The organism is Enterobacter sp. A103 (genome assembly GCF_034427535.1).
Lineage (GTDB): Bacteria > Pseudomonadota > Gammaproteobacteria > Enterobacterales > Enterobacteriaceae > Enterobacter > Enterobacter asburiae_B.
Genome location: NZ_JAXQPQ010000001.1, coordinates 454,644 through 569,098, shown reverse-complemented (window position 1 = coordinate 569,098; position 114,455 = coordinate 454,644). Strand labels below are relative to the sequence as shown.

At 57.5% G+C, this 114,455-nt stretch carries 107 protein-coding genes and 1 pseudogene (2 of these 108 cut by a window edge); 55 read left to right on the top strand and 53 right to left on the bottom strand.

Annotation, left to right across the window (positions count from 1 at the left end):
- On the bottom strand, positions 1-337 hold the start of the coding sequence (gene ansP, locus SPH27_RS02740) for an L-asparagine permease (RefSeq protein WP_023311978.1). Its footprint begins 1,160 nt before the window's first position; only the first 337 of its 1,497 coding nucleotides appear in the window; the start codon lies at positions 335-337; the stop codon falls past the left edge of the window.
- 322 nt (positions 338-659) lie between these two features.
- Positions 660-1,556 (bottom strand): LysR family transcriptional regulator, encoded by an 897-nt coding sequence (locus SPH27_RS02735; protein ID WP_182071707.1) that lies wholly within the window; start codon positions 1,554-1,556, stop codon positions 660-662.
- A gap of 112 nt (positions 1,557-1,668) precedes the next feature.
- Here SPH27_RS02735 and SPH27_RS02730 point away from each other — a divergent pair, with 112 nt between their 5' ends.
- Positions 1,669-2,067, top strand: coding sequence for a cupin domain-containing protein (locus tag SPH27_RS02730; protein ID WP_023311976.1), 399 nt, complete (start codon positions 1,669-1,671; stop codon positions 2,065-2,067).
- Here SPH27_RS02730 and SPH27_RS02725 read toward each other — a convergent pair.
- Positions 2,064-3,599 carry a methyl-accepting chemotaxis protein gene (locus SPH27_RS02725; protein WP_048979189.1) on the bottom strand — a complete coding sequence of 512 codons (1,536 nt, stop codon included), beginning with the start codon at positions 3,597-3,599 and terminating at the stop codon, positions 2,064-2,066. The two genes, SPH27_RS02730 and SPH27_RS02725, sit on opposite strands and share 4 nt — an antisense overlap.
- Positions 3,600-3,944: 345 nt before the next feature.
- Here SPH27_RS02725 and SPH27_RS02720 point away from each other — a divergent pair, with 345 nt between their 5' ends.
- From SPH27_RS02720 to SPH27_RS02670, 11 genes and pseudogenes are all read left to right on the top strand, one after another.
- On the top strand, positions 3,945-4,484 hold the full coding sequence (locus tag SPH27_RS02720) for an AAA family ATPase (RefSeq protein WP_039262987.1): 540 nt from the start codon (positions 3,945-3,947) through the stop codon (positions 4,482-4,484).
- 110 nt (positions 4,485-4,594) lie between these two features.
- Positions 4,595-5,596 carry an LLM class flavin-dependent oxidoreductase gene (locus SPH27_RS02715; protein ID WP_121931699.1) on the top strand — a complete coding sequence of 334 codons (1,002 nt, stop codon included), beginning with the start codon at positions 4,595-4,597 and terminating at the stop codon, positions 5,594-5,596.
- Positions 5,593-6,714, top strand: a complete 1,122-nt coding sequence (locus tag SPH27_RS02710) for a M20 peptidase aminoacylase family protein (protein WP_039262859.1) — start codon at positions 5,593-5,595, stop codon at positions 6,712-6,714. The genes SPH27_RS02715 and SPH27_RS02710 overlap by 4 nt, the downstream gene beginning before the upstream one ends.
- 16 nt (positions 6,715-6,730) lie before the next feature.
- Positions 6,731-8,994 (top strand): annotated as a pseudogene (locus SPH27_RS02705) (NtaA/DmoA family FMN-dependent monooxygenase).
- A 9-nt stretch (positions 8,995-9,003) separates the two neighbouring features.
- Complete coding sequence (locus tag SPH27_RS02700) at positions 9,004-9,513, top strand: GNAT family N-acetyltransferase (protein WP_032656866.1); 510 nt, start codon at positions 9,004-9,006, stop codon at positions 9,511-9,513.
- 9 nt (positions 9,514-9,522) lie between these two features.
- A complete protein-coding gene (locus SPH27_RS02695) occupies positions 9,523-10,449 on the top strand; it encodes an amino acid ABC transporter permease (protein ID WP_029740269.1) in 927 nt (308 codons plus the stop codon).
- The gene (locus tag SPH27_RS02690) at positions 10,433-11,206 is read left to right on the top strand and encodes an amino acid ABC transporter ATP-binding protein (protein ID WP_047060962.1); all 774 of its coding nucleotides are present in this window, start codon (positions 10,433-10,435) and stop codon (positions 11,204-11,206) included. The genes SPH27_RS02695 and SPH27_RS02690 overlap by 17 nt, the downstream gene beginning before the upstream one ends.
- A gap of 9 nt (positions 11,207-11,215) precedes the next feature.
- On the top strand, positions 11,216-12,103 hold the full coding sequence (locus SPH27_RS02685; RefSeq protein WP_047060961.1) for an ABC transporter substrate-binding protein: 888 nt from the start codon (positions 11,216-11,218) through the stop codon (positions 12,101-12,103).
- Between the two features lie 166 nt (positions 12,104-12,269).
- Complete coding sequence (locus tag SPH27_RS02680; protein ID WP_047060960.1) at positions 12,270-12,887, top strand: glutathione S-transferase family protein; 618 nt, start codon at positions 12,270-12,272, stop codon at positions 12,885-12,887.
- Between the two features lie 37 nt (positions 12,888-12,924).
- Positions 12,925-13,155 carry a tautomerase PptA gene (gene pptA, locus SPH27_RS02675; RefSeq protein WP_023335848.1) on the top strand — a complete coding sequence of 77 codons (231 nt, stop codon included), beginning with the start codon at positions 12,925-12,927 and terminating at the stop codon, positions 13,153-13,155.
- 193 nt (positions 13,156-13,348) lie between these two features.
- Positions 13,349-14,350 carry a Kdo(2)-lipid IV(A) acyltransferase gene (locus SPH27_RS02670; protein WP_182072935.1) on the top strand — a complete coding sequence of 334 codons (1,002 nt, stop codon included), beginning with the start codon at positions 13,349-13,351 and terminating at the stop codon, positions 14,348-14,350.
- Between the two features lie 45 nt (positions 14,351-14,395).
- Here SPH27_RS02670 and SPH27_RS02665 read toward each other — a convergent pair whose 3' ends face one another.
- Both SPH27_RS02665 and SPH27_RS02660 read right to left on the bottom strand, forming a co-directional pair.
- On the bottom strand, positions 14,396-16,081 hold the full coding sequence (locus tag SPH27_RS02665) for an NAD-dependent malic enzyme (protein WP_087822652.1): 1,686 nt from the start codon (positions 16,079-16,081) through the stop codon (positions 14,396-14,398).
- A gap of 32 nt (positions 16,082-16,113) precedes the next feature.
- Entirely contained in the window at positions 16,114-17,061 is a 948-nt protein-coding gene (locus SPH27_RS02660; RefSeq protein WP_182072934.1) for an AEC family transporter, read from the bottom strand.
- Positions 17,062-17,465: 404 nt separating this feature from the next.
- Between SPH27_RS02660 and SPH27_RS02655 the strand changes: the two genes are divergently transcribed.
- Entirely contained in the window at positions 17,466-18,797 is a 1,332-nt protein-coding gene (locus SPH27_RS02655) for a 2-hydroxycarboxylate transporter family protein (RefSeq protein ID WP_033145663.1), read from the top strand.
- A gap of 121 nt (positions 18,798-18,918) precedes the next feature.
- Complete coding sequence (locus SPH27_RS02650; protein ID WP_047060957.1) at positions 18,919-19,554, top strand: helix-turn-helix domain-containing protein; 636 nt, start codon at positions 18,919-18,921, stop codon at positions 19,552-19,554.
- Between the two features lie 27 nt (positions 19,555-19,581).
- Here the strand turns inward: SPH27_RS02650 and SPH27_RS02645 are convergent, their stop codons facing one another.
- A complete protein-coding gene (locus SPH27_RS02645) occupies positions 19,582-21,060 on the bottom strand; it encodes a PLP-dependent aminotransferase family protein (RefSeq protein ID WP_182072933.1) in 1,479 nt (492 codons plus the stop codon).
- 164 nt (positions 21,061-21,224) lie between these two features.
- On the opposite strand from SPH27_RS02645, the gene SPH27_RS02640 reads away from it, so the two are divergent.
- Positions 21,225-21,680, top strand: coding sequence for a GNAT family N-acetyltransferase (locus tag SPH27_RS02640; protein ID WP_182072932.1), 456 nt, complete (start codon positions 21,225-21,227; stop codon positions 21,678-21,680).
- A 68-nt stretch (positions 21,681-21,748) separates the two neighbouring features.
- On the opposite strand, the gene SPH27_RS02635 is transcribed toward SPH27_RS02640, so the two are convergent.
- Positions 21,749-22,051 carry an ArsR/SmtB family transcription factor gene (locus SPH27_RS02635; protein WP_033145659.1) on the bottom strand — a complete coding sequence of 101 codons (303 nt, stop codon included), beginning with the start codon at positions 22,049-22,051 and terminating at the stop codon, positions 21,749-21,751.
- 160 nt (positions 22,052-22,211) lie between these two features.
- Here SPH27_RS02635 and fusA point away from each other — a divergent pair, with 160 nt between their 5' ends.
- On the top strand, positions 22,212-24,314 hold the full coding sequence (gene fusA / locus SPH27_RS02630; RefSeq protein ID WP_182072931.1) for an elongation factor G: 2,103 nt from the start codon (positions 22,212-22,214) through the stop codon (positions 24,312-24,314).
- 95 nt (positions 24,315-24,409) lie between these two features.
- Here fusA and SPH27_RS02625 read toward each other — a convergent pair whose 3' ends face one another.
- From SPH27_RS02625 to SPH27_RS02615, 3 genes are all read right to left on the bottom strand, one after another.
- Positions 24,410-24,835 carry a DUF3828 domain-containing protein gene (locus tag SPH27_RS02625; protein WP_182072930.1) on the bottom strand — a complete coding sequence of 142 codons (426 nt, stop codon included), beginning with the start codon at positions 24,833-24,835 and terminating at the stop codon, positions 24,410-24,412.
- Positions 24,780-25,196 (bottom strand): hypothetical protein, encoded by a 417-nt coding sequence (locus tag SPH27_RS02620; RefSeq protein WP_318155347.1) that lies wholly within the window; start codon positions 25,194-25,196, stop codon positions 24,780-24,782. Before SPH27_RS02620 ends, SPH27_RS02625 begins: the two co-directional genes overlap by 56 nt.
- A 125-nt stretch (positions 25,197-25,321) precedes the next feature.
- Complete coding sequence (locus SPH27_RS02615; protein ID WP_033145657.1) at positions 25,322-25,894, bottom strand: flavin reductase family protein; 573 nt, start codon at positions 25,892-25,894, stop codon at positions 25,322-25,324.
- Between the two features lie 109 nt (positions 25,895-26,003).
- On the opposite strand from SPH27_RS02615, the gene nhoA reads away from it, so the two are divergent.
- Complete coding sequence (gene nhoA / locus SPH27_RS02610; RefSeq protein ID WP_033145656.1) at positions 26,004-26,849, top strand: N-hydroxyarylamine O-acetyltransferase; 846 nt, start codon at positions 26,004-26,006, stop codon at positions 26,847-26,849.
- A gap of 39 nt (positions 26,850-26,888) precedes the next feature.
- Here the strand turns inward: nhoA and SPH27_RS02605 are convergent, their stop codons facing one another.
- A complete protein-coding gene (locus tag SPH27_RS02605) occupies positions 26,889-27,482 on the bottom strand; it encodes a TetR family transcriptional regulator (protein ID WP_182072929.1) in 594 nt (197 codons plus the stop codon).
- A 116-nt stretch (positions 27,483-27,598) separates the two neighbouring features.
- Between SPH27_RS02605 and SPH27_RS02600 the strand changes: the two genes are divergently transcribed.
- Together SPH27_RS02600 and SPH27_RS02595 are read left to right on the top strand one after the other, a co-directional pair.
- Positions 27,599-29,086 (top strand): MFS transporter, encoded by a 1,488-nt coding sequence (locus SPH27_RS02600; RefSeq protein ID WP_182072928.1) that lies wholly within the window; start codon positions 27,599-27,601, stop codon positions 29,084-29,086.
- A gap of 77 nt (positions 29,087-29,163) precedes the next feature.
- Complete coding sequence (locus tag SPH27_RS02595) at positions 29,164-31,047, top strand: potassium transporter Kup (protein WP_182072937.1); 1,884 nt, start codon at positions 29,164-29,166, stop codon at positions 31,045-31,047.
- A gap of 39 nt (positions 31,048-31,086) precedes the next feature.
- On the opposite strand, the gene SPH27_RS02590 is transcribed toward SPH27_RS02595, so the two are convergent.
- The 7 genes from SPH27_RS02590 to SPH27_RS02560 are packed head-to-tail and all read right to left on the bottom strand — an operon-like array spanning position 31,087 to position 37,538.
- The gene (locus SPH27_RS02590; RefSeq protein WP_182072927.1) at positions 31,087-32,313 is read right to left on the bottom strand and encodes a Zn-dependent hydrolase; all 1,227 of its coding nucleotides are present in this window, start codon (positions 32,311-32,313) and stop codon (positions 31,087-31,089) included.
- A complete protein-coding gene (locus SPH27_RS02585; protein WP_048977579.1) occupies positions 32,310-32,792 on the bottom strand; it encodes an L-2-amino-thiazoline-4-carboxylic acid hydrolase in 483 nt (160 codons plus the stop codon). The genes SPH27_RS02590 and SPH27_RS02585 overlap by 4 nt, the downstream gene beginning before the upstream one ends.
- A gap of 18 nt (positions 32,793-32,810) precedes the next feature.
- Complete coding sequence (locus SPH27_RS02580; RefSeq protein WP_182072926.1) at positions 32,811-33,968, bottom strand: branched-chain amino acid ABC transporter substrate-binding protein; 1,158 nt, start codon at positions 33,966-33,968, stop codon at positions 32,811-32,813.
- Positions 33,969-33,996: 28 nt separating this feature from the next.
- Positions 33,997-34,716 (bottom strand): ABC transporter ATP-binding protein, encoded by a 720-nt coding sequence (locus tag SPH27_RS02575; protein ID WP_182072925.1) that lies wholly within the window; start codon positions 34,714-34,716, stop codon positions 33,997-33,999.
- Positions 34,709-35,476: an ABC transporter ATP-binding protein gene (locus SPH27_RS02570; protein WP_182072924.1), complete on the bottom strand. Its 768-nt coding sequence runs from the start codon at positions 35,474-35,476 to the stop codon at positions 34,709-34,711. The genes SPH27_RS02575 and SPH27_RS02570 overlap by 8 nt, the downstream gene beginning before the upstream one ends.
- Complete coding sequence (locus SPH27_RS02565) at positions 35,473-36,579, bottom strand: branched-chain amino acid ABC transporter permease (RefSeq protein ID WP_322435581.1); 1,107 nt, start codon at positions 36,577-36,579, stop codon at positions 35,473-35,475. The genes SPH27_RS02570 and SPH27_RS02565 overlap by 4 nt, the downstream gene beginning before the upstream one ends.
- Positions 36,580-36,587: 8 nt before the next feature.
- A complete protein-coding gene (locus SPH27_RS02560) occupies positions 36,588-37,538 on the bottom strand; it encodes a branched-chain amino acid ABC transporter permease (RefSeq protein WP_094934999.1) in 951 nt (316 codons plus the stop codon).
- Between the two features lie 170 nt (positions 37,539-37,708).
- Here SPH27_RS02560 and SPH27_RS02555 point away from each other — a divergent pair, with 170 nt between their 5' ends.
- A complete protein-coding gene (locus SPH27_RS02555; protein WP_182072885.1) occupies positions 37,709-38,653 on the top strand; it encodes a LysR substrate-binding domain-containing protein in 945 nt (314 codons plus the stop codon).
- 55 nt (positions 38,654-38,708) lie between these two features.
- Here the strand turns inward: SPH27_RS02555 and SPH27_RS02550 are convergent, their stop codons facing one another.
- Complete coding sequence (locus SPH27_RS02550; RefSeq protein ID WP_033145646.1) at positions 38,709-39,818, bottom strand: porin OmpC; 1,110 nt, start codon at positions 39,816-39,818, stop codon at positions 38,709-38,711.
- Between the two features lie 629 nt (positions 39,819-40,447).
- Entirely contained in the window at positions 40,448-41,326 is an 879-nt protein-coding gene (gene yddG / locus SPH27_RS02545) for an aromatic amino acid DMT transporter YddG (RefSeq protein WP_207167497.1), read from the bottom strand.
- Between the two features lie 221 nt (positions 41,327-41,547).
- Between yddG and fdnG the strand changes: the two genes are divergently transcribed.
- The 3 genes from fdnG to fdnI are packed head-to-tail and all read left to right on the top strand — an operon-like array spanning position 41,548 to position 46,140.
- A complete protein-coding gene (fdnG, locus tag SPH27_RS02540) occupies positions 41,548-44,595 on the top strand; it encodes a formate dehydrogenase-N subunit alpha (RefSeq protein WP_182072901.1) in 3,048 nt (1,015 codons plus the stop codon).
- A gap of 11 nt (positions 44,596-44,606) precedes the next feature.
- Positions 44,607-45,491, top strand: coding sequence for a formate dehydrogenase subunit beta (gene fdxH / locus SPH27_RS02535; RefSeq protein ID WP_182072887.1), 885 nt, complete (start codon positions 44,607-44,609; stop codon positions 45,489-45,491).
- Complete coding sequence (fdnI, locus tag SPH27_RS02530) at positions 45,484-46,140, top strand: formate dehydrogenase-N subunit gamma (protein WP_047060941.1); 657 nt, start codon at positions 45,484-45,486, stop codon at positions 46,138-46,140. Before fdxH ends, fdnI begins: the two co-directional genes overlap by 8 nt.
- Before the next feature lie 71 nt (positions 46,141-46,211).
- Here the strand turns inward: fdnI and SPH27_RS02525 are convergent, their stop codons facing one another.
- The 3 genes from SPH27_RS02525 to ppk2 form a co-directional block, all read right to left on the bottom strand.
- On the bottom strand, positions 46,212-46,535 hold the full coding sequence (locus tag SPH27_RS02525) for a CcdB family protein (RefSeq protein ID WP_048976764.1): 324 nt from the start codon (positions 46,533-46,535) through the stop codon (positions 46,212-46,214).
- Positions 46,535-46,663 (bottom strand): hypothetical protein, encoded by a 129-nt coding sequence (locus SPH27_RS02520; RefSeq protein WP_322435580.1) that lies wholly within the window; start codon positions 46,661-46,663, stop codon positions 46,535-46,537. The genes SPH27_RS02525 and SPH27_RS02520 overlap by 1 nt, the downstream gene beginning before the upstream one ends.
- Before the next feature lie 75 nt (positions 46,664-46,738).
- The gene (gene ppk2, locus SPH27_RS02515; RefSeq protein WP_033145639.1) at positions 46,739-47,557 is read right to left on the bottom strand and encodes a polyphosphate kinase 2; all 819 of its coding nucleotides are present in this window, start codon (positions 47,555-47,557) and stop codon (positions 46,739-46,741) included.
- Between the two features lie 261 nt (positions 47,558-47,818).
- Between ppk2 and SPH27_RS02510 the strand changes: the two genes are divergently transcribed.
- The 3 genes from SPH27_RS02510 to araJ all read left to right on the top strand — a co-directional run bounded on the left by SPH27_RS02510 (position 47,819) and on the right by araJ (position 50,058).
- A complete protein-coding gene (locus tag SPH27_RS02510; protein ID WP_182072888.1) occupies positions 47,819-48,187 on the top strand; it encodes a hypothetical protein in 369 nt (122 codons plus the stop codon).
- A complete protein-coding gene (locus SPH27_RS02505; protein ID WP_182072889.1) occupies positions 48,187-48,693 on the top strand; it encodes a YbjP/YqhG family protein in 507 nt (168 codons plus the stop codon). The genes SPH27_RS02510 and SPH27_RS02505 overlap by 1 nt, the downstream gene beginning before the upstream one ends.
- Positions 48,694-48,882: 189 nt before the next feature.
- Positions 48,883-50,058: an MFS transporter AraJ gene (araJ, locus tag SPH27_RS02500; RefSeq protein ID WP_182072890.1), complete on the top strand. Its 1,176-nt coding sequence runs from the start codon at positions 48,883-48,885 to the stop codon at positions 50,056-50,058.
- 6 nt (positions 50,059-50,064) lie between these two features.
- On the opposite strand, the gene SPH27_RS02495 is transcribed toward araJ, so the two are convergent.
- The 12 genes from SPH27_RS02495 to SPH27_RS02440 form a co-directional block, all read right to left on the bottom strand.
- Complete coding sequence (locus SPH27_RS02495) at positions 50,065-51,156, bottom strand: alkylhydroperoxidase domain protein (RefSeq protein ID WP_058840965.1); 1,092 nt, start codon at positions 51,154-51,156, stop codon at positions 50,065-50,067.
- 10 nt (positions 51,157-51,166) lie between these two features.
- Positions 51,167-52,156 carry a putative FMN-dependent luciferase-like monooxygenase gene (locus tag SPH27_RS02490; protein ID WP_126327653.1) on the bottom strand — a complete coding sequence of 330 codons (990 nt, stop codon included), beginning with the start codon at positions 52,154-52,156 and terminating at the stop codon, positions 51,167-51,169.
- Positions 52,153-53,760 (bottom strand): dipeptide ABC transporter ATP-binding protein, encoded by a 1,608-nt coding sequence (locus tag SPH27_RS02485; protein ID WP_182072891.1) that lies wholly within the window; start codon positions 53,758-53,760, stop codon positions 52,153-52,155. The genes SPH27_RS02490 and SPH27_RS02485 overlap by 4 nt, the downstream gene beginning before the upstream one ends.
- Positions 53,760-54,608 (bottom strand): ABC transporter permease, encoded by an 849-nt coding sequence (locus SPH27_RS02480; protein ID WP_182072892.1) that lies wholly within the window; start codon positions 54,606-54,608, stop codon positions 53,760-53,762. Before SPH27_RS02480 ends, SPH27_RS02485 begins: the two co-directional genes overlap by 1 nt.
- Positions 54,605-55,549, bottom strand: a complete 945-nt coding sequence (locus tag SPH27_RS02475) for an ABC transporter permease (RefSeq protein ID WP_024909556.1) — start codon at positions 55,547-55,549, stop codon at positions 54,605-54,607. Before SPH27_RS02475 ends, SPH27_RS02480 begins: the two co-directional genes overlap by 4 nt.
- A 10-nt stretch (positions 55,550-55,559) precedes the next feature.
- Positions 55,560-57,179, bottom strand: a complete 1,620-nt coding sequence (locus tag SPH27_RS02470; protein ID WP_094935007.1) for a TIGR04028 family ABC transporter substrate-binding protein — start codon at positions 57,177-57,179, stop codon at positions 55,560-55,562.
- Between the two features lie 149 nt (positions 57,180-57,328).
- A complete protein-coding gene (gene adhP, locus SPH27_RS02465) occupies positions 57,329-58,339 on the bottom strand; it encodes an alcohol dehydrogenase AdhP (protein WP_182072893.1) in 1,011 nt (336 codons plus the stop codon).
- A 196-nt stretch (positions 58,340-58,535) separates the two neighbouring features.
- Positions 58,536-60,248: an ABC-F family ATP-binding cassette domain-containing protein gene (locus SPH27_RS02460; protein WP_182072894.1), complete on the bottom strand. Its 1,713-nt coding sequence runs from the start codon at positions 60,246-60,248 to the stop codon at positions 58,536-58,538.
- 424 nt (positions 60,249-60,672) lie between these two features.
- Complete coding sequence (locus tag SPH27_RS02455; RefSeq protein ID WP_039262819.1) at positions 60,673-62,370, bottom strand: NAD-dependent malic enzyme; 1,698 nt, start codon at positions 62,368-62,370, stop codon at positions 60,673-60,675.
- 176 nt (positions 62,371-62,546) lie between these two features.
- On the bottom strand, positions 62,547-62,684 hold the full coding sequence (gene sra, locus SPH27_RS02450) for a stationary-phase-induced ribosome-associated protein (protein ID WP_008501714.1): 138 nt from the start codon (positions 62,682-62,684) through the stop codon (positions 62,547-62,549).
- A gap of 95 nt (positions 62,685-62,779) precedes the next feature.
- Positions 62,780-62,995 carry a biofilm-dependent modulation protein gene (gene bdm / locus SPH27_RS02445; RefSeq protein WP_013096534.1) on the bottom strand — a complete coding sequence of 72 codons (216 nt, stop codon included), beginning with the start codon at positions 62,993-62,995 and terminating at the stop codon, positions 62,780-62,782.
- Positions 62,996-63,227: 232 nt separating this feature from the next.
- Positions 63,228-64,079, bottom strand: coding sequence for a Vmh family MBL fold metallo-hydrolase (locus SPH27_RS02440; RefSeq protein WP_048981277.1), 852 nt, complete (start codon positions 64,077-64,079; stop codon positions 63,228-63,230).
- A gap of 110 nt (positions 64,080-64,189) precedes the next feature.
- Here SPH27_RS02440 and SPH27_RS02435 point away from each other — a divergent pair, with 110 nt between their 5' ends.
- Positions 64,190-65,065, top strand: a complete 876-nt coding sequence (locus SPH27_RS02435; protein ID WP_182072895.1) for a LysR family transcriptional regulator — start codon at positions 64,190-64,192, stop codon at positions 65,063-65,065.
- Between the two features lie 7 nt (positions 65,066-65,072).
- Here the strand turns inward: SPH27_RS02435 and SPH27_RS02430 are convergent, their stop codons facing one another.
- The gene (locus tag SPH27_RS02430; RefSeq protein WP_182072896.1) at positions 65,073-66,032 is read right to left on the bottom strand and encodes a hypothetical protein; all 960 of its coding nucleotides are present in this window, start codon (positions 66,030-66,032) and stop codon (positions 65,073-65,075) included.
- 115 nt (positions 66,033-66,147) lie between these two features.
- Between SPH27_RS02430 and SPH27_RS02425 the strand changes: the two genes are divergently transcribed.
- Entirely contained in the window at positions 66,148-66,576 is a 429-nt protein-coding gene (locus tag SPH27_RS02425) for an OsmC family protein (RefSeq protein ID WP_023311893.1), read from the top strand.
- Positions 66,577-66,599: 23 nt separating this feature from the next.
- Here the strand turns inward: SPH27_RS02425 and SPH27_RS02420 are convergent, their stop codons facing one another.
- Positions 66,600-67,505, bottom strand: a complete 906-nt coding sequence (locus SPH27_RS02420; protein ID WP_182072897.1) for a LysR family transcriptional regulator — start codon at positions 67,503-67,505, stop codon at positions 66,600-66,602.
- 114 nt (positions 67,506-67,619) lie between these two features.
- On the opposite strand from SPH27_RS02420, the gene SPH27_RS02415 reads away from it, so the two are divergent.
- Positions 67,620-68,369 (top strand): SDR family NAD(P)-dependent oxidoreductase, encoded by a 750-nt coding sequence (locus SPH27_RS02415; RefSeq protein ID WP_182072898.1) that lies wholly within the window; start codon positions 67,620-67,622, stop codon positions 68,367-68,369.
- Here the strand turns inward: SPH27_RS02415 and SPH27_RS02410 are convergent.
- From SPH27_RS02410 to SPH27_RS02380, 7 genes are read right to left on the bottom strand one after another with little or no spacing between them, the layout of a single operon-like run.
- Complete coding sequence (locus SPH27_RS02410) at positions 68,366-69,295, bottom strand: oligopeptide/dipeptide ABC transporter ATP-binding protein (RefSeq protein ID WP_182072899.1); 930 nt, start codon at positions 69,293-69,295, stop codon at positions 68,366-68,368. The genes SPH27_RS02415 and SPH27_RS02410 overlap by 4 nt on opposite strands.
- Positions 69,288-70,274: an ABC transporter ATP-binding protein gene (locus SPH27_RS02405; RefSeq protein ID WP_182072902.1), complete on the bottom strand. Its 987-nt coding sequence runs from the start codon at positions 70,272-70,274 to the stop codon at positions 69,288-69,290. The genes SPH27_RS02410 and SPH27_RS02405 overlap by 8 nt, the downstream gene beginning before the upstream one ends.
- A complete protein-coding gene (ddpC, locus tag SPH27_RS02400; protein ID WP_029740902.1) occupies positions 70,274-71,167 on the bottom strand; it encodes a D,D-dipeptide ABC transporter permease in 894 nt (297 codons plus the stop codon). The genes SPH27_RS02405 and ddpC overlap by 1 nt, the downstream gene beginning before the upstream one ends.
- Positions 71,164-72,186 carry an ABC transporter permease gene (locus tag SPH27_RS02395; RefSeq protein ID WP_033145620.1) on the bottom strand — a complete coding sequence of 341 codons (1,023 nt, stop codon included), beginning with the start codon at positions 72,184-72,186 and terminating at the stop codon, positions 71,164-71,166. Before SPH27_RS02395 ends, ddpC begins: the two co-directional genes overlap by 4 nt.
- Positions 72,187-72,209: 23 nt before the next feature.
- Entirely contained in the window at positions 72,210-73,742 is a 1,533-nt protein-coding gene (locus SPH27_RS02390; RefSeq protein ID WP_182073054.1) for an ABC transporter substrate-binding protein, read from the bottom strand.
- A gap of 15 nt (positions 73,743-73,757) precedes the next feature.
- The gene (gene ddpX / locus SPH27_RS02385; protein WP_023311885.1) at positions 73,758-74,333 is read right to left on the bottom strand and encodes a D-alanyl-D-alanine dipeptidase; all 576 of its coding nucleotides are present in this window, start codon (positions 74,331-74,333) and stop codon (positions 73,758-73,760) included.
- A gap of 12 nt (positions 74,334-74,345) precedes the next feature.
- Positions 74,346-75,200, bottom strand: a complete 855-nt coding sequence (locus tag SPH27_RS02380; RefSeq protein ID WP_207167491.1) for a MurR/RpiR family transcriptional regulator — start codon at positions 75,198-75,200, stop codon at positions 74,346-74,348.
- A gap of 266 nt (positions 75,201-75,466) precedes the next feature.
- On the opposite strand from SPH27_RS02380, the gene SPH27_RS02375 reads away from it, so the two are divergent.
- The 14 genes from SPH27_RS02375 (at position 75,467) to dsbG (ending at position 91,589) form a co-directional block, all read left to right on the top strand.
- Complete coding sequence (locus SPH27_RS02375) at positions 75,467-76,948, top strand: alpha/beta hydrolase (RefSeq protein ID WP_182072956.1); 1,482 nt, start codon at positions 75,467-75,469, stop codon at positions 76,946-76,948.
- A 95-nt stretch (positions 76,949-77,043) separates the two neighbouring features.
- Entirely contained in the window at positions 77,044-78,255 is a 1,212-nt protein-coding gene (locus SPH27_RS02370; RefSeq protein WP_182072955.1) for a diguanylate phosphodiesterase, read from the top strand.
- Positions 78,256-78,343: 88 nt separating this feature from the next.
- Positions 78,344-79,234 (top strand): aminoimidazole riboside kinase, encoded by an 891-nt coding sequence (locus SPH27_RS02365; protein WP_182072954.1) that lies wholly within the window; start codon positions 78,344-78,346, stop codon positions 79,232-79,234.
- Positions 79,235-79,407: 173 nt separating this feature from the next.
- Positions 79,408-80,925: a carbohydrate porin gene (locus SPH27_RS02360; protein ID WP_039262800.1), complete on the top strand. Its 1,518-nt coding sequence runs from the start codon at positions 79,408-79,410 to the stop codon at positions 80,923-80,925.
- Positions 80,926-80,991: 66 nt separating this feature from the next.
- Positions 80,992-82,362, top strand: coding sequence for a sucrose-specific PTS transporter subunit IIBC (locus SPH27_RS02355; protein ID WP_048974816.1), 1,371 nt, complete (start codon positions 80,992-80,994; stop codon positions 82,360-82,362).
- On the top strand, positions 82,362-83,768 hold the full coding sequence (locus SPH27_RS02350) for a sucrose-6-phosphate hydrolase (RefSeq protein WP_182072953.1): 1,407 nt from the start codon (positions 82,362-82,364) through the stop codon (positions 83,766-83,768). The genes SPH27_RS02355 and SPH27_RS02350 overlap by 1 nt, the downstream gene beginning before the upstream one ends.
- Positions 83,769-83,796: 28 nt before the next feature.
- Positions 83,797-84,813, top strand: a complete 1,017-nt coding sequence (locus tag SPH27_RS02345) for a LacI family DNA-binding transcriptional regulator (protein WP_182072952.1) — start codon at positions 83,797-83,799, stop codon at positions 84,811-84,813.
- Between the two features lie 89 nt (positions 84,814-84,902).
- On the top strand, positions 84,903-86,453 hold the full coding sequence (locus SPH27_RS02340) for a methyl-accepting chemotaxis protein (protein ID WP_096151077.1): 1,551 nt from the start codon (positions 84,903-84,905) through the stop codon (positions 86,451-86,453).
- A 200-nt stretch (positions 86,454-86,653) separates the two neighbouring features.
- Positions 86,654-87,073 (top strand): hypothetical protein, encoded by a 420-nt coding sequence (locus tag SPH27_RS02335; RefSeq protein ID WP_029741320.1) that lies wholly within the window; start codon positions 86,654-86,656, stop codon positions 87,071-87,073.
- A 5-nt stretch (positions 87,074-87,078) separates the two neighbouring features.
- The gene (locus SPH27_RS02330) at positions 87,079-87,639 is read left to right on the top strand and encodes an RNA polymerase sigma factor (RefSeq protein WP_126796012.1); all 561 of its coding nucleotides are present in this window, start codon (positions 87,079-87,081) and stop codon (positions 87,637-87,639) included.
- 87 nt (positions 87,640-87,726) lie between these two features.
- Entirely contained in the window at positions 87,727-88,098 is a 372-nt protein-coding gene (locus SPH27_RS02325; protein WP_182072951.1) for a hypothetical protein, read from the top strand.
- Between the two features lie 47 nt (positions 88,099-88,145).
- Complete coding sequence (locus SPH27_RS02320; protein ID WP_182072950.1) at positions 88,146-90,170, top strand: protein-disulfide reductase DsbD family protein; 2,025 nt, start codon at positions 88,146-88,148, stop codon at positions 90,168-90,170.
- 7 nt (positions 90,171-90,177) lie between these two features.
- On the top strand, positions 90,178-90,789 hold the full coding sequence (locus SPH27_RS02315; RefSeq protein WP_182072949.1) for a DsbA family protein: 612 nt from the start codon (positions 90,178-90,180) through the stop codon (positions 90,787-90,789).
- Positions 90,790-90,830: 41 nt separating this feature from the next.
- Positions 90,831-91,589: a thiol:disulfide interchange protein DsbG gene (dsbG, locus tag SPH27_RS02310; protein ID WP_182072948.1), complete on the top strand. Its 759-nt coding sequence runs from the start codon at positions 90,831-90,833 to the stop codon at positions 91,587-91,589.
- Positions 91,590-91,627: 38 nt separating this feature from the next.
- Here dsbG and SPH27_RS02305 read toward each other — a convergent pair whose 3' ends face one another.
- Both SPH27_RS02305 and SPH27_RS02300 read right to left on the bottom strand, forming a co-directional pair.
- Positions 91,628-92,920 (bottom strand): glycoside hydrolase family 10 protein, encoded by a 1,293-nt coding sequence (locus SPH27_RS02305; RefSeq protein WP_182072947.1) that lies wholly within the window; start codon positions 92,918-92,920, stop codon positions 91,628-91,630.
- A gap of 7 nt (positions 92,921-92,927) precedes the next feature.
- Positions 92,928-93,215 carry a VF530 family DNA-binding protein gene (locus tag SPH27_RS02300; RefSeq protein WP_033145603.1) on the bottom strand — a complete coding sequence of 96 codons (288 nt, stop codon included), beginning with the start codon at positions 93,213-93,215 and terminating at the stop codon, positions 92,928-92,930.
- Positions 93,216-93,380: 165 nt separating this feature from the next.
- Between SPH27_RS02300 and SPH27_RS02295 the strand changes: the two genes are divergently transcribed.
- Both SPH27_RS02295 and SPH27_RS02290 read left to right on the top strand, forming a co-directional pair.
- Entirely contained in the window at positions 93,381-95,075 is a 1,695-nt protein-coding gene (locus SPH27_RS02295; RefSeq protein WP_182072946.1) for an Hsp70 family protein, read from the top strand.
- A complete protein-coding gene (locus SPH27_RS02290) occupies positions 95,076-96,410 on the top strand; it encodes a J domain-containing protein (RefSeq protein ID WP_182072945.1) in 1,335 nt (444 codons plus the stop codon).
- Between the two features lie 74 nt (positions 96,411-96,484).
- Here SPH27_RS02290 and SPH27_RS02285 read toward each other — a convergent pair whose 3' ends face one another.
- On the bottom strand, positions 96,485-97,972 hold the full coding sequence (locus tag SPH27_RS02285; RefSeq protein WP_182072944.1) for a UbiD family decarboxylase: 1,488 nt from the start codon (positions 97,970-97,972) through the stop codon (positions 96,485-96,487).
- 112 nt (positions 97,973-98,084) lie between these two features.
- Between SPH27_RS02285 and SPH27_RS02280 the strand changes: the two genes are divergently transcribed.
- Positions 98,085-98,969, top strand: coding sequence for a LysR substrate-binding domain-containing protein (locus tag SPH27_RS02280; protein ID WP_182072943.1), 885 nt, complete (start codon positions 98,085-98,087; stop codon positions 98,967-98,969).
- Here SPH27_RS02280 and SPH27_RS02275 read toward each other — a convergent pair.
- The 4 genes from SPH27_RS02275 to SPH27_RS02260 form a co-directional block, all read right to left on the bottom strand.
- Positions 98,960-99,871, bottom strand: a complete 912-nt coding sequence (locus tag SPH27_RS02275; protein WP_182072942.1) for a LysR family transcriptional regulator — start codon at positions 99,869-99,871, stop codon at positions 98,960-98,962. The two genes, SPH27_RS02280 and SPH27_RS02275, sit on opposite strands and share 10 nt — an antisense overlap.
- Position 99,872: 1 nt before the next feature.
- A complete protein-coding gene (locus tag SPH27_RS02270) occupies positions 99,873-100,859 on the bottom strand; it encodes an MBL fold metallo-hydrolase (protein WP_182072941.1) in 987 nt (328 codons plus the stop codon).
- Between the two features lie 141 nt (positions 100,860-101,000).
- Positions 101,001-101,750: a 5'-nucleotidase, lipoprotein e(P4) family gene (locus SPH27_RS02265; RefSeq protein WP_404995706.1), complete on the bottom strand. Its 750-nt coding sequence runs from the start codon at positions 101,748-101,750 to the stop codon at positions 101,001-101,003.
- 86 nt (positions 101,751-101,836) lie between these two features.
- On the bottom strand, positions 101,837-102,364 hold the full coding sequence (locus tag SPH27_RS02260; protein ID WP_182072939.1) for a GNAT family N-acetyltransferase: 528 nt from the start codon (positions 102,362-102,364) through the stop codon (positions 101,837-101,839).
- Positions 102,365-102,496: 132 nt separating this feature from the next.
- On the opposite strand from SPH27_RS02260, the gene treZ reads away from it, so the two are divergent.
- The 3 genes from treZ to glgX are packed head-to-tail and all read left to right on the top strand — an operon-like array spanning position 102,497 to position 108,840.
- Positions 102,497-104,284: a malto-oligosyltrehalose trehalohydrolase gene (gene treZ, locus SPH27_RS02255; protein ID WP_207167484.1), complete on the top strand. Its 1,788-nt coding sequence runs from the start codon at positions 102,497-102,499 to the stop codon at positions 104,282-104,284.
- A complete protein-coding gene (treY, locus tag SPH27_RS02250; protein WP_284593324.1) occupies positions 104,281-106,749 on the top strand; it encodes a malto-oligosyltrehalose synthase in 2,469 nt (822 codons plus the stop codon). Before treZ ends, treY begins: the two co-directional genes overlap by 4 nt.
- 15 nt (positions 106,750-106,764) lie before the next feature.
- On the top strand, positions 106,765-108,840 hold the full coding sequence (gene glgX / locus SPH27_RS02245; protein ID WP_182073050.1) for a glycogen debranching protein GlgX: 2,076 nt from the start codon (positions 106,765-106,767) through the stop codon (positions 108,838-108,840).
- A 2-nt stretch (positions 108,841-108,842) separates the two neighbouring features.
- On the opposite strand, the gene SPH27_RS02240 is transcribed toward glgX, so the two are convergent.
- Positions 108,843-109,388 carry a winged helix DNA-binding protein gene (locus SPH27_RS02240; RefSeq protein ID WP_182073051.1) on the bottom strand — a complete coding sequence of 182 codons (546 nt, stop codon included), beginning with the start codon at positions 109,386-109,388 and terminating at the stop codon, positions 108,843-108,845.
- Between the two features lie 198 nt (positions 109,389-109,586).
- Here SPH27_RS02240 and SPH27_RS02235 point away from each other — a divergent pair, with 198 nt between their 5' ends.
- The 6 genes from SPH27_RS02235 to SPH27_RS02210 all read left to right on the top strand — a co-directional run bounded on the left by SPH27_RS02235 (position 109,587) and on the right by SPH27_RS02210 (position 113,879).
- Positions 109,587-110,309, top strand: coding sequence for a DUF969 domain-containing protein (locus SPH27_RS02235; RefSeq protein WP_167818562.1), 723 nt, complete (start codon positions 109,587-109,589; stop codon positions 110,307-110,309).
- Positions 110,306-111,292, top strand: a complete 987-nt coding sequence (locus SPH27_RS02230) for a DUF979 domain-containing protein (RefSeq protein ID WP_039262431.1) — start codon at positions 110,306-110,308, stop codon at positions 111,290-111,292. Before SPH27_RS02235 ends, SPH27_RS02230 begins: the two co-directional genes overlap by 4 nt.
- 9 nt (positions 111,293-111,301) lie before the next feature.
- Positions 111,302-112,297 carry a DUF2891 domain-containing protein gene (locus SPH27_RS02225; RefSeq protein WP_207167480.1) on the top strand — a complete coding sequence of 332 codons (996 nt, stop codon included), beginning with the start codon at positions 111,302-111,304 and terminating at the stop codon, positions 112,295-112,297.
- A 270-nt stretch (positions 112,298-112,567) separates the two neighbouring features.
- Positions 112,568-112,960 carry a polymorphic toxin type 44 domain-containing protein gene (locus SPH27_RS02220; RefSeq protein ID WP_032668456.1) on the top strand — a complete coding sequence of 131 codons (393 nt, stop codon included), beginning with the start codon at positions 112,568-112,570 and terminating at the stop codon, positions 112,958-112,960.
- A complete protein-coding gene (locus tag SPH27_RS02215) occupies positions 112,938-113,372 on the top strand; it encodes a hypothetical protein (protein ID WP_182072279.1) in 435 nt (144 codons plus the stop codon). The genes SPH27_RS02220 and SPH27_RS02215 overlap by 23 nt, the downstream gene beginning before the upstream one ends.
- A 21-nt stretch (positions 113,373-113,393) precedes the next feature.
- A complete protein-coding gene (locus tag SPH27_RS02210; protein WP_023311839.1) occupies positions 113,394-113,879 on the top strand; it encodes an Hcp family type VI secretion system effector in 486 nt (161 codons plus the stop codon).
- 39 nt (positions 113,880-113,918) lie between these two features.
- On the opposite strand, the gene SPH27_RS02205 is transcribed toward SPH27_RS02210, so the two are convergent.
- Positions 113,919-114,455, bottom strand: the end of a protein-coding gene (locus SPH27_RS02205; RefSeq protein ID WP_182072281.1) for an MFS transporter. 864 nt of this gene lie beyond the right edge of the window; 537 of the gene's 1,401 nt are visible here — the last part of the coding sequence; the start codon falls outside the window, past its right edge; the stop codon is at positions 113,919-113,921.

Below are 114,455 nucleotides of genomic sequence, written 5' to 3'. Positions count from 1 at the left end.
TCCAGCCCGCAACGTAGGCCGCTTTTTCACCGAGGAATTCACGGGCGTAAGAGACGAAGCTTCCGCTGGAAGGGCGATGCAGTACCAGTTCGCCCAGCGCACGAAGAATGAAGAAAGAGAAGATCCCGCACACCAGATAGACCAGGGCGAGAGCCGGGCCAGCCATTTGCAGACGCGCACCCGCACCTAAAAACAGACCCGTTCCGATAGCGCCGCCGATGGCGATCATTTGAACCTGACGGTTGCCCATCGCTTTGTGGTAGCCCTCTTCGTGGGAGTTCAACCAGCGACGTTTAGCAGCATGATGATCGGCTGCGCTTTTATTGCTTGTTTTCATTGAGTTACCTGTTTGCCTGTCTGAACCATTATCGTGATAGTCCTGCCTGGCAGAGCGCAATACAAACGATTGCTTCTGCGCAAACACATGTCGCCTTCCCAGTCATTCTGCGTATGGATAAGGCGAAACATGGCGAGGCATCCTACCTGCAATTCATAAGCGACGCAAAATATAACCGTGCCGAAAGTGATGCACGTCGAAGGAAATCGTGTGGTCAGAGCAGACGGCGATCACAACACGCTGAATCGTGATGACTTTTTAGACAAAACATTTGGCGGGTTGATTATTTAATCATCAGATTTTCTTAATTATTACCAGGTGGTCAAGATTTTGACTGCTGGAGAGCATCTAACAGTAACCTGAAAGCGGTAGTGTGCTGGCGACGGCTCGGATAATAAAGGTGATACCCCTCGAAAGTAGGGCACCACGATTCAAGGACCCTGACGAGCCGTCCGTGATTAAGCGCCCCCAGAACCGACGCCTCCGGCACGTAGGCTAATCCGAGGCCATTCTCAGCGGCGTCGATGCGCTGCGACAGGCTGCTCAGCGTAAGCTGCCCATCAACCCGAACGCGAAGCTCGCGCCCGTCGCGTTCAAATTCCCAGTGATACAGTCCGCCGCGCGTGGGCAGGCGCATGTTGATGCAGCGGTGTTCAGCAAGCTGCTCCAGCGTCTGCGGCACGCCAAAGCGAGCCAGATAATCCCTGGAACCGACCACGGCCATGCGCATATCCGGCGCTATCCGTACCGCAATCATATCTTTTGCCACCTGTTCACCCAGGCGTACTCCCGCGTCGAAACGGCCATCCACGATATCCGTCAGGCCGTTATCTACCGTCACTTCGACGTTAATCTCAGGATACTGCACCATAAACGCCTTCAGTACCGGCCAGAGCACGGCGTCCATCGCATGCTCGCCGGCGACGATGCGAACAGAACCTGCGGGTTTGTTGCGTGCGCTGCGAAGCGTCGTGAGCTCCTGCTCAATCTCCATCAAATGCGGGCTTAAGCGCGTAAAGAGCTGCTCACCCGCCTGGGTGGGAACAACGCTGCGGGTTGTGCGGGTTAAAAGGCGAACGTCGAGCCGCGCTTCAAGCTTGCGCATGGCATGACTCAGCGCCGATTGCGAGACGCCCAGCTGCGCCGCCGCGCGCGTAAAGCTGCGCTCGCGGGCGACTACCATAAAAGAGAGCAGGTCGTTGAAATTATTTTTTAGCATCGCGATTGCCTCTATTTATGAATTTCAATCATATTTCCTATCTGATTATGCACACTAATGCTCCGGATTGCTTTGCGCTACTGTTAACGCAACAGTAAACGAGGAGCATAAGATGAAAATTATCCGCAGCGGATCATTACCTTCAGCAAAAGGACCGGAAGCCTGGTTCACCGGCACCGTCCGTATTGACGCACCATTTCAGGCGAGCGAACCTGCCAGCGTCGGCGGGGCAACCGTGACCTTTGAGCCGGGCGCGCGCACCGCGTGGCATACGCATCCCCTTGGGCAAACGCTGATTGTGACGCAGGGTCGCGGCTGGTTACAGGAGTGGGGCAAAGCGGCGGAAATATTGAATCAGGGCGATATCGCCTGGATCCCACCCGGCGTAAAGCACTGGCACGGCGCAAGCGCGCAAACGGCGATGACGCATATTGCCATCGCCGAATCCGTTAACGGCAGCCCGGTTGCATGGCTGGAAAAAGTCACCGACGAGCAGTATCCGAACGGCTAACCGCCAAAAACGGCAATCGCTTGCTGCAGGCGCGTGGTGCGCTGCGTCAGGTGATTCGCCGCGTGAGTGACGTTATCCACCATCCCCGTATTGTTGTGGGTCATTGCGCCGATACGGGAGATGGATGCGTTGATGAGCGTCAGCGCCTGGGTTTGCTCCTGAGTGGCGTGGCCGATCTCCTTAATCAGGGAGGAGACCCGCATCACGTTGTCGATCATAACCGTCAGCTGCGTTTCGGTTTGTTCTACCTTCTCTACGCCTGCGTTGACGCTGGCGACGTTTTTCTCAATCAGCGCTTTGATCTCTTTCGCCGCCGTCGCGGAGTGCTGCGCAAGGTTGCGCACCTCGGCCGCCACCACGGCAAATCCGCGCCCGGCTTCACCTGCGCGCGCCGCTTCCACGGCCGCATTCAGCGCAAGAATATTGGTCTGGAAGGCGATACGATCGATAACGCTGATAATATCGACGATCTGGCTGTTATCCTGCGACACGGATTGCATCATACCGATGGTCTCTTTCATCATCGCTTCACCGCGGTGGGCGCTGTCGCGGGTGCGATCCGCCATCTCAGTGGCTTCTTTCGCTGTTTCTGCCGTCTGCTCCACCGCGCTGGCGATCTCTTCCACCGCGGACGCGGTTTGCTGCAGAAAGTCTGCGGTCTCTTCTGAACGCGTCTGCAGCGCCGCACCTTCTTTCGCGACCTGCTGGCTGATGGTGCCAATCCCGCTGATTTGCGCCCCGACATCGTCAACCAGCGAATTCAGATTCAAACCTGATTGATTCACCAGGCGCATCATCAGCCCGATGTCGTCGATCCTGTCAAAATGGTAATAGTCCGTTTTACGTCCTGAAACCACGCGCTGCATCTGTTGCACAATAGATTTTACCGGACGGGCGATCTGCGCATGAAGATAATAGGTCAGGGCAATAAACAGCAGCGCCAGACTTCCCGACTGCACAAGTTTATCAGGGAATAAATACACCGCCAGGCAGGAGAGTAACGCCGTCGTCGCAATACCCAGATGGATACGTTTACTGGTGCTGAGACATTTAAAGAGCGACATAAACGAAAATAAACCGCGCCGAACCAGTAACCCTTTATAAAAGCGGTAATGTTTTAATTCGTTATTACGCACTTTTGCATACAGTTTTTCACTGGCCGCAATCTCTTCCCGTGCGGGTATATTTCGCACGGAAATATACCCCGTCAGGGATCCACCCTGCCAGACAGGCGTTACGTTTGCCCGCACCCAGTAGTGGTCGCCATTATGACGACGGTTCTTCACCAGCCCCGTCCAGGTCTCACCCTGCTGCAGGGTATACCACATGTCGCCAAACGCTTCGGCAGGCATGTCGGGATGGCGGATGAGGTTATGCGGCTCACCCAGAAGATGTTCTTCTTTATATCCGCTGGCTTCAATAAAAGCGGAATTAGCATAGGTAATGTGGCTTTTGGTATCGGTGGTCGACATTAACGTCGAACCATCGTTAAGTAAATACTCGTTTTGTGTAACGGGACTGTTACGCCTCATGAGTAACTCCATGATGATGTGCAAGAATAAAAAATGCCCGGAAAATGCTCCGGCAAGATTAATGTGTTTATTTTTATATAACGCTCTGCTGCATATTCTCTCTGAAATTATGACTGCCTTAAATACCCATTGTTCATTATTTTTAATCTGCTAATGTTCTCGAGTGTAATAAAAATGAAAATATTTTCAGGGGCATATTCTGGAGTCGCTGCAAATAAATGACATAACCCAAACTGAAAGAGGGAGATCGTCTCTCTGGAAAAATTGCCATGCTGAAATAGCGTTTCGTTAACAGGATGAAAACGCTATCATTTGGTCAGTTTTCGATAACACAGTGAGGCTGAGGTGAAAATTAACGTCATCGGGACCAGCGGGAGCGGAAAAAGCACGCTGGCGAAGCAGATTGCGACCGAACTGGCTATTCCCTATATCGAGATGGACAGACTCTACTGGCGACCTGACTGGCAGGGAACGCCGGACGATGTGTTTCAGGAAAAGCTGGAGCAGGCGCTACAGGCTTCGCCAGACTGGGTGCTTGACGGCAACTATAACCGCACGCGGCCGGTGAAATGGCGTAATGTCGACGTTGTGGTGTGGGTGGATTATGGCTTTGCCCGCACCCTCTGGCAGGCGGTCACCAGGGCAGTCAAACGCGCCTGGCATAAGCGCGAGCTCTGGCCCGGCACCGGGAACAAAGAGAGTTTCCGGCGCGCGTTCTTCAGCAGAGAGTCCATTCTCATCTGGACGATGAAAACCTGGCGTAACAACCGCACGCGTTATGAAGCCGATCTGCAAAACCCGCAGTATGGGCATATTCGCTTCGTCCGCATTACCCGGCGCGGGCAGGGGAAAACGCTGATTGCCGACTTAAAGTCTTATTCTTAGCATGGTTTTATATATCTGATTTCCGGCAAACTAAATGTAAATTAATTGTTTCTCAGTGGTGAAATGCGCCTTTAATAATGTCGACATGTTAAGTCAAACGAGAACGCAACATGTCATGGCGAATCAGCATTCTGGATAAAAGCCCCATCGCTGAAAACGAAACGGCTGCCGATGCGCTGGCGCGGACCCTGGCGCTGGCGCAGCAGGCAGAAAATCTGGGCTATCACCGCTTCTGGATTGCCGAACACCACAATACTCCCCACCTTGCCAGCCCTTCGCCGGAGCTGCTGATTGCCTGGATCCTCGGGCAAACCACGCGCATCCGCGTCGGATCCGGCGGCGTGATGCTTCAGCACTACAGCCCTTATAAAGTCGCCGAGAATTTCAACGTGCTGGCCGCGCTGGCGCCCGGCCGCGTGGATCTCGGCGTCGGAAAAGCCCCCGGCGGGCTGCCGCTCTCAACCCGCGCGCTGCAGCAGGGGCTGAATCAACAGGAAAAGGGCAGCTTCGCCGAACAGCTGGCCCAGCTCGATCGCTGGATCCGTCCTGAGCATCAGTCTCATGAAGAGGCCGTTCGCGCCACGCCGCTGCCGCCGCTGCCTGCCGAGGGTTTCCTGCTGGGCGCGAGTATCGATAGCGCGCTGCTGGCCGCCGGGCTCGGCTGGCACTTTGTCTTTGCCGCGCATCTGAACGGTGACCCTGAGCTGCTGCGCGAGGTGGTCTCGACCTGGCGTAAGAACAGCGCGCGGGACGTGATTGTGGCGGTACAGGCGATTGTCGCGCCGACGCAGGCAGAGGCGGAAGCCCTGGCGCAGAAGGTCGAAGTGTGGGGCGTTGAGCTGGCAAACGGCCAGCGTGTCACCGTGGCCAGCGAAGAGCAGGCCTACGCCTTTGCGCGTCAGGCGGGCAGCGAGCCGGTGCGCATTGCACGTCGGGCGCAGTCGCTGCTGGCGGGTACGGCTGAGTCGGTGCTCGAACAGCTTAACGCCCTGCATGAAAAGTGGGGCATTGACGAATTTATCATCGACACGCCGGTAGCGGAGGGGGCAACGCGCGTCGCGTCGCTGCGCCTGCTTGCCGAGGCGCGTCTTAACAAGGAGGTCACCGTATGAGCTTTGGCGAACAGCTGATTGCCTGGCGTCGCGAGCTGCACCAGAACCCGGAGCTCTCCGGCCAGGAAGTGGAAACCACAACGCGCCTGCGCCAGTGGCTGACGAATGCCGGGATTACCCCGCAGCCTTACGACCTGTCGACCGGGCTGGTGGCGGAAATCGGCTCGGGCAACAAACTGATTGCGCTGCGCGCGGATATCGATGCCCTGCCGATTGAAGAGCGCAGCGGCGTGCCGTTTAGCTCCCAGCGTGCAGGCGTAATGCATGCCTGCGGACACGATATCCACACCAGCGTGATCCTCGGCGCCGCGTTAAAGCTGAAAGAACGGGAAGCGTCGCTTAACGGCCGGGTGCGGATCCTGTTTCAGCCTGCCGAAGAGAACTTTGGCGGTGCGAAGAGCATGGTGCGGGCCGGTGCCCTGCGCGACGTCAGCGCCATCTTCGGCATGCATAACGAGCCCGGCCTGCCGGTCGGTGAGTTCGCTACCCGCGGTGGGCCGTTTTATGCCAACGTCGATCGCTTTGTGATCCGCATTACCGGTAAGGGCGCGCACGCCGCACGTCCGCACGAAGGTAACGACGCCATCGTGCTGGCGAGCCAGCTGGTAACGGCGCTGCAAAGCGTCGCCAGCCGCAACGTCAATACGCTGGATTCGGTGGTGCTGAGCGTGACGCGCATTGCAGGCGGCAACACCTGGAACGTGCTGCCGGAAAGCGTCGAGCTGGAAGGCACGCTGCGCACCCACCGCACGGAGGTGCAGCAGAACGTGAAAGCCCGCGTGGGCGAGATCGCCGCCGGGTTTGCCAGCGCCTTTAGCGCGCAGATTGACATCACCTGGTATGCCGGGCCCACCGCGCTGGTGAACGACGAGCGCTGGGCCGATTTCGCCACCTCGGTCGCCAGAGAAGCAGGCTACGAAACCCGGCACGCCGAGCTGCATATGGGCGGGGAAGATTTCGCGGTCTATCTGCAGCAGATCCCGGGGGCGTTTGTCAGCATCGGCAGCAACAGCCCGTACGGTTTACACCATCCGGCATTCAATCCGGATGAAGCCCTAATTGAGCCCGCTGCCCGCTATTTTGCACAGCTTGCGGAAAAAGCCCTGCAACACGTTTAATTCTTAAGAGGTGAATATGTCTGCACATCGTCAACTGCGGCTGGGGACCATTTTGCATGGTGCATCCGGAAATATGTCCGCCTGGCGTCACCCTGATGCCGTCGCCGATGCCAGCATCAATTTTGACTTCGTCAAAGCGACGGCGTTAAAGGCGGAGGAGGGCAAACTCGATTTTTTATTCGTTGCCGACGGTCTCTATATCAACGAGAAATCGATCCCGCATTTTTTAAACCGCTTTGAACCGCTGACGGTGTTATCCGCTCTCGCCAGCATCACCTCGCGCCTGGGGCTGGTGGGAACCTTATCCACCTCCTACAGCGAGCCCTTCACCACGGCGCGACAGTTCGCCAGCCTCGACCACCTGAGCAACGGGCGCGCGGGCTGGAACGTGGTGACTTCGCCGCTGGAAGGGTCAGCAAAGAACTTCTCTCGCGAAAAACACCCCGAGCACGCGCTGCGCTATCGCATTGCGGATGAGTATCTCGACGTGGTGAAAGGGCTATGGGATTCCTGGGAAGGCGACGCCTTTGTACGCAATAAGGAGAGCGGTCAGTTTTTTGACCCGGCAAAATTGCATACCCTGGACCACCACGGTGATTTCTTCCAGGTCGCCGGGCCGCTGAATATTGGGCGAACGCCACAGGGGCGGCCAATTGTCTTTCAGGCGGGCGCGTCGGACGACGGGAAAAAGCTGGCGGCGAAACATGCCGACGCCATTTTTACCCATCACGAAACGCTCGACGAAGCGAAAGCCTTTTACCGCGACGTGAAGCAGCAGCTGGAAAGTAACGGACGCCGCGCGTCAGATTTACATATCTTCCAGGGCGTCAGCGTGATTGTGGGTAAAGACGCCGATGACGTGGAAAACCAGTATCAAACCACGGCGGCGCTGGTGTCGATTAACGATGCCCTCAACTACCTCGGACGCTATTTCGAACACCACGATTTCAGCCAGTATCCGCTCGACGAGCCGTTCCCCGATATCGGCGATTTAGGCAAAAACAGCTTCCGCAGCACCACCGATGAAATCAAGCGTAACGCCCGCGAGCGCAGCTTAACCCTGCGTCAGGTAGCGCTTGAAGCCGCTTCGCCGCGCCCGCGCTTTTCCGGTACGCCGGAAGAGGTGGCCGACGGCCTGCAGGCCTGGTTTGAAGGCTATGCCGCAGACGGCTTCATCATTCAGGGCGGCACGCCGGACACCTTCCCGCGCTTTGTTGACCAGGTGGTGCCTGTTTTACAGGCGCGCGGCCTGTTCCGTACCGACTACCCGGGCACCACGCTGCGCGAAAGTCTGGGTTTAGACGAACCTAAAAACCAATACACACAACAATAAAAGAGAACCCCGCTATGCAGAAAACAACGCTTATCCTGGCGCTCGCGCTGGCCTTTACCCCTGCCGTCTGGGCAGAGAATGTGAATATTAACGGCACCGGCGTGAGCATCGAGGCCAATAAAACGCCGGTTAATACCGTCAAAAACAGCGAGGCGGTGGCACAGCTGCCGAAAGACTATCGCTTTGCCGTGCCGGGGAAATTTACCGTGGCGGTGGCGGGCCTCAATCAACCGCCGCTGACGGTGTTTTCCGACGACAACAAAACGCTACTGGGAAGCGAGGTTGACGTCGCCCGTCTGGTCGCTGACAGCCTCGGGCTGGAGCTAAACGTGGTGCCAACCTCCTGGGAAGACTGGCCGCTGGGCGTGGCTTCCGGAAAATATGACGCGGCCATCAGCAACATCACCGTCACCAAAGAGCGTAAAGAGAAGTTTGATTTCGCCACCTACCGCAAAGATTCCCTCGGGTTCTACGTGAAATCAACCAGCCCGATCAAGTCGCTGCAGAAGGCGGAAGACATCGCCGGGCTGCGGATTATCGTCGGCTCCGGCACCAACCAGGAGGCCATCCTGCTGGCCTGGAATGCCGAAAACCTCAAGAAGGGTCTGAAGCCCTTCACCCCGATCTATACCAAAGACGATGCGGCACAAACGCTGGCGCTGCAGTCCGGACGCGCGGATGCTTACTTTGGTCCGAACGTGATTGGCGCCTGGAAAGCGGCGCTGAACGGGAAAACCAAACTGGTGGGTAGCGTCGACGGCGGCTGGCCGAAGGCGGCGCACATTGCGGTTACGCTGAAGAAAGGCAGCGGGCTGGTTGAGCCGGTGCAAACCGCGCTGAACGGCGTGATCAAAAACGGCGACTACGACAAAGTGCTGAACCGCTGGGGGGAAGGCGTTGAGCGTATTCCTCAGTCAGAAGTGAACCCGGCTGGCCTGGGCGATTAAGGAGGCGTGATGAGCGAACGATTTCGTGATGTTTCCCCGGAAGACGCCGAGCTTCAGCCCATTATCGAAGGGCTGTTCGGTGAATATGCCGCCCGCTACGGGGACTACTTCTCCAAAGACGCGGAGGTTGAGCTTACAGAGTGGTATTTAGCGCCGCAGGGGCTGTTTATCGTACTGGAGCGCGACGGGAAGATTATCGCCACTGGCGCGTACAAACCTTTCGACGAACGCACCGCGGAAATCAAACGCATCTGGACGGACAAAACCCTGCGTCAGCAGGGGCTTGCCGGACGCGTGGTGCAGGAGCTTGAGCGCAGGGCGGTGCTGGCAGGATATAGCCAAATCTACCTGACAACCGGTTTTCGCCAGCCGGAAGCGGTCAGGCTCTATCTCAGCCAGGGCTATCAGGCGCAGTTCGATCTGAACCGCGATCCGGAAGAGTACAGCCAGCCGCCGTTTGATGGTCGGCTGCGCTTCACCAAAACGCTGGTACGCGAAGCGTTCAGTAAAACCGCATGAGGAACGACGATGAGCAACGTTGAAACCATTAAGGTGGTCCCGGCGCGTTATCCGCTGCGGGCCGTCGGCGCCGCGGTGGCGCTGTTTGTCCTGGCGGTCGTGATTCAGTCCGTGGCCTTTAACCCGCGCTGGGAGTGGGCGGTTTTTGCCCGCTGGTTTTTTGACCCGGTGATCCTCGAAGGTGTCGGGCAGACCCTGCTGCTGACCCTGATCGGCACCGCGCTGAGCGTGGTGCTTGGCGGCATGCTGGCGCTGGCGAGACTCTCTTCATCCTGGCTGCTGAGCAGCCTGGCGTGGGCCTACATCTGGCTGTTTCGGTCGCTGCCGCTGATCGTGGTGCTGATCATTCTCTACAACTTCTCCTATCTCTACGACACGCTCTCGCTCGGCGTGCCGTTCACCGGCATCACCTGGGGCAGCTTTGAAACCATCAACGTGCTGGGTCAGTTTTCTACCGCCGTGGTGGGGCTCACCCTGGTGCAGAGCGCCTATACCGCCGAGATCGTTCGCGGCGGATTCCTCGGGGTCGATCACGGCCAGTATGAGGCCGCCGCCGCGCTCGGTCTGCCGGCCTGGCGACGCACGGTGCGCATCATTTTGCCTCAGGCGCTGCGCACCATTCTGCCGTCGGGGTTCAATGAAATCATCAGCCTCGCCAAGGGTACGGCGATGGTATACGTCCTGGCGATGCCGGAGCTGTTCTATACCATCCAGATGATCTACAACCGCACGCAGGAGGTGATCCCGCTGCTGATGGTCGGTGCCGCCTGGTATCTGGCGATCACCACCGTCCTGTCCGCTATCCAGTATGGCGTCGAGCGCGCGCTTGCCCGCAGCGAACGCCGCTCTGCCGTTAACCAGAACCGTGCCGCTCGTCGCACCCGTTCTGTCACCACCACGCCAGCACAGGAGCCCGTCCATGCAAGCCTCTCCTGAAGGACATATTTCGATTACCGGCGTCAGCAAGTATTTCGGTCGCCATAAGGCGCTCGACAACGTTTCGCTGGAGATCCCGCCCGGGTCCGTGACGGTCATCCTCGGGCCGTCCGGCTCCGGTAAATCGACGCTGCTGCGCACTATTAACCACCTGGAGCGCGTCGATGAAGGCTTTATTCAGATCGACGGGGACTACATTGGCTATCGCCGTCAGGGCGACAGGCTCTATGAGCTGAAGGAGAAGGAGATCCTCAAGCAGCGCGTCAACGTGGGCTACGTGTTTCAGAACTTCAATCTCTTTCCCCACCTCACGGTGCTGGAAAACCTGATTGAGGCGCCCATCGCGCATAAAAAGCTCAGCAAAAAAGAGGCGGTGGAAAGGGCGTACAGCCTGCTGGATGTGGTCGGGCTGCGGGATAAAGCCGATGCCTGGTCGCGCCATCTCTCCGGCGGGCAGCAGCAGCGTATTGCCATTGCCCGCGCGCTGGCGCTGCGTCCCCGCGTGATGCTGTTTGATGAGCCCACCTCGGCGCTGGATCCGGAGCTGGTGGGGGAAGTGCTGGATGTGATCAAAAAGCTGGCCCGGTCCGGCACCACGCTGGTGGTAGTGACCCACGAGATCGGCTTTGCCCGGGAAGTGGCGGATCAGGTGGTGTTTATGGTCGACGGGAAAATCGTCGAGCAGGGAAGCAGCGACGAGGTATTAAACCGTCCGTCACATGCGCGAACGCGCCAGTTTCTCTCAAAAGTCTTGTAAGGAGTGCCAATGAAATATGGACTTCTGGCGGGGCTGGTCTTCACGACGGCGAGCCACGCCAGCATTGATTTGAAAGCCAACGAGCAGCCGCTGCCGGTGACGGTGGATCGACAAGCCGTGGCAAAGATCCCCGCAAGCTACAAATTCGTTGAGCCGGGTACGCTGACGGTCGCCGTTTCGGCGCTGAATTCTCCGCCGCTGGCGCTGCTGGCCAGCGATAACCGCACGCGCATTGGCAGCGATCCGGATATCGCCCGCCTGCTGGCGGGCAGCCTGGGGCTAAAGCTGAAGCTGGTGCCGACGGCGTGGGAAGACTGGCCGCTGGGGATCGCCTCCGGGCGCTACGACGTGGCGCTGGTGAACATTGCGGTGACCGAACAGCGTAAAGAGAAGTTTGATTTTGCGACCTACCGCGTCGATTCGCTGGCGTTTTCGGTGAAATCCACCAGCGAGATTCAGTCAATCAAAAGCGCGGAAGATCTGGCCGGGAAAAAGGTGATTGTCGGTTCTGGTACCAATCAGGAACGCATCCTTTTGGGCTGGAACGAAGAGAACAAAAAGGCCGGGCGGACGCCTGCGCTGCCGGTTTATCTCCACGACGATGCTTCAGGCAATCTCTATATCCAGTCCGGCAGGGCGGACGTGTTCTTTGGTCCGCAGTCGGTATCGGCCTACAAAGCGGCGCTGACCGGCAAAACCCGCGTTGTCGGTTTAGGGCCGAAAAAAGCCTATGTCGCGACCACCACCAAAAAGGGCAATGAGCTGGTGTACGCGCTGCAGGCCGCGCTGGACGGTGCGATTAAGCGGGGTGATTACCAGAAGGTGCTGGCGCGCTGGGGCGAGCAGGGCGAAGCGGTGGCGCAGTCGGAGGTCAACCCGCCTGGGATAACCTACTAATGGTGCTCTATACCCAAAATAATTCGAGTTGCAGGAAGGCGGCAAGGGAACGAATCCCCGGGAGCGTACACAAGTACGTGACTGGGGTGAGTGAGTGCAGCCAACGCACCTGCAACTTGAAGTATGACGGGTATACACTTAGGGTTTTCATCCCTGCGGAGGCAACATGATTAAACTCTATGGCGTACCCGGCTGGGGCTCGGCGATCGGTGAAGTGATGCTAACCCTGGCCGATATCCCTTATCAATTTATCAACGTGGACGGGTTTGACCAGCCCGGCCCGCAGCGTGAGCTGCTGCAAAAGCTCAACCCGCTGTGTCAGGTACCCACGCTGGAGCTGGAAAATGGCGCCATCATGACCGAAACGGCGGCGATTGCCCTGATGGTGCTCGACAGATGTCCCGATCTTGCGCCGCCCGTGGGGCAGGCCGAACGCCAGCAGTTTCAGCGCTTGCTGATCTGGTTTGTGGCCAACGTCTATCCCACGTTTACGTATGCAGACTATCCCGAGCGCTGGGTGCCGGACGCGCCGGAACAGCTGCAGAAAAACTGCATCGAATACCGGAAGTCCCTCTATTTGTGGTTCGAAACTCAGCTCAAGGCCGCCCCGTTTGCGCTGGGGGAACGGCTGACGCTGCTGGATGTTTATATCGCGGTGGCGCGCACCTGGGGGCCACGCCATGACTGGTTTGCAACCAATACGCCGAAACTGACGGCCATCGCAGATACCGTATGTCAGCTGCCGGAACTGCACAAGGTGTTAAAGGCCAACGGTATTATCTGATAACGTGGAGCCCTGACTCACAACTGGAAGCCTGCATATGCCACACGTAGATATCAAATGTTTTCCCCGCGATTTGAACGACGAACAAAAAACCGCACTGGCCGAGGATATTGCTGAGGTCATTATTCGCCATTTCAACAGCAAAGACAGCTCGGTGTCCGTTGCGTTGAATCAGGTGAACCAGGAGGACTGGAAAGCGCAGGTCTGGGATACCGAAATAGGACCGAAGCTGGACGAATTAATCAAAAAGCCAGGCTATTCAATGTAAGCGCAATTGCCGGGGGGAACTCTTCTCCCCGGTTTTTCCCCGCCTCGTCTTCCCGCTTTTTCGCAAAAATCGATAAAAATGCGTTTTATCTTATCCGTTACACTTTACGTTTCTGGCTGACAGCCCATCAATCCTTAGGAAAGATCTCAAACAGAATCAGTTAAGGACAGACACGCTAAAGGATAATTTTCTCATGACAAAATTACCCCGTTTTTCACTCGCCTTTCTTCACCCTCGTTACTGGCTAAGCTGGGCTGGCATCACCGCGCTGTGGCTCATCATGCTGCTCCCTTATCCGCTGCTGTTCCGAATCGGCCACAGTCTTGGACGGCTGGCGATGCGCCTGCTTCCGCGCCGCGTTGAGATTGCCCGCCGCAACCTGGAACTCTGTTTTCCGGAGATGAAAAAGGCGGAGCGAGAGTCACTGCTGCAGCGTAATTTTGAATCGGTAGGAATGGGGGTAATCGAAACCGGGATGGCATGGTTCTGGCCCGCGTGGCGGGTGAAGAAATGCTTTACCGTGACGGGTTATGAGCACATGGAAAAGGCGCGGGCAAAGGGAAATGGCGTGGTGCTCGTTGGCATGCATTTTCTCACCCTTGAGCTGGGCGCGCGGATCTTTGGCATGCTCAACCCCGGCATTGGGGTGTATCGTCCGAATAATAACGCGCTGCTGGACTGGCTTCAGACGCGCGGGCGCCTGCGCTCCAATAAAACCATGCTCGATCGTCATGATTTAAAGGGCATGATCCGCTCGCTGAAGCAGAATGAAATTTTGTGGTACGCCCCGGACCATGACTATGGCAAAACCAATAGCGTCTTTGTGCCGTTCTTTGCGGTTGCGGATGCCGCCACGACCGCTGGAAGCTATATGCTGGTCAAAAGCGCTAAGCCAGCCGTCATTCCCTTTGTGCCGCGCCGCAGGGCGGACGGTACCGGCTACGAACTGATTATTCTGGAGGATATCAGCGAGGCGCTGCAGGGGGGCGATAAAGAATCTGTTGCGACGCAGATGAACAGGGCGATTGAGCAGGCGGTACGGACGGCGCCAGAACAGTATATGTGGCTGCACCGGCGCTTCAAAACGCGTCCTGAAGGTCAGCCTGACCGGTATGCCCGCCGCAAGAGCGTGGCACCACGGGCTGATATCCTGTCCGCCGCCGATCTTTCCGACCGATCGGGCGTCCAGCACTGAGGCAGCAATCCAGCCCTCACCGTGCAGTGAGGGCTGGATCGAGGCTTACAGCGCAGACCTGCGGTACGGCGCATAGTCCGCCTGCCACCAGGTCTTCTCAATACGCGCCATCAGCGTCTCATCATCTATCGCCGGAGCCACGCCCTGTTCAATCGCGGCCCGGGCGACGGCGACGGCAATCTGGCGTGAAACCGTTTCAATCTGATCTACCGGCGGCAGCAATCCGCCTTTTTCCGTGGTGACCAGCGGTGACTGCGCGGCCAGGCTGCGGCTTGCTGCCATCAGCATCTCTTCCGTCACCCGGCGCGCGTTGCAGGCCAGTACGCCCAGCCCCAGGCCCGGGAAAATATAGGCGTTGTTACATTGGGCGATCTCGTAGTGTTCATTCTCCCAGAATACCGGGGCGAACGGGCTGCCGGTGGCCACCAGTGCCGCCCCCTGGGTCCAGGCGATAAGATCCTGCGGCTGGGCTTCCGCCCGCGAAGTCGGGTTCGAGAGCGGCATGATGATCGGGCGCGGACAGTGGCGATGCATCTCTTTGACAATCTCTTCGCTGAACAGCCCCGGCTGGCCCGAAACGCCGATCATCACCGTGGGATGCGCGTTCTTCACCACGTCCAGCAGGGAAATGTTCTTCGCGTCAACCTGCCAGCTGCATACGGCGTCGCGCGCGGTGAGCAGGTTTTTCTGGAAATCGAGCAGGTTGGTCATGTCGTCGGTCAGCAGGCCGAAGCGATCGACCATAAAGATCCGGCTGCGCGCTTCCGGCTCGGTCAGGCCGTCATCCACCATCAGCGCCACAATTTTTTCAGCTATTCCGCATCCGGCAGAGCCGCTGCCCAGGAAGACCACGCGCTGGTCGCGAATGCGCGTGCCTGCCGCATGGGCCGCCGCCATCAGCGTACCGGCGGTCACGGCGGCCGTGCCCTGGATATCATCATTGAAGCAGCACAGCTGGTCGCGGTAGCGCTGGAGCAGCCTGGTGGCGTTTTTCTGCGCGAAGTCTTCAAATTGCAAGAGCACATTGGGCCAGCGCGCTTTAACGGTGCTGACAAACATATCCATAAACTCAGCGTACTGATCGTCGCTGATGCGCGGGTGGCGCCAGCCCATGTACATCGGGTCGTCGAGGTGCTGCTGATTATTGGTGCCGACATCCAGCATTATCGGCAGGGTAGAGGCCGGATGGATCCCGCCGCAGGCGGTATACAGCGACAGCTTGCCAATTGGGATACCCATTCCGCCGATACCCTGATCGCCAAGCCCTAAAATACGTTCCCCGTCCGTCACCACAATCACGCGAACGTCGTTGCGCGAAAAGCTTTGCAGCATCTCATCAATACGATGGCGGTTAGGCCATGAAATAAACAGGCCGCGCGCGCGTCGATAAATCGTGGAGAAATGCTCGCAGGCTTCACCGACCGTCGGGGTATAGATAATCGGTAACGTCTCTTTCAGATGCGAACGCAGGAGGTTATAAAAGAGCGTTTCATTGGTGTCCTGAATATTTCGCAGGTAAACATGACGCGAAATATCGCTTTTAAAATGACAAAATTGCACCCAGGCGCGCTCGGTTTGTTCTTCAATGGTTTCAACGTTGTGCGGCAATAACCCGTGCAGATTAAAATTGTCACGCTCTTCTTTAATAAATGCGAGTCCTTTATTTAGCAACGGATTTTCCAGCAATACGGCCCCGTTATAGGGGGTGTACAGAACTTCTTTCCGGGACATGGTTAACTCCTGAATTTTTTATTTAAAGCAGATTAAGAGATGAAATAGATCATAATGCCTTCGGTCACGACCCCGACGGCAGTGCCAATTAATATGGAAGAGGATGTGGTATCAATATAGGTATCGCTGCGTAAGGCAAACATCCCTGCGGCAATCGCGGAAGGCGTTGCGCCAATAATGACGACCTGCTGCAGTAAGGTGTGGCTCAGGCCAAAGGCGAGTCCTGCGGCGGCCATCATTGCCGGCTGAATAAGGTTTTTAATACTGATGTTGGTAAACGTCTGCACGTTCAGTTTTGGACGCTCACCGTAAAACAGCAGGCCGAGGGCAAACAGGGACAGCCCGCCTGAAACCTTGCCAACCATCTCAATCGGCATGCTGAGAATAGAAGGGATTTGCACGCCGGCCAGGCTGAGCAATACGCCGGAGACCGGGATCCAGACGATAGGATTGCGTGCCGCTTTGATAAGGTTTTGCACAATCATCGCGCCCGGGTTCAGCGCCTCCAGGCCATCTTGACCGTTTTTATCACCCATACGAATCAGGACGATAGTCAGAGGGATCATGATAACGCTGGTAATAATATTGCCAATCAGCACGCCGATAAATCCTTCCGGCCCAATCAATACCGCCAGGACCGGTGCGCCAAAGTAGGCCATATCAGGAAAGGCGCAAACCAGAGACTGAATGGCGCTGGTTTTGATATCGTGGCGAAAAACGTAGCGCGAAATAAATAGCGTCAGTAAATACGACCCCATTAAACCGACAACTAAAACGGCCATAAAGGTCAGGTTCTTAATTTTATTCGGGTCGGTATGCAGTGCACCGATAAAAAGATGGAAAGGAAGGGCGAAACGAATCACCACGGTTGCCATGACGTTTGCATCTTCTCGCTGGGAATATCCCAGCTTTCCACTTAGCCATCCAAGTAACATTATAAAGACGAGCGGAAACAGTGACTGTAATAGTAATGAAGGCATAGTATTTCCTGTAGGGTATTTTATGTGTTTTATTGCAGCGCTAATCTAGCGTTTAGAAAGCAGGGCAGGAGTGACAAGGGTCACACTCTCTCTGGTTTTATTAATTTCAAAAAGATTGCATTAGTTGGATAACTAATACTTTCGTCAAATATTGATAAGACGCAAGAAAGCGACAATGGGCGCCATAAATAACTTTAGTTACTTAATGCTGAATTAAGTTATTTAAAAGCAAAGAGCCGAATTGTTCACATTTCTTCCGGCAGGCCCGTGCTAATTTCATGTTGAGCCTGTTTTTAGAAAAGGCCATCTAAGTCTTTATTTATATTTAAGAACATTTATTCGTATCAGGAATAGTTTCAGTTATTCCTTTCTCTGTTTATCCGAACACAAATTCAGGTGATTATATGAAAGATAATCCTGTACCGACTTCTGAACTGTCGACCTCGCGTTTTGCCTTTGGGCTCAACAATACCGAGGTGGGCACGGTCCCGCTGATGCTGTTCGTCGGGATTGCCGCGATTGTGGCGACGTCCGCCTGGGCAGGGCTGCTGCCGAAAAATATGATAGGTGGACTCGCGGTCATCATGACCCTCGGCTTCGCGTTTGCCAAAGTAGGGCGTCAAATCCCGGTGCTGAAAGATATCGGCGGCCCGGCGATCCTGTGCCTGATGGTCCCCTCCGTGCTGGTCTATTTTGGCGTATTCGGGAAACATACCCTTGATACCGTGCATCTGCTGATGAAAGAGGCGAATCTGCTCTATTTTGTCATCGCCTGCCTGGTGGTCGGCAGCATTCTGGGGATGAACCGGGTGCTGCTGATCCAGGGGATGATGCGCATGTTTGTTCCGCTGGTGGCCGGAACATGCATGGCCGTGCTGAGCGGCCTCATTGTGGGCTCACTGTTTGGGTATACGCCTTACCACACCTTCTTCTTCATCATTGTGCCCATCATCGGCGGCGGGATTGGCGAGGGGATTTTGCCGCTGTCCCTGGCCTATTCGGCAATACTGGGGCAGACGCCGGACGTCTACGTTGCGCAGCTGGCACCCGCTGCGGTCGTCGGGAATATCTTCGCCATTATTTGTGCGGGATCGCTGGCGCGTCTCGGCGCGAAACGTCCTGCGCTTTCGGGAAATGGCATGCTTACGCGGAGTAAAGACGACGCCAGCCTGTTTGCCGGGGCGCAAAGCACGCAGCAGACGGATTTTCATCTGATGGGGGGCGGATTGCTGATGGTGTGCGCGTTTTTCATCGTCGGCGGATTGTTTGAAAAACTGGTACACATTCCCGGCCCGGTGCTGATGATCCTGATTGCCGTTCTGTGTAAATACTTCAGGGTGATCCCGGCCTCAATGGAGCAGGGCGCGCACAGCTGCTATAAATTCGTCTCGGCTGCGCTGGTCTGGCCGCTGATGATCGGCCTCGGAATGTTATACGTGCCGCTTGAGAGCGTGGTGTCGGTCTTCTCGGTGGGATACGTGGTGGTATGCGGTTCGGTCGTGATTGCGATGGCGCTGAGCGGCTACTTTATCGCGTCGCGTCTGAATATGTATCCTGTGGAAGCGGCCATTGTGACCTGCTGCCACAGCGGGCTGGGCGGAACGGGGGACGTGGCCATTTTGTCCGCGTCTAACCGGATGTCGCTGATGCCGTTCGCGCAGATCGCCACCCGCATCGGCGGCGCGTCGACGGTGATTTTCGCCACGCTGCTGATGGGCTGGATAATGGCGCACTGATCCGAAACGTCAGGATGCTGAATCGCAACGACATTTTCAGGGTGTCGCTGCGGTTCAGTCCTTTATAAAACTCACCGCGCTGTATAGAATTACCGCACCCACAGCGACGGGATACCACACGATGACCGGAAGAGTTGATTATCAGATTGAAAAATATCTCCTTACCGAAGCCGCCGAGCCGGAGCGCCTGACGCGCCAGTGGGCAGAGGTGATGGAGGAGTGTCGTGAGCAACAGTCCGGTGCAGAGGAGCGGCTGCGCCTCGCGTTGCTTAATGTGGATTACGTCACCAGCTTCGAGCTGCCCTTCAGGCTGCTCCTTACCCGTGCGCCCCAGCTGATAGACGTTGTCAGAAAAGAGCTTCAGCTCAGTCAGAAAAATGTTCTGTTTAACGGCAAGCGCTTTGGCTGCGTCTATAGCCTTAAAAGAGATCTCGACGGAATACCTGACGAATTTACCTATCAGCTGAAAACGCGTATCCAGCGCAGTGACGCGACAGGATGCAATGAACTGCCTTACCGGCAAATTGCCCAGCAGGTTAAAGCCCCGAAGGAACGCCTCAGGCTGGCGCTGGAAAACGGGCTGTCGGTGACGGCACTCGACGGGCTTTTCTGGTTTGGCATTCAGCGCATCGCGGCCGATGTGCAGAGATTACGCAAAACGGGAATGAGGATCGCGACGTCCGACGCCGAGGTGTTTGATACGCTCACCAAAACAACCCGGCGGATCCCTGTTTATAGCCTTGCTCGCCCGGAATGAGTATTCGCCGCTGACCGGTCGACGGCATCAAACATGACGGAAAATTGCGGCCAGTTTTTTTACAGCGTCTTCTATTTCCATTTCCGTGTAAGCAGCAAATCCCATCAAAAAACCGGTGGACGCGGGGGGACCTGCATATAAATCGGTAAGGCCAAGTATATCAACACCCGCGCGGCGGGCGGCGGTGGCTATTTCTTTCTCGGATATGCCGTGCTTCAGGTGACAAGGCATTTGCATTCCCCCCGCAGGCGTTTCACAGGTAACATATTCGGAGAGATATTCGTCCATCATGCTTGCCAGCGTGTCGCGACGAGCAACATAAATACTCCGCATCTTACGAACATAGGCGCCAAAATGGCCTCCCTCCAGAAATTTAGCCAGCGTCAGCTGGGTTATTGAGGCCGTGTGACCATCCATTAACGTCCTCGCCATGGTAAAGGGCTCTGTCAATTCTGAGGGAACGATCATGTAGGCAATACGTAGCCCAGGGAACAGAGACTTGGTGAACGTGCCGATATAAATTGTCCGGTTATACGTATCAAGCCCCTGAAGACTGGCCATAGGCTTACCTTCGTAGTGAAACTCGCTGTCATAGTCATCCTCAATAATCCAGGCTCCGTAACGGTTTGCCCATTTAACAATTGCCAGTCGTCGGTCAAGAGAGAGCGTCACCCCGGTGGGGTACTGATGAGAAGGCGTAAGGTAGATCGCCCTGGCAGGCTCGGTCAGAGAATTAAGCCCGTCAACCGAGATGCCTTTTTCATCAAGAGGAACCGGAATACAGCGAAGCCCTGCAGCGCTGAACGCTTTGTGTGCCCCTTGATAGGAGGGATCTTCAATGACAATGCCATCCCCGGCGTCCATCAGCACGTGGGAACAGAGCGCAAGCGCCTGTTGAGAACTTGTCAGAACGATGACCTGTTCTGCCCTCGCACGCGTTCCGCGCTCAAGATTGACATATTCCGCAATTGCCCGTCGCAGGCGCTCTATACCCTGGGGTGGACTTTGCTCTAACGCCTGGTGCTGAAACTCCTTCAGTACCTGTCGCTGAAGACGCTCCCAGATCGGAATAGGAAACATGCGGGTTTCAGGAATGCCGGGCGCAAGGGGGCGAGGTGAAGAAAACTCGCGGATCCCGCCGCTTTCATAAACGATCTTTCCCCGGACGCTGAGTTTTGCTTTTCGTATCTCAGCGGTTGGCTGATGCTGTCGAGGACGGGGTTTTAAAAAACGCGCGCTGGAAGAGACGAAGCTCCCTCTGCCTGTTTGTCTCTCAATAAAACCTTCGGCATGCAGGCTGGAGTAGGCCGCTTCAATGGTGTCCCGGGAAACGCCGAGAGACGTCGCCAGCGCGCGTGAAGCAGGAAGGGCCTTACCGTGAGATAGCACTCCTTCCAGTATCAGCGTCCGTATTGCTCTCTGGATCCTTTCATGAAGCGGTAGCGATCCGTTAGCGGGGTCGATAATCCATGCCTTAACCGTTTCTAGCTGCGCGTGCTTAAACATTACGTTGTCCACTTTCCCTCTGTATCTCTTGATTCTAAAGCAATATTGCACGCAGCAGGATGAAAAATTGGTCTGCCTTGATGGCGAGAATTGGCGGGGCAAAACGTGCCATTCAGCGAATACACTCTTCCTGAAACGAATAAACGGGTGAGCAAAGAGGCAATATGAATAATACGAGCGTGATAATTGAGGCAGTTAAAGAACGTGATTTTGAAAGCTGGATGCCACTATGGGGAAAATATCAGGCGTTTTACAACGTCGATCTGTCCGGGACCATTACTGAACGAACCTGGCAACGATTTTTCAGCCCCGTTGAGCCTCTATTCTGCGTGGTGGCACGATGTAATGGAGACGTAGTGGGTTTTGCGCATTATCTTTTTCACCGTTCGACATGGGCTGAGAGCGATTACTGCTACCTCGAAGATTTATATGTCTGTGATGCGCTCAGGGGCAAACACATTGGCAAACAGTTAATAGAATATGTTCAGAGAGAAGCGAGAAAACATCATGCCAGTCACCTTTACTGGCATACGCATGAAGCCAATTATCGCGGGCAACGATTGTACGACTGTATTGCGAAGAAAAGTGGAATGATTGAATATCGTATGCACGTAAGATAAATCCCTCTGCTGACATTATGCCCCTTACATCTTTACGGGGCATTTTTCAGGGGATAACAGGTATATCCTTATGATTTAGCTTGTAAAAGTATCTCCATCAGCCCTGGAAAACGGGCATCCAGATCCTCTCTTCGCAACGAAATCATGTTTTCCCGCCCCTGCGGGCGCTGCCAGATAACGCCGCTGTCGCGCAGTACGCGCCAGTGGTGGGTCATTGTCGATTTCACTACATCCTCCGGGCGCAGCGCGTTACAGCTGAGTTCGCTACCATCGGCCAGACGGCGAATGATCGCAAGCCGGAGCGGATTGCCGAGGGCAAACAGCACATTTTCCAGCAGTATTTGTTCAGTTTCAGGGTGGTTTGGGATCATCGTTTTCCTGCGTTTGGCGTCAGATTGAGCTATATCAACAATAGGTCAACCGTTAAAAAATAGTTCGATAATACTCGTACAATAGGACTATTATAGCAAACGAACGAATGCACGACCATCCTGGTCGTCACAGACAAGTCATAGTGACTAAGGAAATATCATGCCCCGACCCATCCCTCTCGAACGTTATCGCAACATCGGTATCTCCGCGCATATCGATGCCGGTAAAACCACCACCACTGAGCGCATCCTGTTTTACACCGGGATGAGCCACAAGCTGGGTGAAGTACACGATGGCGCGGCAACCACTGACTGGATGGCGCAGGAGCAAGAGCGCGGGATCACGATTACCTCCGCGGCCGTCAGCTGCTTCTGGCCGGGTATGGACAGAGGCTATGAGCCGCACCGGATCAACATCATTGACACCCCGGGGCACGTGGATTTCACCATTGAGGTGGAACGTTCCATGCGCGTGCTCGACGGCGCCGTGATGGTGTATGACTCCGTGGGCGGCGTGCAGCCGCAGTCGGAAACCGTCTGGCGTCAGGCCAATAAATATCACGTTCCGCGTCTGGCCTTCGTCAACAAAATGGACCGTCCGGGTGCCGATTTCTTCCGCGTCGTACGGATGATGCAGGAGCGCCTGAAGGCCAATCCGGTGCCGATTGTCATCCCGGTGGGTGCAGAAGATCATTTCACCGGCGTGGTGGATCTCATCAAGATGCGCACCATTCTGTGGGACGACGCGACGCAGGGCATGGTGTTCACCTATGCGCCCGTGCCGGACGATTTGGTCAGTACCGCCCAGGAATGGCGGGAAAAAATGGTCTCTGCGGTGGCGGAAGCCAGCGACGAGCTGATGGACAAATACCTGGAAACCGGCGACCTGACGGAAGCGGAAATTATCAAAGGGCTGCGTATTCGCACCATCTCGGGTGAAATTCAGCCGATGCTGTGCGGCAGCGCGTTCAAAAATAAAGGCGTGCAGCGCATGCTCGATGCGGTCATTGAGCTCATGCCGTCGCCGCTGGACGTGCCTGCCATTGATGGCGTGGATGAAAAAGGGCAGCACGCGGAGCGTCATCCGAGCGATGATGAGCCGTTCTCGGCCCTGGCATTCAAGCTGATGAGCGACCCGTACGTCGGTCAACTGACCTTTATCCGCGTGTACTCTGGCGTGCTGCGCAAAGGCGACGCAGTGTACAACCCGGTGAAAGGGAAGAAAGAGCGCATCGGGCGTATCGTGCTGATGCATGCCAACGATCGCCACGAGGTGGACGAACTGCGCGCCGGAGACATTGCGGCCTGCGTTGGGCTGAAGGATGTGACCACCGGCGACACGCTCACCGATCCGAATGCCGTGATCACGCTTGAACGCATGGAGTTCCCGGACCCGGTTATCTCGCTGGCGATAGAGCCGAAAACAAAAGGCGATCAGGAGAAAATGGGGATCGCGCTGCAGCGTCTGGCGGCGGAAGATCCGTCTTTCCGCCTGCATACTGACGAAGAGTCCGGCCAGACCATTATCTCCGGGATGGGTGAGCTACACCTTGAGATCATCGTCGACCGCATGAAGCGCGAGTTTGGCGTTGAGGCGAACATTGGCCGCCCACAGGTAACCTACCGTGAAACCCTGCGTAAAACGGTGAAGGATATCGAAGGTAAATTTGTTCGTCAGTCCGGCGGTAAAGGGCAGTACGGCCATGTGGTGCTGAGCCTGGAGCCGCTGGAGCCCGGAAGTGGCTTTAAATTTGAAGATGCCACCAAGGGCGGCGTGGTGCCGCGCGAATATATCCCGTCGGTTGAGAAAGGGCTGCGGGAAGCGATGAACAGCGGCGTGCTGGCGGGCTATCCGGTCGTCGATGTCAAAGCGACGCTGACGTTTGGCTCGTATCACGACGTCGACTCGTCTGAGATGGCGTTCCGCATGGCGGCGATCCTCGGCTTCAAAGAGGGCGCCCGCAGGGCGGATCCGGTGATTCTCGAGCCGATCATGCACGTGGAGGTGGAAACGCCGGAAGAGTACGCCGGTAACATCATGGGCGATCTCTCCTCCCGCCGCGGCATGGTGCAGGGGATGGCAGAGCAGTACGGAAGCCAGATTATTCGCGCTGACGTGCCGCTGGCAGAGATGTTTGGTTATGCCACGACATTGCGCTCGATGTCCCAGGGTCGCGCGACGTATACGATGGAGTTCCATCATTTTGCGGAAGCCCCGCGGAATGTTGCGGATGAGATTATTTCACGACGTGCGAAGAGTTAATTAACTGCACACGGTAGCCGCTGGGCTATCGTGTGCTTTTTCAACTGCAACAGAGAGCGTTTGCAACAGAGAGCGTTTCCTTTCATATCAGATTGTTACTTTATCAGCGTGGCCGAGCGAACTTTCCATACGCCTTTTTCCTGGACGAGACAATCTGCTACAACGTGATCTTGTTTCTTACCAAACGCGATATAGACGTTTGTGCAAACGGCATCAAAATCAGAATGTAGGACGGTTATCTGATTCCAGTCTTCATCCCAGTCCTGCGATTTGATGAACATATCCGCATCGGGCATGTCTTTTTCGTTACTGTCGCCAGAGTACATTTCTTTAATTACTGCGATAGTCTCTGCGGCAACGTAATCATTCATAATGTCCGGATTGAGTACGGGCGGTTTGTTCTGGTCTAACTGCGCGATATACCATTGATTGAATTTAAGCGCCGCCTGGCCCGGTGCATAAAGGTTATCTGCGACAGCGAACGGAGACAGGGCGAAAAGTAAAAAGAAGAGTGTTTTCATTAGTCATGCCTGAACAGCTCGTAATGAGGCTGTATGTTTCGGTAAGCCTGTCCTGGATAAAGAGAGCGTTGTACAAAATCGCTGATCCACTGCTGACCATCGTATATGCAAACGTGGCCGCTATCGTGGCCCACAATATTTGGATAACGGCTATGTCACCGGCATGAGGTTGATCGTATACCAGGCGAAATCCAGTATTGACCAATGTCCGCCCCATGTCTTTTGCCAGACGCGTATTGGGGATTTTTAATCTTCCACCCGTTCTGATCGCTTCGGTGACGTAGTGAGCACAATAACCCGTACTCTTCGGTTGGGCGTGTGATTTGGCATATGAGATTGCGCCATCTTTATTCCATGTCATTGATATTTCCTTAACGCGAGAGTGCTAATGCAGCAACTCCGGAAATATCCTCCGTTTTAAAACGCAATGGTAAACATAAAATGCCATAGAAATTTACTATAATTCAGTAGGATATGATTATTAAATCAATCCAGCGCCTTCACCATCTTCCCGCTCGCGACAAACGTCCCGGCACCAAGATGATGCAGCGTATTCAGCTTATCCCCGTCAAACTGCCAGCGCCCGGCGATAAACGCGCGTTCATCGGCTGCCGCTGAAACCACTTCACCAAACAGGGTATCGTATTTTTCTGCCGCGGAGGTGACGGGTAATAACCGACACTCCATCCACGCCAGGCATTTCTCTTCAATTACCGGCAGGCCAAGTTCAGGACCGTTCACGACCGGGATCCCGTAGCAGTTGAATTTGTCCTCATCGCGCCCGCTGACGCTACCGACCGCGTATGTCCAGTTGGCCGCCGCCACGCCGGGGATGACGATGCCAAACTTCCCGCTGCGCTCAATCAGCTCGCGCGACCATGTGCTTTTATCCACGACTATTGCGATGCGCGGCGGTTCAAACTCAACGGGCATTGACCATGCGGCGGCCATCACGTTGCGTCTGTCGAGGCTTTCATCCCGACTGGTGATAAGCACAGTTGGGCCGTGGTTCAGCAGACGGCTGGCATGACGTAATTCAACGGGGCGAAAGTGGCTCATAGGATCTCCTCATCTACACCGATGTAGTATGACGAAAAAGCACGTAAATCAAAGTGGATGCGTAAAATTAGTTTATAAACAGAACATCTCAATCAAAGGAAACTGATGCATGTCCCCATTTCTGACCGCCTATTTTGCCCGCATCGGCTGGGCGCAACCGACGCGGGTGGATATCGATACCCTGCGCGCGCTGCATTTACATCACAACTGTGCCATCCCTTTTGAGAATATTGATGTCGTTCTGCCACGCGAAATCCAGCTTGACGATCGGTGTCTGGTCGACAAGCTGGTCACCGCACGTCGCGGAGGGTACTGCTTTGAGCAAAACGGCCTGTTCGAGCGCGTCCTGCGTGAAGTCGGGTTTACGGTGCGTAGCGTGCTGGGGCGCGTGGTATTAGCGAATCCGCCGCAAATGCCTCCGCGCACGCACCGTCTGCTGCTGGTTGAGCTTAACGGTGAGCGCTGGATTGCCGATGTGGGGTTTGGCGGCCAGACGCTGACGGCGCCGATTCGACTGCTCGCTAATGAAGAACAGGAGACGCCGCACGGGCTGTATCGTCTGCTGAGCGAGGGGAACGACTGGGTGCTGCAGTTCCGTCACCACGAGCACTGGCAGTCGATGTACCAGTTTGACCTGACGACGCAGTATTTCAGCGATTACGTGATGGGGAATTTCTGGTCGGCGCACTGGCCGCAGTCGCATTTCCGTCATCATCTGTTGATGTGTCGCCATCTGCCGGACGGCGGCAAGCTGACGCTAACCAACTTCAACTTTACCCACTGGCAGAACGGTCACGTAGAAGAACAGATCCATCTGCCGGATGCTGAGGCGCTTTACCAGCTGATGCAGGAACGCTTTGGGCTGGGGGTTGACGATCCGAAGCACGGCTTTACACTGGCGGAGCTGACGGCGGTAATGGCGGGTTTTGATACACATCCTCAGGCCGGGAAATAATACGCAGGCCGGGTAAGGCGTCGCCGCTACCCGGCAACATCACTGCTTAGACGGCGTATTAAACAACTCGAGCGTGATTAATTTATCAAGATGGTTATTAAAGGCGGCTTCGTCCATTTCGGGCATGTTTAAGATATACATTCCGTCAAGACCGCACACCAGACCAATCAAGCGCCAGGCAATATTTTCCGCCCGATCGCCCGGATTTAATGCCCCGGCCTCCGTTCCCGCTTTGATAAGCGCCACCGTTTCCTGGTGCCACATCTCCATGGTCATCACATAGGCGCCCTTGATGTCGGCATCGCGGCTGGCCAGGATCTGCGCCTCACGCCACAGGCGAATATAGGGCTCAAACCTCCCGTCATCGCTGCCGAGCATGGCATGAAGCTGTTCCCGCCAGCCGGCCTGTTTACCCGCGACATCCGCATCCAGCAGCTCGCGAATTAGCCGTACGAAGGCCAGCGATTTTAGCTCGCCGCCGGACGTAAAATGATGATGCACCTGGCCGGTGGCGACTCCGGCCTCGGAGGCAATACGGCGTACCGTCATTGCCGCCAGTCCTTCAGCCAGCGCCACGCGCATGGCGGCCTGTAAGATGGCTTCCCGCCGTTCATCCTTGCTCAGATATCGCATGTTTACTCACTCTCAATGGGAATGAAACGAGTGTAACAAAAAGCTGGACATGCGTTCAACTTTACGTAGGATCGCATCCTGGACATGTGTCCATGTTTTAAAAGAAAAGGAAATTTATGTTTCGTCAGTGGTTAGCGTTAGTGATTATCGTGCTGGTGTATATCCCGGTGGCGATCGACGCGACGGTGCTGCACGTGGCGGCGCCGACATTGAGCATGACGCTGGGCGCCAGCGGCAATGAATTGCTGTGGATCATCGATATTTACTCGCTGGTGATGGCGGGAATGGTGCTGCCGATGGGCGCCCTGGGCGACCGCATTGGTTTTAAACGACTGCTCATGATTGGCAGCACGCTGTTTGGCCTGTCGTCGCTGGCGGCAGCGTTTGCCCCGTCAGCAGGGTGGCTGATTGCGGCGCGCGCCTCGCTGGCAATCGGCGCGGCGATGATTATTCCGGCTACGCTGGCTGGGATCCGCACGCTGTTTACCAACGCGCGGGATCGTAATATTGCGCTCGGCGTCTGGGCCGCGGTGGGGTCCGGTGGCGCGGCGTTTGGCCCGCTGATTGGCGGTATGCTGCTCGAGCATTTCTACTGGGGCTCGGTGTTTTTAATCAACGTACCGATCGTGCTGGTGGTGGTTTCGCTGGCCGCGCGTTTTGTGCCTCCTCAGCAGGGCCGCCCGGAGCAGCCGCTGAATATCAGCCATGCCATTATGCTGATTGTGGCGATTTTGCTGCTGGTCTACAGCGCAAAAACAGCCCTCAAAGGCGCACTGTCGCCGTGGGTGGTCGCGTCCGCGCTGGTTACCGGCTCGGTGCTGCTGTTTATCTTCGTGCGTATTCAGCTCCGCGCCCGCGTGCCGATGATCGACATGCGTCTGTTCTGCCATCGCATCATTTTGAGCGGCGTGGTGATGGCGATGACCGCCATGATTGCCCTGGTCGGGTTTGAGCTGCTGATGGCCCAGGAGCTGCAGTTTGTTCACGGCTTTACGCCGTTTGAAGCGGGAATGTTCATGCTGCCGCTGATGGTGGCGAGCGGGTTTAGCGGTCCGATCGCGGGTGTGATGGTCGGGCGTTTAGGGCTACGCATTGTGGCGGCCGGCGGAATGGGGCTCAGCGCCGTCAGCTTTATCGGCCTGTCGATGCTCGACTTCAGCACGCAGCAGCTGCTGGCTTCTGCCCTGATGGTTCTGCTCGGCTTCAGCGCCGCCAGCGCGCTGCTGGCCTCGACCTCGGCGATTATGGCCGCTGCGCCGAAAGAGAAAGCCGCCGCAGCGGGGGCGATTGAAACCATGTCCTATGAACTGGGCGCCGGGCTGGGGATCGCCATCTTTGGTCTGCTGTTGACCCGCAGCTTCTCGGCGTCAATTGACCTGCCGCACGGGCTGAACGCCTCGCTCGCAGATAAAGCCTCGTCATCCATTGGTGAGGCGATGAAGGTGGCGCAGGATCTGACCCCGACGCTGGCGGAGTCGGTGATTGAGGCGGCGAAAAGCGCGTTTATCACCTCGCACAGCGTGGCGCTGGGCAGCGCGGGCGGAATGCTGCTGTTGCTGGCAGTGGGGATCTGGTTCAGCCTGGCGAAGGCCAGGCCGCAGTAATACAGGGCGCGCGGTTGGCGCGGGTGGGGCAGATGGGCTATGTTTTTTAAAGGATTATCTGACTCTTGCTGGAAAATATGCGCCCTCGCCACAGCAGTGAACCGTCCCAACCGCTCTCCCGGTTAACCCTGCTTGCAGGGGGCGCGCTGGGCGTCGTTTTTGGTGATATCGGCACCAGCCCGCTCTATACCTTCCGCACGGTGCTGTCGCTCTCTGAGCATGACCCGACGCCCGGCGTCATACTGGGCCTGCTTTCCCTGATTACCTGGACACTCATCCTGGTAACGTCCATAAAATATGCCGCCTTCGCCATGCGAATTGATAATCATGGCGAGGGCGGCATCATGGCCCTGATGTCGCTTCTGGTGGAGAAAGGCAAAGGCGGGCGCTGGGTTATTTTTTCCGCCCTTATCGGCGCTGCTTTAATTTACGGTGACGGCGCGATAACCCCGGCTATCTCCGTGCTTTCTGCCCTTGAAGGGCTGGAGATGGTCATTCCTGAATCTCAGCCGTACATATTACCCCTGACGGTGGCGGTTCTGCTGGGGCTGTTTCTTCTTCAGCCTTTTGGCACTGCGCGAATAGGGAAAATATTTGGCCCGGTTATGGCGGTTTGGTTTTTGGCGATTGCTGCCCTGGGCGTGCGGGGGATCGTTCAACACCCGTCGGTATTGCTGGCCCTCAACCCTGCGTACGGCATCGCGTTTTTGTTTTCGAACGGGTACACCAGTTTCCTGGTCCTGGGCGGCGTTTTTCTCTGCGTGACGGGGGCCGAGGCCCTGTATGCAGACATGGGGCATTTTGGCAAAAAGCCCATCTGGCTTGCCTGGTACGGCATCGTCTTTCCTTCGCTGCTGCTCAACTATGCCGGCCAGTCAGCGCTGATTCTGGCCGGTGCCGACAGCAAACAAAACCTTTTCTATACGCTCTGTCCGCCGGTGCTCCAGGTTCCGCTCATCATTCTTGCCGCGCTGGCGACGATCATCGCCAGTCAGGCGATTATTACCGGCGCTTTTTCCATGACGCGCCAGGCCATACAGCTTGGCTGGTTACCCCGATTACGCATCAAGCAGACGGCGGCGGAAAGCTACGGCCAGATTTATATCGGAATAATCAACTGGCTGCTGATGGGGGTGACCATCGGGCTGGTGGTGTTCTTTAAATCCTCCGATAAGCTCGCCGCCGCGTACGGCATTGCCGTGTCGTTAACCATGCTGATGACCACGGGGCTGCTGTTTGTGGCGATGCGCGAAGTGTGGCGCTGGAGCCTGGCCAGCAGCGCGGTGATTGCCCTCTGTTTCCTGGTGATTGATGCCACCTTCTTGTTTGCCAATCTGATTAAGGTCCTGGAGGGCGGCTATATTCCGCTGCTGATGGCCGCCGCTATTTGTACGGTGATGCTGATCTGGCACCGCGGCGTTAAGGCGGTATCCGCATCGGTGGGCGAGAAGGGCGTCAGCGTGGATGCGTTCTTTGCCCAGCTTCAGCAAAAGACGGTGCCCAGAGTGGCGGGCTCCGCCGTCTTTTTGACCCGGACACAAAACAATATCCCGCCGGTCATGCGCTGGCACGTCGCGCGAAACCGGGCGCTACAGCAGGATGTGTTGTCGCTTACCATTGATATTCTGAATGTGCCCTACGTGGGGGAAGAACAACGCATCAGGGTAGAGCAGCGCGCGCCGGGCTACTGGCACGGCGTGGCGCAGTATGGCTTTATGGAACACCCGGACATCCCGCGTTTGCTGCAGGGTGTCAGCGAGATTAACGCGCTTTTCGCCACGGATGACGCCACCTGGTATGTCGGGCATGAAACCATTGTGGCTGGCGAAGGTGAGGCAGGTATGGCGGCCTGGCAACGGCACATCTTTGCGTTCATGAAGCGCAACTGCACGCACGTCATCAACCACTATCACCTTCCCAGCGATCGGGTTGTCGAAATCAGCCGACGCGTTGCCGTGTAGATTCTGGCGAAAGCAGAGCCCCTCTGCTTTCGCACCGTTCTATCTCTCAAGGGACGCGGACAGGACGCTATGCAATAACACGTTCGCCCCTTTCTCCGCCCACTCTGGCAGGATCCTTTCCGCTTCGTTATGGCTGATGCCTTTCACGCAGGGGATAAAGATCATGCTGGCGGACGCCATTTTGCTGACATAGCAGGCGTCATGTCCCGCACCGGAGACCATCGGTTTCGACGAATAGCCCAGTTCCGTCACGGCCTTCTCCGAACGCGCCAGGCATTCGGCGTCAAACGCGATGGGCGCGTAGTCGAAAATACGCTCAACGGCAGCCGCGACGCCGCGCAGGCTGAGGCTTTCAGCCACCTTATGCAGCGCAGCTTCCATGGCTTCCAGCGCCTGCTGCATAGGATGGCGAAACTCAACGCTGCATTCCACGCGAGACGGCACGACGTTGCGCGAGTTTGGCGTAACCTTCGCCATACCGATCGTCGCGCGTCCGTCCGGCGCATGCCGGTAGCCAATCTCTTCCACCTTCAGCGCCAGCTCTGCGAAGGCGGTCAGCGCGTCGCGGCGGCTGTGCATCGGCGTCGTGCCCGCGTGGGCGGCGAATCCGTCCAGCGTCAGGGTAAACCAGCGCTGGCCCATTGCCGCGCGGACTAACCCGATATCAATGGCTTCATCTTCCAGGATCGGGCCCTGTTCGATGTGCAGTTCGTAGCAGGCGTGAACCTGAAACGCGCGGGCAGGGGTTTCACCCCGGTAGCCAATGCTATCCAGCGCTTCGCCCACGGTGATGCCATCGTTATCCGCGCGGGCATGGGCGTACGCTTCGCTAAACTGTCCCGTCCAGACCCCTGAAGCGAGCATGGCTGGCGCAAAGCGCGCGCCTTCTTCGTTAGTCCAGTTCACCAGCACAACGTCACGCTCGGTCTCAACGTTATGATCGTTAAGGGTGCGCAGCAGCTCCAGCCCGGCCAGCACGCCGTAAACACCGTCGTAGTTACCGCCCAGCGGCTGGGTATCCACATGTGAACCCGTCATGACCGGGGCAAGCTGCGGGTTTTTCCCCGCGCGACGGATAAACATATTGCCCATGCTGTCGACGTCGCAGGTGAAACCTGCGTCCAGCGCCCAGTCGCGCAGCAGGTTACGCGCAATACGATCTTCCTCGCTCAGCGCCAGACGGGTCACGCCTCCGGCGGGCGTGCCGCCGATCTGCGCCATCATCTCAAGCGTTGACCACAGCCGTGCGGCGTTAACGCGGATCATGTTTTGTCCTTACTGCTGCGGTAGCGGAAATCACAGCACGAACCGCCCTGCATGATGGTGGTCGTGCGGGTCAGCTTCACGTCAGGCGCATAGCCAACGATGAATTTTTCATCGCGCGCGCAGGAGAGCAGATGACCAATCTCGCCCAGCCCCATTTCGTGATACATCTCCGCGTAACGACAGCGGGTCACGTTGTAGTTGTACTGCTGGTCGTCGGCGTCAATCACCTTCACGTCCAGGGCGTTATCTTTCTCCCACAGATACTGCAGGGCGATGAAGCTCCTGACGTCCGCGCCGTTGGGTTCTTTGCTGGCAAACGCTTTGCCAGCGTCAATCGCGGCCTGCTCAATGGCCTCGCCAATGACCGCCTGGGCGCGGGATTTCCCTATCTCGCGCACCAGGATTTCATAAATTGGCTTAATAATTTCTGCTTCAATTTTGCGGCGGGCGAGAATGCCCAGCTCGTTATTATCACTCATCACATTGCCCTCGCTGCGTTACTTCGCTTTTGCGCCACCCAGCACGGTCTGCGGCTGCCATTTGCCGTCGACAACTTTGTAAACGGTGAAGGACGGCGATTTCAGGTTACCTTCTTTATCAAACGCGATCTGTCCGGTGACGCCGGAGTAGCTAATGGCGCGCAGGGCGGGCAGGTAGTCGGACGGCTCAACGGAGTCTGCTTTTTCCATCGCCGCAACCAGCACGCGGGTGGCGTCATAGGCGAACGGGGCGTGCAGTTCGATATGGGTGTGGTAGCGGGACTGATAGGCCTGTTCGAATGCCTTTCCACCCGGCATCTGGTCAACGGGCAGACCCGGCTCCAGCGCCACCACGCCTTCGCCTTCTTTCTGCGCCAGCTGCAGGAACGTCTGGCTGACAAATCCGCCTGCGCCCATCAGGGTGGCGTTCATGCCCAGCTGTTTGATACGACGCGCCAGCGGTGCGGCCTGGCTGTCGACGCCGCCGAAGAAGATCAGATCGGCATTTTTACTCCGGATAGCGGTCAGCACGGCGCTGAAGTCCACCGTTTTGTCATCCACGTACTGACGATCGACAACCTTCACGCCCTGCGCTTCAAGCGATTTAATAAACTGGTCCGCCAGACCCTGACCAAAGGCGGTACGGTCGTCGATCACCGCAATGCGTTTGGCTTTCAGCGTATTGACCGCGTACTGGCCGGCTAGCTGACCGCCGTCGTCGTCGTGGCCCATCACGCGGAAGCTGGTATCAAAACCCTGTTTGGTATAGGCATGACCGGTCGCGACCGGTGCCACCTGTGCGATGCCCGCATCGTGATAGATACGTGCGGCAGGAATGCTGGTACCGGTGTTCCAGTGGCCGACAACGCCCGCCACGCCGCTATCCACCAGACGCTGCGCCACGGCCACGGCGGTGCGCGGGTCGGACTGATCGTCTTCGGACTGCAGTTTGAAGGTCACCGCTTTGCCGCCGATGGTCGGGTGCTGCTTGTTAATATCGTCAATCGCCAGCTGCGCGCCGTTCTCCAGATCCTTACCGATACGGGCAGACGGGCCGGTGAGCGGGCCCGCCAGACCGATAACCACGGTTTCACCGTCGGCGGCCCAGGCTCCGGTAGAGGCAACGCTGCTGAGCAGAATAGCGGCGCTGAGCGCACTGATTTTTACTGTTTTCATTGTATTTCCCTGATGTTGGCTGGTGTTGTTAAACGGGCATTTCGCCCAAATAAATTTGTGCAATCTGGTCGTCATTGAGCAGCGCTTTCGATTCGCCATGATGAACAATGCTGCCGCTGTCCATGACCCACGCGCTGTCGGTGACTTCCAGCGCGAGACGGGCGTTTTGTTCGATGAGCAGCAGGGCAACGCCGCGCTCGCGGAGGCCGGCAATGACGGCAAAAATGTTTTCGACCATCTTTGGCGCAAGGCCCATCGAGGGTTCGTCGAGGATCAGCAGGCGCGGGCGGCTGAGCAGGGCGCGGTTAAGGGCCAGCAGCTGTTGCTCTCCGCCGGAAAGCAGGCCGGCGAACTGATGCTGGCGTTCGCCCAGGCGCGGGAAGCGTTCGAAAATGGCGTTCATTTCTTGCTTAACGGTGACAGTGTCACGTCTGAGCCAGGCGCCCATCTGCAGGTTTTCCAGCACCGTCATTCGGGAGAAGATCCCTCGTCCTTCCGGAACCATGACCAACCCGTCGCGGAGCAGGGTTTCGGGCCTGTGCTTACTTACCGCTTTACCGTTGAACTCAATACTGCCGCTAAAGCTTTCCAGCCCGGTAATGGCGCGCACGGTGGAGCTTTTCCCCGCGCCGTTAGCACCGATCAGCGTTGCCTGTTCGCCCTCGTGCAGGGTAAAAGAGACATCGCGTACGGCCTGAATGCCGCCGTAATGCACGTCCACGCGTTCCACCTTCAGTAATTCAGACATGGGCGTTGCCTCCAAGCCAGGCGGCGATCACCGCCGGGTCGCGACGCACGCTATCCGGCGTGCCGCTGGCGAGCGTTTTGCCGTAATCAAGCACCGTCAGGCGATCGCAGATGCCCATCACCAGCTTGACGTCATGTTCAATCATCAGCAGGGTTTTGCCGTCATCGCGCAGGCGGATAAGCAGCTCGCCGAGCGCCACTTTTTCCGCTGCGTTCATCCCGGCGGCGGGTTCGTCCAGCGCCAGCAGCAGCGGATCCGTTGCCAGCGCGCGGGCAATCTCCAGACGGCGCTGATGGCCATAGGCCAGATCGCAGGCGCGGTAGTGGGCGAACCTGGCAATGCCGGTGTACTCCAGCCAGTGCCAGGCCAGCTCCCGGGTCTGTTTCTCTTCTTCACGAGCGCGTTTGTGACGGCTCAGCGCGGCCCACAGGCCGTTACGGGTGCGCACGTGGCGGCCCACCATCACGTTTTCCAGCACCGACATGTCGTTGAAGAGGCGCACGTTCTGGAAGGTGCGCGCGATCCCGGCGGCGGTGACTTTCTCAATGTGCTTTGGGAAATAGGGCCTATCGGCAATGGAAAATTCACCGCTGTCCGCCGGGTAAAGCCCGGTGATCAGGTTAAAACAGGTGGTTTTTCCCGCCCCGTTAGGACCAATCAGGCCGTAGATCTCGCCCTTGTTCACGGCGATCGAAACGTTATCCACGGCGGTAAGCCCGCCGAAGCGTTTGGACATGTTGCGTACGGTTAACAGACTCATGTATTCACCTCCTTGTGGCGTACCGGCCAGATCCCGGCAGGACGCACCAGCATGACCAGCACCAGCGCCAGGCCGTAGAACAGCTGACGCAGCACTTCCGGGTCAATCAGCACCGTACCGAACAGCGCCTGCTGAACCGGGGCTGCCTGACTGCGCAGCAGTTCCGGCAGGGCGGTAAGCAGTACCGCGCCGAGGATCACGCCCGGAATGTGTCCCATCCCGCCCAGCACCACCATCGCCAGCACGGCAATGGATTCCTGTAACGTGAAGGATTCCGGGGAGACAAAGCCCTGGAACGCGCCGAACAGGGCTCCCGCCACGCCGCCAAAAGAGGCACCCATCGCAAAGGCCAGCAGCTTATAGTTGCGCACGTTGATGCCCATCGCGCGGGCCACATCCTCATCTTCACGGATGGCGTGCCAGGCGCGGCCAATACGGGAATGCTGCAGGCGCAGGCAGACAAAAATAATCGCCACAATCACCAGCATCAGCAGGTAGTACCACAGCCACAGCGCGGGCACTTTGAAACCAAACCAGTGGTATACGCCGCTAAACTTCAGGCCGAACAGATTCAGCGTATCCACCCCGGTAATGCCCTTCGCACCGTTGGTGATGTTCACCGGACGGTCGAGGTTGCGCATCAGGATACGGATGATTTCGCCAAAACCGAGGGTCACTATCGCCAGGTAATCCCCGCGCAGCTTCAGCGTGGGTGCGCCCAGTAAAATGCCGCAGACCGCAGCGACGAGCGCCGCCAGTGGAATAATCAGCAGAGATGAGGTGTGCAGCCCGTCCGGGAACCAGACGTTGAGGATCGGGAAAACCTCCAGCAGGTGTGGCGAGGCCATCAGTGCTGCGAGATAGGCGCCGACCGCGTAAAAGGCGATAAACCCCATATCCAGCAGGCCGGTATAGCCCACCACAATATTGAGCCCCAGCGCCAGCATGATGTAGAGCAGGGCGAAGTCGATAACGCGCACCCAGTAGTTGCCGCCAAGCTGCGTGGCCACCACGGGAGCAACCAGCAGCGCGAGGCAGAACAGAATCATGCCTGACCAGAATTTGCGCGTCGCCGCCGGGGTTTGTAGTTGAAGCGTTGTCATTGTTTCCCTCACGCCCTGTGCGCTACGCGCTCGCCCAGCAGGCCTGCCGGACGGAAGACCAGCACCAGAATCAGGACCATGAAGGCAAAGACGTCCTGATAGTTACTGCCGAAGACGCCGTGGGTCAGTTCACCCAGGTAACCTGCGCCCAGCGCTTCGATAATGCCGAGCAGGATCCCGCCAATCATTGCGCCACGAATGTTGCCAATACCTCCCAGCACGGCGGCGGTAAAGGCTTTTATCCCGGGCAAAAAGCCCATCGAGAAGCTGGCGTTGCCGTAGTTGCTGGCCATCATGACGCCTGCCAGCGCGGCGAACACGCCGCCAATGGCGAACGTCAGGGTAATAATGGCATTGGGGTTAACCCCCATCAGCGTGGCAACGCGCGGGTTTTCCGCCACGGCGCGCATGCCGCGCCCCAGGCGGGTGTATTCCACCAGCAGCCATAGCCCCGTCATCACCGCAAGCGCCAGCGCCACGGTAACAATGCCGGTGACGGTCACAATCGCAGGGGGATGCATTTCACTTCCCGACGTCACGGCGATCGGTTCCATGGGCAGGATCTGTGGGAACATCAGCGGATTGCGCGTCCAGATAATCATCGCCACGGTTTGCAGCAGGACCGAGACGCCGATACCCGAAATAAGCGGTGCCAGGCGCGGGGCGTTGCGCAGTCGACGGTAGGCAAAGCGCTCCACGGCCATTGCCAGCAGGGCGCAAACGGCCATGGCAATCGCCAGGGCAACGCCAAGCTGCAACAGCAGCGGCATGTGAGGAAAGGTGGCGTTCAGGGCGTTAATGGCGGAAAGGGTGGTGAGCGCACCGACCATCAGAATATCGCCGTGAGCAAAGTTAATAATGCGCAAGATGCCATACACCATGGTATAGCCCAGCGCGATCAGCGCGTAAATGCTGCCCAGCATCACACCGTTGATCAGTTGTTGTATGAGTGTATCCAACGTCTGTTCCCGCAAAGTCTTCTTTCTGCGGCTACCATCCGATAAATGAATTTAATTGTAAAATACACATATATTATTTCTTATGATAAACCGCTATTGTTTTATCTTAATGATTTATATAAAGATAATGTAATCGCGTTCTCTGGTTAAAAGCCTAAAGAAATCAACATATGAATAAAACAGAACAATCGGCGGGTTTGCCTGCGTATGCAGACAGCCGTCTGGCAAACGATCCGCCGCTTCGGGCCGTCCGTGCCTTTGAGGCCATCGCCCGGCTGGGCAGCGTCACGCTTGCCGCGCAGGAGCTGGATATCTCACCGTCGGCGGTCAGCCATCAGCTCAAGGTGCTCGAAGGGTATCTGCAAATGCCGCTGACGGAGCGTCAGGGGCGCAGGCTGGTGCTGAGCCAGCACGGACGGGAATATTACCGTTCGATCCGTGCGGCGTTTAACGTGCTGCGCCAGGCAACGGAGCATCTGGCCGGGCAGGCGCAAACGCGTCAGGTCACCATCAGCCTGATCCCGCTTTTTGGCATGGGGTGGTTTATCCCGCGTCTGCCTGATTTTATGCGTGCCAATCCGCAGACCGAGATCAACGTAGTGTATGCCAACCACCGTAACTATCTGAGCGATGCATCGGATATGTCGATTCGTTTTGGTAACGGCCAGTGGGCGGGCTATCAGAGCGAAAAGCTGATTTCCGGACAGATGGTGCCGGTGTGCAGCCGCGCGTTTTTGCGCATTCATGGCCATATCGACACGCCTGAGCAACTGCTGCAAATGCCGCTGCTGCATGATGAGGAGCGCACCACGTGGCCGCAGTGGTTTCTGCTGCAGGGGGTAAAACGAGCTCTGCGGCGCAGCGGCCCCCTGTTTGAAGACGGGCTGTTAACGCTGGCGGGCGTGCAGGCCGGGCTGGGCTGTGCGCTGATGCGCGAGCCGCTCATCGCGCCTTATCTTGAGAGCGGCGAGCTGGTGAAGATATTTGACTTACCCATCGATGACGGGCGCGACTATCACCTCTGCGTGCGTTCGGATTCGGAGATGACCGAGGACGGTAAGCTGCTGCAAAACTGGCTGCGTCGGGCGGCGAGCGGGGATCCGTCAGCCGGGTAAAAGTGACGGATAAAAAAAAGCCAGCTTATTCAGCTGGCTTTTGTACAGACAAGATTTAGAACTGGTAGGTCAGACCCAGCGCAACGATGTTGTCGGTACCGATGCCTGCCTGGCGAGTGAACTGGTTGTCGTCGAGCAGGTTGATTTTGTAATCCACGTAGGTGGACATGTTTTTGTTAAAATAGTAGGTCGTGCCAACATCGATGTATTTAACCAGATCCTGGTCGCCGAAGTTTTCGATGTCTTTACCTTTAGACTGCAGGTAAGCGATGGAAGGGCGCAGGCCAAAGTCGAACTGATACTGAGCCACAACTTCGAAGTTTTGCGCCTTGTTTGCAAAACCGTAGATGTCGCTGCGATTACCGTTAGAGGTACCGAAGCGGGTTGCGTTATAGGTCTGAGAGTACTGTGCAGCAAGGTAAATGTTGTTTGCGTCGTATTTCACACCACCGCTGTACACTTCAGCGCGGTCGCCTTCACCGTATACGCCAGCCGCATTCTGGTCAGCGGTACGACGTGAAGAGGACATTGCGCCACCCACGCTGAAACCTTCACCCAGATCGTAAGTCAGGGACGCGCCGTAACCGTCGCCGTTCTGGTTCAGCAGGCTGCGACCGCTGGTGTTTTCACCGCTTACGCTGCCGTTTTTGCCCTGATACTGCAGAGCAAAGTTCAGGCCGTCAACCAGACCAAAGAAGTCCTGGTTACGGTAGGTCGCAACGCCGTTTGCACGAGACTGCAGGAAGTTGTCGGCACCGTAGGTGTCGCCGCCGAATTCTGGCAGAACGTCGGTCCAGGAGGTCACGTCGTAAATTACGCCGTAGTTACGACCGTAATCAAAGGAGCCTGCTTCAGCAAACTTCAGACCTGCAAACGCCACACGGGTCCAGGACTGGTTGTCGCCTTCGTCTTTGTTACCCTGAATCTGATATTCCCACTGGCCGTAGCCGGACAGCTGGTCGTTAACCTGGGTTTCGCCCTTGAAGCCGATACGCATGTAGGTTTTATCGCCATCTGCGCCAGCGTCATCAGAGAAATAGTGCAGACCTGTTACTTTACCGTACAGATCCAGCTTGTTACCGTCTTTGTTGTAAATTTCGGCAGCGTTAACAACGCCTGCTGCCAGCATGGAAGTGACTGCCACTGCAACTAATTTAAGTTTCATCTTAAATGTTCCTTATAATTTTTTTGAGTATTTCCTGAACCACTGTGAACGATTTCTAAACGAGGCTGCTCGTCAATGGCATGCTATTTTTAAAAATCTCGTAGTCTTATTTCAATAATAAGTTTCAAAATATTAGAGATAATTTCAATTAGTGTGATCTCGATCGTGCAAAAAGGCGATTATTCAAACAATGCGACCTAATTTCATACGATTAATAATTATGTGTTCTGCGGGACTATTGCTTTAGCTATAATTTCTGAGAGTTTTAGTCTATTGCGTTAGATTTCGGTATTGTCGATGCTTTGAGGGGGTTATTATTACTATTTTGACTTAAGAACAGTAGGTTAGGGGTAAGTTACGACGTATATTACGAATATTATCATAAACACGTCAGAAATGAATTATTGCATTTAGTGCTATCCATGACGTTAATATTTGCGGTTGATTAATTTCATTGTGTTGTCAGTTTGTGTCAATTATCTTTTCGGCCGTTTACAGAAGGCGCCAAATATAAACCGAATTTAAACGGAAATGCGATAATTATGATAAATATTCTGAGGAGCGATCACACTTTAAATTTATGTTAATTATGTTGCCGGGCTGAAATTTGCCCGGCCGTTAGAGAAGCATTATTTTCTTGTTGCGTACCAGCAGAGCAACGACCCGGCGCAGACCATCAGCGCGCCTTGCCAGAACGAGAATGAGAGGGGCGAACTCAGCACTGCGGCGGCAAGCGCGGCGGAGAGGACAGGGGTAAAATAGGATACGGCAGCGAGTACCGTGACGTTACCGTGAAGGATGCCAATATTCCATGCGGCGTATCCAAACCCAAGCGCGATACTGCACATGACGAGTTTCACCATCACCGGAAGCGTGAACACCATCTCGGGCTGATCGCTGAGAAAATATTTCACCCACAGGCTCAGCGCGGTCAGTAAAACAAACAGGGTAATGCCGTTTTGTCCTTTCGCAAATTTGCTGGTGACCGTGCAGTAGGCGGCCCAGATAAATGCCCCGGCAAACGCCAGCGCGTAGCTCAGCGGGCTGGAAACGATATTGCGGGTTATTTCATCGAGATGTAAACCCTGTTCACCGCCCAATACCCAGCATACGCCCAGCAATGAGACGGCTAAGCCGGGGATCACCCACAGGGTCGATTTCTGCCCGTTGAACAAGATGGCAAACACAATGGTCAGGCTTGGCCAAAGGTAATTGACCATGCCCACTTCAATAGCCTGCGATCGCGTTGCGGCATAGCCCAGCGACAGCGCCAGGCATATTTCGTAGCTGACAAATAAAACGCTGCCGGCAATAAGATAGCGGGATGAAAACCGCCTGATATCAGGAAATCCTACCGTCACCAGACACAGTAATCCGCTGAGGGTGTAGATCATCGCCGCACCGCCTACCGGGCCCAGTCCCTCACTCACGCTGCGAATAAGGCCTACCATGGTGCTCCATAGCAGTATTGCCGCCAGCCCAATAAGCGTTGCTCTCTTTCTGTCCATTACTTCGCCATTGCAATAAAAATCAGAGGAAAAATGTATCGCATTCATCCTGACGCTGTCGCCAATTATTCTCTTAAACCGTTAATCAAAAAGGAGTATTTAAAGGTTCCGGGGGTGACTATTAAGGGGGTGAAGGCAGATGACCTTGATTTGACGCAAAAAAAACAGGGGCTTTGCTGTTAGTTTGCGGCGCGAAGTCTTATATGAAAACGAGGACAACAATGGACGTCAGCCGCAGACAATTTTTTAAAATCTGCGCGGGCGGTATGGCCGGAACAACGGCAGCCATGCTGGGATTTGCTCCCAAAATGGCGCTGGCTCAGGCACGCAACTATAAGCTGCTGCGCGCAAAAGAGATCCGTAACACCTGCACATACTGCTCCGTAGGTTGTGGGCTTTTAATGTATAGCCTGGGCGATGGCGCGAAGAACGCCAGAGAAGCGATTTACCATATTGAAGGGGATCCGGATCATCCGGTGAGCCGCGGAGCGCTTTGCCCGAAAGGGGCGGGGCTGCTGGACTACGTTCACAGCGAAAACCGCCTGCGCTACCCGGAATACCGCGCGCCGGGTTCCGACAAGTGGCAGCGTATCTCCTGGGATGAGGCCTTCTCCCGTATTGCCAAATTAATGAAAGCCGACCGCGACGCCAACTTTATTGAAAAGAACGCCCAGGGCGTAACGGTTAACCGCTGGCTTTCCACCGGGATGCTGTGCGCCTCTGCGGCGAGTAATGAAACCGGCATGCTGACGCAAAAATTTGTGCGCTCTCTCGGCATGCTGGCGGTAGACAACCAGGCGCGCGTCTGACACGGACCAACGGTAGCAAGTCTTGCTCCAACATTTGGTCGCGGTGCGATGACCAACCACTGGGTTGATATCAAAAACGCTAACGTCGTGGTGGTGATGGGCGGTAACGCCGCGGAAGCCCATCCGGTGGGGTTCCGCTGGGCGATGGAAGCGAAAAATAACAACGATGCGACGCTTATCGTCGTCGATCCGCGCTTTACGCGTACGGCATCGGTGGCCGATATCTATGCGCCGATCCGCTCCGGTACGGACATTACGTTCCTGTCCGGCGTGCTGCTGTACCTGATCGAAAACAACAAAATTAACGCGGAATACGTTAAGCACTACACCAACGCGAACCTGCTGGTGCGGGATGATTTTGCCTTCGATCACGGGCTGTTTAGCGGCTATGACGCCGAAAAACGCCAGTACGATAAAACGTCCTGGAACTATCAGTTCGATGAAAACGGCTACGCGCTGCGTGATGAAACCCTGACGCACCCGCGCTGCGTGTGGAACCTGCTGAAACAGCACGTTTCCCGCTATACGCCGGAGGTGGTGGAAAACATCTGCGGCACGCCGAAAGCGGACTTCCTGAAGGTGTGTGAAGTGCTTGCCTCCACCAGCGCCGCCGACAGAACCACCACGTTCCTCTACGCGCTGGGCTGGACGCAGCACACCGTCGGCGCGCAAAACATCCGCACCATGGCGATGATCCAGCTGCTGCTCGGCAACATGGGGATGGCGGGGGGCGGCGTAAACGCGCTGCGCGGGCACTCCAACATTCAGGGGCTTACCGACCTCGGTCTGCTCTCCACCAGCCTGCCGGGCTACCTGACGCTGCCGTCGGAAAAGCAGGCGGATCTGCAAACGTATCTTGAGGCCAATACGCCGAAAGCAACGCTGCCGGATCAGGTGAACTACTGGAGCAACTATCCGAAGTTCTACGTCAGCCTGATGAAATCCTTCTACGGCGACGCGGCGCAGAAGGAGAACGACTGGGGCTTTGAGTGGCTGCCGAAGTGGGATCAGGCGTACGACGTCATCAAGTATTTCAACATGATGGATAAGGGCGACGTCACGGGGTATATCTGCCAGGGCTTTAACCCGGTGGCCTCCTTCCCGGACAAGAACAAAGTCGTTCGCAGCCTGAGCAAGCTGAAGTACATGGTGGTTATCGATCCGCTGGTGACCGAAACGTCAACCTTCTGGCAGAACCACGGGGAATCGAACGATGTCGATCCGGCGTCGATTCAGACCGAAGTGTTCCGCCTGCCGTCCACCTGCTTTGCGGAAGAGGACGGTTCAATCGCTAACTCTGGCCGCTGGCTGCAGTGGCACTGGAAAGGCCAGGATGCGCCGGGCGAAGCGCGTAACGACGGCGAAATCCTGGCCGGGATTTACCATCGCCTGCGCGAAATGTACCGCACCGAAGGCGGCAAGGGCGCTGAGCCGCTGCTGAAGATGGGCTGGAGCTACAGGCAGCCTGACCATCCTGAGTCAGAGGAAGTCGCCAAAGAGAACAACGGCGTGGCGCTGGCGGATCTCTATGACGCCAGCGGCAACCTGGTGGCGAAGAAAGGCCAGCTGCTGAACAGCTTCGCGCTGCTGCGCGATGACGGCACGACGGCGTCGTCCTGCTGGATCTACACCGGCAGCTGGACGGAGCAGGGCAACCAGATGGCCAACCGCGACAACGCCGACCCGTCCGGGCTGGGCAATACGCTGGGCTGGGCATGGGCGTGGCCGCTGAACCGTCGCGTGCTGTACAACCGCGCGTCTGCAGACGTAAACGGCAGGCCGTGGGATCCGAAACGCATGCTGATCCAGTGGAACGGGGCGAAGTGGGCGGGGAACGATATCCCGGACTACAACACCGCCGCGCCGGGCAGCAACACCGGGCCATTCATCATGCAGCCGGAAGGGCTGGGACGCCTGTTTGCCCTCAACAAGCTGGCGGAAGGGCCGTTCCCGGAACACTACGAGCCGATGGAAACGCCGCTCGGCACCAACCCGCTGCATCCGAACGTGGTCTCAAGCCCGGTGGTGCGTATCTACGAAGACGACGTCCTGCGCTTAGGCAAAAAGGACAAGTTCCCGTACGTAGGGACGACCTATCGCCTGACCGAGCATTTCCACACCTGGACCAAGCACGCGCGGCTTAACGCCATCGCGCAGCCGGAACAGTTTGTGGAGATCAGCGAGACGCTGGCGAAGGCGAAAGGCATCGCCAACGGCGACCGCGTGAAGGTAAGCAGCAAGCGCGGCTTTATTCGCGCGGTGGCGGTGGTGACGCGTCGTCTCCAAAGCCTGAACGTGCACGGCCAGCAGGTGGAAACCGTCGGGATCCCGCTGCACTGGGGCTTTGAGGGCGTGGCGCAGAAAGGCTACATCGCCAATACCCTGACGCCAAACGTCGGCGATTCCAACTCGCAAACGCCGGAGTACAAGGCGTTTCTGGTCAACATCGAGAAAGCGTAAGGAGCGATTCAATGGCGATGGAAACACAAGACGTTATCAAACGCTCCGCGACCAACCCGATTACCCCCGCGCCCCGCGCGCGGGACTACAAGGCAGAGGTCGCCAAGCTTATCGACGTCTCCTCCTGCGTGGGCTGTAAGGCCTGCCAGGTGGCCTGCTCGGAGTGGAACGATATCCGCGACGAGGTGGGGCACTGCGTGGGGGTCTACGACAATCCGGCGGATCTGAGCGCCAAATCCTGGACGGTGATGCGCTTTAGCGAAACCGAGCAGAACGGCAGGCTGGAATGGCTCATCCGTAAAGACGGTTGCATGCACTGTGAAGATCCGGGCTGCCTGAAGGCGTGCCCGTCTGCCGGCGCGATTATTCAGTACGCCAACGGTATCGTCGACTTCCAGCAGGACAACTGCATCGGCTGCGGGTACTGCATCGCGGGCTGTCCGTTTAATATCCCGCGCCTCAATAAAGAGGATAACCGGGTATACAAATGCACCCTGTGCGTGGACCGCGTCAGCGTCGGGCAGGAGCCTGCGTGTGTGAAAACCTGCCCGACAGGGGCGATCCACTTCGGCACTAAAAAAGAGATGCTGGACGTGGCGCAGGCGCGAGTGGATAAGCTGAAAGCGCGCGGCTACGAGAATGCGGGCATTTATAACCCGCAGGGCGTGGGCGGTACGCACGTGATGTATGTGCTGCACCATAGCGACCAGCCGGAGCTGTACCACAACCTGCCGAAGGCTCCGGCGATCGATACCTCCATCAACCTCTGGAAAGGGGCGCTTAAACCGCTTTCGGCGGCGGGCTTTATCGCCACCTTTGCCGGGCTGATTTATCACTACATCGGTATCGGGCCAAACAAAGAGGTGGATGAGGACGAGGAGGAGCATCATGAGTAAGTCGAAAACGATCGTGCGCACGAAGTTTGTTGACCGCGCCTGTCACTGGACGGTCGTGATTTGCTTCTTCCTGGTGGCGGTGTCGGGGATTTCGTTCTTCTTCCCGACGCTGCAGTGGCTGACCGAAACCTTCGGCACGCCGCAGATGGGGCGCATTCTGCACCCGTTCTTCGGCGTGCTGATTTTCGTGGTGCTGATGTTTATGTTCGTGCGCTTTGTCCACCACAACATCCCGGACAGGCAGGATATCCCGTGGGTGAAAGGGATCGTCGAAGTCCTGAAGGGCAACGAGCATAAGGTCGCGAAGGTGGGGAAATACAACGCCGGGCAGAAGATGATGTTCTGGACCATCATGAGCATGATTTTTGTGCTTCTGGTGACCGGCGTGATTATCTGGCGTCCGTATTTTGCGCACTATTTTCCGATTCAGGTGATTCGCTACGCGCTGCTGATCCACGCCACCTCGGCCATCATTCTGATCCACGCCATCCTGATCCATATGTATATGGCGTTCTGGGTAAAGGGATCGATTAAAGGGATGATTGAAGGGAAGGTGAGCCGCCGCTGGGCGCAGAAACACCACCCGCGCTGGTATCGTGAAGTGGAACGACTGGAAGCGAAACGGGAAAGCACGGAAGGAATGAAGTAAGACCTGCGCCGTCGGCTTTGCCCGGCGGCGCTGAGTTTGCGCAGACAGGGCAAATGCCTGACCGGCTGGCGTCATGTATTAGTCAATAAACGATCAACTGCCGCTATAACGTCATGACGTGCGTTGCGTAAGTTACAAACAAAGTCTTTAGGATTTATTTTGTTATTGTTAAGGTTGGTTATCATTGGCGAATAAATCAGAAATGTTTCAAAATCGATATTTACGCCTGGAGCCAGATGGCTCTGCCATAACGGTAATTTATTATTTCTCGCGAGCGGCACAATGACGCGCGTGGCAAGATCATCATAACAATCATCCTGAATGAGCATATAATAGGGAAGCTTATCCCGGGTGGCCGCAGATGTATTTCGGAAAACATTAAATTGTCTCAGCATTAAAGCACCCTGAAAAACTCATCATCAGTAATGGTTCCATGTTTTTCGACAAACTCATTCATTGAGCGAATAAATGAACGATCCGCTTCTGATGGCTGACGCGGGTCAGCGGAGTCTGGTGCGGTCATTATCAACCGCAGCCAACAAAAAACAATACCGTATCCCCTGGTAATCTACATTATGCGAGGCGTATTCCAGTAATTTCAGAACCGCTCCTCCACATACCGGAACGGATATTTTGTGGGTTTGACTTTGCCGATTTTACGTTTCGGTAAATCCACCTTTTCGACGTGAATTTCTTTATAGGGAATTTGGGTGAGCAGGTGAGAAATAATATTCAGACGCACGCGTTTTTTATCTTCTGAACGCGCTACAAACCACGGCGCCCAGGCGGTATCTGTCGCTTCAAACATGGCGTCGCGCGCGAGGGTATACTCGTCCCACAGGTTAAAGGATTTAATATCCATCGGCGATAGCTTCCATATTTTACGACCATCGTTAATACGGTCGCGCAGGCGGCGCTCCTGCTCTTTAGGCGTGACCTCCAGCCAGTACTTCAGCAGGATAATCCCGGCATCCACCATCGCTTTTTCCATCACCGGCGCACCATCAAGAAACTTCTCAACCTGCTCGGGGGTGCAGAATCCCATTACCCGCTCGACACCCGCGCGGTTGTACCAGCTGCGGTCGAAAATGACGATCTCCCCGGCGGCAGGCAGATGGGGAACATAACGCTGAAAATAGAGCTGGGTTTTCTCTTTCTCGGTGGGTGCAGGGAGGGCAACAACGCGAAACACGCGAGGGCTGACGCGTTCGGTGATCGCTTTAATGGTGCCGCCTTTACCCGCTCCGTCGCGTCCTTCAAAAACAATACACACTTTTAGCCCTTTGGCGACGACCCACTGCTGGAGCTTAACCAGTTCAACGTGGAGGCGACGTAGCTCTTGTTCATACTCTTTGGTCTTTAACGGAGCATTCTTTACGACATCAACAGCGACACTGGTTTTCTTTTTGCTTCCCATGATGGTCATCCTCAGATTGTCCGGCGCGGAAAAAAGCGAGGCCGCACTATGAAGTGTAATCCACCTGATATTATACGTATTGTTTTTAGGTAATTAATTTAACAACATTTTTTCAAGCAGTTACTTAGGTATTCACGAAGGTGCTTAGCACCCGTTCCCCTTTTAGAACGTCACGGATGCGAAAAATCAGCACGTTTAATCCCACACGCTAAATGTGGTTAGCGTGATAATTTCGTTCTTATTTACTTAAAGGAACTAAGAATGAGTTGGAATAAAGAAGCTGCGGTTTCGTATCTCCGTTCACACGCTCTGGGGCACTCTCATAGTGAATGTGCGAAGTTTACCCGCCTGGCCATTCTGGCTGGAGGCGTTAAGGTGCCGAACACAGATTATGCAAAAGATTATGGGGCGCAGTTATTACGTGCTGGGTTCAGTGAGCTGCCGCCCGGTTCTACTTTAATTTCTGGCGATGTGGCTGTGATACAGCCGTATTCTGGCGGAAATGGCATAGGTCACATGACTATGTATGACGGTACGCAGTGGATTTCTGACTTTGTTCAAAAAAGCATGTATCCGGGGCCTGGGTACCGCAAAATGCAACCATCCTTTAAAATTTACAGGATGCACTGATGCAAAGGGTATTTTTATCATTCGTTATGCTGCTGGTGGGATGTAGTTCTGCTGCCCGTCAAGATCAGAGTGCGCAAGACGCTACCGAATCATTTTATAAATCCTATCTTTCCGTATTCGGCAGCGATGAAGCCAGGCCTTATCCTGCCGACGCACTGCGAAAATATGTTTCTGCTGATACTATTGCTCGCATTAGCGCCATTCAGGAAATCTCTGAACAAGAGTTAATCGAATCTGATTATTTTACGTATACCCAGGATTACTCTCGCGATTGGATACCTGCGTTACGAGTGGGAAACGCAAGGCCATTTTTAAACGGTGAAGTAGTCCAGGTCATTGAGGGGGCGGGTGATGGAAGAAGCATACATCTTGAAGTCTTTCTTCGTCGTGAAGGAGATGCATGGAAAATCTACCGCGTTCGTGACGTAACGAACAATCACGAGCACCCAATTTTCAATGCTGGCGCTATTACACGCGCTAAATCAGCGGCAGAAAGCGAACTATAAAAGCTAAACCTTAAATCCTTTGAAGCCCTGACACCAGTCGGGGCTTTTTGTTTGCCATTCCCGCCGCGTAGCAATTGGAGAAAACTCCTGAATTAATGGATTAACCTGCCAGCCATCGGATTTGAACTGGCTCACCATACAAGATTATTCAATAATGTCCGTCGCGTGTGATTAACCAGTGGTTGAAGTATGAAAAAGACAATTTTTTCGTTGGCGCTTGGCACATTTGGCCTGGGAATGGCCGAATTTGGCATTATGGGCGTGTTAACCGAGCTGGCACATGACACCGGTATTTCGATTCCCTCCGCCGGGAATATGATCTCGTTTTATGCGTTCGGCGTGGTGATTGGTGCCCCGATTGTGGCGCTGTTCTCAGGCAAGTTTTCGTTAAAAACCACGCTGCTGTTTCTGGTGGCGATGTCCGCTGTCGGCAATGCCCTGTTCACGTTTTCCACGTCCTATTTCTGGCTGGCGGTGGGGCGGCTGATTTCCGGCTTTCCGCACGGGGCTATTTTTGGCGTCGGGGCGATTATCCTGTCTAAAATTGCGCCTCCGGGTAAGGTGACGGTCGCGGTGGCTGGGATGATCGCCGGCATGACCGTGGCCAACCTGATGGGCGTTCCGCTGGGGACCTGGCTCGGGCACCAGTTTAGCTGGCGCTATACCTTTTTTCTGATTGCCGTGTTCGATGCGCTGGTGATCCTTTCGGTTCTGCTCTGGGTGCCGGACATCCGCGACACATCAGAAATCAAATTAACCGAGCAGTTCCACTTTCTGAAAAAACCAGAACCCTGGCTGATCTTTGCCGCCACCATGTTTGGCAACGCCGGGGTGTTCGCGTGGTTCAGCTTCGTTAAGCCGTTTATGGTCAACGTCTCCGGTTATTCAGAAGGGATGATGACGGCCATCATGATGCTGATGGGGCTTGGCATGGTGTTGGGCAATCTGCTGAGCGGTAAGCTCTCGGGGCGTTTTAGCCCGCTGCGCATTGCGGCCACCACCGACATGGTGATTGTCGCCTCGCTGCTGCTGCTTTTCGCCTTTGGTGAACTGAAAACGGCCTCGCTGATCATGGGCTTTATCTGCTGTGCCGGGCTGTTCGCGCTCTCTGCGCCGCTACAAATTCTGCTTCTGCAAAATGCGAAGGGCGGTGAGATGCTGGGTGCGGCAGGGGGACAGATTGCGTTTAATCTCGGCAGTGCGATTGGCGCGTACTTTGGCGGAATGATGATTGTCCTCGGCTTTAGCTGGCGTTACGTCACGCTGCCGGCGGCAATACTTTCTTTCTCGGCCATGAGTGCACTGCTGATCTACGGCCACCTGCGGGCCAGGCGGGCTCAGGCTAACGCTCGCGCGCTAGCCTGACAGGCTTCAGGCAAGCCAGGGCTCACCCAGGGTTAGCATCAGGCGGTTGGCCCAGGCGAAGAACGCGGCGGATTGCACCAGATCGAGCTGCGCTAAGGTATCCAGCCCCTCTTTTTCCAGCGCGGCAAGGTGCAGCGGCGTGGCGGCAGGCGGCGTGACCGACAGCGCCGCCGCAAAATCGATTTCCGCCTGCCAGCGTGCGGATTGCCCCTCGCTCAGGGACCGCCCCGGCCGCACGGCCAGCAGGGCTTCTACCGCCGCGTCATCCTTTGACAGCTGGCTGGCTTTACGCGCATGGACAGATGCGCAGTAAATGCAGCCGTTGATTTTACTGGCTACCGTTGCGGCCAGCTCGCGCTCGGCGCGCGGCAATCCCCCCGATGTATAAAAAATGCCTTTATCCGTTAACGTGCGCTGTTCAAGCACCGGCAGGTTGCGCGCCAGCAGGCGGAAGTACTCGGAATCGGTATGGCCAAATTTCGCCAGGATGGCAACCTCATCGTCACTGAAATCCGCCAGCGGTTTGGCCGCTATCCACGGTTCCCATCCCAGCTCCTGCTGGGTGAACGCGACGGGGGCCGCCTTTCCAGTGACCGTTGTTGCGGTCGTGTGCCAGATGCCTGCCGCCACCGGCGCATCGCTTTTGGCGACGGGCCTGTCATTCAGCAGCCGCAGCCCGGTGATGAGTCGGCTCTGGAAGCTCACAAACGCAATAAGCTGCGCCAGGGTAACAATGCCTTCCTTGCTCCATCCCGCTTGGGTCAGCGCCCTTAACGCTGCGGGCGTGGCTTCGACGGGGGAGAACGTCAGCAGCCGCGCGAAATTCAGCGCCGGGGTCAGGCGTTCTGAGGTGGGATCGGCCAGGCCAAACCCCGCATAGTGCGCGGCCAGCGCCTCCGCGCTGTGCCACCTGGCGACTTTTGCCGCCACGGCGAAGCGCTCGTCGAGTGCAAAATCAGCATCCTGCTGGCTAAACAGGATTTCGTAGCTGCCCTGCGCGTGGCGCGTGGCGGCATCACGCGTGGCGCGCGCCTCTGCCAGAGGGGAACCGGGTTTAATTTCCGCCAGCTCGGCGAGAATGTCCTGACTTAACGACATAGGTGTCTCCTCAAAGGATGTGGGGGGCAATACGTTCGGCGATCAGTTCGATGGACCGCAGCGTGTCGCGATGCGAGGGTTCGACCGAATGGACTTGGAATGAGATATCCGTGGCGCGCCTGAGAATGGAATCAGCATTCAGCGAATGCAGCACCGTGTCGGGCGAACCAATATGCGCGTCAAACTGGCGGCGATAATCAGTGACGTTGTCACCTTTAACCACGTGCCCGGCAGCGCGATGCTGCTGGGCCTGTTTCGTGAGGCCCGGCGTTGCGACCCTGAGCGCATAGTCGTCGCTGTCGGCGACGAACGCCGTACGGGAGGCCAGAATGCGCGGTGCGATGCCCGCAGGCAGCGCCTCAAGGTAGGCATCCACAATCGGGTTCTGGATCTCGTCGAGCGTTAAATCCAGCCGATCTGCCGGGCGCGGCTGCGTGCGGGAGAGCATTAAACCGTGTCCGGCCCGGGCGGCGCGAACGGCTCCGTCAACAGAGAAGGTGGCAATCCAGATACGGTCGGCCAGCTGTGGCGCAGGCGGGTAAAGGTGGTTATCCGGATGGGTAAGCGAATCCCCGCGCCAGGCGCTTTGGATCACATGCAAATGGTCAGCAAAGGCCGCGCCGCGCTCCTCGAACGTCAGTCCGAACGGCAGAAATGAGGTCGGTGTGCCGCCCGAACCAAAACCGACCTCAAGACGGCCATCGGCGAGTAAATCGAGCACGGCGGCATCTTCCGCGACGCGCAGCGGGTTTTCCATCGGCAGGGTGATGATGGCCGTGCCCAGCCGGATGGTTTCGGTATGCGCGGCTACGTGCGCCAGAAACAGCAGCGGCGACGGCAGGCCGCCTTCACTTTCGTGGAAGTGGTGCTGGGCAATCCAGGCGCTGTCAAAACCGTGGCGTTCGGCGTGGCGGATCTGTTCAGTTGCCAGACGATAGCGCTCCTTCGGCGCAGCGTCGTCGAGCAGGCGGGTGAAAAATCCCAGGCGTTTTCGCGTCATGCGAACTCCTCCGTAGCGGGTGAAAAATGGGGAATGGCGTCAATCAGCTCGCGGGTATAGTCGTTCTGCGGCGATGCGAATAAAGTTCCGACGTCGCCCTGTTCGACCACCTGACCGCCGCGCAGCACCGTGACGCTGTGGGCGATCCGGCGGACAGTTGACAGATCGTGCGTGATAAAGAGGTAGGTCAATCCCAGCTGCTGCTGCAGCTGCTGAAGCAGAGCCAGGATCTGCGCCTGCACGGTGACGTCCAGCGCGGAGGTGGCTTCGTCCAGCACCAGAATGGTCGGCTCCAGGATCAGCGCCCGGGCAATGGCAACGCGCTGGCGCTGTCCGCCTGAAAGCTCCCGGGCGGGGCGGGTCAGGAGTTCGACGGGCAGGGCAACCCGCTGCGCCACCGTCTCCACCCGGAGCTTTCGCTCCGCCTTGCTGAGGTGAGAAAAGTTCTTCAGGGGCTCCTCGATGATCTCGAACAGCGTCTGTCGCGGGTCGAGAGAGGCAAACGGGTTCTGGTAGACGAACTGGATCTTCTGGCGCAGCTGACGACGGGCCTCGCGGCTGAGCGCGGTGGCATCAATATCATCAATGATGACCTGTCCGCTGTCGGCCTGTTCAAACCCCAGCAAAATACGGGCGAGGGTGGTTTTCCCGGAGCCGGATTCACCGACCAGCGCATGCGTGCTGCCGCGCCTGACGTCAAACGTTACCCGATCCAGCGCCTGAAGCTGATGACCTTTGCCCAGGGAGAATTGCTTGCTGATGGCGCGGGCGCGAATGGCCGGGGACGCGAGCGGCCGACCGGCCACCGGGGCGATGGTCAGGCGCTGGCCCTGGAGATCGCTCAACAGCTGGCGGGTGTAGGCGTGCTGCGGCGTGCGGACGATATCGCCGGTGTTGCCCTGTTCCTGAACCTCGCCATCGCGAAACACCAGCAGCCTGTCCGCGCGCTGTGCGGCCAGCGCCAGATCGTGGGTGACAAACAGAACGGCGGTACCCGACTCCCGGCGCAGGATATCCAGCAGATCGAGAATACGTTTTTGCACCGTCACATCCAGCGCGCTGGTGGGCTCATCGGCAACGATCACGTCCGGGCGCAGCGCTATCGCGATGGCAATCAGCACGCGCTGTTTCATCCCGCCGGAGAGCTGATGGGGATACTGCGTCATGCGCTGTTCGGGGTGGCTCAGGCCGACCTTTGTCAGCAGGGCGAGCACCTGCTCGTCGCGCTCGGCGCGGGTCACCTTCTGGTGGAGCTGAACGATCTCTCCGACCTGCGCCCCGATGGTCTTCACCGGGTTGAGCGAATTACCCGGATCCTGCGGTACCAGGCTAATTCGCGCGCCGCGAAGGGTATCGAGGCGCTTCGCGGACCATCGGCTAATCTCCTCGCCGTTGAGCGATATTTTTCCCGCATCGCGCCGGGCGTTATCGGCCAGCAGGCCAATGATCGCCTGCGCCGTGGTCGTCTTGCCGGATCCGGATTCGCCGACGAACGCCAGCATTTCCCCTCGTCCGAGCGTGAAGCTGACGTTATGCACCACCTCTCGCCACTGGCGAGCGGAACGGTAGCTAATCGTCAAATTTTCCACTGAGAGAACGGTCATTAGCGACCTCCGCTGAACTGTTGGCTGATACGGTTGGTGGCCAGCACCACGGCGATGACGACCACGCCGGGGAAGGTGGTGAGCCACCAGGCGGTAGAGAGATAGTTACGACCTTCGGCAATCAGTAAGCCCCATTCCGGCACCGGCGGCGGGGTGCCGTAGCCGAGAAAGCTCAGCGTGGAGAGCGCCAGGATGGCCTGACCAAACTGCAGCGTGGCAAAGGCGAGGACGGCGGTTAACGCGTTGGGCAGGATGTGTCGCCACAGCACGGCGAAAAACGTCCCGCCGCTGCCAAACGCCGCTTCGACATAATCCGTATGGCGGATACGCACGACTTCACCGCGCGCGAGGCGGGCGAAGCTGGCAATGGAGGCAACGCCGACGGCAATCGCGGCGTTAACGGTGCCAAACCCGAGCAGAATAATCACCGTCAGCGAGAGCAGCAGAGACGGGATGGAGAGCAACACGTCGACGAAGCGCATCAGCAGAGACTCGACGCGCCCGGCGAACGTCCCGGCGATCACCCCTAAGCCGGTACCGACCACCAGCCCCATCGTCACGGCGGCCAGCGCCGCGCTCAGGGAGTGTGATGCACCGTAGACAATACGCGTGTAAACATCGCGGCCAAGCTGATCGGTGCCGAGCCAGTGTCCCGCCTGCGGTGCCAGGCGCTGTGCCCCGGCGATGCCCTCAATCGGGCTGTAGTGGGTTAACAGGCCGGGCGCTACGGCGGCAAAAGCGGCGAGAATAATCACCCCCCACGCCAGCCACAGTCCCGGTTGCCATTCCACGGCCTGCCAGGCTGGAACGCGTTTTTGCGCGGCGGCCGCGTAATCGACCAGACTCATGATGCACCTCCGGTAACGGTTTGCAGACGGGGATCCAGCAGCGGCATCAGCAGATCCACCAGCAGATTGATCAGGACAAAACCGAGGGCGGAAATCATCACTACCGCCTGAAGCACGGCGATATCCTGGTTATTCACCGCCTGCTGGGTCAGCTGTCCGAGCCCGCTGCGGCCAAAAACGGTTTCGGTGATCAGCGCCCCGGCAATCAGCTCGCCCAGCAGCAGCCCGGCAATGTTCAGGACCGGCAGCAGGGCGTTGCCGGTCACGTGACGCCACAGGACGGCGGTTTCACTCAGCCCTTTGGCACGGGCGACGGCGACAAAAGGCTGCGTCGCCACCTGGTCCAGACTGCGCATCAGAATTTGCGCCAGCGGGGCGGAGATCGGGATCGCGACGGTCACGATCGGCAGGATCAGCCCCTGCAGCGGCGTCGGGTTAATCACCGGGATCAGCCGCAGCTGAAAAGAAAAGAGCTGGATGAGGGCAATCCCCAGCCAGAACGTCGGTAAGGAGATAAAAAGGACCGGCAGAGACTGAAGGGTATTGCTCAGCCAGCGCAGACCCGGCAGACGCGATGCAAAGGCCAGCGCAAAGGCCAGCAGGACCGCGAGTACAAACGCGGGCAGGGCGAGGCTCAGGGTATCCGGCAGATTGCTGGCAATCAGCTCGCTGACCGGCACGCCTGCCTGTAGCGAATAGCCGAAATCCCCGCGCAGCATTGCCAGCAGCGTGTGGCCGTATTGCTGCCACAGCGGGCTGTCCGCGCCGTAGGCCACGCGCATCTCCTCGATTTGCGCCGGGCTTAAGCCAAGGTCCGGGTTCTGAAATTTAATCAGCACCGCGTCGCCCGGCAGCACCTGGAGCAACACGAACGAGAGGGTAAAGGCGGCCCACAGTACCAGCAGCCCGTGCCCAAAGCGTTGAAGAAGTGCGTGGCGCATCGTCAGCTCCTCAGTGTTTCTCAATCCACGCGCCGTAGAACGACGGGCGGCCTACCGCTTCAAAATTGACGCCTTTCAGCCACGGCGCACCGGCAAAGACCTGCGGCTCTTCGAAAATCGGAATGACGTAGGCGTTATCCAGCAGGTAGCGCTGGGCGTCCCCCGCCAGCTGCAGGCGTTTTTGCGGGTCGACCTCAGCCGAAATGTTCACCAGCAGCGCATTCAGCCTGTCGTCACGGAAGTTTTTGACCTTGTCGCTGGATCCGCCTTTTTGCAGCAGCGCGTCGCGGTTAGCCGGGTAGAACATGCTTTTCACCACGTCCGGATCGGCGCGGCCCACTTCGGAGACGGTTAACGGGGTTTTCAGCGGGTCAAGGTTATCCAGCGTGCGGCTGCCTGCGTCTCCGGCTTTGACGCTCAGCGCCACGCCCACCTGGCGCCACTGCTGGGCAACCAGCTGCAGCACCTCTTTGTTTTGCGGCTGCGGCAGGGATTCATACACCGTCAGCGCCAGACGTTGGCCGTCTTTGGCGCGGATCCCGTCGCCGCCTGCTTTCCAGCCCGCCTCGTCCAGCAGCTGGTTGGCTTTTGCCGGGTCAAAGGTCAATTTGTCGCTGAGATCGACAAAGCCTGCGGCGGAACCGGCAATCACGGACTTCGCCTGCGGATAGTTGGCCGAGAAGAGGGTCTCGACCACCTGTTTTGCATTGGTGGCATGCAGCAGCGCCTGGCGAACGCGAATATCGGAGACCAGCGGGTTATCCGGGCGGAAGCTGATGCTGTCGTTCACCCCGCGCGTCGGGGCGGCGTAGATCTTATAGCCCTGATCGGTCGCCTGCTTTTCGTCATACGCCTGCACCTGGCGAATAAAGTCGGCCTGACCGGCCAGCAGGGCGCCCACGCGCACGCTGTCTTCCTGGGTCACGATAAACTTGATGCCGTCGAGATTGGCTGGCCCCTGCTGCGCCAGATTTTTCGGCCCCCACTGGTAGTCTTTGCGCGCTTCGAGCGTCACTTCACGACCCAGCTTCTCGTCCTTCACCACAAACGGGCCGGAACCAATGATGTGGCGGGCATCTCCCAGCTCTTCGAAGTTGCGCTTCAGCGTGCTGAGCGAGACCAGACCGGAGCCAATGGTGGCGGTGCCCTGCAGGAACCCCGGCGACGGTTTTTTGAAGTAGAACTTCACGGTCAGCGGGTCGATGACTTCGCTGCGATCGTAGTTATTGATCACTTCTGACACCGGCAGGCGCTGCGCCTTATTGCCTAAACCGTAGGTATCAAAGTTTTTCGCCACGGCGTTGGCGTCGAGCGGCGTGCCGTCGGAGAAGGTGATGCCGGGACGAAGCTTAAAGGTGTATTCGGTTTTATCGGCGTTGGTGGTCCAGCTTTCGGCCACCCAGGGTTCCACCTGCAGCGTTTTTGGGTTCTGCCACGTCAGTTTGTCGGTGATTTGATTCAGAATGCCGCCGTTCGGGTAAAAGCCACCGGCAGGCGGATAGAGATTGGTGTGCGCCTGTTGCTCAAGATAAATCAGCGTGCCGCCTTTGACGGGCGCATCTGCGGCCCAGGCTGCGGTTGTCGCCAGAATCAGCGCCGTCAGCAGCGGCAGACGAAATGGGGTTTGCATGGTGAATTCCTTTGTTATCTTCTTGTTAGCGTCGGATTCATCATCGGGCGCGGGGGAAAACAAGGGAACAAAGGAATTAAGATAAGGATTGCCGGAAAATGGCTATAAAAAAACCGCCCCAGCGAGGAGCGGTAATGAAAGATGAACGATTATGAACGTAGGTCGATCACCATACGGCCGCGGATCTGGCCCTGTTCCATCTCTTTAAAGATGGCGTTGATGTCCTCGATTGGACGCATCGTGACTTTCGGCACCACCTTACCTTCAGCGGCGAACTGGAAGGCTTCCTGCAGATCCTGACGGGTGCCGACCAGCGAACCCACCACCTGGATGCCGTCCAGCACCAGACGCGGAATGTCGAGGCTCATCGCTTCCGGCGGCAGGCCAACCGCGACCACGCGGCCACCGGCACGCACGGCGTCAACGGCTGAGTTGAATGCGGCTTTTGCGACGGCAGTAACGACTGCGGCATGCGCGCCGCCGGTTTTCTCCTGCACAATTTTCGCGGCGTCTTCGCTGCGGGAGTTGATGGTTAAATCTGCACCCATGCTGGCAGCCAGCTTCAGCTGTTCGTCGTTAACGTCGAGAGCGATGACTTTGGCGTTAAAGACGTTTTTGGCGTACTGCAGCGCAAGGTTGCCCAGCCCGCCCAGACCGTAAATCGCGATCCACTGGCCTGGTTTGATTCCGGACACCTTCACCGCTTTGTAGGTGGTAACGCCGGCGCAGGTGATGCTGCTGGCCTCAGCGGATTCCAGACCGTCCGGCACTTTTACGGCGTAATCCGCGGTGACGATGCACTCTTCCGCCATGCCGCCGTCAACGGAGTAACCGGCGTTTTTCACGTCGCGGCACAGGGTTTCGTTGCCGGTATTACAGTATTCGCAGTGGCCACAGCCTTCAAAAAACCAGGCCACGCTTGCGCGGTCGCCGACTTTCAGCGACTTCACGCCGGGGCCGACTTCTTTTACGATACCAATCCCTTCGTGGCCCAGGATAACCCCGGTTTTATCGCCGAAATCACCGTTCTTCACGTGGAGATCGGTATGGCATACGCCACAGCATTCCATCTTCAGCAGGGCTTCCCCGTGCTTTAGCGGGCGTAAGGTTTTTTCGGTGATATTGACCTGATGATCCTGAGTGACAACAGCAGCCTTCATGTGTATCTCCTTGTTCATGATGAGTATCTGCATAGCAGGTGTAATACTCCTCAAGGATTAGTGGTTTGGCGCTGTAATGCAAGGCAACGGCAACATAATGTCATTATTTAATCCATTTTCAGAATAAGAATACGGCGTTCCTCTAATAATTTAGGGGGAAAATACTGGCCCGACGAGAGACTCGCCGGGCGCAGACTTACAGCTGTGCCTCTATCTCCTCAATCTCTTTACGCCATTGCGCCTGCAGCTGCGGCTTTTGATGCTTCGGCTTACGCGCCAGATCGTCTTCCAGCAGCGCTTCCAGCGCGACCAGCCGTTCGAGCAGATCGTCATACGGCGAGGGTTGAACCGTCGCCGCGTCGATGGCGGGCGCGGTGGATGTCGCCAGCCCCGCGCTTTCACGCAGGCGCTCAAACACCGCTTCTGCATCGTGCCACTCGCTCAGCTTTCCCTCTTCAATCAGCCAGAAACGGTTGCAGCTTTGGCTAATTAGCTGACGGTCGTGGCTGACCAGCAGAACGCCGCCTTCAAACTGCTGAAGGGTTTGCGCCAGCGCCTCTTTGCCTTCCATGTCGAGGTGGTTGGTCGGCTCATCCAGCATCAGCAGGCTGTAGCGGGCAAGCGTCAGGCCAACGAACAGCAGGCGCGAGCGCTCGCCGCCGCTGAGCGTGCTGACCGTTTGCCCGTGACGCGACCACGGGAAACCCGCGCTTATCAGCGCCATTTTGCGGTTCTGCGGATCCGGTGCGAAAGGCTCCAGCGCGTCGAGCAGCGTGGCGTTGTCCGCAAGCTGGTGAAGCGTCTGGTCGTAATAGCCTGGCGACACGCGCGGATGGATTTTCAACCCGCTGTTTGCGGACTCATCGGCAAACTGTTGCCAGATAAGCCTCATCAGCGACGATTTGCCGCAGCCGTTACGACCGACAATCGCCACGCGATCGCCGCTTTTTAGCCGCGCCATTTCGATGCTGAATAACGCCGGCAGGCCAGGTGCAGGAGGCACGTCGAGATTCTCCATTTCCAGCAAACGGTCGGCCCGCAGCGCGTCGCCGCGCAGGGTTAACGTCCACGGGCTGCCTGCCGTGAGCGCCGTCTGGCTCTCCTTCAGCCGTTCGACCTGTTTTTCCATCTGTTTGGCTTTGCGGGCAAGATCTTCGTTGTCGTAAACCTTGCCCCAGGTCGCCAGCCGCTTCGCGCTGGCGGACACGCGGTCGATCTCCTTTTGCTCCGCCTTGTGGCGCTGCGCGTCGCTTTCATCCTTTGCTTCAAGCGCCTTGCGGGCGGCCGTGCAGGGAAGGGCGAAGTAGTGCAGCGTTTTATCGCGCAGGATCCAGCTGCCGTTAGTGACGGCATCCAGCAGCTGTCGGTCGTGCGAGACCAGCACGAAGCTGCCTGACCAGTTCTGCAGAAAGTGTTCCAGCCAGAGCATGGTCGGCAAATCAAGGTGGTTGCTGGGTTCATCGAGCAGGAGAAGATCCGGCTCGTGAATCAGGGCCCGCGCCAGCAGCAGGCGCGTGTGCTGTCCGCCGCTCAGCGTGGCGGATTGCAGCGCCATATCCTGCGGCGTGAAGCCCATGCCTGCCAGCAGCGTTTCGGCTTTCCAGCGCAGGCTATCGCGCTCGGCTAAAGGCAGCTGTGCGAGTACGGCATCCAGCATGGTCAACGGGAAAATGGCGTCCGGGAGATGTTGCTCCACGCGCGCCATCAGGCAGTGCCCGGCCAGCGCGACCGTTCCGGCGGCGGGGGAGTCAGTGCCGTCCAGCACCTTCAGCAGCGTGCTTTTGCCGCAGCCGTTGTCGCCCAGCAGGCCAATGCGGTCGCCTTTTTTCAGCGTAAAGGAGAGTGAGTCGAAGAGCGTGCCAAACGCCGTATCAACGCGTAAAGATTGTGCAGTGAGTAAAGTGCTCATTGTTGCTTACCCAAGAGTTACAGGCATGTTTATGCCTCGTCAAACATCGCTGACGATAACTCAGTAAGCCCGAGAGAAGGGATTTCAGGGGTTGGTGTCTTCGCTCAAGCAGAAGTTATCGCAGCACGATACCGATAACGCTTGAGCTGGTGCGATCACCAAATGTATGTGAAACATTGAAAATTTCACAGTACAGCATAATTGGCCTCCTTATATATTCAGTAGGTTAATGGATGAAGGGAGTGTAGCGGGGGAAAGGGGGTTTGGCTAGTGGGTATTCAATGGTGCGGTCTGATGCCCTCACCCTAACCCTCTCCCACAGGGAGAGGGAAAACACCCCGCCCGTAGGCCCGGTAAGCGAAGCGCCACCGGGCGATTGGACCGCACTGCGTCTCCCTGTGGAAAAGGGAACGGTCAAAGCGAATTAAATCGAGGTACGACGATAGCTGCGGTATTCAGGTTTCCAGAAGTTGTCGTCGATGGCCTGCTGCAGCGCGTCGGCAGAGGTTTTCACCGCCACGCCCTGCTGCTGCGCCATTTTACCTACCGCAAACGCGATAGCGCGCGACACCTTGTGAATGTCTTTCAGCTCCGGCAGCACCAGCCCTTCACCGTTGTTGACCAGCGGCGAGTAGCCCGCGAGGGTTTCGCTCGCCGACATCAGCATTTCGTCGGTAATGCGGGACGCGCCGGACGCGATCACGCCCAGCCCAATGCCCGGGAAGATGTAAGAGTTGTTGCACTGGGCGATCGGATAGGTTTTATCCTTCCACACCACCGGGTCGAACGGGCTGCCGGTCGCGACCAGCGCGTTACCTTCGGTCCAGGCGATGATGTCCTGCGGCGTCGCCTCCACGCGGGAGGTCGGGTTGGAAAGCGGCATCACGATAGGGCGTTCGCAGTGCTTGTGCATCTCGCGAATGATCTCTTCGGTGAAGAGACCGGTTTGCCCGGAAACGCCGATCAGAATATCCGGCTTCACGTTGCGCACCACGTCCAGCAGGGAAAGGACTTCGTTGTCGGTATCCCAGTTTTTCAGGTTATCGCGCTTCTGCACCAGCTTGTTCTGGAACGGCAGCAGGTTCGGCATAGCGTCGGTCAGCAGGCCGAAACGGTCAACCATAAAGACGCGGGAGCGGGCCAGCTCTTCGCTTAAGCCTTCGCGCTGCGTCTGGGCGATGATCTGCTCGGCGATACCACAGCCCGCAGAGCCTGCGCCCAGGAAGACGATTTTCTGGTAGCTCAGCTGGCTGCCGGCTGCGCGGCTGGCAGCGATAAGCGTACCCACGGTCACGGCCGCGGTGCCCTGGATGTCGTCGTTAAAGGAGCAGATCTCATCGCGATAGCGGTTCAGCAGCGGCATCGCGTTTTTCTGCGCGAAGTCTTCAAACTGCAGCAGAACGTCCGGCCAGCGGTGCTTCACGGCCTGGATGAAGTCGTCGACAAACTGATAGTACTCGTCGTCGGTAATGCGCGGATGGCGCCAGCCCATATAGAGCGGATCGTTGAGCAACTGCTGGTTATTGGTCCCGACGTCCAGCACCACCGGCAGAGTATACGCCGGGCTGATGCCGCCGCAGGCGGTGTAGAGAGAGAGTTTACCGATTGGGATCCCCATCCCGCCAATGCCCTGGTCGCCGAGGCCGAGAATACGTTCGCCGTCGGTCACCACAATCACTTTGATATTGTGGTTTGGCACGTTCTGCAGAATATCGTCCATGTTGTGACGGTTCTGATAGGAGATGAAAACCCCGCGTGAACGACGGTAGATCTCTGAGAAACGCTCGCAGGCCGCACCCACCGTCGGGGTGTAGATCACCGGCATCATCTCTTCGAGATGGTTCTGCACCAGGCGATAGAAGAGGGTTTCATTGGTGTCCTGAATGTTGCGCAGGTAGATGTGCTTGTCGATTTCGGTTTTGAAACCCTGATACTGGATCCACGCGCGCTCCGCCTGTTCTTCAATGGTTTCAACCACTTCGGGCAGTAAACCCAGCAGGTTAAAGCTGCTGCGCTCTTCCATGCTGAAGGCGCTGCCTTTGTTGAGCAGGGGGAATTCGAGTAAAACCGGTCCGGCGTATGGGATGTATAAGGAACGATGTTTTTTCAGTTTGTTGTCCATGTCACTCACTCTTTTTATGAAGATCCGTCCCTGACACTGCTGTTTGTCATCTTTCTGGCCTGTGCGATGGGGTGCGGTCAGGCGGTATTATAAAGGAGCTAAATATTAATTACCGCAACACATAAACAAAAACACCATCGGGATTACCGATGGTGTTCTGGATCTCAGTCTGGAACTTACTTGCCGGCGTGGCGTTTTCTGCCGGTGGCGTGGGTGACCTGCGTTTCGTGGTCGCCTTCAATCACCACTTTACGCTGATTTGAAAGCTTGTAGTTCAGTCCCAGAATATGGCGTGCCTGACGGTTCGATTTCATGTTAACTCCTCAATCCTGTTGATAGTTTTAAGGACCAGTTTGCTCACGCAAACGAAATGTAACCCCTTAGGTTGCAGATCCAGCTTAGCAGGTTTTTACAAGGGTGCGTTTTGCCCGCTGACGACGTAGTTAATGGTCTGCTGGTAGATGTCACTGAGGATGTCATTATCCGTGGATTCCACCCATTTGGTCAGTTCCATCAAAATGTCATCTTCAGTCACAGCACCGTGCTCGGCGTGAAGACCCTGCGCAATCGCGTTAACGAGTTCAGGTTGTGCTGCTGCGGTATTAGCCGGGTAATAAGTAAACATGCTGCCTCCGTGTCGTTGTCTGTTTAATGGTACGGCTCGCAAAAAATTTAATTCATAAACAGAATGGCAAATATTTTCCCGGTTGTGGTTCAGATTCATCTTAGAAATAAAAATGACATAAGTGCATGCTTTTATGCGCTTTTAAAAGGTGTGGCTATATCGGCGGGTAACGGCGGGGATATTTTGGCGGTGCTCCTGCTATCGCGGAAATATAGCAGGAGCCGTTTTTAAATTACCACTTCATTTCGCCAGTATTCACTTTGGCGCTTAATTCCAGCGAGCTTTCATCAGCCAGGCCTGGATACTGTTTTTTCAGGGTGCTAATGACGCCTGCGGAATCTTTATGCGCGGCTAAAGCCTTTTCAAAGCGCTGCAGATAGTCGCGGGTAAACTCAATCGCGCCAGTGCCCGCTGGAGGAGTGCCCAGGTAGTGGCCCGGGATCACGCGTTCAGGTTTGTGCGCGGCCATATTCTCCAGCGTTTCCTGCCACTGCTTGCGGCTTTCCGGCGTCTGGGTGTCTGCCGTCCAGACGTGAATACCCCAGGCTACCCCGGTGCCGCCGAGGATCGTTTTTGCCGACGGGATCCACACATAGGCCGCATAGCTGTCTGGCTGTTCGATATCGATCTTTTCCCCGTCAACCATGAACGTGGTGGAGGCAAGCACCTGCGGGACGACCAGCTCCGTTGGCGCGCCGTCCTTCATCTGTGGCCCCCAGAAGGCGAGCTTGGCGTCTTTGGTGGCTTTAATATGGTCAACCACATGCTGTGTGGCCACCACTTTGGCATTCGGGAAGGCTTTGACCAGCGGCTGCAGGCCAAAATAGAAATCCGGATCGCCGGAGGTGATCACAATCTTGTTCAGGGTTTTACCGCTGCGGCGAATTTTCTCTACCAGCGCTTCGCCATCCTTCACGCTGAACTGCGCGTCAAACAGCACCGCCTCTTTCGGGCCGGAAACCAGCGTGGAGGAGACCGGGAAAATGCCTTTTTCCTGCGGGTTATAGGTATCAATGGTCAACGGCGCGGCAAAAACCGCCGGAGTGAAAAGGGTGGAAAGCAGGGCAAGGTGAGTGAATTTCATGCTGTTGTCTCTGTTGTTCAGGAATGTGTCTATTGTACGGATATTCTCATTTGCCAGAATTCCTGAAACAAGACATGCTTAGTTTCATAAATCGAGCAAATGGAGCTTATATGGATCGCGTTATCGCCGCTCAGGTCTACAACCGGATATGCGAGCTGGGCAGTTTGAGCGCGGCGGCCCGCGCGTTGGGCATTTCCCGACCGATGGTGAGCCGCTACCTTGAACAAATGGAGAAGTGGGCGGGAACGCGGCTGGTAAACCGCTCCACGCGCAAGCTGACGCTGACCGCGGCAGGGGAAAAGGTGCTGCAAAAAACGCGGACGCTCTCGCAGATTTCGCAGGAAATCGAGGGCCAGTCGGAGAAAGATCTGCCGTCCGGCACGCTGCGGGTGGCCTGCGCCCATTTTACCGCCATGCACCTGATTGCGCCGGTCCTGCCCGGTCTGCTCTCGCGCTACCCGCAGCTGCGCATCGAGCTGGACGTGAATAACCACCCGGTCAGCCTGGTGGGAGAGCGCATTGATGTCGCCGTGCGCATTACCGACAACCCCGAACCCGGCATGATTGCCCGCCGGCTGGGGGAATGTCGCTCGGTGCTCTGCGCCTCGCCGGAGTACCTGGCACAGCACGGTACCCCCGTCAGCCCCGAAGAATTAGCGCAGCACAACTGCCTGCACTACAGCTTTTTCGCCGGGCAGTCCTGGCACTTTCTGACGCCGGAAGGTGAAAGCCTGAGCGTGGCTGTCAGCGGCAACCTGAGCGCCAGCATCTCTTCGCTGTTGATGGACGCGGCGATTAAGCACAGCGGTATCGCCATGCTGCCGGAGCGCGAAGCGTCTGCCGCGCTGGAACAGGGATTACTGGTGCCGGTGCTGGAGGCGCTTGAGCCGAAACCGCTTGCCATCCATGGCATTTATCAGTCCCGGGAATACCAGCCTGCCGCGCTGCGCGTGTTCCTCGACGAACTGTCGCGCTACCTGGCATAAGAAGGGATTACTTCGCCTTTAGCCAGGGAGACGTCGTGCTCCAGAAAATAATATCGGCACCGAGATAACTTTCGCCGAAGCGGACAAATTCCGCTTTGGTGAACGGTTTTCCGGTCTGAGGATCCTTATAGGTCAGGGTCGGTTCCTGAACCGCCATGGCGATGAGCGGCAGCGTCTGTTTATTTTTATGGAAGAAGGGATAGGCATTCTTCATGTGGGCCTTGCGGTTGGGAACAATGTCTGGCCCACCCAGGCCGACGTTGTTGGCGCTGGCATACGCAAACAGACGCCCCATGTAGTTGTGGTCATTATCCCATTCGCACGGCCAGAAGTTCACGTACTGCACCACGTGTGATTTCTGAAAAGCCTTACGCGCAAAGGCCAGGTTTTCCATTTCACCCGCGAAATAGCTGTCGCAGGTAAACCCGACGGGCGGATTTTTTTCGTCGAGATCAATGGCGGTTTCGGGCAGGTTTACCCCATACACCTCGCCATCAAAGCGTTTCGCGAGGGCGGCAAGCAGTGCCTGGTAGCGCTGGCGCACGGCGGGATCCCACTGACGCGCCACCCATCCTGAACCGACCGGCTTGCCTTCGCCGGGGTTATCGAACTGCGGCGCAATCCCGCCACCGTACTGCGTGTCGCGCATCAGATAGTCCGGAACGTAGCGGGCGTCCGGCTCAAAGAAACGGTCCTGGATTTGAATAAAGAGTTTTTTTCCGGCGGCCTTAACGCGCGCCAGATCCTGTTCAATCCGCGAGAAGTCATAGCTGTCCTTCTCGGGTTCCAGCAGGCGCCAGTTGTAAACGATCTGCACGCCGCCGATATCGCTTCGCGTAACAAGCGGGAACGCCGCGTCGAGATCGCCCGAGCTGGTATAGATAAAGTTCTCCGGCGTTTTCGCCAGTGAAGAGAGCGACAGAGCCAGCGTGGTCACGGCAACGGCCATCCTGATTTTTAGCGCCATATCATTATCCTTTTTGTTGGTACAGCAGGTGAAAGTCCTGGAATTGTCTGTGTTCCAGGGTGGGTCAGATGCGTAGTCTATACTTAACCCTTTGTAAGCCAAAAGGAGAGCAAGAATGACTATTCATAAGCACGGTTCGGCACACTGGTCTGGCGACATTAAGCGCGGAAAAGGAACGGTTTCCACCGAGAGCGGCGTTCTCAATCAGCAGCCTTATGGTTTCAATACCCGCTTTGAGGGCGAAAAGGGGACCAACCCCGAAGAGCTGATTGGCGCGGCACATGCGGCCTGCTTCTCAATGGCGCTGTCGCTGATGCTCGGCGAAGCGGGCTATACTGCCGATTCCATTGATACTACGGCGGACGTCTCGCTGGATAAAACCGACGGCGGCTTTGCCATCACTAAGGTTGCCCTGAAAAGCAAGGTGACCGTTCCAGGCATTGCCCCGCAGCAGTTCGACGGCATTATTCAGAAAGCAAAAGCGGGCTGTCCGGTCTCGCAGCTTCTGAAAGCCGAGATTACTCTGGACTATAAGCTTAACTAAGCCCCAGCCGGGTTCGCGCCCGGCTATCCCTTCAGCGCGGCAGGGAACACCTCCGCCAGCCAGGCAATAAATACCTTAAGACGGTGCGTTAAATGCCGATTCTGCGGGTAAACCACATGAAACGGATATGCGGCAGGACGCCAGTCGCCCAGAATCGCCGTCAGCGTCCCCGCCTGCAAATCCCCCTTTGCCGAATACTCAAACGTTTGAACGATTCCCAGCCCCGCCGCGGCAGCCGCCAGATGGGCATTACTTTCATTGACGCCGAGATAGTGCGGAATGTTGATTTCCAGCGCCTCGCCGTTCTGCCGGAAGCGAAACGGAAAGGGCCGTCCGGTGACGGGCGAGAGATAGCTAATCAGCTTGTGGCCGTTGCGCAGCTCCTGCGGATAGGCCGGGACGCCATGATTTCTCAGGTAACCCGGCGTCGCGCAGGTGACCATTTCCGCGTTTCCGAGATGACGGGCAATGAGGGTCGAGTCGTCCAGCGGACCGCCGCGGATCACGCAGTCTACGTTACCGCTGATGAGATCGACCGGCCGGTCGGCCACGCCAAGGTCGATGCGGATATCCGGGTAGCGCCGCATAAAGTCCGGCAGCAGGGGGATGAGCACGTCCCGGGCGGTGGAGCCGCCCACGTCAACCCGCAAATGCCCTTTTGGCGTCGCGCGGGAAACGCGAAACGAGGTGTCGATATCTTCGATATCAATCAGCACCCTGAGCGCTTTTTCATAGTATTCCATCCCTTCAGGCGTCGCGACCACCCGGCGAGTGGTGCGGTGCAGAAGGCGTATCTCAAGGTGCGCCTCAAGCGATTTGACCAGCTTGCTCAGCGTGGCGATCGGCATATTCAGCGAGTCCGCCGCGCGGGTAAAGCTGCCGGATTCCACGACCCGCGTAAAGGCGCGCATCGCCATGAGCTGGTCCATGATGACCTCGGATTATTTCTGTTTGTGAATAGTCATTTTCATTTTTGCCCGTTTTTCACTAATGCCGCAAGGGCTAAAGTTTGTCCAACGCAAACCCAACAAAAGGTAAATGACATGAACACGACTCTCTCAGGAAAAATTGCACTGGTCACCGGCGGCAGCACCGGTATTGGTCTTGCCACGGCGCAGGAGCTGGCGGCGCAGGGCGCGAAGGTGTACATCACCGGTCGTCGCCAGGCCGAGCTGGACGCGGCGGTGGCGGAAATTGCTTCACCCGCAGTGGGCATTCGCGCGGACGTCTCAAAGCTTGCCGATCTGGATGAGGTTTATGCCCGTATAGCAAAAGAAGAAGGCCGTCTTGATATCCTGTTCGCCAATGCCGGTGGCGGCGATATGCTGCCGCTGGGCGCGATCACCGAAGAGCAGTTTGACCGGATTTTTGGCACCAACGTCCGCGGAGTGCTGTTCACGGTGCAGAAGGCGCTGCCGCTGCTGTCCGCCGGATCGTCGATTATTCTGACCGGATCGACGGTGTCCATTAAAGGGACGGCCAACTTCAGCGTCTACAGCGCCAGCAAGGCCGCCGTGCGCAACTTTGCCCGCTCCTGGGCGCTGGATTTGCAGGGCCGCGGGATCCGCGTCAACGTGGTGAGCCCGGGCCCGATCAAAACGCCAGGTCTCGGCGATCTGGTGCCGGAAGAACATCGTCAGGGGCTGTACGACGCGCTGGCCGCTCAGGTACCGCTCGGCCGCTTAGGCGCGCCGGGTGAGGTGGGGAAAGCGGTGGCGTTTCTGGCCTCCGACGCGGCCAGCTTTATTAACGCCACCGAGCTGTTTGTGGACGGCGGGATGGCGCAAATCTAATCCAGACTGCGCCAGCATCGGACGTTACGGCCCTCGCGTGAGGGCTGTAGCGGCTGGGGACGTTCACACCCCTGCGCTGCCATTGGACAACGTTCGCGGAAAAAACAGCCTTCGGGCAGATGACGATTGCCGGGAAGCTCCGTTTTGCGCAACGCCAGATTTTCATCCAGCGGTTCACCGGTGCGGGGAACCGAGTCGAGCAACAGACGGGTATAGGGATGGCGCGGCTCGCCAAGCACCTGCGCGGCGCTGCCCAGCTCCACAATCTGCCCGAGGTACATCACCGCCACCCGGTCGCTCATGTGTCTGACCACCGAGACGTTATGCGAAATTAACACGTAGGTCAGATTACGCTGCTGCTGCAGGTTCACCAGCAGGTTGAGGATTTGCGCCTGCACGGAGATATCCAGCGCGCTGGTGGGTTCATCAAGCACGATAATATCGGGGTCGGACGACAGCGCCCGGGCGACGGCAATGCGCTGGCGCTGCCCGCCGGAGAAGGCGTGCGGAAGCCTGTCGAGATATTCCGGGCGAATGCCCACCTGCAGCGCCAGATCCTCCGCCAGCTGACGGCGCACGCGCTCGCTGCTGCGTTTTTGCACCCACACCGGCTCGGTGATGATGCGCCAGACCGGCAATCGCGGGTCGAGGGAGGAGAGCGGATCCTGAAACACCATCTGCATGCCGCCCGCGTGGTGCGCCCGCTGGCACGCGCCGGTGCTGGGCTTAAGCATGCCCATCAGCAGCTGGGCCAGCGTGCTTTTCCCGCAGCCGGACTCACCGACAATGCCCAGCGTTTCCCCGCGACGGATCTGGAGATCGAGCCCGTTGAGGGCATGGACCTGTTCCGTTACGCGGCCCAGCCAGTTTTTGCGCGCCGCAAAGTTCACGTGCACGCTATCCAGTTCCAGCAGTACATCAGACATGGTGTTTCTCCCGTTGCGGATACCAGCAGGCGGCCTGTTGGCCTTCTGCGCCATTAGGCTGTAAGCGCGGCGTTTCGCTGCATTTCGCCCCGGCGGCAAAGCAGCGCTCGCGGAAGGCGCAACCCTGCGGAAGCTGGCTGAGGTTGGGCACCGTGCCTGGGATGGCGGGAAGCAGGTCGCGCGGCTGGCCATTTTCCGGCGCGCACCGCAGCAGGCCGATGGAGTAGGGGTGCACGGGTCGGTGGATCAGCGTTTGCGTGGCACCGCTCTCGATCACGCTGCCCGCATACATTACGTACATTCTGTCGCAGAGCTGCGACACCACGGCCATATCATGGCTGATAAACAGCACCGAGGTCCCGCTGGCCCGTGCCTTATGCTTCAGCAGGCGCAGCACCTGGAGCTGGACGGTAACGTCCAGCGCGGTGGTCGGTTCGTCGGCGACGATCAGCTCCGGCTCACAGGAGAAGGCAAGGGCGATCATCACCCGCTGGCGCATGCCGCCGGAGAGTTCAAACGGATAACGCTCCATGACCTGCTTCGCGTCCGGGATTTGCATCTCTTCCAGCAGGGTAATCGCCTTCTGCTGCGCCTCGCGCCGCGAAAGCGGCTGATGCTGGCGGATCACCTCCACCATCTGTTTGCCAATCCGCCGCGTCGGGTTGAGGGCGGTCATAGGCTCCTGAAAAATCATCGCCACTCGGGCACCGCGCCACTGGCGAAGCTGCTTCTCGGAAGCCGTCAGGACGTTTTCACCGAGTAACTTCACCTGTCCGTGATGAATACGGTAGCTCCCTTCCGGCAGCAGCCGCATGGCGAGCATGGCGGTCACGGACTTGCCCGATCCCGACTCGCCCACCACGCCGACGATTTCGCCCCTGCCGATCTCCAGCGAGACGTGGTTCAGCGCGTGGACCTCACCGCGAAAAACCGGGAAGCTCAGGTGCAGGTCCTCAATACGTAATACCGGTTCGGTCATCACTGTTTTCCTCCTGACTTCGGATCCAGCAGATCGCGGATACCGTCGCCAAACAGGTTAAAGCCCACGGCGGTAATCAAAATCGCCGCACCGGGAAAGGCGCAGTACCACCACTGGTCCAGGACGTAGTTACGGCCAACGGCTACCATCGCCCCCCATTCGGCGGTCGGCTGCTGCGCGCCAAGGCCGATAAACCCCAGCGTGGCGGCCATCAGAATGGCGCTGCCGATGTCCAGCGAAGCCTGCACAATCAGCGGCGGCAGGGCGTTGCGCAGGATATGCCAGCGGATCAAATGCCACCGGGACGCGCCAAACGTGCGGGCGGCCTGAACGTAGGTAAACTGGCGCACCACCAGGGTTTGCCCGCGCGCCAGGCGGACGTAAAACGGGATGCGGACAATCGCAATCGCCAGCATGGCGTTGAACAGGCTCGGCCCGAGCGCGGCGGCCAGCGCCATGGTCAGCACCAGGGAGGGAATGGAGAGCATGATGTCCATCACCCGCATGATGATGGCGTCGCCGCGTCCGCCCAGTACGCCGGAAAAACAGCCCAGCAGCGAGCCAATGCCGCCCGCAATCGCCACCACCGCCAGCCCGGCGGTAATCGACTGCTGGCTGCCCGTCAGCACGCGGCTGAACAGGTCGCGTCCCACCTCATCGGTACCAAACCAGTGTTGCGCAGACGGCGCCTGCAGGCGGGCGGTCAGATCCAGCGCGTTCGGATCATGTGGAACGATCCACGGCGAAGCCACCATCAGGAAGAGCATCGCAATCATAATGACGCCGCCAACGATCGTGAGCGGGCTTTGACGCAGCATCCAGAACAGCTTTGCCCAGTTGATGCGTTGTCCGGCGGTTTTAGCCGGGACGGGCGTTTCCTGCGTTAACATCATTCGGCACCTCCGCGCCCGATTCGCGGGTCAATCCACAGGTAAAGCAGATCGACCACCAGATTAACCAGCACGTAGGCCAGCGAAACGACGACGGCAAAGCCCATCACGGCAGGGAAATCGAGCGCCTGAATGGACGTCACTACCCAGGCGCCCATGCCCGGCCAGGCAAAGACGGTTTCAGTCAGCACGGCGCCGTAAAGCAGATCGCCCAGCGCCAGCCCGAGCACGGTGATGGACGGGATCATCGCATTGGGCAGGGCGTAGCGCAGGACGATGTACCAGCCGGGCAGGCCGCTGGCGCGCGCGGTGCGGATGTAGTCTTCGCTAAGCTGCTCCAGCATCGCCGAGCGGACCTGGCGCGCCACGATCCCCAGGTGAACAAACGCCAGCGTCAGCGAGGGTAGAATCAGGTGCTGAAGCGCGTTGAAGAACACCTCACCGTTGCCCTCCAGCAGCGCGTCCAGCAGATAAAAGCCGGTGACGTGCGTCGGCGGATCGAGCCAGTCGTCCAGCCTGCCGCCGCCCGGCAGGATCTGCAGGTGCCCGTAGAACAGCACGATGACGCCCAGCCCGAGCCAGAAGGCCGGCGTGGAGATCCCGGTCATCGCCATTAAACGCACCAGGTGATCCAGCCAGCGGTTGCGGTACACCGCCGACAAAATCCCCAGCGGCACGCCGATGACCAGCGCCAGCAGCAGAGAACAAAAGGCCAGCTCCAGCGTAGCGGGGAAAAAGGCCTTCAGGTCTTCCGCGACCGGGCGTCCGGTGCGGATGGACGTGCCTAAATCACCGTGCGCCAGAGCGTCCACGTAGCGGCCAAACTGCACATACAGGGGCTGGTCCAGCCCTAACTGCTGGCGGATGTTCTGCACGATTTCGTCGCTGGCGCGGTCGCCGGCCAGCAGACGGGCCGGATCGCCGGGGATCAGGTGTGAAATAATAAAGGTGATAATACAGACACCGGCCACCACCAGGATTAACCCCCAGCAGCGCTGGCGCACTATGCTCCAGAACGTCATACGCTTTCCCCCGGCGAGAACCGTTATTTGCTCATGGTGGCGATGTTGAACACCTGCTCGAGCATCGGATTAAAGGTGAAGCCTTTGACCTCTTTGTTCATCGCCAGCTGGTAGTTTTTCTGGAACAGATAAACGTAGGCCGCCTCGTCGATAACCACCTTTTGCGCCTGCTGGTAATCTTTGGTGCGTTCCGCCTGGTCGGTGGTTTTCAGCGCGGCCTGCAGCAGCGAATCAACCTCTTTGTTCTCATAGAACGAGCGGTTGCCCGGCAGCCCTTTTTTGTCCGATTCGAACCAGTAGTTCATGAACATGTACGGGTCGGCAAAGTCCGGGCTCCAGTTGCCGATGGCAATGTCGTAATCGCCTTTTCCGACGCGGTCGCGCATGGTGGCATTGGCCAGTTTTTCCAGCTTGACGCTAATGCCGAACTTGCCGAGGCTGGCCTGAGTGGAGAGGGCGATAGGCTCCCAGTTCGGATCGTTGTCCGAGTAGAGGAAGGTCAGGCTGGCGGGTTTGTCTTTGACCTTTTCCAGCGCCGCTTTGGCTTTGGCCTCATCGAAGCTGTACTGCATTGCCGTGGCGTCAAAGCCCCACATGCCTTCCGGGATCGGGCCGCGCATCTGCTTGCCGTTGCCGCTCAGAATGCCTTTCACCATCCCCTGGTAATCCGTCGCCCAGGAGATGGCCCGGCGTAAATCCACCTGATTGAGCGGCGCTTTGCCGTTGTTGAGATAGAGGTAAGTCACGCGCAGGGACGGGTATTCTGCGACGGCGACTTTACCTTCCTGCTTCAGGGCCGCAAGCTGATCGACCGGCAGGGAGTCGGCAATGTCCAGATCGCCGCGGGAAAGCTGCAGTCGGCGCGAGGCGCTCTCACCGATAATTTTCACCGATACGCGCTTAAAGTGCGGCTTTTCACCCTGCCAGTGGGGGTTAGGGACCAGGATCAGCTGCTGGCCTTTCTGCCAGCTTTTCAGCATAAACGGCCCGGAACCGGCGGTGTTTTGCGCCAGAAAACCGCGCGCATCGTCTGCCGCGTTGGCCTTCAGCACCGCCGGGTTAATGATGGACGCCCCGTCGTTTGCCAATGTGTAGAGGAACGGCGCGAACGGCTGGCTGAGGGTGAACTTCACCGTATGGTCATCGACGGCATCAATTTTCAGGTCTTTCGGGAAGGCTTCAGACGGTCCCTGGCCGAGCTTCAGCAGGCGCTCAAAGGAGAGTTTTACCGCCTCAGCGGTGACCGGTGTGCCGTCGGAGAATTTCGCGTTATCCGCCAGGGTAAAGGTCCACTCTTTCTGGTCTTCCGACGCCTTCCAGCCCGTCGACAGATCGCCTTCCACCTCGGTAGAGCCCGGCTTGTACTTGACCAGACGCTGGTAGGACGGATAGGTGACGGTCCAGTCGTTGTTATCAATGGTGATGGCAGGATCGAGCGTTTGCGGGTCGGCGGCTTTACCGATCGCCAGCATGTCTTTCGGAACGGCAGCCAGCGCCAGCGGGGCGCTCAGGGCCAGCGTGGCGGCGATCAGGGTCGAGACAAGCGATGTTTTCATGGCAGTGCTCCAGGTTTAAAGAGAAGTGTGCGTCAGGGGAAAACAGGCAAAACGGTCGTCAAGCAGCGGGTAGCTGGCGGCGTTCGGCAGTTCGAAGTGCCACCATTCGCTGCTGATACCCACAAAACCACCGCCAAACATGATGGCGTTCAGCAGCAGACGGTTGCGCTGGGCGTGCGGCGGCACGGAGGGGTGATACGGATGCGAGCGGTCGTGCATTTCGTCAAAACCGGCACCCATATCCAGCACGGCGTTATGTTCATCCATCAGGGTGACGTCGATGGCCGTACCGCGGCTGTGATTGGAGCCAATCGCCACGTCGACCACGTATTCCGGGTTCGGGCAGGCATCCCACAGCTGGGCCTGCGCCTGCTGCGGCCGATAGGCGTCGTAGACCACCAGCTTCAGCCCGGCCAGTGAGGCAATGCTGATGGCTTTTGCCAGCGCGGTGGCCGCGTCGGTATGCAGCAGACACAGCGCCTCCTGATAGATCGGACGGCCGGTGATGTTGTCGGCGGTGGCGTACTTCAGATCGATATGCAGCGTGGGAAACGTCTTCGCCACATCAATCAGTTCACTCTCTTCGGGCATAGCTCCGCTCCTTTAGCGTTCGAATTGACCAAACTCTTGTTGTAATTGCCGGTTTACCGCCAGACGCGCCGGGAGCGCCTCACCCAGCGCTTCCACCACGCCCGACAGCAGCAGGTTGAACAGACAGCTCACGGGGGCAAGTGAATCCCAGAAGTGACCGGTATCGGTTTTCACCTGCAGTAAATCCATCGGGTAATCCCGCGCCCACGGGCACCAGATGTCGGTGATTAAGGCCAGCGGAATGCCTTTCTCGCTGGCGACGCGGCAGTACTGACGGGCCATCGCAGAGTAGGTGCGCGTATCGGTCAGCACGACGTACGGGTGCGAAAACCCCGAGTTCAGGGATTCCACCCAGCTGCCGGAAGCGCCTTCCGAATAGCTCACCCGCGGGCGGAGGTACTCGAGGTGGCTGAAGAAGGCGTTGGCAATCCCGCGCGTGGACTGGATCCCCAGCACAAACACCGCGTCGGCGTGGGCGAGGTTGTGCACCACCTGACGAAAGGCGTCCGTTTGCGCCAGCTGGTACACCTGCGTGATGGCATCCACTTCCAGCGACAGGGCGTGCTGAAGGCGGCTGGAAAGGGGGCGCTGCTGCTGCCAGGAGTCCAGCCGCTCGTTCATGCCCCAGGGCTGATACGGATCGCGTAGGCTCTTTTTGGCATCTTCCAGGTTGCGATACCCCAGCTTGCGCAGGAAGCGTCCGACGGTAATTCCGCTGGTCCCGCTCGCCTGACCGATGCTCTCCGCCGTTTCAAACGGGATTTGCGCGGCGTGCGCCAGCAGCCAGCTTCCGACCCGCTTTTCGCTGGGCGTGAGCTGGCTGAACGTCGCTTCGATACGGCTCAATATCTCAGGTTTCGTCGTCATACCGCCTCGCTGTTAACAGGCTGTCAATGGCCGATTTTTTGTTACCTGGTTAACAATGCATGACGCGTGCCATGTTCACAGGGCGGGTGAAACCCGCTGTGCAGTAAACTTCATGCAATATTTGTTTAACCAATGATCAACATTTGTGCATCGTAGTTCACTTTTGGTGCACTGTCTGACGCGGCAGGTATGAATTTGGTGAATACGTCAGTCCGTTCACATTTTTGATAAGATAGATGTACTGTGAATATAAAAGGGATCCCGGCATGGCAAATCTGCCCTGGCGAGTCAGCGTGCGCCTGATAGCGCTTGCAAAGAAAATAGGGATTGTCGTCGGGATCGTGCTGGTCGTCCTGCTGGCGGTTCGGGTCTATCTCTCGCAGCAGGGACCGGAACTGCACCTGTGGCATACCTGGCGGGCCGATGAGATGTCCGTACGCGAGATGGATAACGCCGATTTTGCCCAGTATATCGCCCGCGAAAACGCCATTTTCGCCGATCTTGATCATGCGGTGACGGCGAAAACAGAGGGCGAGGAACGTACGCCGTTAAACCGCTATTACCGCCAGAGCCTGGTATGGCCGGGACAGTTTACGCCCGATGCCAACCGCTCCTTTGTGCTGATGCCTGCCGGACAGCCGCGCGGCGCGGTGGTGCTGCTGCACGGTCTGACGGACTCGCCTTACAGCGTCCGACGCCTTGCGGTGAACTATCAACAGCACGGCTTTGTGGCCGTGGTCCCGCGCCTGCCCGGGCACGGCACCGCGCCCGGCGCGCTGACGGACGTCGACTGGGAGATGTGGCTCGCGGCGACGCGTCTTGCGGTGCGGGAGGCCACGCGTCTGGCGGGTGAGGCAGTGCCTCTGCATCTGGTGGGCTACTCCAACGGCGGGGCGCTGGCGATGAAATATGCCCTCGATGCGCTGGATGCGCCTTCGCTGCGTAAACCGCAGCAGGTGATACTGCTCTCACCGATGATCGGCGTGACGGCCTTTGCGAGGTTCGCCGGATTCGCCGGGTTACCGGCGCTGCTGCCGGCGTTTGCCAAAGCGGCGTGGCTGAATATCTCTCCGGAATATAACCCGTACAAATATAACTCGTTCCCGGTGAACGCCGCCCGCCAGTCATGGCTTCTGACGAAGGCCTTGCAGGAGCAAATCGGCCGCGAGGCGCGGGAGAACAGGCTGGCGAATTTGCCGCCGATCCTGGCGTTCCAGTCGGTCATGGATTCCACGGTCAGCACCCGCGCGGTGGTGACCGGCCTGTTTGACCAGCTTCCGGCAAACGGCAGCGAGCTGGTGGTGTTTGATATCAATCAGGCAGCCAGCTTCCGTCCGCTGTTCAAACCGTCGTCGTGGACGGCAACTTCGGCGCTGCTGCCGGTTGCGCAGAGGCGTTACGGTGTCACGATCATTACCAATGCCAGCGAGCACAGTTTCTCGACGGTGGCGAAAATCACTCCGGCAGGCAGCACCCGGGAGACAGTCGTGCCGCTTGCGCAGGCCTGGCCGCAGGATGTCTATTCCCTGTCGCACGTTGCGGTGCCGTTCCCGCCGGATGACGATCTTTATGGCCGTGAGCCTCGGGTGAAAAACCGCTACGGCATCAGCCTGGGGACAATTGCGCTCTGGGGCGAAACCTCCGTGTTGAGCGTCGGAAAAGAGGCGCTGATGCGGGTCACCTCGAACCCGTTTTACGACTATATGCAGGAGAGGATAGACAGCCGAATTGTCAACGGGGAAAAGTAACGTTCCCCTGTGGTGTGAATATGTTAGGTCGCATTGATTAAGTATGTTAAATAGTAGTTTCAAGGCACCTCTCTTTCTCATCGGAACCCATTTTTGTGCTGACGACTCTGATTTACCGAAGCCAGTTGAATTTATCCCGCCCCTCCACCGAGTTGCGGGAACTGGTGGAGCGCGCCCGGATCCGCAATGCCAGTCTGAATATCACCGGGGTTCTGCTCGCAAAAGGCAGCGACGTGCTGCAAATACTCGAAGGGTCGGAAGAGAGCGTGCTTAAGCTGTTCCATAAAATCCGTGACGACAAGCGGCACAGTGGAGTGGTCGAGCTGATGCGGGACTATGGCCCGCGCAGGCGCTTCGAAAACGTCGGTATGCTGCTGTTCGATCTGCAGACGCAGTCACCGAAAGAGGTGCTGCAGTCGGTTCTGAATTACAGCAAGCTGGAAAGCTATCTCACATCCGATGACCGGGTGTTCAAATTTATCCAGACGTTTATCACTGGCAAACGTCCGGCCCTGTCGGGTGCACGCTACGTACCTGAAAAATGGACGCTTTCACCCGAGGCGTTGCCCTTTGGCGAACACCTGGGGCTGATGGCCAACCAAACCTGTCAGTTTGCGCTCCAGCCCATTGTTGAGCCCTCGGAAGGGAAGATCAGTTCGCTTGAAGCCCTTATTCGCGGCAACGACGGCGGCAGCCCGGAGCATTTCTTCAGCACCCTCGACCCGGACAAAATCTACGAAGTCGATCTCCAGACGAAAGCGTATGCCTTTGCGCTGGCGGAAAAACTGGGGATTGGCAGCCATAAGATTGCGGTAAACCTGCTGCCGATGTCGCTGGTGAATGTTCCCAACGCCGTGGAATTCCTGGTCAGCGAGATAAAAAAACATGGGCTGCAGCCGGAGCAGGTAGTCATTGAAGTGACGGAAAACGAGATGATTTCCGGCTTCAACCAGTTCAATAGCGCCATCAAGCAGCTTCGCGGTGAGGGGATTGGCCTGGCGATCGATGATTTCGGTTCCGGCTATGCCGGTCTTTCGCTGCTGACCCGCTTTCAGCCGGACAAAATTAAGATCGACCGGGAGATAGTTAGCGATATCCACCTCAGCGGCCCGAAGCAGGCGATTGTGCGCTCCATCGTCAGCTGTTGCTCCGATCTGGAAATTACCCTGGTGGCCGAAGGGATCGAGAAGATAGAGGAGTGGTGCTGGCTCGAGTCTGCCGGGATCCGGCGTTTCCAGGGCTTTCTGTTTGCCCGCCCGCAGCTTAATGGCGTCGGTGATATTCACTGGCCGCATCTGGTGCGTTAGCCAATTTTCCTCCCGCGTTATTTCCCCTTCGTCCTGCCTGTGCTTAAATAGCTAAAACGGTTTAACATGGTTTAGCTAAGAGGATCACATGAAAAAAATCTGGGTACTTGGCGATGCGGTGGTGGATTTGCTGCCCGATGGAGAAGGCAGATTGCTGCAGTGTCCCGGCGGCGCACCGGCAAACGTTGCGGTCGGTATTGCCCGGCTGGGCGGCCAGAGCGCCTTTATCGGCAGGGTTGGCGACGATCCCTTCGGGTGCTTTATGGCGAAAACTCTCGCTGACGAGCGGGTCGATGTGAAGTTTTTGCGCCTTGACCCGGCGCACCGCACCTCAACGGTGGTGGTCGATCTGGATGACCAGGGCGAACGCTCGTTTACCTTTATGGTGCGCCCGAGCGCCGATCTGTTTCTCGAATCCGCCGATCTGCCGATGTTCAGCGCCGGGGAGTGGCTGCACGTCTGTTCCATCGCATTAAGCGCAGAGCCGAGCCGTTCTGCGACGTTTGAGGCGATGGCCGCCGTTCGCGAGGCGGGCGGCTACGTCAGCTTCGACCCCAATATTCGCCCGGACCTCTGGCCGGATGAGAACGCGCTGCGCCGCTGCCTGGAACAGGCCCTGCAGAGTGCCGACGTGGTGAAACTCTCCGTCGAAGAGCTGGCGTTTTTAACCGGAAATGTCGAGGTAAACGTCGGTCTGGACGCGCTGATGGCGCGCTGTACGGCGCGTCTGGTGCTGGTTACCCAGGGAAAAGAGGGGGTGATTGCCTGGCATGACGGCGCCGTGAAGCACTATCCGGCAACGCCCGTCGAGTGTGTCGATACCACCGGCGCGGGCGATGCCTTCGTGGCGGGGCTGCTCTACGGGCTGGCCGCCGGGCAGGATCTGACGCCGGTCATCGCCTTAGCCCAGCGCTGCGGCGCATTAGCCACCACGGCCAAAGGGGCAATGACCGCATTGCCGTGGCAGCAGGATCTGTAATTCCTTCCTTCACTGGCCGCCATCCGGCGGCCTGAATTGTCGCCTCGATCACACTTACTAAAACGGTTTAGCAAAAAAGATTGCCGATCCAAAATTCAGAGGTTTAGTATCAGCAACCTAAACCGGTTTAGCAATTTAGCACGTTTAATGACTTTTTTTAGGGATGCGACAAAATGTATAAAAAACGCAGACTTGCCGTGATGATAGGCATGCTGGCCGGAAGTACCTCTGTTTTTGCCCAGACGGATATGACAAGTATCGAAGCGCGTCTTGCCGCGATGGAGCAGCGCCTCCAGGCGGCGGAAACGCGTGCGCAGGTGGCTGAAAAACGCGCCACGGATGCGGAACAAAAAACGCAGCAGCTGGTGGCCGCGCAGCAGCAGACGCAAACGACAGCCCAGGCGGTGGCGCAGCGCACCACAGCGCTGGAGAAGAAGGCGGATCAAAGCAGCGGGTTTGAGTTCCACGGCTACGCCCGTTCGGGCCTGCTGATGAACGATGCGGCCTCCAGCAGCAAAAGCGGTCCTTATCTGACCCCGGCCGGAGAAACCGGCGGCGCGGTAGGGCGTCTGGGTAATGAAGCCGACACCTACGTCGAGCTGAACCTGGAGCACAAGCAAACTCTGGATAACGGGGCCACCACGCGCTTCAAAGCGATGCTGGCCGACGGTCAGAGAACCTATAACGACTGGTCAGCCGATACCAGCGATCTCAATATTCGCCAGGCCTTCGCGGAGCTGGGCAACCTGCCTGATTTTACCGGCGCGCTGAAGGGCAGCACCTTCTGGGCGGGTAAACGCTTCGACCGCGACAACTTTGATATTCACTGGCTGGACTCCGACGTGGTGTTCCTGGCCGGTACCGGCGGCGGCGTCTACGACGTGAAATGGAACGATTCGCTGCGCAGCAACTTCTCCATCTACGGCCGCAACTTCGGCAGCGTGGAGCAGACCGACAATAACGTTCAGAACTATATTCTCAGCATGAACCACTTCGCCGGACCGTTCCAGCTGATGGTGAGCGGCCTGCGTGCAAAGGATAACGACGACCGTAAAGACACCAACGGCGATCTTATCAAAACTGACGCCGCCAATACCGGCGTTCATGCCCTGGTCGGGTTGCATAACGAGAGCTTCTACGGCCTGCGGGAAGGGACAGCCAAAACGGCGTTGCTGTACGGCCACGGGCTGGGTGCGGAAGTGAAAAGCATCGGCTCCGACGGCGCGCTGCTGCCTGAGGCGGATACCTGGCGCTTCGCAAGTTACGGTGTCACGCCGATCGGCGGTGGCTGGAGCGTTGCGCCCGCCGTGCTGGCGCAGAGCAGTAAAGATCGCTACGTGAAGGGCGATAGCTATGAGTGGGTGACGCTCAACACCCGCCTGATTAAAGAGGTGACGCAGAACTTCGCTCTGGCCTTTGAGGGAAGCTATCAGTACATGGATTTAAATCCGGAAGGCTATAAGGACCGGAACGCCGTTAACGGCAGTTTCTACAAGCTGACCTTTGCGCCGACGTTAAAAGCGAGCAAAATCGGCGATTTCTTCAGCCGTCCGGAGCTGCGCCTGTTTGCCACCTGGATGGACTGGAGCAGCAAACTGGATCATTACGCCAGCGATGATGCCTTTGGCAGCAGCGGCTTCAACGCCGGCGGGGAATGGAACTTTGGGGTCCAGATGGAAACCTGGTTTTAACCCATCACGCTCCCACCAGGCGGGAGCGTTTCGCACATCATAAAAAGAAGTCAGGCAGAGGTATCTATGGATTTTAATCAAATCGCCCGCGAGCTCATTCCGCTGCTCGGTGGCAAGGAAAATATCGCCAGCGCGGCGCACTGCGCAACGCGTCTTCGTCTGGTGCTGGTTGATGACGCGCTTGCCGATCAGCAGGCGATCGGCAAGGTCGACGGCGTAAAAGGCTGTTTTCGTAACGCCGGGCAGATGCAGGTGATTTTTGGCACGGGCGTGGTCAACAAGGTTTACGCGGCGTTTATTCAGGCGGCGGGGATTAGCGAATCCAGTAAATCGGAGGCCGCGGATCTGGCGGCGCGCAAGCTGAACCCGTTCCAGCGCATTGCCCGTTTGCTCTCCAACATCTTTGTCCCGATCATTCCCGCGATTGTGGCATCCGGCCTGCTGATGGGCCTGCTCGGCATGGTGAAAACCTACGGCTGGGTCAATGCGGATAACGCCATCTACATCATGCTGGACATGTGCAGCTCCGCGGCGTTTATCATTCTGCCTATTCTGATCGGCTTTACCGCCGCGCGGGAATTTGGCGGCAACCCGTATCTCGGCGCGACGCTGGGCGGCATTCTGACCCACCCGGCGCTGACCAACGCCTGGGGCGTGGCCTCCGGCTTCCACACCATGAACTTCTTCGGCCTTGAGATCGCGATGATTGGCTATCAGGGCACGGTGTTCCCTGTGCTGCTGGCCGTCTGGTTTATGAGCATCGTCGAGAAAAACCTGCGCCGCGCGATCCCGGACGCGTTAGACCTGATCCTGACGCCGTTCCTCACCGTCGTTATCTCCGGCTTTATCGCCTTGCTGATTATCGGCCCGGCGGGGCGCGCGCTGGGCGACGGCATCTCCTTTATCCTGAGCACGTTAATTGAACACGCGGGCTGGCTGGCCGGGCTGCTGTTCGGCGGGCTTTACTCGGTGATTGTGATCACCGGTATTCACCACAGCTTCCACGCGATCGAAGCCGGGCTGCTTGGCAACCCGTCGATTGGCGTGAACTTCCTGCTGCCGATCTGGGCCATGGCGAACGTGGCGCAGGGCGGCGCCTGTCTGGCGGTGTGGTTCAAAACCAAAGATGCCAAAATCAAAGCCATTACCTTGCCGTCGGCGTTCTCTGCGATGCTGGGCATCACCGAAGCGGCCATTTTTGGTATCAACCTGCGCTTTGTTAAGCCGTTCATCGCCGCGCTGATCGGCGGCGCGGTGGGCGGGGCCTGGGTGGTCTCAGTCCATGTGTACATGACCGCCGTTGGGTTGACCGCTATTCCGGGCATGGCCATCGTGCAGGCCAGCTCGCTGCTCAACTATATTATCGGCATGGTGATTGCCTTCGGCGTGGCGTTTACCGTCTCACTGCTGCTGAAATATAAAACGGACTCTGAATAATGACGTTACCTTCCCGCTGGCCTGCGATCCTGCAGGCCGTTATGAAAGGTCAGCCGCGGGCGCTTGCGGATAGCCACTATCCGCAGTGGCACCCCGCGCCGGTGACGGGGCTGATGAACGATCCCAACGGGTTTATCTGGTTTGCCGGCCGCTACCACCTGTTCTATCAGTGGAACCCGCTGGACTGCGAGCATCGGTTTAAATGCTGGGGGCACTGGAGCTCTGCGGACCTGGTGCACTGGCAGCACGAGCCGCTGGCGCTGATGCCGGATGAAGAGTATGACCGCAACGGCTGCTACTCCGGTAGCGCCGTGGATAACGATGGCGTTTTAACACTGTGCTATACCGGCAACGTCAAGTTCGATGACGGCAGCCGCACCGCCTGGCAGTGCCTGGCGGTGGAACAGCCGGACGGGACCTTTAAGAAGCTGGGGCCGGTGCTGGCGCTGCCGGAAGGCTACACCGGACACGTGCGCGATCCGAAGGTGTGGCAGCACGACGGGGAGTGGTACATGGTGCTCGGCGCGCAGGATCTGCAAAAGCGGGGCAAGGTACTGCTGTTTAAGTCAGCCGATTTGCACGCCTGGGCGTCCTGCGGGGAAATCGCCGGTCACGGGGTTAACGGCCTGACGGACGCGGGTTATATGTGGGAGTGTCCGGACCTGTTCGCCCTCGACGGAACGCACATCTTAATCAGCTGTCCGCAGGGGCTGGCGCGCGAGCCGCATCGCTATCTCAATACCTATCCGGCGACCTGGATGAGCGGGGCGTTTGACTATTCGAATGCCGCGTTCGATCACGGCGACCTGCGCGAGCTGGACGCGGGCTTTGAGTTTTACGCTCCGCAAACGACGCTGGCGGAAGACGGACGACGCATTCTGATCGGCTGGATGGGCGTACCGGACGGGGAAGAGATGCTTCAGCCAACCCGGGCGCACGGCTGGATGCATCAGATGACCTGCCCGCGCGAATTACGCTATCGCGACGGCAGGCTCTGGCAGACCCCGGCGCGCGAGCTGGCGGCGCTGCGTGAAGATGAGCAGCGCTGGCAGGGGCGCGCCAGCGAGGCGCCGGACCTGGACGCGACGCGCCTGGAGTTTGAGCTGAGCGCATCGCAGGTGAATGTCGATTTTGGCGGCGCGCTGCGTCTAACGGTTGATGAGCAGGGTATACGTCTTGAACGCGCGAGCCTGAAAACCGGTGAAACGCTGACCCGCTACTGGCAGGGCGACGTCAGCCATTTGCGCGTTCTCTGCGACCGCTCCAGCGTTGAAATCTTCATCAATCACGGTGAAGGAGTGATGAGCAGCCGCTATTTTCCTGACCATCCGGCCCGGGTGCGATTCGAAGGTGCGTCCGATATCACATTACGCTACTGGTCGCTGCGCGCCTGCATGATAGAATGAGGGTTTTGGCAGCCGGATCTAAGTCGTTGTGAGAAAAACAAAACGCGTCACCATTAAAGACATCGCGGAGCTGGCGGGTGTGTCAAAAGCCACCGCCAGCCTGGTCCTGAACGGGCGCAGCAAAGAGCTTCGCGTGGCGGAAGAGACGCGCGAGCGCGTGCTGGCGATTGCAAAAGAGCACCACTATCAGCCCAGCATTCACGCCCGGTCGCTGCGCGATAACCGCAGCCACACCGTTGGTCTGGTGGTCCCGGAGATCACCAACTACGGTTTTGCCGTGTTTTCTCACGAGCTTGAGACGCTGTGCCGCGAGGCGGGCGTTCAGCTGCTGATCTCCTGTAGCGATGAAAACCCGGGGCAGGAGACGGTGGTGGTGAACAACATGGTGGCGCGTCAGGTTGACGGGCTGATTGTGGCCTCCAGCATGCTTAACGATGCGGACTACCACAAGCTGAGCGAGCAGCTGCCCGTTGTCCTGTTTGACCGCCACATCAACGACAGCGCGCTGCCGCTGGTCATCACCGATTCCATTACTCCAACGGCGGAACTGGTGGCCGACATTGCGCGCCAGCACCCTGATGAATTCTACTTCCTCGGCGGCCAGCCGCGCCTTTCTCCGACGCGCGACCGCCTGGAAGGGTTTAAGCAAGGTCTGCGAGAGGCGGGCGTGGAGCTGCGCCCCGAGTGGATCATTCACGGCAACTATCACCCGAGCTCCGGTTACGAGATGTTTGCTGAACTCTGCGCCCGTCTGGGGCGTCCGCCGAAAGCGCTGTTCGCCGCCGCCTGCGGGCTGCTGGAAGGGGTGCTGCGCTATATGGGCCAGCACAACCTGTTGCAAAGTGATATCAGGTTAGCCAGTTTTGACGATCATTATCTCTACGATTCCCTGACGATCCCGGTGGATACCATTCGTCAGGATAACCGCCAGCTGGCGTGGCACTGCTTTGATTTGATTAACAAATTGATCGAAGGGGAGACGCCGCAGCCGTTGCAGCGCAAGCTCAATGCCACCCTGCAGCGACGCTATAAGCCAGCGAAATAGCCCGGTTCGATACTTCAATAACTTTAATTAATTTAAGTTTTGGAATGGCCGATAACCATAAGGAATAATTTTCCTTGAGGTATTGGTTTATGTCGTTGAAAAAGTCGTCCCTGATCGTCCTGTTCTCGCTGCTTTTCTTCTTTGTTGTCAGCATTGTCACCAGCGTTGGCCTCATCATAAAAAGTAATAATTCCCTGGATAACGTCAACAAAGAGATCCAGGTTGTGCTGTCCATTATTGACCCCATCAACCACAGCCGTACGCTGCGCGTGCGGGTGATGGAATATGTGAAGATGGTGGAAGCGGGCAACTCGGCGGACGGGGCTGCAAAGCTAACCGCCGTGAAAGAGGCGCTGACCAAAGCTGACCACGCCTTTGCGGCCTTTATGGCTTCGCCGCGTCTGACGGATGAAGCGCCGCTGGTGACTGCCTATCAGGACGCCTGGCAAAACTACCGCAACCAGGGGCTGGCACCGCTGATCGATGCCGCCGAGGCGCACGATGTGGCCAAATTTAACGCGCTGATCCCGGAAGTCTCCCGCCTCGACCGCCAGTACGAGATCGTTCTCGACCAGGTCCTTTCCGTCCACCAGAAATACGCCAAAAGCCTGAACGAAGATGCGAGCAGCAATTTCGTCTCCGGCCTGGCGATCATTGCCGCTATCGCCAGCCTGTTTGTGGTGGTGATTGTCGCCGTCAGCCTGCTGATGAAGCGCTTTGTCTTTGCGCCGGTCAACCTGGCGCGCGAGCACTGCAGCCAGATTGCGGCGGGCAAGCTGGACGTTCCGGTGCCGGTCAAGGGGAGCGCACATAACGAAATCGATCATCTTATGAGCTCGATGGAACAGATGCGTCAGGCACTGCTGGCGACCATCGCCCAGGTGCGCGATGCGAGCCATACCGTAACGCACGCGGCGCAGGAGATTGCCTCCGGAAATATCGACCTGGCGTCACGTACCGAGCAGCAGGCTTCCGCATTGACCCAGACGGCGGCGAGCATGGAAGAGCTGAGCGCGACGGTGGCGAACAATACCGACAACGTTTATCAGGCCGGGAAACTGGTGCAGGACGCGGTGAAAAATGCCCACACCGGTGAAGCGGTAACCCGAGAAGTTATCGACACGATGAATACCATCGCGGCGAACTCGAAGCGCATCGAAGACATTACCAGCGTGATTAACAGCATTGCCTTCCAGACCAACATCCTGGCGCTGAACGCGGCGGTTGAAGCGGCGCGCGCCGGCACGCAGGGCCGCGGCTTTGCGGTCGTGGCCAGCGAAGTGCGCACTCTGGCGCAGAAAAGCGCGGTGGCGGCCAAGGACATCGAGAGCCTGATTGCGCAGTCGGTCTCCAGCGTGAAAAACGGCGCGGAGCTGGTCAGCCGCTCGGGCGAGGTGATTGACTCGATTATTTCGTCGGTGAATAAAGTGAATACGCTGATGGAGCAGATCTCCGTCGCCTCTGAAGAGCAGAGCCGCGGGATCAGCCAGGTCGGCCAGGCGGTGACCGAGATGGATGGCGTGACCCAGCAGAACGCCGCGCTGGTGCAGCAGTCCGCTGCGGCAGCGGCCTCGCTGGAAGAGCAGGCGCAGCAGCTTTCACGGAGTATTTCGAGTTTTAGTTTGCCGGTGCAGGCGTAAGCCTTTGACATGTGCCGGGTGGCGCTGACGCTTACCCGGCCTACGAAACCTGTAGGCCCGCGCAAGCGTCAGCGCCGCCGGGCAATAACCGAGAATGTGCGGCCAGAGTAATTATTTCATTCACCCCAGCAATATTTCCCTCCCTCATCCGTCTACCTCATCACAAGCCATAATCAGTTACTGTAAACGAGGTAAACACCATGAGAGATTTTGATATGCACGACAGAGGTCACGGGCGCGGATTCGGTCGCCACCGTATGGGCAAGGGCTTAGTCATCGGCGCGGTGATTTTCATCGTGCTCGGCCTGGTGGTGATGACCCTCTGGAACGCCTTGCTCCCGGCCATCCTTGGCGTGAAAGCCATTGGCTTCTGGCAGGCGCTGGGCATTCTGGTGCTGAGCCGCATTCTGTTTGGCGGATTAGGTTTCCGTCCGGGGATGTTTGGCGCGCACCGCCGGATGCACGAGCGCTGGATGAACATGACGCCCGAACAGCGCGAGGCGTTTATTCAGCAGCGTCGCGAAGGTTTTGGTCGCCACGGTCGTGGCCACTGCGGCTGGCACGGTCATCGTGACGATAAGCGCGACGACGCCACGCCAAAAGCGCCGGAAGCAGAGTGAGCGAAATGAAAGCCGGGGAGGCGGGCGGATCCATGCTGATGTCGGCGCTCAATGCCTGCCGCGCCCGGCTGAAAGCCTTCATTCGCGGGCGGACCTCCGTTCGCGATGATGCCGACGACATTTTGCAGGAAGTCACCTATCAGCTGATGAAAGTGGAACAGCCGGTCGAAAACGTCGCCGCCTGGCTGTTCCGCGCGGCGCGTAATGAGATGACCGACCGGGCGCGTAAAAAGCGCGAGGTCTCACTCTCCGGCTATTTTACGGGCGTAGACGAAGAGGGTTTCCCGGAGGACGAGCTGGCCGAAACCCTTTTCGGCGTGCCGCACACGCCGGAAGAGGAGTACCTCAAAACGCTGCTGTGGGAAGAGCTGGGGCAGGCGCTGTCTGAACTGCCGCCGCCGCAGCGCGAGGTGTTTGAAAAGACCGAACTGCACGGCTACAGCATTAAAATGCTGGCAGAGGAGACCGGCGCCAGCGAACAGGCTTTGTTATCCCGCAAGCACAAGGCGGTGCTGTTTCTGCGCACGCGGCTGCGCGACGTCTACGACGCGCTGACGGGCGAATAGCGGCGACAGACAAAACCTTACACTTCCGGCACTTGTAGATTCATCACTATCGTTTATGATCGGGGCGTCTTGTTACTCTGGAACGTTATGCGCAACCGTCAGCTCCTCGGAAAATGGCTTTTGATCGTCACCTGTCTCGCGATGGCGCTTTGCCTCGTGCAGCGTGCGGTGATGCTCAACCATTTTTTACAGGGACTGGATCCGCAGATTTCACTGAGTGTAGATGCCCCGGGTCAAAGCAGCAACACCGAACAGCCCGGCCCGTCGCCCTGTCAGCTGGGCGCACACTCGCTGCTTTGCGCCCAGCCGCTGTTCTTCGACGGCGCGCTACCGGCCATTATTATCTTCTTCGCGCTGCTGCAGCTGTTTACGCAAGGGCGGGCATTGGCTCCCGCAGAGCAGCCCGTTCAGGCACCGCCTCCCCGAATACACCTTAAAAACTGCGTTTTCCGTGAATGAAAATCATCGTCCTCTCACGATAATTTTCACTGTTCTCGGAGTAAAACATGGTTAACCTCTTCAGGGGATTCGTCTTCCTGTGGCTGTCCTGCATCGGCATTGCCCATGCGGCGGACACAGGCTGGCTGGTTTCCCCCCAAAACGATCACGCCCGCATCCGCTTTCAGGCGGAGAGGGAGCAAACGCACGTTAAAGGTCTGCTCACCGTTGAGCTAAAGCCCGGCTGGAAAACCTACTGGCGATCGCCGGGCGAGGGCGGCGTCGCGCCGAAAATCAGCTGGCCGGAGGGCGTAACGGATAGCTGGTCCTGGCCGGTCCCGTCGCGCTTCGATATCTCCGGCATGACCACGCAGGGCTATCACGACAAGGTCACTATCCCGATTACGCTCGACGGAGTGAAGGGCGACACGCTCGACGGGACGCTCACGCTTTCCACGTGCAGTAACGTCTGTCTGCTGACGGACTACCCGCTGCATCTCGATTTTACCCAGCCGGTAGATGAGGGCTTCCGTAGCGAGTTCGAGCAGGCGATGCGCGCCGTGCCCGGTACGTCAGGCGTATCCAGGGATCTCTCCGCGTGGCTCTCTGGCGACAAGCTGGTGATTACCGGCACGTCGGACGGGAAGTGGGATAATCCGGGGATCTACTTTGACCCGCTGGAAGGTGACATTCTTCCCGGCGAGCCGGTCATCAAACACGACGGCAATACGCTTCGGGTGACGGTACCCCTGACCGACGAATGGGGAGACAAGCCCGCCTCGCTGGAAGGCAAGAGGCTGTCGTTTGTGCTGACCAGTGGCGGCAATGCGCAGCAAACCACCATGACCGTTGGCGCGACGCCTGCTGCACCTTCTGCGCCTGAAGGGACGGGCAAAATGGTGCTTTTTGCGCTGCTGGGCGGGCTGATCCTCAACCTGATGCCCTGCGTGCTGCCGGTCATGGGCATGAAGCTTAACAGCATCCTGCAGGCGGGATCGGACAGGCGCGCTATCAGGCTGCGCTTCCTCGCTACCAGCGCCGGGATCCTCACCTCCTTTATGCTGCTGGCGGGGATGGTGACGGCGCTGAAGCTGGCCGGGGCGTCGCTGGGGTGGGGCATTCAGTTCCAGAACCCGTGGTTTATTGGCCTGATGGTCGCCGTCACCTTCCTGTTTGCGCTGAACCTGTTTGGCGCGTTTGAGATGCTGCTGCCTTCCGCCGCCACGGGACGGCTGGCGACGGCAGGAGGATCCGGGATTGGCGGCAGCTTCTGCGAAGGGATGTTCGCCACGCTGCTGGCGACGCCGTGCTCCGCGCCGTTCCTCGGTACGGCGGTTGCCTTTGCCCTTGGCGCACCGCTGCACTCCCTGTGGCTGATCTTCCTGATGCTCGGCGTGGGCATGAGCCTGCCGTGGCTGTTTGTCGCCCTGGTGCCAAAAACGGCCATGCTGCTGCCGAAACCCGGCCGCTGGATGAACACGCTAAAAGTCGTTCTGGGCCTGATGATGCTCGCCTCCAGCCTCTGGCTGGCAACATTACTGAGCGTGCATCTGGGCGAGGCGGTCAGCCAGATTGTGATGCTGGTGCTCATCGCCGTCGCGCTGGCGCTGTTCGCGCTGAAGGGGCAAAAATCCTCACCGCTGTTCTGGCTCGTGGTTATCGCGCTGTCGGCGTTTGGTGGGTATCAGGCGCGCGGGCTGCTTAACGCGCCGCCTGCCGCTCCGGCACAAAATGCTGCGCAGACCATCCCGTGGCAGCCGCTCAGCGAGGAGGCCATCCAGCAGGCGCTGGTGCAGGGAAAACGGGTGTTTGTGGATATCTCGGCGGACTGGTGCGTGACCTGCAAAGTTAACGAGCATCGGGTGCTGAATCAGCCGGACGTTATTGCCGCGCTGCGCCAGCCGGACGTGGTGGCCCTTCGCGGAGACTGGAGCCAGCCGTCCGCGTTTATCGCCGATTTTCTGGCGAAGCGAAACCGTTACGCCATTCCGTTTAACGCAGCGTATGGCCCCGGTCTGCCTGAGGGGGAAATCCTCTCGCCGCTGCTGGACAAGCGCACTCTGATCGCCACCCTGAACAACGCAAAAGGCTAACTGTGTTATGAAAAAATTCCTTATTACGCTTCTGCTCCTGCTGGCGCCGGTTCAGGTGTTCGCTGCCCAGCCGCTAACGCTGGACCAGGAGCAGCGTGCGCAGAAGATGGTGTATGATTTTCTGTTTAACGATCCAAACTCCCCGCGCATCGGCGCGAAAAACCCAAAGCTCACCCTGGTGGTGTTTACCGACTACAACTGTCTGTACTGTAAAAAATTCGATCCGTATCTGGAGAAGATCGTCGAAAAACACCCGGACGTGGCGGTGGTCTTTAAGTTTTTACCTTTCCGCTCGGAAAGTTCGCTGACTGCCGCGCGCGATGCGTTAACGCTCTGGCGTCAGGAGCCCCGGCAGTTTATGAAGCTGAACCATACCCTGATGGCGAAAAAGGGTTACCACGATGACGCCAGCATTCAGGAGGCGCAGAAGCGGGCGGGCGTGAGCGTTACGACGCCGGATGACGAGAGCCTTATGACAATTAAGCGCAGCCTGATCGTCGCGGAAAAAATGGGGATCCAGGGCACGCCCGCCACGCTCATCGGCGAAGGACTGCTGCCCGGCTGGGTGCCGTACGAACAGTTCGACGAAATGGTCAGTGACGCACTGAAAAACCGCTAACCTGAAGGGGGCGTAATGCCCCCGACAAACCGGAGAGGGAAATGAAAAAATTACTGTTACTTTCAGCGCTGGCGACGTCAGGGCTGGTACAGGCGGCTGATGCCATACCGGACGTGGTGAAGCACTTCGGCGAGCAGCAGAACATTAAAATCATCAAGAAGCTGGATGCGCCCGGCGGCGCGCCTGCCTGGCTGGGGCAGTATCAGGATATGGGCGTAACGCTCTTTTTAACGCCGGACGGCAAGCACGTCATCTCAGGCTATCTGTACGATGACAAAGGAAAAAACCTCAGCGAGGGCTATTTCCAGAAAGAGATCTACGCCCCGATGGGACGCGAGATGTGGAAGAACCTCAACGCGGCGCATCCCCTGAAGGAAGGGGCGGATAACGCCCCGCGTAAGGTCTTTGTTTTCGCCGATCCGTTCTGTCCGTACTGCAAGCAGTTCTGGGCCGAAGCGCAGCCGTGGGTGAAGGCGGGCAAGGTGCAGCTCAACACGCTGCTGGTGGCGTTTCTCAACCCCAACAGCGGACGTAACGCCTCGGCGATTCTGAATGCGAAAGATCCGGTTTCGGCCTGGCGCGAATACGAGCTTTCAGGTGGCAAAAAATTACCGAAGCCAGAGGGCGAGGCTTCCCGCGAAACGGTAGCGATCCTGCAGAAGCACCAGACGCTGATGGACAGCCTGGGCGCTAACGCCACGCCGGCCATTTACTATCTGAATGCGGAAAATGAGCTGCAGCAGGTGGTCGGTATGCCGGATGCGCAGCAGCTTGAGGCGATGTTCGGGCCGAAGCCGTAAAAAACAGGCAGAAACGGGGCGTTTCTGCCTGATGGCATTTAGCTTCCCCAGCGTCCTTTCAGGTAGTTCACCGCCTGCTGGGTCTGCGGCTGGTTCAGGTAATCTTCCCGGAACAGGATGGTGCCGTTCACGTTGGGCAGCGAATCGTTGAGATCGAGCTGCTTTTTCAGCTCCGGCACGCCGCCCTGAACCGTCCAGTCCGGCTCGTTTCTCGACGGCTCGCCCACCTTGTAGAACGCAATGCCGATATACAGGCGAGTGTGGGTCGGCTTCACGACGTCGGCCCACCATTTGGTCAGCACGTCGTAGCGCGCGGCATCCCGGGAGAAGGGCCAGTAAATCTGCGGAGCGATGTAGTCGAGCAGGCCCTGCTGAACCCACTGCCGCGTATCGGCGTAGGATTCATCGTAGGCCGCGGCGCCGCGGGTGTCAGAGCCTGCCGGGTCAAACGAACGGTTACGCCACACGCCCGCCGGGCTGACGCCAAACTCAACGTCGGGCCTGGTCTGTTTAATCGCGCGGGAAACCTGGACGATCAGCTGCTGCGTGTTGTGTCTACGCCAGTCAGCCTTTGAGGCAAATCCCTGACCGTACTGCCGCCAGGTCTGTGCGTCATTGAGCGCTGAACCAGGCGTTTCGGTATAGAAGTAATCGTCAAACTGCACGCCGTCTACCGCGTAGTTCGCCACCACTTCGGTCACCACTTTGGTTATCCAGTCGCGCACTTCCGGAATGCCGGGGTCGAGCACAAAGCGGTCGCCCGAGATGCGCACCCACTCAGGGTGCTGGACATAGACGCTGGACGGGGTCTGATAGGCGGTCCGGTTCAGGGCGGCGATGGTGGACGGTTTGGTGTTGGTCGACACGCGGTACGGGTTGAACCAGGCATGCACTTTCATGCCGCGCTTGTGCGCTTCATCCAGCATAAACTGCAGCGGATCGTATCCCGGATACTCGCCGATGTTGCCCGTCAGCATATCCGACCACGGCAAAATTTTTGATGACCAGAGGGCCGTGCTGTCCGGCTTCACCTGGAAAAACACCGTGTTAATGCCGAGGCGCTTAAGGTTGTCGAGCTTGCTTGTCAGCGCCTGCTTCTGCATCGCGATGCGCTGGTCCGCGCTGCGGCCGTTCACCGAGGCCACCGGCGGCCAGTCGAGACGTGAGACGGTCGCCAGCCAGATCCCGCGCATTGGCTCGTTTGCCTGCTGCGTCGGTTTGCTCGCGGTGGGAAGAGGGGTAACCAGTGATTTTGGCGGTTTGGAGGAGCAGCTCACAAGTAAAAGCGCGCAGGCAGCCAGCGCACCAATCCGTTTTACGTGTCGCGTCATTTGCGTATTAGCTCTTGATAATCCGACTGTTGGCCCAGGGATTAAACGCGGGCGCCGCCTGTTCTGTGCTTACCTCGTCGTTGAGGGAGTCCAGATACAGGGCTTCCACTTCCGCGCGCGCCCACGGGGTGCGGCGCAGAAATTTCAGGCTCGATTTAACGCTGGGATCTTTTCTGAAACAGTTAATTTTGATTCGGTCGCCCAGTTCGCTCCAGCCGTATTTTGCCACCAGGGCATTGACCATCATCTCCAGCGTTACGCCATGCAAAGGATCTTTGGAAATATGTGCAGTCATAGGTGTCCGGATGTCTCAATGTTTGTGGGGGCAGGGTTTCCGGTGAAAGGGTACAAGAAAGCAGGTGAAGCGGCAATAATATCAAGATCCCCCTTTTTTTGGGCATTAGTTCTCTTCTAACTATTTGTATAATCAATAGAGTAACAATGAAAAACAGGTATACCGATGACGCATAATCAGGTGCTGGGAATCGATCTCGGGACAACGAACAGCGCGGTCAGCGTTTGGCTTGAGGGGCGGCCAGTGCTGGTTACGAATAAATTTGGTGAGGTTCTGACCCCTTCAGTCGTGGGTCTTGATGATGACGGCAATATCCTGACAGGCCGTCCTGCCCGGGATCGTTTACAAACTCACCCGCATCTCACGCAGGCGAGCTTTAAGCGTTTCATGGGGACAGACATCCAGCTTCCGCTTGGGCTAAGGCAATTTCGTGCGGAGGAGTTATCTGCTCTGCTGCTTCGCCAGTTGAAAGAGGATGCTGAAGCCTGGCTTGGCCAGGCTATATCCGATGCGATCATCACCGTTCCGGCTTATTTTAATGATGTACAACGACGGGCGGTAAAAAATGCTGCCAGCCTGGCCGGCCTGAATGCCATCCGCCTTTTAAACGAACCTACCGCAGCTTCTCTTGCTTTTGGGTTACTGGAAAACAGAGAACAAAAATATCTCACTTTCGATCTTGGCGGTGGGACATTCGATGTATCCATTATTGATATGTTTGAGGGCGTGGTGGAAGTCCGTGCCAGCAGCGGAGACGTACGCTTAGGTGGAGATGATTTCTCGGATGCCATTCTGCACTGGATGTTGCAACAACACCCGGCTCTAAAAGCAGCCCCCGATACGGTGAGGGCCGAGCTGCTGGCGAAAGCCGAAAGCGTGAAACTGACGCTTAGCCAGCATGCACAGGCCGAGGTCACTCTATGCTGGAATGAAACGGAGTGGCGATGGTTAATGAATGAAGAGCAATTTGCCCACTGCTGCAAACCGCTTTTAAATCGGCTTCAACATCCTGTTCAGCAGGCGCTCAATGATGCGCGTTTCTCAGTGCGCGATCTGGACCATATCCTTCTGGTGGGAGGGGCGACGCGCATGCCACTCGTCCGCCAGACTGTCGCGCGACTTTTTGGTCGCTTCCCACGTCACGATCTTCATCCCGACGAAGCCGTAGCCCTTGGTGCTGGCGTTCAGGCCGGTATGGTCATGTCTGATGTCGCCGTGGAGGATATCATTCTCACGGACGTGATGCCTTTTTCTCTGGGTGTTGAAGTTGCCAGGCGTAGTTCGGAGCGTCTTGAGACGGGATTTTTCCTGCCACTCATCGAACGAAATACCTTTCTACCCGTGAGTAAGATGGAGACAGTCAATACCGTTGAAGATAATCAACGCACTGTATTGCTGAAGATCTACCAGGGGGAGGCGCGCAAAGTTCGCGATAATATTTTTCTGGGTGAAATGAGTATTGATGTCCCACCTGCACCGGCGGGAGAGGTCTCTCTGGATGTCCGCTTTACCTACACCCTCGATGGTTTGCTGGAAGTCGAATGCCAGTGTCAGGGAAACCCCGCCATCTCAAGACGGGTTATTGAAAAAGTGCCAGGGCAGATGAGCGATGAACAAATTGCCGAGAGTCTGCAAAAGCTCGCCGCACTCAAAATCCACCCTCGCGATCGTAAGGAAAACGTCGCGCTGTTGGCTCGCTGTTCGCGCCTCTATGAACGGCTGCTGGGGGATGAGCGAGCCTGCATTGACCGGCTTACAACAGAATTTGAGTGGGCTCTTGAGAGTCAGGAGCCGCAGCGGATTGAACGTTCTGCACGAGAGGTTGAACTTTTTCTCAATAGCTACGAAGGGGTCAGGTAGATGAGCATCTGGCAAACTCTTGATATTGATCCTACAGAGGATGAATCGGAAATTCGGCGAGCCTACGCACGCCAGTTAAAAAAGAATCGTCCTGATACCGACCCCACTGGTTACCAACGCCTACGGGAAGCCTTTGACGATGCAAAACGGTTAGCAAAGGAAGGCAAAGAGAAGGATCCACAACGTGTTTTAGTCGATGAACCAGCGGCAATGGTTCATCGTCAGGAAGAAACTGATGAACGCGTGACCGTTTTCTTACCAGAGCGCGAAGCGTTATATACGGAACAGGAAATATCTGCTCTGGCTTATAAGCTCGTCAACGAAGAAATATCCGGCATTGCTTCTCTCAAGCATCTCTCCGCCCGCATTAACGGGCGAGGAAGTCTTGAACAACAACGGCTTTTCAGTCAACGTCTTGCCGCTGCACTGGCTGAACAGGCTGGATTAACTGAAGCGCAACTTGATATCGTGGCGGAAATGCTGAACTGGCGGATACATGATTACGACTTTAGCCATATCATCCCGCGTTACCTTCAACACGCCATTAATCATCAGATCCGCCAAACTGAAATCCTCCGAGCCTGGCAGAAAATGGAGGCGGAAGGGAAGCAGGGATCATGGCGGGAGAGGCTGGCTATTAAGCTGCTCAGAAGTGAACGACCGAACGTACCTTTTTGGATACGATTATTGCCGGGTTTGATTGAAACTATGGCAACACGATATCAATACGTACTGCAATCTTTTCCGGAAATCCTCCCCCGGTTCAATCCTTTTATTCTGCAGTTCCTGCAGAGAGCACGATTAGGCCTCACATCGGCGGGTCTTTTCTTATTGGCATTTTGGGGTTTTCTTTTCAGCGCTATTTTACCCTCCACTGGGGGTATTACCCTCGTCAGTACCATTACAATTGCAACGCTTATTTTCTACCTTTACGTCAGCGATATGGTGTTGATAAGCGCCCATTCCAGACCCAGATTGCTCAGCGCTTTTTTAGGCATTGAGTTCCTGCTTTCACTCATTATTATTCAGTGGTTCTTTGGCGGACTCTATTTTGCTGCTCTTTCGGCCATTACTACACCCGGTCTGGGGCCACCACTCCTGATGACGGCGATCTTTTTGCTGCTGTCGGCGATAGCCGTATGGGCAGTGTGGCCGAATCGAAAAGTACCGGCGATCCGCTTGCCCGGAATTATCATGAGCAGGCTCTTTTCCAGTCCATGGCGGATCCTTGAGGTGATGAATTTCGCCTGGTATAGCTTTATCTGGCTTTTCATTCATTACTTTATTTGTGCTGCGGTTATGGCGGCGCTGATTAATCAGTTTAGTGAGAGATGAATTAAATATGGCGCTCTAATAATAAAAGGTCACCCGGCTTAAGCCAGAGTGACCTTATTAAATTTTTCAGCTATTTATTTCTTATCAGCGAACAGCTCCGGCGCCCACGGACGCGGATCCACCTCCATAAACGGCGCGCGCTCGAAGCGGTCCTTCAGCGCCCACGGCACCGTGCAGTCGAAGATGGTCTTGCAGGAAATGCCGTTTGCGCGAATTGAGGTGCTGTAATCCGGCGACTGGGACGGATCCAGCTGGTGGCCGCGGATCCCCGGAATATTGGTGATGCTGACATCGCCCTGCATGCGGGTGGTCATCGCCCACAGGATGTCGTCGCTGTCGAAAATATCCACGTCTTCGTCGACAAGAATGATGTTCTTCAGCTCCGAATAGGTGGCTAAGGCAATGAGCGCCGCCTGTCCCTGACGTCCTTCGTCTGACGGCTGGCGTTTTTTCACCTGCAGGATCCCGAGGAATTTACCGCCGCCCGCGGTATGCGCATAGACGTTTTGCAGGAAGCCCGGAATCGCCTCTTCAACGGCATTGCGGATGCTGGCTTCCGTCGGCAAACCGGCCAGGGTGGTATGCTCTTCTCCCGGTCCCACCAGCGTTTGCAGGATCGCGTGGTTTCGCATGGTCACGGCTTTCACTTTGATCACGGGCAGGGACGGGTTCGCCTCGCCGCAGTAGCCCGGGAACTCCGGCATCGCGTGGCCGGTGTTGGTGTGCTGATCTTCTCTTACGCGCACGCCCGGTAGCAGTTCGCCCTCGATGATGATTTCCGCCCGCGCGATCGCTTTCTCTTTTACCGCCACGCCCTGCACCAGTTCGACCGGCTGCTGGCGCAGCGCCCCGGCGACGCCCAGCTCGTTGTAGCCAAACGGCGTGGTGGGCGCCTCAAAGCACGCGCCGATATAGATGGCTGGATCGAGCCCCATATTGATCGTCACCTGCAGCGGTTTTCCGGCTTCTTCCGCCTTTTTGCGGAAGACTTCAATATGCCGACCGGCGGCAAGGAACATGGAAAGCTCGTCGCGCTCCTGAACGCAGAGGCGGTGGATGGTGACGTCCGTTAGCGAGCTGTCTTCCGGATCGCTTGCCAGCACCAGCCCCAGACAGAAGAACGGGCCCGCATCAATCGGCGTGTTTGTGGGGGCCGGAAGCAGCTTGCGCAGGTCGAAGTCAGGGTCGTCTGCGTAGAAAACCTGTTCCTGGCAGGGTGCCTGCGAGGCCGGAACGACAACCGGCGCAACTGGCTTTTTCACCGCCTGGCCGACGTGTTTTGCCAGCTCCGAGGGCTCACAGCCTAGCAGAAGCGCCGCGCGCTCGCGGCTGGCGTGCATGCCCACCAGGATGCGGGAGCCCGGATAGCCCTTTACGCTGTTGAACATCATGGCCGGTCCCGTACGGGTGGGACGTTTTACCGTGCCGCCCGCGCCGATATGGCGGTAGACCCCCGCCAGCTCCGCGTTGGGATCGACCGGATAATCGGTTTCAAGATACTGCCCTTCGTGGCGCTGAAGCAGGGCGATGGCGCTGCGGAGATCGTTGATCGGGTTTTCCATATTTTCCTCCCTCGTTTGAATACCTCCATTTTTATGGCAATGACCAATAGCATCAATTGCATCATTACTGCTAAATTGATAAGTAAATTCATATCAAAAAAGGAAGTGTTCCGTGCAGTTTCGTCAGATGCGCCATTTCATCGTCGTGGCCGAAGAGCTCCACATGCACCGGGCCGCCGAGCGTCTGAACATGGCGCAACCGGCCCTGAGCCAGCAGATAAAGGCGCTGGAAGAACGTTTAGGCGTCACGCTCTTTAGCCGGGCGAACCGCCGCTTAACCCTGACGCCCGCGGGTGAAGCGTTTCTGGTGAAAGCCAGGCTCGCCATTTCCCTGACCGAGCAGGCGGTTCTCGACGCCAGGCAAACGGCACGGGGCGAGCAGGGGGTATTAAACCTGGGGTGCGTGTCGAGTGCGATGTTCGACGGCAGGCTGCCCGCCGCGCTGCGCCAGATGCACACGCGCTGGCCGGCCATTACCATGTCGCTGGTGACGGGAAATGTGCAGACGCTCTACGCGGCCGTGCAGAGCAACCAGCTCGATGTGGCTATTATCCGGGCGCCGCTGCCGTCCCTGCCTGACGATCTGCAAAGCCGCCCGTTCACGTCAGAGAAAACGGTCCTGGCGCTGTATCGTCAGCACCCGCTGGCGGGATCTTCCGCGCTGACGCTTTCGTCGGTGAAGGACGAAAAATGGATCTCCCTGCGCGACCCGGAGGGAATGGGGCTGGAACAGTACTTTTATGACGCCTGCAGCGGGGCGGGCTTTCAGCCGGACGTGGTGCAAAACGCGACCGACGTGCCCACCGTGATAAGCCTGGTCTCGGCGGGATTTGGGCTGGCGCTGCTGCCCGCATCGGCAAAGGCGGTGAGCGTTGAGAACGTGGTTTACGTGGACATCCTCGACCGGCTCCGTGAAAGCGAGCTGACGCTGGTTTGCCACCGGATTATTCGCTCAGAAGTGCTTAAAAAATTACTGATTACCCTCGATCACACCTGACGCCCGGCGGCCTGCAGCAGCTGCTCGCGCAGCCAGGCATTCGCCGGATCCTGGCTGTTTTTCGGGTGCCAGTACATGTAGATGGTAATCGGCTGGAGCGGCAGCGGCGGCGCAAAGAGATCCAGCGTGCCGGCAAACTGTTTCAGCATCCGTTCCGGCAGGGTGCACACCAGGTCGGTACCGGCAACAAGCGCAGGCGCCACGGCGTAGCTCTGCGTGGACATCGCGACGCGTCGCTGGTAGCCCAGCCCGGCCAGGGTTTGATCGACAAAGCCGGTAAACGGATCTCCCGCCGATGACACCACCAGATGAGAAAGCGCGCAGTAGCTTTCCAGGTCTAACGCTCTGGTACCGCGCGGATGGCCTTTGCGCTGGGCGGTGGCAAACGCATCGTCGAGCAGTTTGCGCCTCACCCAGCCGTCATGGGCACCCGCGCTCACGCCGATGTAGATATCCACATCTCCGTTTTCAAGCTGCTGCGGCAGTTCGGACATCTGTGGCAGGGCGAAGCGCAGGCGAATACCTGGAGCTTCGGTACCCACCTGGTTAAGCAGCCCGGTGCCCAGCATCAGCGCCGGGTTTTCGTGCAGCGCGATAACAAAGGTCCGGGTGCTGGTCTGGGCATCAAATGTGGTGGGAGAAAACATCGCGCTGATGCCGCGCAGCACGCTCTCCACCTGCGGCATAAGCGCTTCCGCTCGCGGCGTCGGTAGCACCCCACGTCCATGTGGGGAGGGAATAAACAGCGGTTCGCCAAACAGCGTTCGCAGACGCGCGAGACGGGCGGACAGCGCGGGCTGGCTGATGCCCAGCCGCGCGGCCGCATGGGTGATATTCCTGTCCTGAAGCAGGGCGTCCAGGGTCAGGATCAGGTCGATGTCCATGTCAGAGACGGGCGTCATTTTATTTCGCGCTGCCGGCGTCCCGGTTGGTATAGTTCACAGGAACCCAGGCATAGCCGCCGTTTTCGCCTTTGGTGACGTACCCGATACCCGGGAACGGCAGATGGGGCGCGGCAACCAGGTCTTTATTTTTCACAAATTCCGCAAACGCGTGTTCGCGCACGCCTGCCGCTTTGTTCTGATCTTCATCGTAGGTAATGGTCACGTCAGGCTGCGGGAACTGAACCGCCGCGGCATGAATGATGTCGCCGACAAAGGTGATCTTCTCGCCGTTGCTCGTCAGCGTGTAGAAGGCTGAACCCGGCGTATGGCCGGGATGAACCGTGCCGGTCAGCCCCGGGAGAATCTCAGATGTGCCGCTAAACGGCACCACTTTACCGGCGTCAAGATAGGGTTTTAAGGTCTTCTGCGCGACGTCAAAGTAGTTCTTGCCGTAGCCGGTTTTTTTCTGATTCTCGTCGTTAAAGAAAAAGTCGACGTCCGGTTTGCCAACGAAAACGCGCGCGTTGCTGAACACCACCTTGCCGTCTTTCACCAGGCCGCCCGCGTGATCGGAGTGGGCGTGGGTCAGCAGGACTTCAGTAATGTCCTCGGGTTTAATCCCCTGGGTGGCGAGGCTCTCAATCAGACGTCCGCCGTTGCCGGGGCCAAAGAGCTGGCCTGAGCCCGTATCCACCAGAATTTTATGTCCGGGCATCGCAATCAGGAACGCGTTGATGGACACTTCAGGCGGGTTGGTCTGGAAATTTTTCGCGAGCAGCGCATCAATTTTTTGCGGCGTTGTCCGGCGCAGCAGCTTGTGCAGATCCTGCGCGACGGTCCCGTCGGTAAACGAGGTGACCAGAACGTCGCCGACCTGAACGCTGTATCCGCCCGCCGGTTGTTTAACGACGTGCTGGGGCGTCTCTGCCGACGCCTGCAGCGCAGGGTAGAAAAGCAATGAACTGGAAATCAGCGTGGACAGAGCAAGTTTTTTCACGGTAAGCATACGAGTCTCCTTTGAAAGCGCTCATCTTACTTCTTCGTAAAATTATAAGAACCTGCCCAGAAATGATAGGACCTATAAATGCAGTGGATAGCACAGCGCAGAAGCCGGGTGGCGATGCTGCCTTTCCCGGCTCGTAACACGTTATTTTTTCAGCGGCGCGTTCCAGCCGTCCGGCGTGGCTTTGGACCAGGAGCCATAAGCGGCATTTGGCAGCACAATCCAGTCGTTTCCGAAGTGTTCCGCGCTGGCCTCAACCAGCTCACGCTGCTGCTCGCTCGGCTTTTTATTTTTAAACTGCACGGCGAAATCCGGCAGGCTGTCGCCAAACAGCATCACGATCTGCTGTTTTTTGAGGATGCTCTGGCGACGCTCTTCCTTGCTGACCGTGTCCAGAAGCACGCTTTCATCGGATACCTGCGGAAGTCCCAGGGCTTTTAACGTCCTGAGCGTATCGGCTTTATTTTCCTGCATGCGGTCCGAAACATAATAGATACGGACCTTGCTTTGATTCACATGGTCAAGAAACGCCTTCGCGCCCGGAATCAAGCCGGGTTTTCCCTGTTTCTCCCAGCCGCTCCAGGTGTCCCATTTTGTATAGTCGTGACACTGCTCGGTGTCGCGCACCAGCAGAGGGGTGTTATCCAGCACCGTTTCATCCAGATCCATTACCACGGCGTAATTTTCAGGCGTTTTCAGGTCTTTTAACTTTTCGTTGAAACGCTCGGTGGCAAACCGATACGTCTGCAGCTGAAGAGCCACGATCTCTGCCGATTTCTGCTGATAGCGCAGCGCCATTTCGTACGCTTTGGGTTCACACAGCTCGCCCCCGGCGGCCGTCGCCGCTGCCGTTGCACTCAAAACAGGTAATGCCAGCAGTAATGCCTTAGCCATTGAATTCACACTTCTTTCCTCAACACCCTGGTTAAAATCCCGAAAGCGTAATGAAATTCAATGACAGAAATATGAAGGCCGCGCCGCTAGACCAGCATGTAATACCAGAACAGGGCGACTTCGTCTTTTTCCGGTAAGGCGTTGTAGAGATAACGATCGTATCCGCCCAGGATAAATCCGTAGTTGCGGTAAAACAGACAGGCAGAGACGTTCACATTTTGTGTTTCAAGCCGTAATCCCGGCGCGTTTACGCTGCGGGCCCACACGTGCGCGGCGGCCATTAATTTTTGCGCGGCGCCGGTTCTGCGTTTCGTGCGCTCCACGGCAATGTAATCCACCGAGATAAACTTATTCCAGCCGATTGACGCGGTAATAAATCCGGCAATTTCCCCGTCATCCGTTTCGGCAATAAGAAATATGGCGTCCGGATTAACGCAGTGGTTTTCAAGGGTTTGGATGTCGAGCTCGTAGGTTTTAATCCAGGGCTCGGCGACGGCTTCGATATGCAAATCGCAGTGGATAAAGGGCTCTCGCGCAATGTGGCTTATGGTGAAAGAAAAGTCACAGCATTCAAGGCGCGTGAGGTCGGTACTGAGTCCTTTTCGAATCTGCATAGTCTTCCCGGTAGTGAGTTATTTCATAAAGAATAGACGAAGCGGTTAAATTCGCTGGCCTAACACACTTTTAATCCTGAACTAAGCTTGTACTTCGTTCCGCGTAAAATGTGGGTCATTCGAGGACAATGAATGGAATTCAGGACATTTCAAAAGCAGTGGGGTGCTGAGTTTATTTCCGATGACGTTGTACGTTTTCGCGTCTGGGCAGAAGGACAGAAAGAACTTACGCTACGTCTGGCCGCCGCCGACGTGCCGATGACGGCAGCTGGCGACGGCTGGTTTCAGGCAGACGTATCCGGCGTCACGCACGGTGCAGAATATCAATTTGTTCTGCAGGACGGCATGACGGTGCCCGATCCCGCCTCGCGCGCGCAAAGAGGCGACGTTAACGGCCCCTCCATCGTTATCGATCCCCAACGCTACCAGCCGCTCAACCAGGACTGGGCAGGGCGGCCGTGGGAAGACACGGTTATCTACGAGCTGCACATCGGCACGTTTACCCCGGAGGGCACCTTCCGGGCCGCCATCGACAAGCTACCGTATCTGGCAGAGCTCGGTATTACCCAGTTTGAAGTGATGCCCGTCTCTCAGTTTGGCGGAACACGCGGCTGGGGGTATGACGGCGTGCTGCTGTACGCCCCGCACTCTGCCTACGGTACGCCGGAGGATTTCCACGCGTTTATCGACGCCGCGCACGGGCTGGGGCTTTCCGTGGTGCTGGATATCGTGCTCAACCACTTCGGCCCCGAGGGGAACTATCTGCCTCTGCTGTCGCCCGCGTTTTTTGACGCACAGCGGATGACGCCGTGGGGCAACGGAATTGCTTACGAACGCGAGCCGGTGAGGCAGTACATCACCGATGCACCGCTCTACTGGCTGACGGAGTATCGTCTGGACGGCCTGCGCTTTGACGCCATCGACCAGATTAAAGACAGCGCGGAGACGCACATTCTGGAGGAGATTGCCGCAAAAATCCGCGAGGCGATCCCGCACCGCCACGTTCACCTGACCACGGAAGACAGCCGCAACGTGATTTTCCTGCATCCGCGCGATGAACAGGGCAACACGCCGCTGTTCACCGCCGAGTGGAATGATGACTTCCACAACGCTGCCCACGTGTTTGCCACCGGCGAGACCCACGCGTATTACCAGGATTTTGCCTTTGAGCCGGAGAAAAAGTTCGCCCGGGCGCTGGCGGAAGGCTTTGTCTACCAGGGCGAGATTTCGCTGCAAACCGGTGAATCCCGCGGAGTGGAGTGCCAGACGCAGCCGCCGCAGTTCTTCGTCGATTTTATTCAGAACCACGATCAGACCGGGAATCGCGCCCAGGGCGAGCGGCTGATCGCCCTGGCCGGTGCTGACAAGACGCGGGTGCTGCTTGCCGCGCTGCTGCTTTCTCCCCATATCCCGCTGCTGTTTATGGGCGAGGAGTTTGGTGAAACGCATCCGTTCCTGTTCTTCACCGATTTTCACGGCGATCTGGCAAAGGCGGTGCGGGAAGGGCGCGCAAAAGAGTTTACCGGCCATGCCGGGCACGATGAAACCGTCCCGGACCCGAACGACCTGAACACCTTCATCCGTTCAAAACTCGACTGGAATAAGATTGCCACCGACGAAGGCAAAACGTGGCTGCGCTTCACGCGCCACCTGCTGACGCTGCGTCATCGCCATATCGTTCCGCTTCTGCGTCATGGCGGCGCCGTTGAGGGCAAGGTAATCAAGACCGCGCCCGGCATGGTGGCGGTGAGCTGGCATTTCACGTCGGGGACGCTCTCTCTGGCGCTGAATATTGGTAATAAGCCCGCCGCGCTGCCCGATCTCGCGGGTGAGACGCGCTTTGCCTGGCCGGAAGTCACTGACGTTTTACCGCCGAACGGTATTGTCGTTCGCTTTGCTGATGGAGAAGCATCGTTATGATCCCTTCCGCCACGTATCGTATTCAGTTCCGCAATGGCATGACCTTCGACCGCGTTGCGGCGCTGGTGCCTTACCTGAAAGATCTCGGCATCAGCCATCTCTACGCGTCGCCCGTATTTACCGCCACAGCGGGTTCCACCCACGGCTATGACGTGACCAACCCGAATGAAATTGACCCCGCAATCGGCGGACGAGACGGTTTCGACCGCATGGCCGCAGCGCTTAAGCAGGCCGGCATGGGGCTGATTCTGGATATTGTCCCGAACCATATGTCCACCTCGCTGGAAAATGCCTGGTGGCGGGACGTGATTGAATACGGCCAGCAGAGCCGCTATTTCCGCTATTTCGATATCGACGGGTCGCGCCCGCTAACGCTACCGTTCCTCGGTGACACCTTTGAGGCGGAGCTGGAGAAGGGGGCGATCGCTCTAAAACGTGACCCTGTCACGAACAAGGCCGCGCTGGTTTACTATGACGCCGAGTATCCGCTCAACCCAGGCACGTACAGCGAGGAGAAAAGTATTGCTGAGCTACATGAAGCGCAAAGCTGGCGGCTGATGTCCTGGCGGGAAGCGCCGAAGCAGCTCTCGTGGCGGCGCTTCTTCGAGATCACCGGGCTGGTCGGCGTTCGGGTTGAAGACGAGCCGGTATTCGACGATACGCACCGGCTGATCCTGGAGCTGGTTCACGCCGGCGTGGTGGACGGCCTGCGAATCGACCACGTCGACGGCCTGGCCGATCCGCTGGGGTATCTGCAGCGCCTGCGGGAGAAAACCGGGCCCGACTGCTACATCACGGTTGAAAAAATCCTCGCGAAGGGAGAACAGCTCCCCGCCGACTGGCCGGTATCCGGCACCACCGGCTACGAGTTTATCGCCTCGCTGGCGGAAGTGCTGGTCGACGATGATAACCTGTCGCGCCTGGAGACCATCCACGACGAAACGCTGGGAATAACGGTCGATCGCCACGCGGAACTGCGCGATGCCAAGGGCCTGATGACCGATCGCAATTTTGAGGGTGAATTCACCACGCTGCTTAACCTTGCTGACGATCTGGCCCGCCGCAATGAGGTTGCGCTACCGCGCGAGGAGATCCGCCACGCGCTGCGCGAGCTGCTTATCGCCTTTCCGGTCTACCGCACCTACGGCACCCGGGAGGGATTAACCCCGCCGGACGTGGCGCTGCTTAACCGCGTGATCGCCGGCGTGGAGACGTCTGAAGCGGCGCTGAGCCTGATTGTGCGCATTCTTACCGGCGACCTGCCGGAAGATTGCCGCGAGTCCGCCGCGCTGTTCAGAACCCGCTTCCAGCAGCTTACCGGGCCGCTGATGGCGAAGTCCGTTGAAGACACGCTGTTCTTCCGCCACAACCTCGAGCTGGCGCTCAATGAAGTGGGCGCCGACCCGACGCCGCGCGCGTTTTCATTATCCCGCTTCCACCAGGAGATGCGCATTCGTCTGGCCCGACAGCCCGACGCGCTGCTGGGCACCTCCACGCACGATACCAAGCGCGGGGAAGACGCCCGGGCGCGTCTCTACACCCTGACGGAAGCGCCGGAACGCTGGGGGGAAAATCTGGCCCGCTGGCGACAGATGAACCAGACTCAGGTGCGTTTTCTCAATGACGGTACCGCGCCGAACGCTGCCGATACCTGGATGATCTATCAGGCGCTGGCGGGCGTCTGGCCCGCTACGCAGTCACCGGACGACGCCGAAGGGCTTAAAGCACTCGACGCGCGATTCATCGGCTTCCTCGAGAAAGCGCTGCGCGAGGCAAAACAGCGCACCGACTGGATCGACAGCAACGAGAGCTATGAGAGCGTGGTGCTGAGCTACGCGCGGCACCTGCTTTCGCCGGACAACGCCCTGTTCCTGCAGAATTTTAGCGAGGCGATGCAGCCCTTTATCCGGGCCGGGCTGATAAACAGCCTCAGCCAGACGGTAATCAAGCTGACGGCTCCCGGCGTGCCGGATATCTATCAGGGCAGCGAGGCGCTCAACTTTAGCCTCGTCGACCCGGATAACCGACGGGAGCCGGACTTCAACGCGCTGGTGCACAACCTCAGCGCGGCGGATGCCACGGTATTTGATAACCCGGCCTGCTGGCGAGACGGGCGCGTTAAGCAGTTCGTCACCGCCACGCTGCTGCGGCTGCGTCCGCATTACGACGCGCTTTTCCGCTACGGCGACTGGCTGCCGCTTAAGGTCACCGGCGAGCGCGAGGAGAACCTGATTGTCTATGCCCGCGTTAAGGACGAGGAGGCGCTGATTGTCGCCGTACCGCGTCTGGTTTTTGATGTCACCGATAATCATCAGCTGTGGGTCAATACCAGGGTCGCGATACCGGAAGAACTGGCCGGGAAACGCTATCGGGATCTGTTCAGCGGTGAGAGCCGCATTCTGCAAGAGACGCTGGATTTAACGTCAGAAAAGGGATGTGTACTGGTTCTGCTTACCTGCGAATAATCGTGGAGAACGAAAATGGCAAAGGATACTACGTTTGAAATTCGGGCCGGTCATGGCCAGCAGTTGGGGGCGAATTATGACGGGAAGGGCGTCAACTTCGCGCTGTTCTCCGCTCACGCCGAGCGGGTGGAACTCTGTCTGTTTGACCCGTCCGGGAAAAACGAAATCGCCCGGCTGGAACTGCCGGAATATACCCATGAGGTCTGGCACGGCTATGTGCCGGACCTGAAGCCCGGCGCGCTGTACGGCTATCGCGTCTACGGCCCTTACGATCCGGAAAACGGCCACCGCTTTAACCCGCACAAGCTGCTTATCGACCCTTACGCCCGAGAACTGGTGGGCGATATCGACTGGAACGATGCCCATTTCGGCTATGAGCTGGGGCATGACGAGTTAGATTTAAGCTTTGACACGCGCGACAGCGCGTCGTTCACGCCGAAATGCAAGGTCATCGACCCGAACGCCTTTGACTGGCAGGACAACAGCCGGCCAAACGTGCCCTGGCCGCATACCGTCGTCTATGAGAGCCACGTGAAGGGCTTTACCCAGATGAACCCGGCCATCCCGCAGGAGCTGCGCGGCACGTTTGAGGGGATGGGACACAAAGCCTCGGTCGACTACATCAAGAGTCTTGGCATCACCTCGGTGGAGCTTCTGCCGGTTCACTGGTTCCCGGACGACCAGCATCTGCTCGATCGCGGCCTGAAGAACTTCTGGGGCTATAACACCCTCGGCTTTTTTGCTCCGGCGTCGCGCTACTACGGCCCGGCGGGGATCCAGGGTTTTCGCGACATGGTACGCGCGTATCACGATGCGGGCATCGAGGTGATTCTGGACGTGGTGTACAACCACACGGCGGAAGGGAACGAGCTTGGCCCCACGCTCTCGTTTAAGGGGATTGATAACTACAGCTATTACCGCACCCTGCCGGACCAGCACCGGTATTACATCAACGACACCGGGACGGGAAACACGGTCAACACCTCGCACCCGCGCGTGCTGCAGATGGTGATGGATTCGCTGCGCTACTGGGCGGAATCGATGCATATTGACGGTTTTCGTTTCGACCTGGGGACGATACTGGGCCGAGAGCCGGAAGGGTTTGACCCGCGCGGCGGTTTCTTCGACGCCATGACACAGGATCCGGTGTTATCAAGACTTAAGCTGATTGGTGAACCCTGGGACATCGGTCCCGGCGGGTATCAGGTCGGCGGTTTCCCGCCGGGCTGGGGTGAGTGGAACGACAAATACCGCGATACCGTACGCGAGTACTGGAAGGGCGATAACGTCTCCAACGACTTTGCCGCACGGCTGCTGGGATCCGGGGATCTGTACGACCTGCGCGGGCGTCGTCCGTGGGCCAGCGTCAACTTCATCACCGCTCACGACGGCTTTACGCTGAATGACCTGGTGTTGTACAACGAGAAGCACAACGCCGACAACGGCGAGGACAATAACGACGGGCATAACGATAATCGCTCGTACAACTATGGCGAAGAAGGGCCGACGGAGAACCCGGATATTATTGCCACCCGCGAACGGCAGAAGCGGAATTTCCTGACCACGCTGCTGTTTTCCCACGGCACGCCGATGCTGCTGGCGGGGGACGAGTTTGGCCGCACGCAGAAGGGCAACAACAACGGTTACTGCCAGGACAGCGAGATCTCGTGGATCGACTGGAACGGGATAACCGAAAACGACGCTGCGCTGCGCGAGTTTACCCGACGGCTCATTGACCTTCGCGCGCAACAGCCGCTGCTGCGCCGTGAAAGCTGGCGCGACGGGCTGGAGATCCGCTGGTTCAATGCCGGCGGCGGCCCGCAGCAGGCCGAGCAGTGGGATGAAGGCTCGACGCTCGGCGTCTCCATCAGCAGGCCCGATCTCAGGCAGGAGGACGGCATCTGGCACGACGTGCTGATGCTGTTCAACCCGTTTGAAGGGACCGTGCCGTTCCAGATCCCGCAGTTTGGCGAAGGGGGATGGGTGCTGGAGCTGTCTACGGCAGATGGCGCTGCCGCCGGGACAGCGATCACCGAAACCGTAGAGTACGAACTGGCCGGACGCAGTATTACCCTCTTTAGACGTCCTTAGCTTCAGAGTGATGCCGCCGCGCGGGCGGCGGTGTCATACAGGGAGGAGATCGTGCGTAACAGCTGCGCGGTTTCGCCAATCGACTTCCCGGCAATGCCGCTCTCCGCGTGGATTGCAATCAGACACGCCTCCCGCACGTCCCGGTACTTCATACACAACGCTTTCCCGTCCTCGGTAGTCGAGAAAAAGAGCTCTTTGCCCGCTTTCTCGCTCGTCACGTAGCCCGCTTTGACCAGCTTTTTCAGGGCGTAGGTCACCACGTGGGTATCTTCCACGTTAAGTACGAAACAGATATCGGCCAGCTTTTTCTTGCGGTCGCGGTGGTTCACATGATGCAGCAGCGAGACGTCAAATGCGCCCATATCCGGTTCGCCGGCAGCGGCCATGCAGCGCACCATCCATTTATTGAACGCGTTACTGGTCATGATCAGCGCGTACTCCAGCTCTGACAGTTCCGCGCAGCGCTCGGACACCAGGTGGCGGGACGAGACGATCCGGCCGTCGTTGATATCGTCGTGAGGGGGTGTAGCACTCTTTTTCGAGGTCATAACGTTCCTTAGCCAGAAATGTAAACTCATCGATAAAATAAGAACATTTTATTGATAATTTGTTTACATGTTTTTGAGGTTCAGATATAGCTTTTTAGCGCAGGTTTTCCGAACCTGTCGAAAAACACAACATCGCTCGCCGCAAAATAAAAAAATAGCCGTCGGCGCGCAACGCTCACTTTGGATAGGGTAAACGTTATGGACGGTACTACGCTGTTGCCGCTGATCGGGATACCGATCGTGGTTATTGGTTTTGCACTGCGCTTCAACCCGCTGCTGGTAGTCGTAGTGGCGGGGCTGGCGACGGGTCTGCTGGTCGGTATGGATTTCGGGATGCTGCTGGAGACCTTTGGCGAAAAGTTCGTGAATAGCCGATCCCTGGCGACCTTCATTCTGATCCTGCCGGTGATTGGTCTGCTGGAATATTACGGGCTCAAGGAGCGCGCCCAGGCCTGGGTGGCGAAGATCGCCAGCGCGACCTCGGCGCGTATTCTGATGCTCTATTTTGTCGCCCGTGAAGGCACCGCCGCGCTGGGGCTGATGTCGCTGGGCGGTCATGCCCAGACGGTGCGTCCGCTGCTGGCGCCGATGGCCGAAGGGGCGGCGCTGAACGAATACGGCGAGCTGCCGCAGCACATCCGCGACAAAATCAAAGCCCATGCCGCCGCGTGCGACAACATTGCGGTCTTCTTTGGGGAAGATATCTTCATTGCCTTCGGCGCGGTGCTGCTGATCGACGCGTTCCTGAAAGAGAATGGCATTCAGGGCATCGAACCGCTGCATATCGGCCTGTGGGCTATCCCAACCGCCATTGCGGCATTAGTTATTCATATGACGCGCCTGCTGCGCCTGGATGCCAGCATCCGTCGCGACGTCATGGCCTGGCGCGCGGAGCAGGGCATGCAGGGGGCCGCGCAATGATGACGCTTATCACCATTAACCGCGTGTACTACCTGATCGGCTTCGTCGTGATGCTGCTGGTTGTGATGACCCTGCGCGATCGCGCCAATCCGAAGCGTTTTACCACCGCGCTGTTCTGGTTCTTATTCGGCGGGATCTTCCTGTTCGGTGACCTGATGGTGCAGGAGCTGGGTAAATCGCTGGCGTACCGGATCGTTGGCGGCGGCGTTATCGCTATCGCGCTGCTGGCGGGCTTTGGTCTGGTCGGGAAAGGGCACTATAAAATGTCGACCGAAGACGAACGTCTCGCGTCGTCAAACCGCCTTAAAAACTGGCTGTTCCTGCCCGCGCTGATGATCCCGGTGGTGACGGTTATAGGCACCCTGTTCCTGAAAGGGGTTTCGGTTGGCGGCGTGTTCCTGCTCGATCAGAAGCAGCTCACTCTGGCGGCGCTGTGCGTGGCCTGCGTCGCGGCGATCCTCACCGGCTGGTGGCTGACCAAAGGCACGCCGCTGCACGCCATTCGCCAGTCTCGCCGTCTTGTCGACACCATCGGCTGGGCGGTGATCCTTCCGCAGATGCTGGCCATGCTCGGCGGCGTGTTCGTGGCGGCCAATACCGGTGACTCGGTGCAGAAGGTGGTGAGCCTGTTCGTTAACCCGGATAACCGCTTTATGCTGGTGGTGATTTACTGCGTGGGGATGGCGCTGTTTACCATGATCATGGGAAATGCGTTTGCGGCCTTCCCGGTGCTGAGCGCGGGGATCGCGTTGCCGTTTCTGATCAACGTGCATCACGGCAACCCGGCGCCGCTGCTGGCGATTGGCATGTACGCGGGCTACTGCGGCACGCTGATGACGCCGATGGCCGCTAACTTCAATATCGTTCCCGCCGCGCTGCTGGAGCTGAAAGACAAATATCAGGTGATCAAGATCCAGATCCCGACCGCGTTAACCCTGCTGGTGGTGAACGTGTTCCTCATGTATTTCCTCGTGTTTCGCTAAGGAGCTGTTATGGAATTAACGCAACATCAGGCTGACGCGTTTGCCCGCATGCCTTTGACCTATTTGCGCCAGGAATACCCGAACCACATCATGCACCTGCTGAATGATGATGGTGACGTTCTGCCGCCGCGCGAACTGCACCCCATTTTCTACGGCTGTTTCGACTGGCACTCGGCGGTGCACGGCTACTGGCTGCTGCTGCGCTGCGTGCGCCTCTACCCGGAGCTGCCGAGCCGGGACGCGATCGTCGCGCTTGTCGACGAGCACCTGACGGAAGAGAACGTGGCGAAGGAGCTGGCCTATTTCACCGCGCCGTTCCGCGCCTCGTTTGAGCGCCCGTATGGCTACGGCTGGCTGCTGGCGCTGGCCCAGGAGCTAAAGCAGTCGTCGCTGCCGCAGGCCGCAGGCTGGTACCGGACGCTTGAGCCGTTAACCCAGGATATTCGTAACCGCCTGGTAAATTATCTCAGCAAGCTCACCTATCCGATCCGCGTCGGGACGCACTACAACACGGCGTTTGCCCTCGCGCTTGGGTTGGACTACGCCCGAGCAGTAGAAGATAGCGCGCTTGAGCAGGCGATTGTCACGGCGGCGGAGCGGTTTTATCTCGCCGACACGCGCTATCCGGCCCACTACGAGCCCGGCGGTGATGAGTATATTTCCGGCGCGCTGACGGAAGCGCTGCTGATGAGCAAAGTGTTGGAGGACTTCCCGGCCTGGTTTGACGCATTTCTCCCGGAGGTGGGCACCATTGCGGCGCTGATGAACCCGGCGGAAGTGAGCGATCGTACCGACCCGAAAATTGCCCATCTCGATGGGTTAAACCTCAGCCGCGCCTGGTGCATGAAGCATATTGCCAGAGCGCTTCCCGCAAACCATCCGGCGCAGCAGGCGCTTCGCGAGGCGGTGACGAAACACCTGACGGCTAGCGTTGAGCATGTGGTCGGCAGCCACTACAGCGGCGGGCACTGGCTGGCGAGCTTTGCGCTGCTGGCGCTGGAGTAAACGAACGCGCCGTCTTTCTTGCCGGGTGGCGCTGCGCTTACCCGGCCTACATTGTGCAAAGCTTCCTTGTAGGCCCGTGCAAGCGTAGCGCCGCCGGGCGAATCAGGCTGATGCCCGAACTGCAGGCGCAGCCTAAATTTCTTTATTTTTAATGCGATTAATATCTTAATCGGTTATTTTTCCGTCATTTGTCTCGAAACAGATATCTTTTTTACTATCGCAAAAGTGTACGATACGTGGTCATATATCCATGTGAAAAGAGTGGTTAATATGGCTGTTATACCTTTGTTACCAAAAGAAGGAATCGCGCTTGCATTGGCAAACATGAGGATTGCAAGAGCGCATGGTATGAGTAGAAATATGGCTATCCCTACAACCTATCTTTGGTTTTATCAAAAAGTAAGAAATAAGGGGCCATGGGATTACAAGCAGGGACACCCTGAGTTAGCGAACTTTGGTAACTTCAATTATGGTTCGGCTGGCTATGCTGCCGGGATACCATCAGAAACGTTATTGATGGGGGCAGGATGGGCGCAGGAAAGAGCTAAAACCTCCAAAAAGAAATGGGGGCACTGGTATCAAAAACCGCCATATGGGGATGATCCTCACGATCAGTTTTGGATAAGTCAAGGGATTGAATATGCAAAGAAACACGGTTATTAAACGGCTTCATTATTTACTCACAACGATTTTATTGATCATTGTTTGCGGGTTTCTGACATATCAATATTATTTTAATGCACCTCCTCACGATAGCTTTGTCAGCAAACAGAAACTATCTGATACCGTCACACTGTACATAACAAAGTATGATGACGGAGGAGCTTCGGTGTCGGATATTTACCGCTTCTATTTAGATAAAGACAAAAGCGGGAACATTATGAAGGCCCTTAAAGATCGATCGCCGTTCCTTGAAGCTAATACAAGCAATGTTACAGCTTCTGCTTATGGGAACACGGTAAATATAAAAATCACAGGTAAGGTTTATTCATTCACTAATTCGGATCTGTTCTATGCAGATGGTGTAGCGATCATGCCTGTAATTAACCTCATAGCAAATGGAATAAGAGATTAATTAGCATAAGGAGTTTTAGAAATGGCTGTACCAGTACACCTCTTTTTGAAAGACGATGGTGGAGCAATGATCCGTGGCGGTTCTGATGTTGCAGACCGTGAAGGAAGCATAGAGCTTAGAGATCTGATCCATAACCTGAGCATTCCAACAGATGAGGCAACAGGTAAACTTACAGGTACAAGGCAACACTCAGCTTTCAGTTTAACAAAAGCAATTGATTCATCCTCACCCTATCTATACAAAGCAGTGGCTACAGGTCAGACGCTTCAAAGTGCTGAATTAAAGTTCTATCACATCAATGATGCTGGTCAGGAAGTGGAATACTTCAATATTCTTATGGAAGGTGTGAAAGTCATTTCAATAACTCCAGTTATGCATGATACAAGAGATTGTCCTGGTACTGGTCACCTGGAAAATGTATCTTTGCGATACGCAAAAATCACATGGAAAATCCTGGACGGAAATATTCAATACACTGATGCGTGGAATGAACGCCTTACAGCGTAGGCGTTATAAACGAGCAGCGCCGAAAGGCGCTGCAACAGTTTACGCTGATGCCCGAACTGCAGGGCGCAGCCGACTCACGCTAAACAACACCGATCCCGTTGAGGCGATGACGGCTATCCACAGCGCAAAATGCACGGCCCGGCCATGGTCTGATCCGGCCGTCGCAAGCAGCACGCCCACCGCGGCGGCACCGAGACACTGGCCGAATGTCCTTACAATCGACAACACGCCGGAGGCATAGCTGGCATATTCTCGCGCCACGTTAGAGAGCATCTCCCGGTTATTGGGGCTCTGGAAGCAGCCAAACCCAATCCCGCAAACCAGACTGCGCAAGCAGATATTCCATGCGGAAGGATTTTCCGGCAACGTCGCCAGCAGGACCAGCCCACAGACAAAAATCATCAGCCCGATTGTCGAGATCAGCGGCGCGGAAATCGTATCTGCCCATCGTCCCGCGTGCGGCGCGATCAGCACGATGCCAATCGGCCACGGGGTGAACAGCAGCGCGGAGACCACCGGGCTGTAGCCATACACGCTCTGAAACAGAAACGGCAGCGCGACAAAGGTGATGCCCTG

Bases quoted from the DNA above. Each gene is read 5' to 3' on its own strand.
- SPH27_RS02735 (WP_182071707.1), bottom strand. From the start codon at position 1,556: ATGCTAAAAAATAATTTCAACGACCTGCTCTCTTTTATGGTAGTCGCC.
- SPH27_RS02730 (WP_023311976.1), top strand. From the start codon at position 1,669: ATGAAAATTATCCGCAGCGGATCATTACCTTCAGCAAAAGGACCGGAA.
- SPH27_RS02725 (WP_048979189.1), bottom strand. From the start codon at position 3,599: ATGAGGCGTAACAGTCCCGTTACACAAAACGAGTATTTACTTAACGAT.
- SPH27_RS02715 (WP_121931699.1), top strand. From the start codon at position 4,595: ATGTCATGGCGAATCAGCATTCTGGATAAAAGCCCCATCGCTGAAAAC.
- SPH27_RS02710 (WP_039262859.1), top strand. From the start codon at position 5,593: ATGAGCTTTGGCGAACAGCTGATTGCCTGGCGTCGCGAGCTGCACCAG.
- SPH27_RS02700 (WP_032656866.1), top strand. From the start codon at position 9,004: ATGAGCGAACGATTTCGTGATGTTTCCCCGGAAGACGCCGAGCTTCAG.
- SPH27_RS02695 (WP_029740269.1), top strand. From the start codon at position 9,523: ATGAGCAACGTTGAAACCATTAAGGTGGTCCCGGCGCGTTATCCGCTG.
- SPH27_RS02690 (WP_047060962.1), top strand. From the start codon at position 10,433: ATGCAAGCCTCTCCTGAAGGACATATTTCGATTACCGGCGTCAGCAAG.
- SPH27_RS02685 (WP_047060961.1), top strand. From the start codon at position 11,216: ATGAAATATGGACTTCTGGCGGGGCTGGTCTTCACGACGGCGAGCCAC.
- SPH27_RS02680 (WP_047060960.1), top strand. From the start codon at position 12,270: ATGATTAAACTCTATGGCGTACCCGGCTGGGGCTCGGCGATCGGTGAA.
- pptA (WP_023335848.1), top strand. From the start codon at position 12,925: ATGCCACACGTAGATATCAAATGTTTTCCCCGCGATTTGAACGACGAA.
- SPH27_RS02670 (WP_182072935.1), top strand. From the start codon at position 13,349: ATGACAAAATTACCCCGTTTTTCACTCGCCTTTCTTCACCCTCGTTAC.
- SPH27_RS02665 (WP_087822652.1), bottom strand. From the start codon at position 16,081: ATGTCCCGGAAAGAAGTTCTGTACACCCCCTATAACGGGGCCGTATTG.
- SPH27_RS02660 (WP_182072934.1), bottom strand. From the start codon at position 17,061: ATGCCTTCATTACTATTACAGTCACTGTTTCCGCTCGTCTTTATAATG.
- SPH27_RS02655 (WP_033145663.1), top strand. From the start codon at position 17,466: ATGAAAGATAATCCTGTACCGACTTCTGAACTGTCGACCTCGCGTTTT.
- SPH27_RS02650 (WP_047060957.1), top strand. From the start codon at position 18,919: ATGACCGGAAGAGTTGATTATCAGATTGAAAAATATCTCCTTACCGAA.
- SPH27_RS02645 (WP_182072933.1), bottom strand. From the start codon at position 21,060: ATGTTTAAGCACGCGCAGCTAGAAACGGTTAAGGCATGGATTATCGAC.
- SPH27_RS02640 (WP_182072932.1), top strand. From the start codon at position 21,225: ATGAATAATACGAGCGTGATAATTGAGGCAGTTAAAGAACGTGATTTT.
- SPH27_RS02635 (WP_033145659.1), bottom strand. From the start codon at position 22,051: ATGATCCCAAACCACCCTGAAACTGAACAAATACTGCTGGAAAATGTG.
- fusA (WP_182072931.1), top strand. From the start codon at position 22,212: ATGCCCCGACCCATCCCTCTCGAACGTTATCGCAACATCGGTATCTCC.
- SPH27_RS02625 (WP_182072930.1), bottom strand. From the start codon at position 24,835: ATGAAAACACTCTTCTTTTTACTTTTCGCCCTGTCTCCGTTCGCTGTC.
- SPH27_RS02620 (WP_318155347.1), bottom strand. From the start codon at position 25,196: ATGACATGGAATAAAGATGGCGCAATCTCATATGCCAAATCACACGCC.
- SPH27_RS02615 (WP_033145657.1), bottom strand. From the start codon at position 25,894: ATGAGCCACTTTCGCCCCGTTGAATTACGTCATGCCAGCCGTCTGCTG.
- nhoA (WP_033145656.1), top strand. From the start codon at position 26,004: ATGTCCCCATTTCTGACCGCCTATTTTGCCCGCATCGGCTGGGCGCAA.
- SPH27_RS02605 (WP_182072929.1), bottom strand. From the start codon at position 27,482: ATGCGATATCTGAGCAAGGATGAACGGCGGGAAGCCATCTTACAGGCC.
- SPH27_RS02600 (WP_182072928.1), top strand. From the start codon at position 27,599: ATGTTTCGTCAGTGGTTAGCGTTAGTGATTATCGTGCTGGTGTATATC.
- SPH27_RS02595 (WP_182072937.1), top strand. From the start codon at position 29,164: ATGCGCCCTCGCCACAGCAGTGAACCGTCCCAACCGCTCTCCCGGTTA.
- SPH27_RS02590 (WP_182072927.1), bottom strand. From the start codon at position 32,313: ATGATCCGCGTTAACGCCGCACGGCTGTGGTCAACGCTTGAGATGATG.
- SPH27_RS02585 (WP_048977579.1), bottom strand. From the start codon at position 32,792: ATGAGTGATAATAACGAGCTGGGCATTCTCGCCCGCCGCAAAATTGAA.
- SPH27_RS02580 (WP_182072926.1), bottom strand. From the start codon at position 33,968: ATGAAAACAGTAAAAATCAGTGCGCTCAGCGCCGCTATTCTGCTCAGC.
- SPH27_RS02575 (WP_182072925.1), bottom strand. From the start codon at position 34,716: ATGTCTGAATTACTGAAGGTGGAACGCGTGGACGTGCATTACGGCGGC.
- SPH27_RS02570 (WP_182072924.1), bottom strand. From the start codon at position 35,476: ATGAGTCTGTTAACCGTACGCAACATGTCCAAACGCTTCGGCGGGCTT.
- SPH27_RS02565 (WP_322435581.1), bottom strand. From the start codon at position 36,579: ATGACAACGCTTCAACTACAAACCCCGGCGGCGACGCGCAAATTCTGG.
- SPH27_RS02555 (WP_182072885.1), top strand. From the start codon at position 37,709: ATGAATAAAACAGAACAATCGGCGGGTTTGCCTGCGTATGCAGACAGC.
- SPH27_RS02550 (WP_033145646.1), bottom strand. From the start codon at position 39,818: ATGAAACTTAAATTAGTTGCAGTGGCAGTCACTTCCATGCTGGCAGCA.
- yddG (WP_207167497.1), bottom strand. From the start codon at position 41,326: ATGGACAGAAAGAGAGCAACGCTTATTGGGCTGGCGGCAATACTGCTA.
- fdxH (WP_182072887.1), top strand. From the start codon at position 44,607: ATGGCGATGGAAACACAAGACGTTATCAAACGCTCCGCGACCAACCCG.
- fdnI (WP_047060941.1), top strand. From the start codon at position 45,484: ATGAGTAAGTCGAAAACGATCGTGCGCACGAAGTTTGTTGACCGCGCC.
- SPH27_RS02525 (WP_048976764.1), bottom strand. From the start codon at position 46,535: ATGCTGAGACAATTTAATGTTTTCCGAAATACATCTGCGGCCACCCGG.
- SPH27_RS02520 (WP_322435580.1), bottom strand. From the start codon at position 46,663: ATGACCGCACCAGACTCCGCTGACCCGCGTCAGCCATCAGAAGCGGAT.
- ppk2 (WP_033145639.1), bottom strand. From the start codon at position 47,557: ATGGGAAGCAAAAAGAAAACCAGTGTCGCTGTTGATGTCGTAAAGAAT.
- SPH27_RS02510 (WP_182072888.1), top strand. From the start codon at position 47,819: ATGAGTTGGAATAAAGAAGCTGCGGTTTCGTATCTCCGTTCACACGCT.
- SPH27_RS02505 (WP_182072889.1), top strand. From the start codon at position 48,187: ATGCAAAGGGTATTTTTATCATTCGTTATGCTGCTGGTGGGATGTAGT.
- araJ (WP_182072890.1), top strand. From the start codon at position 48,883: ATGAAAAAGACAATTTTTTCGTTGGCGCTTGGCACATTTGGCCTGGGA.
- SPH27_RS02495 (WP_058840965.1), bottom strand. From the start codon at position 51,156: ATGTCGTTAAGTCAGGACATTCTCGCCGAGCTGGCGGAAATTAAACCC.
- SPH27_RS02490 (WP_126327653.1), bottom strand. From the start codon at position 52,156: ATGACGCGAAAACGCCTGGGATTTTTCACCCGCCTGCTCGACGACGCT.
- SPH27_RS02485 (WP_182072891.1), bottom strand. From the start codon at position 53,760: ATGACCGTTCTCTCAGTGGAAAATTTGACGATTAGCTACCGTTCCGCT.
- SPH27_RS02480 (WP_182072892.1), bottom strand. From the start codon at position 54,608: ATGAGTCTGGTCGATTACGCGGCCGCCGCGCAAAAACGCGTTCCAGCC.
- SPH27_RS02475 (WP_024909556.1), bottom strand. From the start codon at position 55,549: ATGCGCCACGCACTTCTTCAACGCTTTGGGCACGGGCTGCTGGTACTG.
- SPH27_RS02470 (WP_094935007.1), bottom strand. From the start codon at position 57,179: ATGCAAACCCCATTTCGTCTGCCGCTGCTGACGGCGCTGATTCTGGCG.
- adhP (WP_182072893.1), bottom strand. From the start codon at position 58,339: ATGAAGGCTGCTGTTGTCACTCAGGATCATCAGGTCAATATCACCGAA.
- SPH27_RS02460 (WP_182072894.1), bottom strand. From the start codon at position 60,248: ATGAGCACTTTACTCACTGCACAATCTTTACGCGTTGATACGGCGTTT.
- SPH27_RS02455 (WP_039262819.1), bottom strand. From the start codon at position 62,370: ATGGACAACAAACTGAAAAAACATCGTTCCTTATACATCCCATACGCC.
- sra (WP_008501714.1), bottom strand. From the start codon at position 62,684: ATGAAATCGAACCGTCAGGCACGCCATATTCTGGGACTGAACTACAAG.
- bdm (WP_013096534.1), bottom strand. From the start codon at position 62,995: ATGTTTACTTATTACCCGGCTAATACCGCAGCAGCACAACCTGAACTC.
- SPH27_RS02440 (WP_048981277.1), bottom strand. From the start codon at position 64,079: ATGAAATTCACTCACCTTGCCCTGCTTTCCACCCTTTTCACTCCGGCG.
- SPH27_RS02435 (WP_182072895.1), top strand. From the start codon at position 64,190: ATGGATCGCGTTATCGCCGCTCAGGTCTACAACCGGATATGCGAGCTG.
- SPH27_RS02430 (WP_182072896.1), bottom strand. From the start codon at position 66,032: ATGGCGCTAAAAATCAGGATGGCCGTTGCCGTGACCACGCTGGCTCTG.
- SPH27_RS02425 (WP_023311893.1), top strand. From the start codon at position 66,148: ATGACTATTCATAAGCACGGTTCGGCACACTGGTCTGGCGACATTAAG.
- SPH27_RS02420 (WP_182072897.1), bottom strand. From the start codon at position 67,505: ATGGACCAGCTCATGGCGATGCGCGCCTTTACGCGGGTCGTGGAATCC.
- SPH27_RS02415 (WP_182072898.1), top strand. From the start codon at position 67,620: ATGAACACGACTCTCTCAGGAAAAATTGCACTGGTCACCGGCGGCAGC.
- SPH27_RS02410 (WP_182072899.1), bottom strand. From the start codon at position 69,295: ATGTCTGATGTACTGCTGGAACTGGATAGCGTGCACGTGAACTTTGCG.
- SPH27_RS02405 (WP_182072902.1), bottom strand. From the start codon at position 70,274: ATGACCGAACCGGTATTACGTATTGAGGACCTGCACCTGAGCTTCCCG.
- ddpC (WP_029740902.1), bottom strand. From the start codon at position 71,167: ATGATGTTAACGCAGGAAACGCCCGTCCCGGCTAAAACCGCCGGACAA.
- SPH27_RS02395 (WP_033145620.1), bottom strand. From the start codon at position 72,186: ATGACGTTCTGGAGCATAGTGCGCCAGCGCTGCTGGGGGTTAATCCTG.
- SPH27_RS02390 (WP_182073054.1), bottom strand. From the start codon at position 73,742: ATGAAAACATCGCTTGTCTCGACCCTGATCGCCGCCACGCTGGCCCTG.
- ddpX (WP_023311885.1), bottom strand. From the start codon at position 74,333: ATGCCCGAAGAGAGTGAACTGATTGATGTGGCGAAGACGTTTCCCACG.
- SPH27_RS02380 (WP_207167491.1), bottom strand. From the start codon at position 75,200: ATGACGACGAAACCTGAGATATTGAGCCGTATCGAAGCGACGTTCAGC.
- SPH27_RS02375 (WP_182072956.1), top strand. From the start codon at position 75,467: ATGGCAAATCTGCCCTGGCGAGTCAGCGTGCGCCTGATAGCGCTTGCA.
- SPH27_RS02365 (WP_182072954.1), top strand. From the start codon at position 78,344: ATGAAAAAAATCTGGGTACTTGGCGATGCGGTGGTGGATTTGCTGCCC.
- SPH27_RS02360 (WP_039262800.1), top strand. From the start codon at position 79,408: ATGTATAAAAAACGCAGACTTGCCGTGATGATAGGCATGCTGGCCGGA.
- SPH27_RS02355 (WP_048974816.1), top strand. From the start codon at position 80,992: ATGGATTTTAATCAAATCGCCCGCGAGCTCATTCCGCTGCTCGGTGGC.
- SPH27_RS02350 (WP_182072953.1), top strand. From the start codon at position 82,362: ATGACGTTACCTTCCCGCTGGCCTGCGATCCTGCAGGCCGTTATGAAA.
- SPH27_RS02340 (WP_096151077.1), top strand. From the start codon at position 84,903: ATGTCGTTGAAAAAGTCGTCCCTGATCGTCCTGTTCTCGCTGCTTTTC.
- SPH27_RS02335 (WP_029741320.1), top strand. From the start codon at position 86,654: ATGAGAGATTTTGATATGCACGACAGAGGTCACGGGCGCGGATTCGGT.
- SPH27_RS02330 (WP_126796012.1), top strand. From the start codon at position 87,079: ATGAAAGCCGGGGAGGCGGGCGGATCCATGCTGATGTCGGCGCTCAAT.
- SPH27_RS02325 (WP_182072951.1), top strand. From the start codon at position 87,727: ATGCGCAACCGTCAGCTCCTCGGAAAATGGCTTTTGATCGTCACCTGT.
- SPH27_RS02320 (WP_182072950.1), top strand. From the start codon at position 88,146: ATGGTTAACCTCTTCAGGGGATTCGTCTTCCTGTGGCTGTCCTGCATC.
- SPH27_RS02315 (WP_182072949.1), top strand. From the start codon at position 90,178: ATGAAAAAATTCCTTATTACGCTTCTGCTCCTGCTGGCGCCGGTTCAG.
- dsbG (WP_182072948.1), top strand. From the start codon at position 90,831: ATGAAAAAATTACTGTTACTTTCAGCGCTGGCGACGTCAGGGCTGGTA.
- SPH27_RS02305 (WP_182072947.1), bottom strand. From the start codon at position 92,920: ATGACGCGACACGTAAAACGGATTGGTGCGCTGGCTGCCTGCGCGCTT.
- SPH27_RS02300 (WP_033145603.1), bottom strand. From the start codon at position 93,215: ATGACTGCACATATTTCCAAAGATCCTTTGCATGGCGTAACGCTGGAG.
- SPH27_RS02295 (WP_182072946.1), top strand. From the start codon at position 93,381: ATGACGCATAATCAGGTGCTGGGAATCGATCTCGGGACAACGAACAGC.
- SPH27_RS02290 (WP_182072945.1), top strand. From the start codon at position 95,076: ATGAGCATCTGGCAAACTCTTGATATTGATCCTACAGAGGATGAATCG.
- SPH27_RS02285 (WP_182072944.1), bottom strand. From the start codon at position 97,972: ATGGAAAACCCGATCAACGATCTCCGCAGCGCCATCGCCCTGCTTCAG.
- SPH27_RS02275 (WP_182072942.1), bottom strand. From the start codon at position 99,871: ATGACGCCCGTCTCTGACATGGACATCGACCTGATCCTGACCCTGGAC.
- SPH27_RS02270 (WP_182072941.1), bottom strand. From the start codon at position 100,859: ATGCTTACCGTGAAAAAACTTGCTCTGTCCACGCTGATTTCCAGTTCA.
- SPH27_RS02265 (WP_404995706.1), bottom strand. From the start codon at position 101,750: ATGGCTAAGGCATTACTGCTGGCATTACCTGTTTTGAGTGCAACGGCA.
- SPH27_RS02260 (WP_182072939.1), bottom strand. From the start codon at position 102,364: ATGCAGATTCGAAAAGGACTCAGTACCGACCTCACGCGCCTTGAATGC.
- treZ (WP_207167484.1), top strand. From the start codon at position 102,497: ATGGAATTCAGGACATTTCAAAAGCAGTGGGGTGCTGAGTTTATTTCC.
- treY (WP_284593324.1), top strand. From the start codon at position 104,281: ATGATCCCTTCCGCCACGTATCGTATTCAGTTCCGCAATGGCATGACC.
- glgX (WP_182073050.1), top strand. From the start codon at position 106,765: ATGGCAAAGGATACTACGTTTGAAATTCGGGCCGGTCATGGCCAGCAG.
- SPH27_RS02240 (WP_182073051.1), bottom strand. From the start codon at position 109,388: ATGACCTCGAAAAAGAGTGCTACACCCCCTCACGACGATATCAACGAC.
- SPH27_RS02235 (WP_167818562.1), top strand. From the start codon at position 109,587: ATGGACGGTACTACGCTGTTGCCGCTGATCGGGATACCGATCGTGGTT.
- SPH27_RS02230 (WP_039262431.1), top strand. From the start codon at position 110,306: ATGATGACGCTTATCACCATTAACCGCGTGTACTACCTGATCGGCTTC.
- SPH27_RS02225 (WP_207167480.1), top strand. From the start codon at position 111,302: ATGGAATTAACGCAACATCAGGCTGACGCGTTTGCCCGCATGCCTTTG.
- SPH27_RS02220 (WP_032668456.1), top strand. From the start codon at position 112,568: ATGGCTGTTATACCTTTGTTACCAAAAGAAGGAATCGCGCTTGCATTG.
- SPH27_RS02215 (WP_182072279.1), top strand. From the start codon at position 112,938: ATGCAAAGAAACACGGTTATTAAACGGCTTCATTATTTACTCACAACG.
- SPH27_RS02210 (WP_023311839.1), top strand. From the start codon at position 113,394: ATGGCTGTACCAGTACACCTCTTTTTGAAAGACGATGGTGGAGCAATG.